Below are 115,343 nucleotides of genomic sequence, written 5' to 3'. Positions count from 1 at the left end.
CGTATAGTGAAGAAGCGATTCAAGCGATTGAACAAGGTAGTCTTGTGATGAAGCAACAATTGCAACTGGTAGCTAACAATCGTTCTGCGATGGCTGAAGTCGAGAAAACCGTCTCTGAACTTGAAAAAAATGCAGAACAAATCACAGATATGACCAAGTTAGTGTCTGAAATTGCTTCACAAACGAATTTACTTTCTCTGAATGCTTCCATCGAAGCGGCTCGCGCGGGCGAAGCAGGTAAAGGATTTGCTGTCGTTGCAGATGAAGTGAAAAAGCTAGCTTCTCAATCTGTGACCGCGGTACAACAAATTTTTGCAGCAGTTGAAGGCATTACTGTAGCGATGAATAAAGTAAAATCTTCTGTTGCTCAAAGTATTGATCTGTTTCAGGAACAAGAGCAAGCGACAAGTTCTACAGATGCTTCCTTTGCGGCAATTAGCAGTAAAGTCGGACAGATTGCTGAACATGTAAGTAAGCTCGCAACAGATATGAAAGTTTCTCAAGATATGAGTAGCCAGGTTCATCAAGCGATCGAAAATATCAGTGCAATCACTGAACAATCAGCGGCTGGTAGCGAAGAAATTACAGCTTCTACAGTAGAACAACAACGTTCATTCTTAGAATCTAGCGAAAAAGTGAAAATGCTTCGTCAGATTCGCGAAGAAATGCAACACGAACTGAACCGCTTCCAGATCGATATGAATGAAGTAGCTGATTCAGCAGACACTAATAATGTTGAACCGATCGTCAGACCATCTACTCCTACTTCAACACCACATGACGAGAAAACTTCGGCTTAATAGCGACATGATGGATTTGTATATTTAGCTTTATTTCTATAAAAAAGAAGCATTGCCGTATCGATTCGGTCATGCTTCTTTTTTTATAGATAGATATGTGTATACGGCTGTTAGTGTTTGACTTTGACCACTGAGCTACTTAATCCTTGCTCATGATAATGGTTAGAATCACTTACTGCTTCTGTCGTCATAGCAAGCTCTGTCGTATAGCGATAAGCTGCAAAATAAGCAAGAGCAACAAAGATAGCCCCTCCAACTAAATTCCCTAACAAGACAGGCACAAAATTCTCTACATATTGCGTCCATGTAATATCAGACCCTGCAAAAATAGCCGCTGGAATCACAAACATATTAGCGATCACGTGCTGAAATCCAATTGCAACAAATGCCATAATCGGGAACCAGATTCCTATAAATTTACCGACTGAATCTTTACTGCCATAAGCTAACCAGACTGCCAGACAGACTAACCAGTTACAACCAATCGCAGATACAAAAGCTTCACCAAAACCTTCGCCCACTTTGGCATGTGCAATTGCGAGTGTTTTAGCTAAAAAATCACCTTCTGTAAGTCCAACCACATGTCCAAAAAAGTAAGCAACTGCAATCGCACCTATAAAATTAGATAGCAATACCAATACCCAATTGCTGATTACTTGAGATAGTGTAATTTTTTTGGCAAACCACGACATAGCCATCACCATCATATTGCCTGTTAATAACTCTGCTCCTGCAAGAATCGTCAACATCAGACCTACTGGAAAAACAGCGGCTCCAAAAAAGCCTGCGATTGAACCTAATTCTTTGGGTGCTGTACCAATCACACGAATATCAGCTAAAAATCCTAATGAGATAAAAGCTCCTCCTAGAAAGCCCAAAATCAATACCGTCCAGAATGGTAATCTTGATTTTTTCAGACCATTTTCAGCGGTGATATTCATAATTTCTTGCGGGGTGTAAAAAGACATTGTAAACCCTCCATGTTCATCATCGTTGTAACAGATCGTCGTTATCATAAACTATAAAAAAACGCCAAAAAACCACCATTAACAATGCTCCAATAGACCTCTTAGATCTAGCTCAAAAAGAGGATAGAGAATAATTAATGCTGGTTAATGCCCTTACAGACGCCTATAAGGATACCAATCAACTTGATCGTTAGATTTAAAGCAAAAACATTCTATGAGTCTGCTTCAAATAATAATCGCTAACTGCTCATTAAGATTAATCTGGTGCTTAAAGTTTGTCAATACTGTGACAAATAAAATTTTGGAATACCCAATTCTGCTACATTTGCAAATAAAAAAATAGAAGGGTTGCCCCTTCTATCCTCCAATATGCGACATTTCTACTTTGTGACCATTGGGATCATTTTTGTCAGAAGCTAATCCTCGCTCTAACGAATACTGGTCTTTACGATTGGTCCATACAGCTTGTATATAATCTGCAATCTGTTCATCGCTACGGTCTGAACGCAACCAATCTCTAAGATCATGACCTTTAGTGGCGAATAAACAAGTATATAATTTCCCTTCGGCAGACAATCTTGCTCGTGTACATGATGAACAAAAAGCTTCGGTTACTGAGGAAATAAACCCAATCTCTCCGATACCATCTGCAAATTGATAACGTGTTGCTACTTCACCATCATAATTCGGTGCAACCGGTTGAAGTGGAAAGTGTTCGCCGATCCGATCTAGTAATTCTTGCTTACTGACCACATGCTCACGATTCCAACCATTGCTATTTCCTACATCCATATATTCAACCATACGTAAAATATGACCTCTTTGGCGGAAATAATCGACCATCGGTACAACTGCATCTTCGTTGAATCCTTTTTGTACGACCATATTTACTTTGACCTGTAATCCTGCTTCAGCTGCCGCATCAATCCCATCAAGTACAGGTTGAACACGACTGCGTCCTCCATTCATCTGCAAAAACATATCGTCTTCCAGACTATCCAGACTCACGGTAACACGATGAAGTCCAGCTTGACGCAAGCTTACAGCCATACGAGATAACAGACTACCATTGGTCGTTAACGATATATCTTCTGCATCCAAAGTGGATAGACGCTCTATAATATTAGGCAAGTCTTTACGCAGTAAAGGTTCTCCGCCGGTAATTCGTAATTTTTTGGCTCCTAGAGATACAAATATTTTGGCAATTCGACCGATCTCTTCCTCTGTCAGTACGCTTTCTTTAGGTAAAAAGGCATAATCCTTACCAAAAATTTCTTCTGGCATACAATATCGACAACGGAAGTTACAGCGATCTGTGACAGAGATGCGCAAGTCTCTTAATATACGATTATGTTGATCTTTTGAAGTCATAGACACCTCTCCATTCCTCGCTAGTACCGTCTTACATCGACTTCGAAACGTGTTCATCTTACCTTGTTGCAAGATAGTTTAGAATCTTATCTTCTTCTGGTATTTATTTTTTGGTTTCATACTAGAGTATCATAGAATCTGGTGATATGTCCTGACATTCCAGAATTCTTTGTGAATGTGTATATACATTGCATGAATCTTCACGAATAAATCCAACAGTTGTAATGCCTAGATGATCGGCTAGCTCAAGAGCTAACCCTGTAGGCGCAGATTTGGATAAGATCACTTCACAGCCAATTTTGGATACTTTCGTCAAAATTTCGGAAGAAATTCTACCGCTAAATACGATAATTTTACCTTCTAAACTAAGATTCTGTTTGAGGCACCAACCGTAAATTTTATCCAATGCATTATGGCGACCAATATCGCTTCGTGCCACAATAATTCCACTCGGATCACATAAAGCGGCTGTATGCACACCACCTGTATGACGAAATAATTCCCCGCTTTGTTGGACTTCTTCCATTAGCCGAAAACAATCTTCAAAAGACAAAGTAACGTTAACTGTATCTATAACTTTAGCTGTACGTGCATCATTAAAAAAAACAAATCCCTGACGGCTGGTACCACAACAAGAAGTAATATAACGTTTGGTAAATAACTGACGATGCTGTGGCTTCCAGCGATCTGTACGCACATGGACAAAACCTTCTTCAGGCTGTACCCACAGTTCTTGAATATCGCTATACTGCTTGATCACGCCTTCTGAAGCCAAAAATCCTACTGTCATATCTTCGATATATTCAGGTGTGCAGACTAATGTTACAAATTCTTCGCCGTTTACTTTTACAGTAATCGGTTGTTCGCTAACGACCTGATCGGTGATCGTGGTGACTTGTCCGCGCCGGTAACGCACAATCGTACGCTCTTGTTGCAATTCTAGATCCATCTGCCTCATCCTTGCTCAATATTTTTTTCGAAAACAAATACAGAAATGGCAAAATCATCTTCCACCTTAATATCGGTAAACAAATGCTGTAATTTAGAACCGCATAATTCTTCCATACCATCAGGTACGTGCTGATCATACAGTCCTTGAACCATCTGTGTTCGCGCACGGTGTACCATTTCTTTGCCTTCAGAAGTTAAAGCAATAAATTTTTCGGTAGGTGTAAAATTGCCCCACATTTTAGTAATCGCCATATTATCTACAAAGGTCGTATGAATCCGTTCCGGTCCTTTGCCAAATGTATCTTTACGCACTTTACGTACGATTTCATTGAAAGTAGTTTCCTTTTTCATTGATAATCCTCCTTGCTGTAATGTTTTGATCATACACCTCATTTTGTAGATTTCAAATACAGATAGCTAGCATGGTGTGTTAAATGTGTCTTGAAATTTCACAAAAGAAGAGTATAATTTAGAGTATTCACATTTTTGTCATAATATAATCGGATTGGTCAGTTAGTATGTCATTGCTAAACGATTACTCCACTTTAAAAGTGCTACCTGCAAAGGGGTAGTGATTTTAAGGTGGAGTTTTTTTATGCTCTTTTTATTTTATCCTTAATCTGCATCTATTAGTTAATAATACATATTAAGGATAATAAAGTATAAATATGATACTACACAAATCCGAAAATCTTTATATTATGCTCTATTTGATGTGCCACATTTTGCAAAACCTGAGAAGGAAGATATTTTGTTTCACAAAAATCATTTTTGATTTCACTAGAAGAAGTCGCATTTATAGTGCCAAATGCGTACATCTAGAAATACAACTGTTAAATAAAGGGGTATCTGCATGAGCGAACAACAACCAATCAAAATTACGATCAATGGCGAAACCTATGAAGCCGGGCAAGGATTAAGCGTACTGAATGTTATTAATCTAGCTCAAATTCAGCATCCACAAATCTGTTATGTTCCTGAAGTCGATCCGATTCAGACTTGTGATACCTGTATTGTTGAAATTGACGGTCAATTAGCACGTGCTTGTTCAACAACGATCACAGAAGGTATGAATGTGCAGACCAATTCTATTTCTGCCAAAGCGGCTCAAACAGAAGGTATGGATCGTTTACTGGAAAATCATATGTTGTATTGTACTGTTTGTGATAACAATAACGGTAATTGCAAACTTCATAATACAGTTGAAGAAATGGGTATCGAACATCAGAAATATCCTTTCCAACCGAAAGTCCCTGCAACCGAAGTCGATATGTCTCATCCGTTCTATCGCTATGATCCCAATCAGTGTATCGCTTGTGGGCAATGTGTAGAGGTATGTCAGAACTTGCAAGTCAATGAGACGTTATCAATCAATTGGGAAGCCGAACGTCCATACGTGATGTGGGATGAAGGCGTTTCTATTAACGAATCTTCCTGTGTCAGTTGCGGACAATGTGTCACCATCTGTCCATGTAATGCTTTGATGGAGAAATCGATGCTAGGCGAAGCGGGATTTATGTCCGGTATTGGCGAAGAAATGCTTAATCCGATGATTGATCTAATCAAAGATGTAGAACCAGGATACAGCGGTATTTTTGCTATTTCAGAAATCGAAGCAGCTATGCGTGATACACGGACTCGCAAAACCAAAACAGTCTGTACATTCTGCGGAGTCGGTTGTTCATTTGAAGTATGGACGAAAGGTCGTGAGATTCTTAAAGTTCAGCCTTCTCACGATGCACCGGTGAATGCTATCTCTACCTGTGTAAAAGGTAAATTTGGTTGGGACTTTGTCAACAGTGACCAACGCTTAACGACTCCACTGATTCGTCGTAATGGTGAATTTGTAGAAGCGAGCTGGGATGAAGCATTAACGCTTGTTGCTGAAAAAATGACAGCGATTCGCAAAGAACATGGCAGTGATAAATTAGGCTTTATCTCCTCTTCCAAAATCACCAATGAAGAAAACTATGTGATCCAAAAATTAGCTCGTCAAGTATTTGAAACCAACAATGTCGATAACTGTTCTCGTTATTGCCAATCCCCTGCTTCAGATGGTCTGATGTCTACAGTAGGGATTGGTGGCGATGCAGGTACGATCAAAGATATCGCCGCTGCTGGTCTTGTGATTCTGATCGGTTGTTCTCCAGCTGAAGGTCATCCTGTTCTAGCGACTCGTATCAAGCGTGCACACAAATTACATGGTCAACAATTAGTTGTGGCTGATCTACGTAAACATGAAATGGCTGAACGGGCAGACTTATTTATTCGTCCGCAACAAGGAACAGACTTTGTCTGGATTACAGCGATTATGAACTATATGGTAGAGCAAGGCTGGCATGCTGCTGACTTTATCCACCAACATGTGAATCAATTTGATGAATACCTCAAAGCTTCTGAGCCTTATACGCTTGCTTATGCAGAAGAAATTACTGGAATCGCACAAGCTGAATTAATTCGAATTGCTGAAATGATTCGGGATGCGGATGGAACTGTAATCTGTTGGGGTATGGGAGTTACACAAAATATCGCTGGATCTCATACGTCTGCGGCTATTTCCAATCTGTTATTAGCAACAGGTAACTATATGCGTCCAGGTGCAGGTGCTTATCCACTTCGTGGTCATAACAATGTACAAGGTGCTTGTGATATGGGTACTTTACCACCTTGGTTACCAGGATATCAGCACGTTTCTAATGATGAAGCACGTGCTAAATTTGAAAAAGCTTATGGGGTCTCGATCTCTCCAGCGCCGGGTAAAGATAATATCGCAATGGTCGATGATATCGCTCGTGGAGAACTTAAAGCGATGTATCTTGTCGGTGAAGATATGGCATGGGTTGATTCCAATGTGAATCATGTTCATGAAATGTTAGCTCAACTTGAATTTTTCGTTGTTCAAGATGTCTTTTTATCCAAAACCGCTCAGTTTGCAGATGTAGTCTTACCTGCGGCTCCATCTCTGGAAAAAGATGGTACTTTCTCCAATACGGAGCGTCGTGTGCAACGTTTGTATCAAGTCCTTGAACCTTTGGGCGATTCTAAGCCTGACTGGTGGATAACAACTCAACTTGCTAAACACTTGGGATTTGATTGGGGGTACACTCATCCTTCTCAAATTTTTGATGAAATGGCAAGCTTAACGCCTTTCTTCTCCGGTTGTAATTATGAGGTGTTAGAAGGTTGGGGAAGCTTCTTATGGGGTTCGAGTACGGGTGAAAGCACACCTTTACTTTATACAGATGGGTTCCATTTTCCGGATAAAAAAGCTCGTTTCTCTCTAGTGCAATATGTACCTGCTGTAGAGTTCCCTGCTGAGTTCGATCTCGTGTTGAACAATGGACGACTACTTGAACATTTCCATGAAGGCAATATGACGAACAAGTCTAAAGGGATCAATCGCAAATTACCTGAAGTGTTTGTCGAAGTGTCTCCTGAACTAGCCACAGAACGTGGTGTTGAAGACGGTACACTGGTTCGTCTTGAATCTCCGTATGGTGCTATTAAATTAAGAGCTGTTGTCACCGACCGTGTACGTGGCAAAGAAATTTATGTACCTATGCACTCTACCAGTCATGAGACAGCCGTTAATCTTTTAACTGGTTCAGCGGTTGATGTACGTACGCATACACCCGCTTACAAACAGACCAAAGTACGGATGATGATTTTGAATGTCAAAGGTGTTAATCCATTACCTTCATTCAATCCTCGTAACAAAAAACGCCATCCGCAAAATGGTGTTGAAGTACAACGTAAATGGAATCGTGATGATTATGTCTCTTTAGTTGATATGTAGAGGGGGAGGAGTTACCTGCGCTTGTGAGTGAGATTGTTCTTGTCGTCGCTGGTGTAACGGAATCCCTTGATTTACCGCTTGGCGGTAGGGATTTCGTTACAAAGGCGAGCGCTTCGCTCTTTCAGAACAATTTCACTCCCTTCGCTGGTGCAACTTAGGGATTGTGGAGCAGTGGTAAAGAATAGAACCTTTTTAAAGAATTTAATTCTTTAGAGAGTTGAATACATTGTTTTATATGGATTTATTTCTTACTTTTATGTGTTTTTCATTTTTACTTGTTAGGTTTTATTTCCTTTTTTATATGATGTTTTTTGAGTATTGATGATGAATTTATATGTTTGTAAGTTGGTATATCTTACTAGATGGATATGGGCGAAAGGAGAATGTATGTATGGCGACTCCGATTACTACGATTCGTAAGCGGGTGCTTACTGATGAAGAGCAACAGCAGCAGACGATTGATGAATTGAAAAAGGAATTAGCAGAATCTAATGCGGCGTTAGCACGATCGATGTCGATATTACGGGAGTTAAATGATAGTGGGATTTTGGAAGCAGCGGAATCGATGCTCAAAGCGAAAGCGCATATTGCAGAGATTGCTTTGGGACAAGTTTCTCGTAAAGAAATCACTAATCTGATCAATAATGGTATGGCGGCAGCGGGTGCCTTAACTGCGGTTGATCCTGCACAAACAACTCAATTAATGAATAGTGTGACCAAAGGATTAGAAGAAGCAGGTAAAGAAGATAACACCAAACTAGGTGTATTCTCATTAATGAAAGCTTTGAAAGATCCTGATATCAATCGAGCGCTTCGATTTGGAATGCGATTTATGAAAGGGCTAGGTCAAGGATTGAAAGAAAAAGATCCTACAGATCATTCTTAATATACAGCATTATATAAACAGACAGTACAGAGGTATTTTACTTTGGACTGTCTTTTTTGATCTTTTATGATCTACATTATACATATTAAAAAAGACATATCAATACATACCAAACACTTGACAATCAGTTGTTAATCGTTTATTTATAATAGTGTTTATTACTTTATTACTCAGGAGGGATATTTAATGAACAAAAAAGTTGGTTTGGGTATTTTGGCGGCTACGTTAACATTTGGAATAGGGACAGGTGCTCTCGCAGCTACAGGATTAGAACCGATTAAAGCTTATTTGAACAGTACAATTTCTCTTAAAATGAATGGAACTACGGTTACGGCTAAAGATGCAAATGGTCAAGCGGTACTCCCTATTACGTACAACGGAACAACCTACTTACCTGTACGTGCAGTTGGAAATCTAATGGGAACTTCAATCACTTACGACAAATCTTCTTCTTCTGTTATCATTGGCGATTCAGGTAACACAGGATCTTCTACAACCCCTATCGAAAATAAATCTCAATCACTCAGCACGCTAGGAACCAAAGTATTAGGTACCTCTGACTGGCACACCAAAGATCCAAGCAATACTGTTTATAAAGACAAAGATTACAAAGATATTTTTCTATACACTGGTGTAAATAATCAAAGTAAAAGCTTTCAGATCATGACTGATAATAAATATTCTACATTGCATCTAGAACTAGCTTCACTTAGTGGTAATCAAAAAATAGTTATTATGAATCAAGACAATACCACACTCAAAACGATATCTGTTAATCCTGATAATGGTATGGTTAGCGCTGATGTAGATGTTTCTAATACCAAAGCTATTTTTGTTGAAATCACTGATGCTGATAATGACTCTAAATTATTCGTACCTTTAACTACTTCTTCATTAACTAAATAAGCAAGAAATGATTTGATTTATAAATAAACGAGATGATTATGTTAACGATTGACATTCTATTCGTTGATGTATCATCTCGTTCTTTTTGTATATGTATTCTTTATTTAAATTAGTTACATGGCTAATTCTAATGTTTACTCTCACTATATCTATTACTACTTCTGCAACTTCAATATCAATTCATTCCCCATCTCTACCACCATTTCGATAAGTTGGTTAATTTCTTCACGATTGATCTGATCAATATGAATTCCTCCACAGATCGCAAAATTCCCACGCCAATGTTTCCGTAAGTTCATAGCGATTTCCTCTGTGATATAAAATTCTTGATGTTGCTGAAATTGAATCGTTTGCAACGGTTGATCTTTGGTGCCTGTCGTTATTGTGCCCAAATGAGGGCGATCTCCTCCACTGATCAGTATAACCACATCGTCTATACCAATCAAATAAGCATCCATCTGAATCTCTATTCTTCCTCTACTTTTATATATATGAATCATAATATTCCCTCCGCTTTCTTTATTATTAAAAGCGAATAGGTCTCGTAGCACAATGAATAATCTAACAGTTAACGATCATCTTACCTTTTTGAAAACAACAAAAAAAGCCAACGCTCGGGGGAACGTCAGCTTTTTATATATAAACTACGCCATAAGCATTTGGCAGATACTTATGGGTAGATAATATTTTGGCCGATCAGATGGCAGTTGATCGATAATGTCTAAATTCTTATTTTTGAGGAATAGTCAATTGGTATCCAGCAGGTAGAAGGTTGTTGGCAGCAACCAATTCGTCTACAGTTACACCATATTGAGCAGCGATTTCAGTAAGGCTAGCACCTTGTGGAAGAATTACAGTGATTTTGTTGTTTGCTACTGGTTCAGTTGTTTTTGTAGGCTCAGTTGTTGTGTTGTCTGTTGGTGTAGTAGGTTCAGTTGTTTCGTTAGCAGTTCCGAACATAGAGTTAATTTGTGCACTTACAGAATCTACATAAGCTTGGTTGTTAGCACGTTGTTCTGCTTTGTCTTTGTTTTTCTCGTGGTTGCTTTGATCGTTAGAAGCTGCAGATACTTGGTTAGCTCCGATTGGTGCTACAACTGCTACTGCTCCAAGACCTAGTGCTAAAGTAGTTGACAATAAAACTTTTTGAAATTTGGTATTCATGGTTAATTTCTCCTTTGTGATGTTAGCTGTTTTTTGGTAACTAATTTTCTCTTAGTAACCTTATGAATTAATAATAACATTAATTAAAGAATATTGCAATACTATTTAAAAATATTTTATTATATTTTGTGCAATTATTCTTTGATGTTATTTATTAACCAACCTATCTAAATTTTAAACAGCTATTTAGCATTATTTTATGTCCATTTTAGGACGATAATTGAACTTTGTAATTTACTGATTCTATATGCCTCAACTAGCCTTATCGTGTACACTTTCGCAAAAAATGCTACAATACGAAAGATGATGTAAAAAGTGAAAGCGAGGAATCCTTCCTATGATTATTAAACCTAGAACACGTGGCTTTATCTGCACGACAGCTCACCCTGTCGGTTGTGCACGTCAAGTTCAAGAACAAATTGAATATGTACAATCTCAACCTAAAATCAGTGGCCCACGCAATGTACTTGTTATCGGTGCTTCTACGGGTTATGGACTAGCTTCTCGTATCGTAGCGGCATTCGGTGCAGGTGCTAATACAATCGGTGTTTATCGCGATGGAGGTTCAGTTAAAGGGCGTACCGCTTCTGCGGGCTGGTATAATTCGGCGGCTTTTGAACAAGAAGCACAAAAAGCAGGATTGAAATCTTGCAGTGTAATTGGTGATGCTTTTACTAATGAGATCAAAGCTCAGACGATTGAAGCGATCCGTAAAGAATTGGGTCAAGTCGATACTGTGATCTATAGCGTAGCAGCTCCACGTCGTACCGATCCAGAAACAGGTGAAACATTCAGCTCTGTGCTCAAACCTATCGGCGCTGAATATACCAACAAAACAGTTAACTTCCACAATGGTGAAGTCACTCCAATTACGATCGAACCGGCTTCTGAACAAGAAGTACAAGATACGGTAAAAGTAATGGGCGGCGAAGATTGGAAATTATGGATGGATCAATTGAATGAAGCAGGTGTCTTGACTGAAGATGTAACAACAGTTGCTTATTCTTATATTGGTTCAGATATTACGCAAGCGATCTATCGTCAAGGTTCGATCGGACAAGCAAAAGATCATTTGGAACGTACAGCACAAGAAATGAACGATCAATTAAGTGCTACAGGCGGACGTGCTTTTGTATCTGTAAGTAAAGGATTAGTAACTCAATCCAGCTCAGCGATCCCTGTTGTTCCTTTATATATCTCAGCATTGTATAAAGTTATGAAAGAAAAAGGGATTCACGAAGGCTGTATCGAGCAAATGTACCGTCTTTTTGCAGACCGTTTGTATACAGATGGTCCTGCTCCTGTGGATGAGAAAAACCGTATTCGTATCGATGACTGGGAGTTGCGCGAAGATGTGCAAGCTGAAGTTGCTGAAATTTGGGACAACTTAACGTCTGAAAATATTTATGAATTGACTGATCTGGAAGGCTATCGTCGTGAATTCTTCCAACTGTTCGGCTTTGAGACAGATCATGTGGATTACGAAGCAGATCTAGAACCTGACGTGAAAGTGCCTAATATCTTCTCAACATAAAATAATTCTCAATATACCTTTACCAACAAAAAAAAAGCACATCCTACATCATGTAGGAATGTGCTTTTTTCTTTAGGCTATAGATCTTTGCGATATAGATTAGATTTTGAAACGAGTGACTAATGCTTGTAAATCTTCTGCAAGTGACGTTAAAGCTACAGCAGAATGTAGAACTTCTTCGCTCGAAGCTAATTGCTCTTCTGTTGCCGCAGCGATTTCCTGCGTGCTGTCTGATATTTCTTGTGTTCCTTTAGTCATCGTCTGCATTGTATCCGCAGAATCTGCAAAAGAATCATTAACTTGTGAAGCATTATTCGCGATATTTTCCGTTTTGGATGAAATTTCTTCCACTGCATTCAAAATATCATGGAATTGCTGTACTGTTTCTCTGGTCATCTGATTACCTGTTGCAACATCTGTTTGAACCGTTTGAATAGCTGACATTGTCGATTGTGTTTCTAACTGAATATGACTAACCAATTCTTTGATCTGTCTACCTGCATTTGCTGATTGTTCAGCCAGCTTTCTAACCTCTTCTGCTACCACTGCGAATCCACGTCCATGTTCTCCCGAACGAGCAGCTTCTATAGAAGCATTTAATGCTAGAAGATTAGTTTGAGACGAAATTTCATTGATTAATGTAGTTACTGTATCAATCTTAGTCGCATGTCCTGCCAGTACACCTACACTTTGATCTGCGCGAGATACTGAACTTTGAATCGATATCATTTGCTCGCCTACACGTTCAATCGAATCTGCTCCTTTTTCAGATTGTTGCTTCATTAATTGAGAGAAATCTGCCATTTGAGCAGTGTTCGAAGAAATCTCAGATAATTTATGGAATGAATCTTGCAAAGAAGCCGATTGATATCTCAATTGTTTGGCTTGTCCACCTGTCTGATCAGCGATCACTTGCATAGATTCAGCGACTTGCTGAGAAGTAGCCTTGGATTGCTCTGCACTTGCTGAAAATTCTTCTGCTGAAGCTGCAACCATATCAGACGATACACCGATCTGACTGACGATAGAATGTAATGTAGATACAAATAAGTTAAAGTTCGATGCTAATGTTCCAAATTCGTCTTTTTGCTTCAATATAATTTTTTGAGTCAAATCAGCTTCGCCTTGAGCAATTTCTAACATTTGGCGATTTAGCAGACGTAAAGGTTTGAGGATAGCACGTAGTAAAAGAATACCTAAAAGAATACCCACTACCGAAGAAATGATTACTGCTGCCAAAATAATCGTTTTGCTGAGATGCGCTTGTTTTTCATTTTGTGCTTGTAATTGAGCTACTTCTTGATTAAGGTTCGTAATCACTTCACTGACTGCTGGTGTTAAAGCTGTTTTGCGTAGTGTTCGTTCTTCCCCAAAATGATATTGACTAGCAGCTGTTGGATTTTCACCTTGCAATTTGACTACATTTCCATTTAACTCGGTAACTTTGGCAAATGTCGTACTAATCTCTTGTAAAGAAGATTGATAAGGTGCACCGGCTGTTGATTGTTGCAACAATTGTAAAATGCTATTAATTTCGGTGATTTTTTTCTGCATTTCGGGTACGTATTCTTGATCACCTGTAAGTAAATAACCACGTTCATCATTAGAAAGCCCTGCTAATCTAAAATCGATCTGTTTCATATTTTTTTGCATTTCCATTTTGGATTGTAATAATGCACTTTGTTCAATCGTATTAGAAATGGTAACAAAAGATAATATTCCGCTTCCTAAAATAGTAAAAATTAATAAACTAATAGTTACAATTAATCTGGTTCTGACTGTCATGATGTGTCTGCCTCCGCTATATTGTTATATAATCCTCTTAGTTACTAAGACCTATTATTATTATCGAATTTTGTCATATTATGTATTAGCTTTTTTTGAAATTTTTACACTGCGTTAACAAATCAAAAAAACTTTATCTCTTTTAGGATAAAGTTTCGTGTTTATTTCTTATTTTCTCCTGTATTTTGGTTAATCTTCATATAAATACAAATAAATCTGACATGCCATGCGGACATTGAACCATTCATCTCCATGATCAAAAGAGTAACCTAACAATTCTTGTATCCGTCCGAGTCGATAATATAAAGTATTGTGATGAATACGTAACGATTGAGTTGTATTTTTGAGATTGCGGTCATATTTAACAAAGGAGACTAAAGTGATCATTAGATTGGCTTTTTTTTGCTGATCATACTGAATAATTGGTTCTAGTACATCATTCAAATATTCTTCTAATTCTTCACGCGATTGTTGCATAAAAAAGCGAATCACTCCTAGATCACCAAAATAGATTAAGCGCTGTTGATTGCCTTCTTTGAGCAATAACTGCATACATTGTTCAGCATCTTTGTAGGATCGACTTACTTTATCTAATCCTTGATACAATCTACCGATACCTAATGATAATTGACGATCTCGGCGCAGCTCACGTAATAACAATTGAAATTGACTTTGACGTTCTTCTTTGTTCAGATTCCCCGCAATATTCACAATAATAATCGTATGATGATGCCGTTCAACCAATAAATAATGGATATGTAGCTGACTCATAATAGATTCAAATGAATGTCGTGCACTCCCTTGTAGCGGTTGCATCAACATCACTGCATAATGATCTTCCTGTTCAAATCCGAGTACACGCGCTTGTTCTTGTAAAGACATATTCATATCACCGGATAAAATACTTTCGAAAAAAGCATCTTTAGCACGCATTTGTGATTGTTGAACAGCTTCTTTTTTCACCCAATCTAAGGCAAGCACCGTGGCACTGTATTCAAAAATCATTTTGTTCGTACTCATAAATTCTTGATTTCCTGTCCATGCACACAAATAACCAAGCAATCGATCGGTACCTACAATCGGAGTTACAATAATAGATTGAGTAGCGTCTTCTTCGAGTACAATTCGTTGCCACTTTTTACTGCGTTGCACCCACTGCATCGCAGGATGTTGTAGAAATTGATCGGGTAAATGAGGTTTGACTTCAGCAGGTAAATAACCTATAGGTGTGAGTAGCAGATCGAATACAGCAATCGGCATTTTGACATTACGATATAGAGCAGACAGAATTTCAGGGGTTCCGTACCCTTTTGCTGCCAAGTTATTAATCTGATTATGGAAGTCCATTGTCACTTGTAATCGCTCATGCTCTTGGCGTAGCGCATCATGAGTCAAAAACAGCTCATGATTCTGCTCTTGAACCTGTCGAAATAAACGATGATGCTCAATCGCCATCGTTGCAAGATCACAATAGATTTGTAGAGATTCCAGATCATGTTCAGTCAATGCTTGTGCATCGGTAAAATTATCAAGCGTCACTACTCCTATACAACGACCATCAGATAATAAAGGCACTGCAATACAGCAACAAGGTATTTCCCCTTGAGTCGATGATTCTACATAGTATTTGTAATTAAAAGCACTCATATTATCCATAGCACTTTGTAGATCCAGAGGATTGTTGATCCGAATAGGCATACGTTCTGCAAAAACCTTGCCTGATATCCCTTCACCTGAAGACAATCGAGTCATCGTCATCACTGCTGGAAGATAGCCTACTGTAGCTTGAATAATCAACTTATTGATTAATGGATCATACAAAAATAAAAACCCTGCTTCTGCGGCTGGGATACTATCCATCGCTGTCTGCAAAATCAGTTGAAGCATTTGTTCTTCATGAACCGGAGACATAATCGTCTTCATGAAGCGCATAAGAGAATGAATCGGGGGATGCTCCATCGGTTACGCCTCCTTTAAGTTCATTTTTTGCTAACATTTTGTACTATAAGTGATGTGTACTTTTTGTCTATTTATAGTTGCGGTTCAGACTGCTCAAATGTTATTTGTCCGCCTGCCATCGTCAGAGCCACTTCACCTGAATCGGTAAGCGGATGCGTATTCCAGATCACGATGTCTGCATCTTTGCCTACTTTTAGTGAGCCTGTAGAATCGGCTAGATGCAAATGACGAGCCGCTTGAATCGTTAACGCTTCCCATGCGGCATCTAGTGGCAATCCTGCTTGAATAGCCATTTTGGCTGATGTTGGCAAATATTGAATAGGTAATACAGGATGATCGGTTGTGATTGATATCGGCACCCCTGCTTGATACAGAGCAGGATACGTTTCCCAAGAAAGGTTACGCAGTTCCACTTTACTACGTGAAGATAAGGTAGGACCTACACTGCAATATCGACCTGATGACGCTAATTCTTTGGCAATCTTAATCCCATCGGTTGTATGCTCAATGGTAATATCCAAGTCAAATTCATGTCCTAATCGTAGTGCTGTCGCGATATCATCTGCACGATGTGCATGAAAACGAACAGGAATTTTCTTTTCTAAAGCTAGACCCAAAGCTTCCATACGCAAGTTGCGTGGAGGTGATGGTCTCGATTGTTCTACCTCTATAGATTGTTGCTGTGCTACATAATGTTGAGCCTGTACTAATTGTTCACGAATGATACCAGCTATCCCCATGCGAGTCAATGGCGCTCTACCACTAGCTACTCCATGATATTTTTTAGGATTTTCGCCCAATGCCATTTTGAGACCTGACGGATGCAGGACAACCATCTGCTCTACGGTTGATCCTGGAAGAACTTTGAGACAACACATTAAGCCTCCAATCACATTAGCACTACCCGGTAAGACTTGAACCGTAGTCACACCTGTTCTAGCAGCATCTACAAAGCCTTCATCATAAGGATTAATTCCATCTAACGCACGCAAATGAGGAGTTACCGCTTCAGATGTCTCATTGTAATCAGCACCTTCCCACCCGATACCTTCTTCATCTATACCGATATGGGTATGAGGATCGATCAAGCCGGGAGAGACTAGGCGATTCTGTGCATCAATAATTCGAGTATTGGATATATTGCTTAGTTGTGACTTATACGTTTCCCATTCGGTAGTATCGCCTAAGCCTACAATTTTACCATCTACGATATGAATCCAGCCTTGCTCTATCGTTACCCCTTCCATCGTTAACAGGTTTGCATTGGTAATCAGGATAGAAGATGTGTTTAACAGAGATGTTGTCGTTAAAGAAGGATCATTTTCCGGAAAATAACTCATCGACTCAACCTTTCTTTTCGAGTGGAATACCTTTCATCACGGTGTCCACCCAGTCGTAGTATTGTTCAATTAATACAGATCGATTACTATAATAAATTCGTTCTAATTCAAGAATAGGTTCGGGATGATCATCGACACGGAAATCGACATAAGGAAAACCGGGTGTAGCGGCGACTTTGAGTACTGATGCTTGTTTGCCACGACGATCTCCACCTGCATCTGAACCTGCTTTGAGCGCAGCAAGTAGACGTTCTGCTAGTTCCAGATCTGCACTTTGTTCAAAAGCTCGCTCCATAGCAGGCAATACGTCTTCATTTGCAAGTAAATTGCCTGATAGGCAAAATTGATCCCCAATCACATGTCCTTTAACATCATCATTTTCACTACCTGTAAAAGCAGCACAATGACCAAAACGATCGATTACAGCCACCTGTCTCAAATCTCGACCGGGATCTTCCATCAGCAGATCATCTAATACTTTATTAGCAGTAAGTCCTTGTCGTAACAATTCTATACCACGAGGTCCGAGTGCTGGATTCATCCATCCTTGGGTAGCTACCACCCCATATTCAGGATCAACACAAGGAGAGAATGCACCAACACCGGGAAATTTAGAAGCCGCAGCTGCACCAAAACGTTTGGTCTGAGGACAACGGGCAATAATAGCAAAGGTATTGCATTTAAAATCAGCTAAAGGTCGATCTGTTGGATAAAAAATAGGCATCAAACAGCACTCCTTTCTTCTAAGATGATTTAATGTTTATTGGATTTGGGATCAAGCGCATCACGTAGACCATCTCCCAAAATATTAAAACTTAATACAGCAATGGTAATCGCTAGACCCGGGAATACAGCGATCCACCATGCCGATTCCATCCAGTCTTTGCCTTCGTTAAGCATTGTTCCCCATGATGGGGTATCCGGCTCTGCACCAAGCCCTAAAAAGCTAAGTGCTGCTTCTGCTAAAATAGCGAAAGCAAAAGATAAAGTAATCTGTACAATAAGTGGAGCCATAATATTAGGCAATACATGTTTGAGCATAATTCGAATATGCCCTACACCGATCGAACGAGCGGCTTCGATATAAAGCGAACTTTTGATCGACAATACAGCGCTTCGAGCAATACGTGCAAATATCGGTGTGTATACAATACCGATTGCGATCATTAAGTTCGTTGTACTTGCACCTAGAATCGCCATAATTGATAAGGCTAACAAAATATCAGGAATCGAAAATAGAACATCGGTGATACGTGAAATGATCGCATCGACCCATTTGCCAAAATAACCTGCAAGGATTCCCATTGTCGCTCCTATAAGTAATGCAACCCCAACAGCAATAACACCTACTCGCAATGATATCCTTGCTCCATAAATAATGCGAGAAAGAATATCCCGTCCTAACTGATCTGTACCTAACCAATGATGAATACTGGGCTTGCCTAACATTTCGGTTCCCAGTGCATAAGGATCAAATGGAGCTATCCAGCCTGCACCTAATGCGATCAGTACAAAACAACTAATAAATAGGAGACCCGTCATGGCGAGTTTGTTTTTGCTAAAACGATACCAAATCTCTTTCATTCAGAGCTCCTCCTAATAACGAATTTTGGGATTTAAGATCGAATACAGAATATCAACGATCAGATTAATGACTACAAAACAAAAACCTACAAACAGTATTGTCCCTTGCATTAAAGCGTAATCTCGATTGGTAATGGCTTGTAATGCTAAGCGTCCAATTCCGGGTAACGAAAAGATTTGCTCAATCACAACAGATCCACCGATCAAATAACCAATCTGGATACCGAGCACTGTAATAATCGGAATCATTGCATTTTTGAGTGCATGTCTTGTTAACAATCGCAATGGCGACATTCCTTTGGCACGAGCCATTTTCATATAATCTTCGCTTAATACTTCAAGCATCGTGGAACGTGTCATCCGCATGACTACCGCAGATACGGCTACACCAAGCGCAATACCCGGCATCCACATATGATGTAAGTTTTGTAGTGGATTTTCCCAGAAAGAGATATATCCGCTGGAAGGAGCCCAGCCTAACTTCAATGCAAATAATAAGATAAAGATCGTTCCTAACCAGAATCCCGGAATCGAAATTCCCAATAGCCCTACAACCGTTGCCATATAATCAGGTAGTCGATTATGGCGATAAGCTGCCCATATACCGAGTGGAATCCCTACGAGACTGGCAATCAATACACTAATCAATGTCAATTCTAGAGTGACGGGCAAGCGTTCGATAATTGATTGCATCACCGAATCTCCGCTAAATGAAGAACGTCCTAGATCGCCCCGCAGTACATTTCCAATCCAAATCAAATATTGGATATATAAAGGCTTATCCAGCCCGTAATAAGCTTTCAATTGTATAGCTTGCTCTTCGCTATAACGTGTTCCCAATAATGCCGTAACGGTATCTCCGGGTACTAAACGAATCATAAAAAAAGTAACAATAGAAATGCCGAACAATACAGGAATAGACACTAGAATCCGCCGGACAATATAGCTCAACATCTTATCCCTCCTTTAACCAAACAGGAACTGATACGAGCAAGCCCGTCAGTTCCTATGTTCATGTCTAGCAGCTATATTCTACAGTTCAATCTACTCTACTTTGGTTTGTTTTAAGAAAATAGAAGTAACTGTCGGTTCCACGATAAAGCCTGTAACATTATTACGATAAGCGGCTGCACGTTCATTCATATACAGGAATACCATCGGAGCTTCATCAGCTACAGTGGTCTCAATTTGTTTGTAAATGTCTTTACGTGTTGCTTCATCCGCAGTCGTGCGACCTTTTTCGAGTAAAGCATCTACTTCTGGATTAGAGTAGCCTTGTTGGTTATAAGCTTCACCTGTATGGAATAAGTTATAGGTATATTCATCTGGATCTACAAATCCTTGCCAACCAACGACCGCCATCTGGAAGTCACCTTTACCTAGTGCATCGAAAAAGACGCTAGATTCTTGAGATTCCACTTTGACGGTAATACCTACTTCAGCTAATTGTTGCTTAATCACTTGAGCAGCTTGCACCTGATAATCATATTCAGAGCCGACTTTGAGTGTAAGCGAAATAGCCGGGCTTCCTGCTGCTTGTAACAATTGCTTAGCTTTTTCTACATTACGCTCAGCATATGGATGAATATCAGGGTATGCCCAGTGATTCGGAGGAATATTTCCGCCGTCCAATACCGTTGCTTTACCTAACTTCACCAATTGATTGATCTGATTGCGATCTACTGCATTGGCAATCGCTTGACGCACACGAACATCACGTAGTGCAGGGTCTTTGACATTCAGCCCGATATATTCCCAAAAGGTACCCGGTTCTGACTTCAATGTAATCCCTTCAACATTTTCTAATACTTTATTTTCTTTTTCTGTCGTTTCTAGAATCAGATCAATCTCATTATTACGAAGAGCTGTTGTACGAGCGGTTGCATCTGCAATCGGCTTGAAATCCACTTCGTCCAGATAAGGTAACCCTTTTTCATAATAATCAGGATTCTTTTTCAACGTTAGCTGTTGATCTTTATCCCATTTGACCAATTCAAAAGGACCTGTGCCTGCATCTACGTTATCTAGGCTGTTGTTATTGGCTTTGACAATATCGCTATCTACAATGCCATTCATCGGGTTCGCTAGATAGGTAAGGAAAGGAGCCATCGGTTGTTTTAAATGAAATACAACTGTAGATGGATCAGGTGTATCTATACTTTTGACTGCGGTAAATTGATTCGCACGTACTCCTTTATCAATAATTCGTTCAATAGAATATTTCACATCGGCTGAAGTCAGTTCTTTACCAGAACCGTGGAACTTCACCCCTTGATGCAGCTTAAAGGTATAGGTGAGTAGATCATCCGAAACAGTATACGATGCAGCAAGTCCTGGTTCAATTTCACCGTATTTACCATTGTATTGCATCAATGTACTGTACATATTTTCGATATAATGCATAGAACCTGCATCTGTAGCGGTATGAGGATCAAGCGTTTTGCCATCCGATTGTACGGCGACTCTTATCACATTGGATGCTGTAGATTGACCTGTACTTGTTGAAGAGGTTGATGTGCTTGCCGTATTTGGAGCTGAACTAGAGCACGCTGTCAACATAATTAACATTCCAACCAAAATTCCACCTGTTATCTTTCTCAATATACTCACCTCATCTATAATTTCTTGTATTTGATGTTTTTCATGTTAACAATGTTTACTTTTTAAACATACGTTAAATCTACTGAAATCCAACAGTACTATTTGGGACAATTACCAAATAAACTATTGACCATTGCCCAAATAAATGGATTATCATGCTAAAATATATGTATTCTTATCCAATAGGATCTACTTATTCATAGTTAAACAGAAAGAAATCGCTATTTTTTAGATTTAATTATTGTTAGCTAAGTTATCATAAATATTTATTATGTATATAATCTCTTATTAAAGTGTACTTTCAATATTTTGTAACTTTTGATTGTGCTTTTAACAGAACATTTACGTTATATTTGAATTATTAAAATTGGAATAAAGGAGAATATACTTTATGATCAAAAATGCTCTAAGTATGTTACGAGTGATTGGTAACGTGGAAGCGGTATCTTATCTTGCTCTCGTACTGATCGCAATGCCTCTTAAGTATTTTGCTAATATGCCTCTTGCGGTGACTTATGTAGGGATGATTCACGGGGTATTGTTTGTAGCTTATGTAGCGGCGATTGGATTGACTTTGATTTTGCGTAAAATATCGTTTAAACAAGCTATTTTAGGATTGGTCGCTTCTATTCTTCCGTTCGGACCTTTTGTATTTGATCGCTACTTGCACCGTCAACATCAACGTGATGCTGTAGAACAGACTCAAATTTCATAATGCATTAGAAGATCATCATCAATGATCATACATACATGAGATCGTTTATATGGTTTTGGATCAGACAATTCTTTTAGAGAATTGTCTTTTTTGTATAGTATTGTATAGAGAAGAACGAATACACTTGAATACAAAGATAATATGAGCTGAAAAGGAGAAATCGAACATGCCCCTTGAGCAAGAACAGCAAGAATCTGTTATACGACGTTTTCTCTCCCCTGTACGTCAGTCCAAAGCATTTACATATCTGTGGTTAGGTCAATTAATAGCGATGCTGGGTAGTTCAGTTACGATGATTATTTTGCCTATTCTTGTCTACACGTTAACCGGTTCTTCAACCATTATGGGGCTAGCGATGACGATCTATATGTTGCCGATTGTGATTATTTTGCCGATTTCCGGCTGGATTGTAGATCATACCGATCGTGTACGCTTGATTCTATTGACCAATAGCATCCGATTTGTGTTAATGCTGAGTGGTGCAATTTTAATTTTTACAGATCAATTGTCTTTAGCTGTCTTATATGTAGGACTTGCTCTATATGGATTAATGGAAGGTATATTCCAACCTGCCTATTCTGCTTTACGTGCTGAAATATTTACACCTGATATTCGAAATGCGGCGAATGCTCTAACCCAAGTTAGTATTCAGTTCGTCCGTCTACTAGGTCCGACATTAGGCGGGATTCTGGTGACTGTCGCTTCTCCTGGAAGTGGATTTGCTCTGGATTCACTTACATATCTGTTTTCACTGCTTTGTTTTACTTTACTTAGCAAGCACTTTATCTCTAAACGTCAGCAAGAACGTCGTAAACAACAGACGATTGATCAAGCCTCTTCTACCGATTCGCTACATTCTCCAGTGAAAACATCGGTGTGGCAAGAGTTCACCGCAGGATTTGTTATTTTGCAAAAACAGCCGTGGTTGTGGATTACAATTGTGATTTTCTCGCTCTTGAATATTTGCTATGTAGGGATTACCAGTGTTCTTATTCCATGGCTTTTCAAAATTCATCATCATTTAGATCCTGTTGTCTATGGACTGGCTATGACATCTGCTGGTGTCGGCGCTATTATTGGAGCAGTCTTATTTGGAAGTCGAAAACAGTGGCGCAAACGCGGTTGGATTGGATATGGCGGAGCATTGTTAAGCGGAATCGCTCTATTCTTATTATCGGTGATTACATGGCCACCCGGTATGGTGATGATTATGGCTTTGGAAGGATTCGGCTTGATGATGTTTGCGCTAGTCTGGGAAACGAGTCTGCAAGAGTTAGTACCTGTGGAAAGTTTTGGACGTGTGGCTAGTCTGGATATGTTCGGTTCATTCGCTTTTCTACCGATTGGATTTCTACTTATCGGTTGGTTAGCCGATCAGATTGGTGGACTGATTACGATTAGTTTGTTTTCGGGGATTGGGATGTTGCTGGTGATTATCGGGTTATGCGTACCTGCGATCAGGCGATTTGACTAAAAGACACAAAAAAGAAGCATCATCGTGTGTGATATGCTTCTTGTGTTTTACTTTTTGTAATCGTTCTTGTTTGGTAGATGTCATACGGGTATGTTGCGAGATGGCTGCATAATCTTCATTGGCTCTGCGACTGTATTCGGGAATCCAACTGCCACTACGCTTTGCTTTACGAATAGCTTTTTGAGTCTGGGTACGTGCCATAATAAGTTCACTCTCCTGAATATTAAAATAGGTTACTGCAATATTATACCATAATGCTCCAAAATAAATAAGCGAATGATATGTTACTTATTTTAACATATCATTCGCTTATTTTTGTATAAAAATCATAATTTGAACGTTTGAATTGTGAAATATACAAAAAAGATCGAAATCTATAGTAACCACTTTGACCAAATGTTATAAAATGCTACATAACTTAAAGATAGAACATATAACCAACATAGACTAAATGATTCTTTTCCAAATCCATGAGGATGTAGTGTCACTAAGTATTTGAATATCAAGGAGGTTTATTATGAATTTTGTTAAATCATTATTTTTTCAAATCATTGTAGCTGTTGTGATCGGTATTGGTGTAGGAATAGCCTTTCCTAACTTTGGAGAGCAGTTACAACCGCTTGGAACCGGATTTATCAAATTAATTAAAATGTTAATTGCACCCTTGATCTTCTTCGTCGTTGTCGCAGGTATTGCCAAAGCAGGCGATCTCAAAGCAGTCGGTCGGATCGGTCTCAAAGCTATCCTGTGGTTCGAGCTTGCTACGACGGTGGCACTCATGTTAGGTCTTGTCGCTGCTCGTGTATTCCGTCCGGGAGAGGGAATGAATATCAATGCCAGTACTCTTGATCCCAATGCTGTAGCCGCCAAAACAGGAGGCGCAGAACTTCCCCATACTGTCGACTTTATCCTCAATATTATTCCAACCAGTGCAGTAGATGCTTTTGCGCAAAATGCGCTGTTACAAGTGTTACTGCTTGCTTGTCTATTCGGTACTGCTCTTGCCGCTAGTGAAAGTCAATTAAAACATAATGTACTGACGCTGGTCGATCAGATCATGGAGCTGATTTTTAAAGTGGTCGGTTATATTATGAAATTAGCACCCATTGGTGCATTCGGTGCGATTGCTTATACGGTCGGTGCCTATGGAGTAGCGACATTGACTTCTTATGGAATGTTGATCCTTGCTTGTTACTTAGCTGCGATCTTATTCTTAATCTGTCTGGGATTAGCAGCATGGTGGATCACAGGCATGAATCTATTGCAATTTATCAAATACACTCGTTCTGAAATTATGCTTGCGATTGGTACAGCTTCGTCTGAAGTCGTTATGCCACGTATGATGGAAAAGCTAAACAAAGCGGGCTGTGATAAAGCAGTGGTCGGATTGGTTGTACCGACAGGATATTCTTTTAATCTAGATGGTGCTTCGATCTATTTATCTCTAGCTACCGTGTTTCTTGCACAGGCAGTAGGCATCGATCTGACCTTAGGACAAGAGATTACTATCTTAGCTGTGTTGATGCTAAGTTCAAAAGGAATGGCTGGTGTACCGGGTTCCGCTTTTCTAGCATTATCGGCTACAGCCGCAGCACTTAATGCGTTTCCTGTAGCTGTTGTAGCACTGTTGCTCGGTGCTGACCGATTTATGGATACCATGCGTGTATTCACCAATCTTATGGGCAATTGTGTAGCTGCTTTTGTCGTAGCCAAATGGGAAGGTATGTTGGACACGAAGAAAATGAAAGCTGTACTTGCAGGAGAATGGACAGAAGAAGAAAACGAGTCGATTGCAACATCCCAACCTGCTAGACCTACAGAAACGATCCACTCTCCACTTGGTCATCCGTTAGCTCAATCTTATACCGTATACGATAAAACATAATCAATAATCCAGTCTCACATCTATACTAAAAAGCTGCTACCCTCGATACGAAGGTAACAGCTTTTTGGTAATACTATTTTGTTGTTTAGCTACTTGTAGCTTATTTTATAAAGAAATAGTTTTGTTATCCGCTTGAGATTGGAACGCAGATAAGATTACAGATAGTGATTTTTTGCCTTCTTCACCTGAAATAGATGGTGGTGTATTGGTAACGATAGATTCGATAAAGGCATCTACTACACCGCTAACTTCTTGCTTGTCATTGGTAGAAATAGCACCTACACGATATTTCTCGACTGTACCGTCACGAAGTTCGACAATCACTTGATCATCAGGATCGGTACCGATTTTCATAATACCGTTCTCACACCACAAGTATGTGCCGTTATCTTCACCACGATAAGCTGTCCAGCTCGCTACTAATGTACCGATTGCACCGCTCTTCATACGAAGCAAACAAATAGCGTTATCGTCAACATCTGTATCTTTTTTATCCAATGTACCGATAAATGCACTCACATCAACCACTTCGTCATCTAGCAACCAGCGAATCATATCAGACTTATGTACGCCTAGATCACCCATCGCACCCATGATCGCTTCGTTTTTACGGAAGAACCAGCTTTCTTTACCATCAATACTCCAGAATTCTGGACCTCCATGGCTAAAAGCCGTACGGAAAGTCAGTATGCGACCTAATTTGCCTGTTTGCAATACTTCTTTGGCTTTGACATGTGGTGGCATCAAACGTTGATTATGACCAACCATCAAATACACATTGTTCTTTTTAGCTGCATCAATCATTGCTTGTGCTTCTTCTTCAGACACAGCCATCGGTTTCTCAACCAGTACATGTGCACCTGCATTGGCAGCAGCAATCGACATTTCAGCATGGAAAATATTCGGGGTGCACACGCTTACAGCATCAAACCCACCAGCTGCTAATAATTCTTTATAATCACTATATGCTTTGGCATCGAAACGTTTCGCATAACCTTCAGCACGTTCTATAATTGGATCAGCAAACGCTACCAATTCTACATTCGGATGTTCTGCATACTCTGGAATATGGCGACGTTCCGCAATACTTCCACAACCTATAACTGCTACTCTGACTTTAGTCATCGTTACATTCCTCCTGAAATATGAAGTTAAGTGTTCCACAGCTATCTTATAGTAATCTGCTCAAATTATCCACCTTTGCGATCTATCATATTACCCTTTTTAGAAGTTTTAGCTCATTATTTATAGAAAAAATATACATTATGAATACAACATGTAGAAATATTTTTATTAATCGTTCTAAATGTAGGTCGAATATTAATAGAATTTCGACAAAAAAATCTCGAAATTTATTTTAAAAGAATATTCTTTTTGAGTCCAAATCACAAAAAAGTAGTTCAACATCATCTCTACCGAGGCTGTGTTGAACTACTTTTTGGATAACGATAAATGGCTCTATTTTAAGATGAAGTAACTGGTACTTTGATAGAAAGGGTCTGGAATGTTTTAAGATACGTAGACACTTGCGGTTGAATCTTTTTGAAATATTTCAAGTTGGCTTGATTGGCTAATTGCTTAGTAGCATCTTCTTCTGGAAAGATAGAGTACTCTTTATCAATCTTTCCTTTCCGGTATTGAATCTGCGTGAATTTACCAGTTGCCCAATATTGTGAGATATTTTGGTTATCTCCATAAATCTGTAACCATAGATCACTATCTTTGTAATTAAAGCTAAAGGCAGGATCTGCTAATGCTTGAGTCACAGTATATCCTTTTTTAAACACATCATTTTCAAACTGACCTTGCTGAATCAAATTCGCTTCTATTTTACCTGCTTTATTTTTGATCGTTTGTCTGACTTCGCCCAGACCATTGCGCTGATCTTTGCTCCATTCGCCTTTGTATGTCACAACAAATGTACGTCCTTTGACCGTATATTGATTTACATATTTCCCTGTACCTTGCCGTATCCCATCGACCCACTGTCCTGCATATGATTTGGAATCTCCCCAGCGAATCGTACCTGTTCCGTTAGGCTTTCCATTTTCCACTTGTCCGTAATACGAAGCACGTGCTGAAAGTTTAAGTGACTCTTTCTCGGTAGCCGCATGAGTCATCGGTGCATATATCCCAATAGACGTAGCGATCAATACTGTACTTAATATGACGGTTTTGCATGTATGTAATATTCTTCTCATTCCTTCATCCCCTTATATGTCTCTAAATATAGAAAAAAAGAAAACCATACATATTCGTCTGTACGATTTTCTTCTTTCTCAAGCTAGTTACCTTTATGCTATTTTATACCCTGAATAGAGCATTTATAATCTAATCTGTTAGATGTCTTCACCTGTTAAGCGATTAAGGAACTGCTTTGCACGATCACTTTGTGGGTTATTGAGTACATCTTTGGGATGTCCTTGTTCTATAATGTATCCACCGTCCATCAGAAGCACATGGTCAGCGACATCAGCTGCAAATTTCATTTCATGCGTTACGATTACCATTGTTCTACCTTCAATCGCTAATTGCTTAATAACTTTAAGCACTTCACTAACCAATTCGGGATCAAGTGCAGAAGTAGGCTCATCAAAAAGGAGTACATCCGGTTCAACTGCCATTGCACGTGCAATACCAACACGTTGTTGCTGTCCACCGGATAATTGGTGTGGATAAGAATTACCACGGTCGCCTAATCCTACTTTGGCAAGTAATTCTTGGCTGGATTTGCGAGCGTCTTCTTTACTTTTTTTCTGTACCGTAATCTGAGCTTCCATAACGTTCTCAATAACGGTTTTATGAGGAAACAAGTTATACGATTGAAAAACCATACCTGTCCGTTTGCGAAGTTCGGTCACTTCTTTGCTAGACACTTTACGACCTTTTTGAAAATCTAACGAACGATCACTTAACTTGATCGTTCCTTGATCAGGAGTCTCCAGTAGATTCATGCAGCGAAGTAGCGTAGTTTTACCTGAACCAGACGGCCCGATAATAACGAGCACTTTTCCTTTGTCTAAGCTTACGTCAATCCCTTTAAGTACTTCCAATGCACCGAATGACTTGTGCAAATTACGAATCTCGATCATCATCGGCTAATCTCTCCTTTACTTCTTCAATAGCGATTCTTATATATGAGTTAGTCCGCTGACGAGCGACCTAGTCGTTTTTCTAATTTGTTTTGGAAAAAGGATAAAATTGAAGTGAATATTAAATAAATGACTGCTGCTTCCGAATACACTAATAAGTATTCATACGTGGTAGCTACAATTTCTTGAGACTTCCGAAATAATTCTACATACGTTACTGTTCCAGCCAAAGAAGTGTCTTTCACTAGACTAATAAATGAATTCGATAATGGTGGTAATGATACACGAGCAGCTTGAGGAAGAATAATTCGGCGTAATGCTTGTCCACGTGTCATTCCAAGTGAATAGGCAGCTTCCCATTGCCCTTTATGAATCGATTGAATCGCTGCACGTACAATTTCAGAACCGTATGCCCCTACGCTCAAAGAGAAACCAATTAATGCCGCTGGAAAAGGATCTAATTCGATTCCAATCGTAGGCAATCCGTAGAAGATAATCGCTAACTGCACAATTAAAGGAGTTCCTCGGATAATCCAAATATAAAATCGTGCAATAAAATCTAAAATTTTCACGCCAGATAATCGGGCTAATGCTGTTAATACAGCCAAAATCAAACCAATAATAAATGAAAAAATAGCTAACGGAATAGTAAAACGTATTCCGGCTTCAAGCATAGGCCAAAAAGAATTAACAAGTATCTCGATTTGACGATCGTCCATATTCTAACATCCTTTATTTCGACAATTTGGGTTCATATCTCTTGTACATGCAATGCTAAGTAAATATCTTAGAAAGGCTTACAACGTACAAATATCTTGACGAGTGTTTATTCGTCAAGATATCGTTATCATCGCATATATACAAAGTGAGACTCAGTGTATTATTTAGATACATCTTCTCCGAAATATTTCTCAGAGATTTTCAAGTATGTTCCATCATCTACCATATCTTTTAACGCTTTATTCACAGCTTGAACCAAATCTTCGCCGCCTTTGTTGAAAATAGCACCACTTTGAGAAGCATTTGCTTCTTCAGCTACAACTTTAATAGGTGCATCTGGTTGTTGCTTTTTCAAATCAAGGTAAGACAAGTTATCATTGATTGTAGCTTGAGCACGATTAGAAGTTAACAATCCTACTGCTTGTGTAAATCCATCAACAGAAACGATTTCTGCACCGTTATCTTTAGCGATTTGAGCTAGATTACTTGTTAAAGATTGAGCAGATTTTTTACCATTTAGATCAGCAAACGATTTAATATCTGTATTGTCATCACGTACGATAAGTACTGCTTTGGAAGCGATGTACGGATCAGAGAATAAGAATGTTTTTTGACGTTCTTCTGTAATACCTACTTCATTAAATACTGTATCAAAACGCTTCGACTCTAATCCACCTAGTAAGCTATCCCAAGCAGCTTCAGTAAATACAGGTTCTACACCCAGACGTTTACTGACTTCTGTTGCAATATCTACGTCAAAACCAGTTAATTTACCACTTTCATCATGAAACGTAAATGGTGCATATGTTCCTTCTGTACCAATACGTAATTTACCACTAGCTTTTACAGATTCCAATGTGGCTACTTTGCTAGAAGAAGCTGTGTCTGTATTCGTTGCTCCAGATGTATCGGTATTGCCTGTCGTTGCTGTATTAGAACTGTTACCACATGCTGCAAGAACAAGCATGGTCAGTATCATAACCAGTGTAAAAGAACCCCATTTTTTCATTTGAAAATACCCCTCTCAGATGTTGGTGATCACACTTATCGTTGGTGATTCACTACTTATTAATAACGTACTGCAAATTGTATAGTACACTGTCTTTCGTCACACGTCAACTCTTTTTCCGATAAAATTACTTGGTTTTATTGTAATAGACATAATTCCATCATTATTCTTACCCTTTATCACTTTATTTGAACATGGTATATACGCTGTGAAGCAACATATTTCTCTGCAATTGGGGTATATACTTTTTAGGACAACGATCTTGCGAAGGAGGAAATTATAGGAATGATATGGATAACAATAGAACATATTTTGCGAGTATTAATTGCAGGATTGGCTGGAGCTATTATCGGATATGAACGGAGTAGTCGCCAAAAAGAAGCCGGGATTCGCACTCATTTTATCGTAGCGGTGGGTTCTTCTCTAATGATGATTATATCCAAATATGGATTTACCGATATGGGAAGTTGGAGCAATGTATCCCTTGATCCTTCGAGGGTAGCTTCGCAGATTGTAAGTGGAGTGGGCTTTCTAGGAGCAGGCACTATTTTTATGAATAAGCAAAAAGTGAAAGGATTAACGACAGCTGCCGGTATATGGGCAACAGCTGGAGTAGGGATGGGCATAGGAGCCGGTATGTACACGCTAGGGATCGGAGTCACCCTGTTGATTGTAGTTGTACAATTTGCAATGCATCGTCATCGTAAGCCGCTTGTAGCGACTCGTGTGCCCCATCGTCTAACTGTCCAGATCGTAAATCATAAGCAAGCTATCCCATCGATCCTGGATGCGTTGGATCAGCACCAAATTCATGTGTTTAGTTTACATTCTGAAATCGAAAAATCGATGCCTGACACTAAGGAGTCTGTTCCTTCCTATTTACTGTTACAAGCTTCCATTCAATTGAATACCACTATCAAACCAAAAGACCTTGTTCCTCTATTACAATCCCTACCAGATGTACAAATGGTCAAAATAGATGAATAAACTAGCTTTTTCTTTTATAAAGAACACATACCAAAAAGCATCTTGCTACAATAAGAGATTGAACCATTGACTCGTTCAGTTCTTCTAGCAAGATGCTTTTGTTGTATTCTGTATTGAAGTCGCCAGCTTATCAAAAGTTCTGCTTTAATTGTTCAAATTGAGAACGAATGCGATCCCGTACATCGTCTGATCCATTTTTGAAATATTCATGACGCTGATTATTCATACGTTGATGAGCTTCACGTTGTAATTCACGCTCTACTTCATAGGCTTGATCTATTTCTGCTTCGACATCGATCACATCGTGCCGACAGACAAATTGAGAACCCAATTGACTCAACACATAATTGAATACGCTTACATTATTTTCTTGCACAATACTGATTAAAGCCATTTGTCCCTCATCTAACGTATACAACGTAGATTGGATCAATCCCATTTCTTGTTCTGCTACTTCATGAGTAAATGGCATACTAATCATCGAATCGATACTGCGTTCTAACAATACACCTAACGGACCTGCAAAAATTCCAATCATTGATCCCAAAAGTCCACCTGTTGTCCATTCACCTGCCAGTGATCCATGTGTACCAAATCCATCCCAAAATACCACTTTGCCTTTTTCTCGTGCTACAATAGCGGCTTCCAAGACAGCATATCCTTCGGTAATACGACTATGTCGAAGAGTAGATAAAGCTCGGTATGCCTTACATTCATCTGTAAAAATAACGGTCACTACATTTTCCATAGGACACCCACTTTCTTTTGTTTAACCAGTTGTAAGCGTTCTCAGATATCGTTTCTTTTATCTTATGCTATTTTCCAATTAAATCAACTTATTTTATCGCAAAATAGTATAAATACTGCGAAATTTAAATATATTTCATTTTTAGTATATTATTTAATATAAAGGAGGGAATGTTATGTTACAAGGTGTAGGTGTATATGGGCTTATTTTATCTGTGATTGTATTGATTGCTTTTGTAATCGCTATACGTTGGTTGGTTGCGAAGTTATTTGCCAAAAGATCTTAATTCCTAAAGTAGAAGTCAGCTAAGATGTTTATTGTACATAAATCTAAATCAATTTGATTAACATGGAGGACAAGGCTATGACACAACCTCATCATTCGTCTACAGAAGAACAGCCTATTATCGAAGTACCTAGAGATGCTTCTTTTAATAGTGTAACCGAGCATAATCATACGATTTTAGGCGTGCCACGTACTGGAAATATCGAAAATATCTCGGATATGCCTGCTCCAATACGTTGGTTTGGCTATATTGCTTTTGGAGCTATTGTTGTAGGTGGTGTAGCTATCTTAGCAATTGGACTATTGATGTAGTGTTATAACATATTCATATGTGTTCGTTTATAGAGGGTAGCATATTGATTATATTCGTTGAGGGTCTCATCCAATTGTTGGGATTTATCCAAAACACGGTTATCTGAGAATCCGTACATTTCAGCCAATTGGTGCATTTCTTGACGTTGTTGCTCGATTTTCTGTAGGCATTGGTGTAAATTCAATGTACCTCTCTACTCCTTTCTTTTTATGTCTAGTAAATGTATTACGATTTATATTTATTGCATACAGAATATTCAATTTGGATAGATAGTCTATACTATATATCGATCCATTTTAGCCATTTTTTGAATAGTTCCCAAGTCTAATTTATTCGACATTATAATCGAATTTTCTATTAACTCTATATCCTTAAAACAGAAAAACCCCCGACCAGAGTGAACGTAATGTTCAATCGTCGAGGGTTTTGTCTATTTTAATCTATTGGAAAAGGATCTCTATTACTCCGTTACTGTTCCGTATACTAATGTTGGAGCGTCAGCATGATCTGCGATACGAATACTCTCGTATAGTTTTTTCAATACATCGTCTACATTTTCACGGTTAGCATGAATTGTTACTAAAGAGTCGCCCACTTTAACAGCGTCGCCTACTTTTTTGTTCAACATCAAGCCTACAGCAAGATCGATTTCGGATTCTTTCGTTGCACGACCAGCACCTAACAACATTGCTGCTGTACCGATTTCATCCGCTACCAATTCAGCTACAAATCCATCTTCTTTCGCAGGAACTTCGATCAAGAATTTCGCTTGTGGCAAACGCTCTGGTTGATCGACAACCGAAGCATCTCCACCTTGGCTTGCAAGGAATAATTTGAATTTCTCCAACGCTTTACCGTTAGCAATAACTTCTTTCAATTTTTCTCTTGCTTCTTCAAGTGAACTTGCTTTACCTGCAAGATATACCATTTGGCTTCCAAGTGCCAAGCACAATTCTTCCAAATCAGCAGGACCTTCACCTTTTAGTGTATCGATTGCTTCTTTTACTTCAAGAGAGTTACCGATTGCTAGACCTAGCGGTTGACTCATATCTGAGATAACAGCCATTGTTTTGCGTCCTACGTTGTTACCGATACTTACCATTGCATGAGCCAATTCTTTAGCATCTTCTGCTGTTTTCATAAATGCGCCAGCACCTGTTTTAACATCCAATACGATAGCGTCTGATCCAGCAGCGATTTTTTTACTCATGATTGAACTTGCGATTAATGGAATCGAGTTTACTGTTGCTGTTACATCACGCAAGCCGTATAACTTTTTGTCAGCAGGTGTTAAGTTACCACTTTGTCCGATAACAGCGATTTTGTTTTCATTCACTAATTTGATAAATTCTTCGTTTGTGATTTCTACGTGGAAACCTTCTACTGCTTCTAATTTATCGACTGTACCGCCTGTGTGACCTAGACCACGACCGGACATTTTAGCCACTGGAATATCCAATGCTGCTACAAGAGGAGCCAATACTAATGTTGTGGTATCACCTACACCGCCTGTGGAGTGCTTGTCGACTTTAACTCCTTCGATAGCGGATAGATCGATTGTATCTCCAGAGTTCACCATAGCCATCGTTAGGTCTGCACGTTCGCGCTCTGTCATGTCTTTGAAGAAGACCGCCATTGCGAATGCGCTCATTTGATAGTCAGGAATTTCGTCGTGTGTGTAACCATTAATAATAAAGTTGATTTCCTCGGTTGTTAGTTCTTTACCATCACGTTTTTTTTCAATAAGGTCTACCATTCTCATAATTATTCTAGCTCCTTGTACGTTTTATTTTTGGAAAGAGATTGCTGCATCTAAAGCAACTTCCATCATTTCGTTAAATGTAGATTGTCTTTCTTCAGATGTTGTTTCTTCACCTGTTAGCAAGTGATCACTTACTGTTAAAATGGTTAATGCGTTTACGCCAAACTTCGCTGCTAATGTGTACAATGCACTTGTTTCCATTTCAACGCCTAGTACGCCGTATTGCATTAATAATCCTGTAACGGTTTTGTCGTCACGGTAGAATGAATCTGAACTGAATACGTTACCGACATGCAAATTCAGACCTTTTTCTACGCCACGATCATAAGCAGCTTTGAGTAAAGGGAAACTTGCTACAGGTGAGAAATCGTATCCGCCGAAAATATGACGGTTCATACTGGAATCTGTACAACATGCTTGTGCCAAAATCACGTCACGAACACGTACATTTTCTTGCATACCACCACATGTACCCACACGGATCAAGTTTTTGACGCCGTATTCGCTGATCAATTCATTCACGTAAATGCTGATCGAAGGCAATCCCATACCTGTACCTTGTACAGAGATACGGTTACCTTTGTATGTTCCTGTAAATCCAAGCATACCGCGTACTTGGTTGTAGCAGACTACATCTTCAAGATACGTATCTGCAATGTATTTAGCACGTAATGGATCGCCTGGTAAAAGAATCGTTTCAGCGATTTCGCCAGCTTTTGCTTCAATATGAACGCTCATTTTATAAAAACCTCCAAAGTATGTGTTTAGGTTTGATTTGCTTGGTTGTACCGCTACGGCTAACAGATTGGGTTCCGCTCTCTGGTAAGGATAGATATCTTGAAAGACTGCTGATGCAGTCGATATCTATCCTTACCAGGAGAGGCTACACTCCAATCCGTTAGCCTTCGCTCTGTGCGGATGCAACAATATCACAAAAACATAAAGATGGGTGGTCGGCGCTGGGGACTCGCTTGACCGGGGAAACAACAAATTAGAATATTTAACATTGAGCTTATTTACAACTCTGATCCGTGTTTTGAATATTACTTAAGATCAGACAGGAAGCTTGTGCCGTATTCTGGGCTTGTTACGCCAAAGTTTTCGGCTACAGTTGCAGCGATGTCTGAGAATGTTGTGCGTAATGGCAATTCTTTACCACCATTTGCAAAACGTTTGGAATAGACAAGTAATGGGACATATTCACGAGTATGATCTGTACCTGTGTAGGTTGGATCGTTACCGTGATCGGCTGTAATGATTAGTAGGTCATCTTCTTCCATACCTGCAAATACTTCTGGTAAGCGAGCATCGTATTCTTCCAGTGCGTCAGCATATCCTTTAGGATCGCGGCGGTGTCCGAATAGAGCATCAAAGTCAACCAGATTCAAGAAGCTTAGACCGTGGAAAGGCTTCGCTAGTACGTTAACCAGTTGATCCATACCGTCCATATTAGACTTGGTACGAATCGATTCTGTTACGCCTTCGCCATCGTAGATATCAGCAATTTTGCCGATAGCAATCACGTCTAGACCTGCATCTTGCAAAGCGTTCATTGTCGTCGGTTTGAACGGTTTGAGTGCATAATCATGACGGTTGGATGTACGTTGGAAATTACCGACTTCCCCGATAAATGGACGAGCGATAATGCGTCCTAACATGTACGGATCTTCCAGTGTAATCTCACGACAGAATTCACAGATTTCATACAATTCTTTCAAAGGAACGACATCCTCATGTGCTGCAATCTGCAATACGGAATCTGCAGAAGTGTAGATGATAAGTGCGCCTGTTTTCACATGCTCTTCGCCTAGCTCATCCATAATTTCTGTTCCACTTGCCGGTTTGTTACCAATGACTTTACGTCCTGTTTTTTCTTCGATCCGCCCAATCAATTCATCAGGGAATCCATCTGGAAATACACGGAACGGTGTATCAATATATAATCCCATGATCTCCCAGTGTCCTGTCATTGTATCTTTACCACGGGATGCTTCTTGCATTTTAGTGTAATAAGCAAGTGGTTGATCTGCTACAGGTACGCCTTGAATCTCACTGATATTCGATAATCCTAGACTTGCCATATGTGGCATGTTAAGTCCACCATTTTCGCGTGCAATATGTCCGAATGTATCTACATCAACATCTCCAAATTCAGCTGCATCTGGTGCTTCACCAATACCTACTGAATCCATAACTACTAGATGAATACGTTTAAATTCGCTCATTTGTATTACCCCTTTCAACTTTTCAAAATGTCTACAGTGCTCATATACCCTACTCTGTCCAAAATGCGCAGTAGAGCATTTGGTTGCTATCATGCTTATGCAACAATAGTGTACCAAATGCTCTATGTTATACCTATATCTGCTTTTTGAAAAGTAGGTAAGGAATTCTGCGGTCATTTATGAATTCTAAATCTGCGATCACGATTCATATTCATAGGTTGTCATATACTGAAGTGATCTTTTATTTTAAGAACAGACCTGTAATTGTAGCAGAAAGCACACTTACTAGTGTAGCACCATATAATAGTTTCAGTCCAAAACGAGCTACAACATTACCTTGTTTCTCGTGTAGACCTTTAACCGCACCAGCAATAATACCGATTGAAGAGAAGTTAGCGAATGATACTAAGAATACAGATACGATACCTAGTGTACGTGAGCTAAGTTCTGTGTGTTTCACTAGATCTAGCATCGCTACAAACTCATTGGATACCAGTTTCGTTGCCATAATACTACCAGCTGTTACAGCTTCACTCCAAGGTACACCCATCATGAATGCAAATGGTGAGAAGATATAACCTAAGATTTGTTGGAACGTAATACCGAAGATTAATCCGAATAGACCGTTGATCATACCGATCAATGCTACGAAACCAATCAACATTGCTGCTACAATAATAGCAACTTTGAATCCGTCTAAAATATATTCGCCCAGCATTTCGAAGAATGACTGTTTCTCTTCTTCTTGTACTTCTAGAATATCTTCTTCTTTTGTAACAACATAAGGATTGATAATGGAAGCGATAATAAAGCCACCGAATAAGTTAAGCACTAATGCAGTCACAACATATTCAGGTTTCAACATCGTCATATATGCACCTACGATAGACATCGATACCGTAGACATGGCTGATGCACAAAGCGTATACAGACGGTGTTTAGGAAGCGCACCGATTTGTTTTTTAACAGAGATAAATACTTCTGATTGACCTAGGATCGCAGATGCTACAGCATTATACGACTCTAGTCTACCCATACCATTTACTTTACTGAGCACAAGACCAATGTACTTAATAATAAACGGTAGAATTTTGAAGTATTGCAGAATACCGATCAATGCTGAAATAAATACGATAGGCATAAGAACACTTAAGAAAAATGGTGTAGAACCTTCTGCAAAGACAAATCCACCAAATACAAAACTAATACCTTCACCAGCATATGCTAATAAATGTGTAAAGACAGTTGCAAATCCTCCGATTACCCATGTACCAACGACTGTATTAAGGAGCACGAATGCTAAAATCGCTTGCAGTACAACCATGACAAATAATGGACGATAACGAATACCTTTTCTATTATTACTTCCCAAATAAGCTAATCCAAACACCAAAAGAATACCCAAAATTGCGATAATATAACTCATAAATAATTAGCTCCCATTCTGCACTCTGCTTCATAATCATAACCACGTATTTAAAATCTTTTGAAACAAATTGAAATAATCAGAAATTATACATTAAGCGCTTACATTATTCGTAAAAAAGAACAAATCCTTGCGGATACATTCTTTTTTTGGATTATTCTGCTGGCTGACTATGATCCATGTCATGCGCTTGGAAAAATCCTGGTAACATTTGAGCTATTGTCCACTCGGTAACATCACCTTTAAGGTTAGTCAGGTATACTTTCGTATTCTCATCACTAAATTCAGCAATGACTTGACGACAAGCACCACAAGGAGAGACCGGACCTTCAGTATCCGCAACGATCGCAATCGCTTCGATCTTGCGTTGACCTTCAGATGCAGCTTTGAAAATAGCTGTACGTTCTGCACAATTGGTAAGACCATAAGAAGCATTTTCCACGTTACATCCCCCGTAGACTTTACCGTCTGCGAGCAGTGCAGCGCCTACTTGAAACTTGGAATAAGGTACATATGCATTTTTACGTGCTTCTATTGCTGCTTGAATCAATTGATCTTTCATGGATAGGTCTCTCCTCTAACGGATAAGATATTTTGCTTTGCAAAAATCATTTTTAATTCTAATAGAAGAAGTCGCATTTATGATGCCAAATGCTTAGGTAAGATATTTTGCTTTGCAAAAATCACTTTTGATCTTACTAAAGAAGTCGCATTTATGATGCCAAATGCTAGTAAGAAGAAGTTCCTTCTTCGCCTTCAACGATTTTGACGCCAGAGCTTGCACCGATGCGTGTTGCACCTGCTTCAACCATGTTGTTTAAATCTTGAAGATTACGTACGCCACCAGATGCTTTAACACCAACATCAGGTCCTACCGTTTTGCGCATCAAAGCTACGTCTGCTGGTGTTGCTCCACCTGTAGAGAAACCAGTTGATGTTTTAACAAAATCTGCTCCAGCTTTGACAGACAATTCAGAAGCACGAACTTTTTCTTCGTCTGTAAGTAGGCAAGTTTCGATAATAACTTTAACTAAAGCTTTACCTTTAGCAGCATCAACTACGGCTTGGATATCACGTTGCACTAGCTCGTTATTACCATCTTTCAAAGCACCGATGTTGATAACCATGTCTACTTCTGTAGCACCGTTTGCAATCGCATTGCTTGCTTCAAAAGCTTTAACTTCTGGAGTTGTTGCTCCTAAAGGGAATCCAATAACCGTACATACTTTGACAGGGCTACCTTTTAATTGTTCTGCACAATAAGCTACCCATGTTGGGTTAACGCATACAGATGCGAACTCATATTTTCTAGCTTCTTCTGTCAATTTAGTCACTTCTGCTTGTGTAGCATCCGCTTTCAATAACGTATGGTCGATCAATTTAGCTAAATTCATATTGTTAATCTCCTTTGAGTGAATGGTTTGTTTGACAAATAACTGTTCAGCTCTTACATCCACATCATAACACCATGTTGAACATATGTAAAACAGTTTTTGAAATTATGTTCACGACAAATCAAAGGCTTACAGCACAGCTTTATTTTTTGCGCAGGCTGTTCCTATTTTAACACTATGTTACTTGAGATGTCATGTACTAAAATAACTTTCATTTTCAAAAGCTATTTATAAGTAACCGATTGCATAGCCGAATAAAAAAAGACTTCAGGTCATTGATCTCCTGAAGTCTCGTTACATTATGCTTTGCGTGGTAGTGAAGAGGATTTGCCTGTCATTTTCGATTGAGCATAATAAAGTACGATAATCACAATCGCTAACAAGGCTTGTACCGAAAAGATATTGCTAAATACATATCCATCTGCATACACTGCTACTGGATTGAAATGAACTGAACCATGATTCGCTTCAATCATTTTACCAATAATACTGGTTGCCATCGCTCCAGCTATAAAGTTAAGCAAAGAGAATAACCCCATGCCTACCCCTACTTGATCTTTGGTCAATGTACGTGAAATCGTGTTAGACATCGCAATCTGCATAAACGTCTGACCCACATTACCAAAAATAAGAATAAACATCACCACATAAGGGGACACCCCAACCAAAGTCGATAACGTAATAAAACAAATAAAGATTAATGTCGTTGCAATATAGACTAATAATGGGTTGCCTTTGCGATCAGCTAACTTACCGCCCTGACGACCTAGAAAAGCAGAACAAATCGCAGCCGGGAACATAATTAGTCCAATCAGTGCTGGAGATAGTCCATTCAATCCACTTAAAAATTGTGGAGTGACATAAGGTAGTCCAAAGCTAAGTCCTGTTGCCAAAAATGCAATCAACAATCCAAAAGAATACTGTTTATTGCTGAATAATTTGGGCTGAATAAAAGGTTCTGCCGCTGTACGTATCCGAACAATAAATAAAATCAATAAGATGGCACCAATTATAGCGTACATCCACTGCCCTTGTGAGATCGCTAATAGTAACATCGCTACAGTTCCACCTAGCAAGATGCCACCGATCCAGTCGATCTTCTGCGCTTCTCCTCGATAATCATCTAGATATTTACGGAAAAATGGTAAAGCGATTAAAGGAAATAACGATAGTAAAAATAAAAATCTCCAGCTTCCAAAGCTCGTAATCAGACCTGCAACGATGGGTGCAATAGCGGTTCCTAATGATAATCCAATCGCTGTTGTACCAAGAGCACGTCCCCTTTTTTCAGGTGAAAAATAACGAACAGGGACAATCATAGCGGTTGCTGGGATAACCGCAGCTCCGGCGGCTTGTAGAACACGCCCTACAACCATCATCCAAAATTCAGTCGCTGCTAAGCCAACGACAGAACCTAAAGCAAAAAAGATCAGACCGAACGTCAATAAATCTTTGAGTCGGTATTTATCGGCAAGCTTGCCGTATACGACAGAACCTACTGCATAAACAATCATATAACCGGTTAATAACCATGTCACATCGGCGGCTCCAATATTGAACTCTTTACTAATCGTAGGCATCACTACATTGAACATCGAAGCATTCATTACCGAGAATACTAATGTAAATGCAAGTACACGCATTAATTTCTCACCATTGGGATAGACTCTTTCTGTTTCTGTTGCCACTTATGCTGTCATCCTCTCTACGTATACCGTTACTATTTTATTGATAAACATGAATTAATTTGTTTAACAGCTGTTTGAGATGCTCTAATTCTTCAGCTGTAAATGTGTGTGTCGAACGGCTTTTGACTTCATTAACGGCTTGCTGAGCTTGAATATACTTTTGCTCGCCTGCTGTAGTTAATGTATTTTGCTTCATACGAGCATCATCAGGATGAGCATTACGTATAATCCAACCTCTTTTTTCTATACCATTCATTAAGCTAGTCACGCTTGATTTCTCAATAAGCAGTTGATGTTCTAACTCATGATTGGTAATCCCGGGTTGAATCGCTATTTCGTGCAATGCCTGACTTTGCTGAGAAGTTATATTTAAAGATCGTAACGACTGCTCGATCTGACGCTTGATCGTTAAATATGTTTTTTTGATTAAAGGAGTCGGACTAGATAAAGCATCTTTTGCCTGTTGCTTGTATCTATCTATATCACTCTGACTCAATACATTCCCCTCTTTCTTTAGTTCGAATTCGAACTAATTTTATTTCAAAACAAAACTATTGTCAATACAAGCTTATGAATTAGATATACAAAAAAACAACCTTCTACTGGATCATGTAGAGGGCTGTTTTATAAGGCAAATCACTTTTTGATATTTATGTTAATAAAGCTTGAGCTGTAAATTGATCGGTCACCAAAATATTAGCGTATTTGCCAACTAGAGCAGCTTCAATCGCTTCGATTTTACGTTGTCCACCAGCGACCAAAATCGATTTTTCTTTTTTCCGTAAATCAACCAGATCGATGCCTACCGTGCGATCATTGATAGCCGGGCTACAAATATTACCCTGTTTATCAAAAAAGCGTGAGCAGATATCGCCAGCTCCTGTTTGCTGTAACAATCGCTGTTCTTCTTCGTTAAAATAACCCAGTCTGAACAAAAGAGCATCTTCTTTTACAGTTCCTACGGTGAAAACAGCAATATTAGCTTGTCTACCCAGTTCAATAATACGCTGAATATGACGATCTTCATCTACCATTTTTTTAAGTTCAATACTGTCGAAAATAACAGGTAACGGCAAATAGCGAGCAATCGTGTGATACGCTTCTGCAAAAAGGTTAACCGTTTCAGCCGCATAGGTGTTCACATGCGAGTGACTTACTCCGCCTTTGAGTTGTACAACTTCAACTCCGCGTACTTGCTTCTGCTCTAAATGTTCTGCAACAGCATACATCGTAGTTCCCCAGGTGACTCCAATAATATCACTATCTTTAACCGTCTCATGCAAATAATCGGCGGCACGCTTGCTGATATGCTTTTGGATTTCTTTATACTCATTGATCGGTGAATAACAAACATGTACCGTATCTAATCCATAACGTTTTTTTAATTGTTCTCCAAGTGCATCCAGATCTTCGAGAGGATCTACAATATCTATCCGCACATACCCTTTTTCTTTGGCATACTGTAGCAAGCGAGATACAGTCGGTCTAGAAACGCCTAGCTTGGTCGCTATTTCTTGTTGGCTATGATCAGAAAGGTAGTACAATCTTGCTGTCTCTATACTCAAACGTTGTTTGTCATTATCCACGGCTTTTATCATCCCACATCTCTATCAGAATCTAGCTGAACAGTTCAAACCATCTCATTTCACATATTATACATTTTTTATACATTTTTTAAAAATATATTTCAAGGATCACTATTCATGTGAAATCATATCGTTTTACAGTTGTTAACAGATTTGTATCTACCTTTTCGAAAAAAGTGACTTTCTAGTAACAGATTATATCTCCTTTTTGCAGATAAAATAGCCGTTTGTTTTCAATAATATAGGGTATGGAATAAGAGAGCCTTTGTTTTGGCAATATGGGTTAAACACCAATATTGACTAGTTTTGATAAGGGCTTCAAGAATACAAAAATACTGGAGGTATGATAATGTTCACACGTCTTGACCAAATCATGATTGAAATTCCGGATGTCAAAAAGCCTGATCCTAATGCAGCAGCAGCTGTGCAAGAATTACTTGGTGGTAAATTCGGAGAAATGTCGACTTTGAACAACTACCTCTATCAATCTTTTAACTTCCGTGGAAAATCTAAATTAAAACCTTTCTACGATCTAGTTACTAGTATTACAGCTGAAGAATTAGGTCACGTGGAATTGGTTGCACACGGTATCAATAAAATTCTTGCAGGTTCTAGCTTGCCAGGTGAACCTGATTCGACTCCACTTGATCCGCTTAAAGATGTTCGCTTGAGTTATCATCATCTAGCAGGTGCACAAGGTGCTATGCCTCGTGACTCTATGGGTCGTCCTTGGACAGGTGATAATGTATTTAATAGCGGTAATCTTGTAGAAGATTTGTTGCATAACTTCTTCTTAGAGTGCGGCGCAAGAACACATAAAATGAAAGTCTATGAAACAACAGATCACCCAGCTGCACGTGAAGTGGTTGGTTTCCTTCTTGTTCGTGGTGGCGTACACGTTGTCGCTTATGCAAAAGCATTAGAAATTGCTACAGGCGTAAATGTAACCAAACTTGTACCGGTTCCTTCACTCAGCAACAAAGCATTTAACGAATCACGCAAATACGAGGAAAAAGGTGTTCATACTCGTCTTTATACTCATAGTACAGATGATTTCAAAGCGATCGACCAAATCTGGAAAGGTACTCATCCAGAGGATGGATTGCCACTTGAAGTGATTCACGGATTCCCTCAAGGTGTCCCTGTTCCTGAGTATCCTGAGTTAGATGAAGAGTTCGCTCCAGGAATTTCACAAGAAGATTTCAAAGAAATTGCTAAGCGTCTCAAAATGGCTGGTAATATTACAGACTAAAGCAAAAAGGCTGGTTTCCAGCCTTTTTTTACATAATTTCAAATCCATATTTACCCTATTTAACTCCTTATTTTTAGTTATTTATTTATTAAATTTTAAACATATGGTTTCGATTGCTAAACAATGGTTAATAAATAGACGAGAAGAGATTGCTGAATAAATCTTCTAAGTGCTTGTTGTAACACAAATGTTATAAATCAAGTGATTTAGTGTAGTTATTCAACTATCTTAAAAAAGACATTTAATTATTAGGAGGCGACAACAATGGGTTGGTTATGGGCATTAATCGTAGGTGGTATTATTGGTTGGATCGCAGGTATGATCGTAGGACGTGACGTTCCAGGTGGTATTATTGGTAACATCATCGCAGGTTTCATCGGTGGTTGGTTAGGTAACATGTTGCTTGGTACTTGGGGTCCAGAAATCGGTGGATTCTTCATTATTCAAGCGATTATCGGTGCTGTGATTGTTATTGCTATCGTGAGTGCTATCATGCGTTCTTCTAGAAGATCACGCGGTTAACACACATCATTATGTATCATAAGATATTCAATATCTTATGATCTCAAAAAGTCTGTTCCTTCGGGAGCAGGCTTTTTTTATGCTTTTATGTCTTAATTCTTTTCTTATAAACCTTATCCTTTTCACGATGTTAGAAGCTGTTTGCTTCGTCATTCTATCGAACAGGTGCAAATCGGTTAATAATAGATAACAACATAGAAGATGAAGCAAAGGATGGTGGATATGTATTTTTATTCGTTGTGGGACAATCTAGTTGCGTGGTATTACAATATCCGCTGGATTGATCTACTTGTATCAATTGCAATACTGATTGTTTTTTTAGCTTTCCGCAAATTATTTACACGCTATTTATTTACTTTTGTTTTACGCCGATTTGATAGTCATCTAGCTGTTCTTCGCTGGTTGCAAGCTTTTGAACGACCACTACAAGCCTTTTTTACTTTAATCGGTACTTACTTGGCTTTGCGATACTTTATGCATGAACAATGGACATTTATTATTGGGATTGACCGTATTTATCGCAGTATTGGCATTATCCTTTTGGGATGGGGAATCTATAATGTGTCTGCTTCCTCTTCGCTTATGTTAGAAAGTATGAGTAAGCGATTTGGATTGGATGCTACAAGCATGATTATTCCTTTTCTATCCAAAGTATTACGCGTGATCGTTGTTGTACTTGTTATAACAATTGTCGGTGGAGAATGGGGATTCAGTATTAACGGTCTAGTCGCAGGTATGGGGCTTGGCAGTCTTGCGGTGGCTCTAGCTGCTCAAGAAACACTAAGTAATGTAATCGCAGGGATTATTATTATTTTGGAAAGACCGTTCTCGAAAGGTGATTGGATCTCTACACCGGATATCGAAGGGATTGTCGAAGATATTACGTTCCGTAGTTCCAAAATCCGTACTTTTACTGATGCACTGGTGATTGTACCCAATTCCAAATTAGCCGCACAACCGATTACTAACGGTAGTCAAATGGGAAAACGCAAAATTTCGTTCCCTCTTCGGGTAGCTTTAGATTCTAATCGAGATGCCTTAGCACGAGTGGTCTCTCGTATTCAATCAGAGTTAGATACAGATGATAATGTCGTAGCAGATTCCGCTATGGTCAAATTCAATGAATTTAACGAAAGTAGTCTGGGTATTCTGGTGCAATGTTTCACTAAAACCGCTGCTTGGGGCGAAAATCTGGAATACCGTCAACATCTTAATCTGATGATTTTAGATATATTAGAAGAAGAAAAAGTGAAATTAGCTTATCCAACACAGCGTATCGTCATGCAAGAAGTGGAAGCTTCTTCTTGATCATCATGTATAACATTCTATAGCCAACAATGACTTATATAAAAATATTAAAAACCACCTATTGGGAGCCTTAAGACCAAACAGGTGGTTTTTGTTATGTGTATAAAATTGATACGATAAGTAAAGTGGTCTATTTACGAAGAGGCAACCATTCCAGTACACGTTGGATTTTGGTATCCCAATATCCCCATTCATGCTCGCCTGGCTCTTCTTCATACGTTAATGCTAATCCCAATTGCTTCACATGATCACGGAACCGAATATTATGCTCATACAAGAAGTCTTCTGTTCCACAGCATTGATATAATTGCGGAACTTCGGTGCTATTAGATTGAGCAAGTTGTTCTGTCAGATAAAATAAATCATTTTCTGAACCACGTAATTCTTCAACTGTTCCGAAAATGCGTTCTAGCTCTTGAGTGTAGGCAACATCGCCACGTTCATACAATGCGCTTGCATCAGTTGCTCCAGATAGGCTGGCTGCGGCTGCATAACGATCAGGTCGACGTAAGCCTAGCTTGAGTGCGCCATAACCGCCCATTGACAAACCAGCTACAAAACGGTCTTCACGACGATTAGACAGCGGGAAAAACGATTCAGCGAGTTGTGGTAATTCTTCACTCACGAACTTGAAGTAATCTCCGCCTTGCTTCATATCTGTATAAAAACTACGATGTGCCGCAGGCATTACAACTGCAATACCATATTCTGCTGCATAGCGTTCTATCGATGTCCGTCTTAACCAGATCGAATGATCATCAGATAGACCATGTAGTAAATACAATGTAGGATGCTTACCTCCGGTTACTTTACCTTCCATTCCGATTTGAGAATGAGTTTCCTGTGGTAAAATCACATTCATTGTAGATGAAAGCCCTAGTACTTCTGAATAGAAATCACATTGAATTAAAGCCATATTATCTCCTCCTCTTTTAATATCATACCCTTTTTCGAAAATGAAAGCGATTTTATAATAACAAATATAGGTAAACAAAATAAAAAAAGCAACCTTCAGCGAATCAATTCACTGGGTTACTTTTGCAGGTATTCTATGATATGCATAACGGTAAGCATGTATTCATAAAGAAACATGCTTAATATGTATTCTATGTTTTTTTATCGTTTTAATTAAGCGCGAGTTTTAACAGGGATTCGTGTAGAACTCAATTGTGCGTTCAAAATATCTTGAAAACTTTTAGGTGTTTCTTTATCCGCTGCTTTTTGAACGGTTGCGTTTGATTGCTGTCTGAAGTGGTTGTAGTTGTATGGTGTCATGTGGTGAATACTCATATTCATTTGCTCCACGCTTCCTTTCGTCCGTCAAATTTGTTTGTTTTTGTTTTGTATCTTGTAATGTGTATATACCCCTGCTTTTTGAGAATGAAAACATAAATTAAACATATTTTGAACTATTTTCGTTAATTGATTCTATAGACCCTGATCCGTCAAAAATCTCATTATGTTAACTAGGACTTCATTTGTCGAATGCTGTATAAAACAAATTCTAAAGTCCTATAATCGACAATATGAATTTAGTTACATATAATTCCAAAAGTAAATATTCCTAAAATCAATTTATAAAAATTTGACTATCCTTTTGCAACTTATTTTAAATCCTTTGCGTCTGTAAGGATAAGCAAGCCAAGTAAGGCTAATAATTAACCGAGGTGATTGGTAATGAGAAACAAACAAAAATGGATGACATTCGTTACGGCTTCAGTATTGACACTATCTTTAAGTGGCCAAGCTTTTGCAGCGAGTGGGGATTTTACAGATATCAGTAAAGTACCAGGTCATGAAAAAATTGAATCTCTAAAAGATCGTGGATTTATTAACGGCGTTACAGCAGATCAATTCAAACCTAATCAAACGATCAATACAGCGCAAGGTGTGCAAATGATCGTCAATAGTTTCCAATTAAGTCTAGCGGCTTTTACTTTTATTAAAGCTCCAGAAGCGAAAGACTTTTATAATAATGTTAAAGATAAAGTATGGTATTCAGACGCATTTATTATCGCTAATCTAAATGGTGTGGATATTCCAAAAGATGTGAAGCCTGCTGCTAAAATGACAAAAGAAGAATTTACAACTTTTGTGATGCAAGCGATGGAAAAAGCCGGTAATATGCCGATGATCAATATTAAACCTGTTGAGATTGCAGATGATAGCAAAATCACTCCTTCTTATCAGGGTGCTATTCAGCGTTCATTAGCACTAGATATCAACAAGTTAGATAGTAAAGGTAACTTTGATCCAAAAGGCGAGGTAACTCGTGCTGAAGCAGCAGTCATGATCTATAATGCTTTAGAGTATATGAGTCATCTCAAAACACCTACTGTTGATCCTATGCCTGAACCTTCTCCATCTCCATCCGACGATAGTTTAGATAAATAAAAATCACTTTTACTTTCACGTTTACCTTGGAGTGAATATTCTATTATTCTAAACAGCGAATACAATAGTTAGTGTTCACTTTATAAGCTGTATAAACAAAAAGAGTCTATCCCTAGGTAATATAGGAATAGACTCTTTTTTTACTGTAATGCATCACCATACATTATCAATCAATATGATTTATACTCTAGACCTCACTTTGCATCTGATGATGATTCCATTCTTCACGCAAAATACCCATACGAATCGAATCGTAATAAACACCGTTATATAATCTACATTTACGTAAACGTGCTTCCATCATCATGCCTAATTTGTAACCGACTGCAATCATCCGTTCATTGCCTGACCATGTGGTGAATCCTACTCGTACCAGTGGCATTGCTGTAAATAGATGATCGATCCATAATATCAGCGCTCTGGTACCGTATCCCCCGCTCCAATAAGCAGGATCATAAATCACAATCCCTACTTCTAACCATAATGAAGGTTCATGCTCCCAGTAATAACTGACAATTCCGATGATATGCTGATTCACTTCAATCACCCAAAAGCTCGGACTTTCTATAATACGCAGTCGATCTTGCCAGTATTGCTCATAAGGAACGTGAACATGATCATAATAAGGAGCATCCCACTTTTTCCATTCTGGAGATTCGTCTTTATATATTAAATCCCATAATATTGGAATATCGGCTTCAGTTATCGGACGAATCTGTAATTCTTGATCGGTATGCACGATACTCCTTCAGCTCCTTTGATCTGACTTTTTGGATCTTACAGTGATATCTATAAATACTGATTAAACCAATCGGCAATATGATTCAGTCGTTGTATTCGTAATTGAGGATGACCGCTACGAGATAACTCATGATTGGCATCCGGGAAACGGACAAACTTGGTCACTGCATTTAACCGTTTTAACGCTATAAACCATTGTTCAGCTTGCTCAATCGGGCAACGCAGATCTTTTTCACCATGCAGTATCAAAATAGGTGTTTTGACATTCTGCACATATGCTAGCGGGGAATGATCCCATAGGGTATTGAAATGTTCCCACGGATTGCCTGCAATCTGATCTTCTACAAAATAAAAACCAATATCGCTTACCCCATACATCGATATCCAGTTGCTGATCGAACGCTGAGTGACTGCTGCTTTGAATCGATCGGTCTGTCCTACAATCCAGTTGGTCATAAACCCACCATAGCTACCGCCCGTTACACCTAATCGCTCTTGATCAATCCAGTCGTAATGCTCGATGGCATAGTCTGTGATTTCCATCAAGTCTCGATAATCACCACCACCATAATCATGACGGCATGCATTTACAAATAATTGACCATAACCATGACTACCACGCGGATTACCATAGATTACAGCATATCCTTGCGAGACTAATAGCTGAAATTCAAGCATAAAAGTATATCCATACATCGCATGAGGACCACCGTGAATTTCTAGAATAGTCGGCACTTTCTGATTATCTGCTTGATCTCCGGCTGGACGCATAATCCACGCTTGAAGACTTTTGCCATCTACAGAAGTGACACTCATTTCTTCAGGCTTGCTTAAGATCAGTTCAGCAAGCAAAGCATCATTATGGTGAGTCAGACGTGTCTCAACTTCAGTCTCTGGATGCCAGTAAAACAATTCACCGGGTTGCAATGGATCAGCCGCAATAAAGACGATATGTTGCTGTGCTGTACGGGCAAAATAGTGAATATTACGCTCTCCACCCAATACCGTCTGATAACCCGAACCATCTGTAGCAATCGATAGTAAATGACAAGCACCAAACGTAGTACATAATACATCAATCGCTTGACCATCCGAATGATAAACAGGCTTATACGTTGAACTGAGTCCCGTATCTCCTACTACAGTATTCAGCAGCATTATATCATCGTGATCACATAACCCTGTAATCGTTCCACTCGCTAAAGACAATTGATACAGTCGATTCAGCGTCGCATTGTAATAAGATTGATCATCTGCCACCATCGCAATAGATTGTCCATCCGGTGACCAAGTCAGACTGGAAATGACATATTGATGATCTGTCCATTTGCGTTGCTCATGACCTTCCGTTTTGATCGTAAATAGATCATTTTTGCGTGAAAAGTCAGGATTTTCTTCACCTTCTGTAGGAATATGAGCGACATATGCAATCTGCTGTCCATTCGGTGACCAGGCAAAATCTTCAACATCATATTCTCCTGCTGTGATCCAAGTTCCCGATGGATCAGCTAGCTTATGTACATATAGATGTGTTCGTCCTCCATCCCATAATCCACCACTATCCGATTTGTAAATGATTCGATCGATTTCCAAAGCCTTTTTGGATAAAGGAACCGACGAATCTTCTTTAGAATCTGATGATTCGTTAGACGTTTGCTGGGATGATACATTATTTGTCGCTGCAATTAATAAGGACTGACTATCCGGTGACCAGACAAAAGAACCTACTCCTTCAGCCAAATGAGTCACTTGATGTGCTTCTCCACCATAAGCAGACATGATCCAGATCTGGAAATGGGAATCAGACTCCTGTTTACGTAAAAAAGCCAGTTGCTTCCCGTCTGGTGACCAAGCAGGAGCACGATCATGAGTGCCTGCTGTCCATTGAATATCTTCACTACCATCTGCCTGCATCCGTCGCAAATGGGAATCATATCCATCTTGCTTCTTATTTACCTTCTGCATTTCATATACAATTGTACCGTCTAACGGTGAGATCACCGGATTTTTGACCCAATGAAACCGATATAAATCTTCTGTAACAACGCCTCGTCGACTTCCCATATTTCATATCCCCTATCCTCATTAGAGTCACAAAATGTATACGCATTCTTGCTTAAATACTATCTGATTACATTTTCAATCGCAAGAACATACCCCATAACCCACACAAATCAATCCCCCCTAAACATATTAATTTTCAACTCCCTAAAATCTCTAAAGCCCTTAAATTCTTAAATCTTTAAGTTCTTTAAAATCTTTAAATTCTTTAACTCTTTAAATTTTCTAAATCCATAACCCTTCCAAATCTGTAAATCTTCAAAATCCTTAAATCTTCAAAATCCTTAAATCTTTAAAATCTCTCCAACTCCCCCTACCCCTCCCCTTATACTTCAATTTATAACTTGTGTTACCCCCAAATGGCGCTAGCGAAGGGCGGAGGATTGTTCCGTAAGTCGCCTTTAAGACTCGGATATCGACCGCTTAGCGGTTATTCAAGATATCCGATCTTACCAGCGACGGTAGGAACCATCCACCGCCCGTAGCGTCCTCCCATTGAACACCCTACAAATTTCAGTACAAAAACCGCCATAAGTAAAACGTCCCATACGACTCCCACAACGACCAACCTGCGGATAATTCAAGAATATGAGCTTTGGTCGGCTTAGCATCCATTTTCAGCACATGCTTGATCGAATTGTGCAGACCGACATCATCAATAGGAAAAGCAGATGGCATGCGTAGACAACGCATCAATACATAATGAGCCGTCCACGGGCCAATCCCCCGGATTTTCACCAGTAATTTTTCAGCTTGTTTGACATCAGTTGCTTGTAAAAGCTCTTCTTTGGATAATGTACCGTTAACGATTAATTGAGCGGTATCAATCAAATATTCACACTTTTTCACAGTTGTCATGCCTGCCGCAGCTAATGCGTCCACAGTAAGAGTAGCAATCGTCTCAGCGGTAGGAAATAGCCAGTAAGACTCACCATTGTAAGTGAGTGCTTGTCCAAAATGCTCTACAAATCTTCGTTTTAATGTGTAGGCAAATCCTAAATTAATCTGTTGACCAAGAATACCCCAGCAGATTGCTTCATATAGATCAGGAATTCCCATATTACGCAATCCATAAAAGGAAACCACGGCTTGCTGGAGTAGCGGATCTTGCGCAGCCATTTTATAAAAAGGGGCAAGGTCTGTCCCTAAATCAAACCAATCGTATACATACTGAGCAACTCCTGTACGTAACGCAGGTGAAATGGATTGATCTTCTTCGACAAAACGGATCAACATATAATGCTCATCATAATCACTAATCTCAACAATCGTAGCTTCTTGACCGACAGCAATTGCTTTGTAGATCATTCCGTTGCGTAATGTATATAAACTCTCATTGGTAGCTGTTGATAAATGGCTATAATTTTCTGTAAAGCTAAATTCTTCGGGTACACGGATCAATAGATCTTGTCCATGATCTTTGGTAAAATCAGAAATCGACAGATTCGAGTCGGTATGAAGTTCATGTTGCATACGTGTAGTGTGCCTCCATTCGTATCCTTAATGAGTCAGATCACGATTTATCCTCATCAGGATGTATCAACCTATTAACCATCTATTCCTATTCATTAACGGTACTGTTGATAGCAGGAGTAACTTGCTGTAGACATAGCAAAAAGGAACTTGCGCTAACAAGTTCCTTTTCTTCTTATTTGAATGATGTATATATCGTATAGGGAGTACTTAGACAAAGATTTCTTCGATATGCAGTTCTCTGACTTTGGTTAAATCGACAAATTGATCATTTATCTGTATCAAAGGTCTAAAAATATCCAGTGGATTATTTAAAATAATCGTCCCTTGTTCTCCATTGGTCAATTGTACTTTTTTGCCGATCAGATTAGGAGCAAGATGATGAATTAACGCTTGAACCGGCTTTTCATTTAATTTGGAAAATCCTAATTCATAAATGCTTTGCAATACAGCAACAAATCCTTGTTTGTTTTGTTGATTTTTGCTAGCAGTCATATTCACAAATACATCTGCTACTGATACGATCTGCGTAAATGGATGAATTCCCCGTTTGTATAAGCGATTCGGATACCCTGAACCATCCCCACGTTCATGATGCTGTAAAGCAACAGATGCAGTCACTTTATCATTCATCGATTCCATAATAATATCGTATCCATAGGTGGTATGATTTTTGTATTCTTTGAACTCGGAGTCGTTTAATTGCTCAGGCTTGCTACGCAAAATAGAAGGCAGACGGCTTTTACCAATATCATGTAGATAGCCTGCTTTGCTAATGCGATAACAATCATGTTTGGAATAATCCAGCCATTCTGCAATATAGTAACTCAGCAAACCGACTTTGAGTGAGTGACTATAGAGATGATCGTCTTCTTTTTCTAAATTTAACAATAATGCTACTACATCTTTTTGCGCATCTAGATCCAACAATAAGGGTTGCAACAATTCATCGACAATAGCTGGATTGAATTTGCCTTTGGTCAGTGCTTCCAAAAAGATGGACTGATATGCATCTATTGAACGATTGATTTTTTCTTTCAACGCAGGAGATAATCCTGTAATCGCTATCATATCAGCGACTGGTTTGATATCTTCTCTGGCATCAATATCAATGTATTCTACTTTATGGCGCAGTAATAAGGTGATATCTTCTTCTTTGATATCTACTCCTTTTTTTAATAACGGAACACCTGAACTATTAAATGTATCACTGCTTAATCGTTGGCCTTGCTTAAGTTCAGTAATATGTATAATCAATCACGATTCCCCATTTCATTATGTTCTATATTTATATATCAAAAATCAAAATAGCGTATATACGAGTAAATAGAAGCTAAATCAGTAACTATAGTTATAAAGTAATGATCATCTAGAAGTGTGCCAAAATGATGTATACCTTTTTCGATATTTACTCTATTATATCGACAAATTATAGAAATAATGTATAGCTCTTAATCCTCAATTATAGGTAAAATGTACTTCGCTTTTATGCAAAAATAGATTTATAGCTATAATCCGTTCTTTTTACTGAATATCTCTTATTTGCGAATACGAAAGTGAAATGCCAAATAAAAAAGATGAACCGGATAAAGATCGGTTCATCTCATGCTATTTACAACTGCTTAAGAATAAGAAATCAATTGTTGACGTTTTTCACTTTCTGGATCGTGTACCACATTTAACTGGCGATTAAAGACCATGGTAGAACGTTCTTTAAGATCATAATCAGACCACGGCAAATTGCTGGTCACCGGCATACTGTTATGCGCAAAATTAATCCAAGCCGCCTGCATTTGCTCTGCTAGATTATACGTATCTTCATCAATTTCTAATCCAAGATGAGCAAATAAAGGTAGATTGTTAAAAGCAAAAGCAATCTCAGCACCATGTGTAGCTGTTCCTAACAACGGATGCCCTGGTTGACACCAATCAAATCGATACATCCATACTGGAGCATGTCCAATCTGTGCTTCAGCACATTGTAAAGCCGAACGCCAGAAGAACAAGTCAGTCATCAGATCAGCATGACCTCTCACTGTTAGTGGATATTGTTTAGATAATCCATGAGGATCTTCTCCCAACAAAGCTTGGACAATATTTACAATTTGAGTCTCGCTCATCAATTGAGTCGGTTGATTGAAAAATAGCGTACCCTCTTCCAAATTCGTACCGATAATTAATGGAATATGTTTGGCTGAGCCATCTTTGATCGCTTGTATAGGTTCAACAGGTAAAGTATGTGGATGAATCGTTGGTTGGAACAACAATGCCCATGTACCATTATCAAGCATTTGACTCACACGATTACCTGCTTGCAATATTTCTTCCGTTGAAGCAGTATACAGCTTGGACAAGTCTTGTTCACCTACACCCAATGCTTGTACAAATCCGTCTGCAATTTGTCTGCTGACTTCTGTTGGCATTACTTGAGCGGCACCACTTTGCATAATAGCGCTTTGGAACAACCCTTTAGCGGCTGGCATTGCCAAAAGAGATGCAATACTCATCGCGCCTGCGGACTCACCGAATACGGTTACACGTTCAGGATCGCCACCAAATGCTTCGATATTGTTTTTGATCCATTCTAACGCCGCAATCTGATCCAACAAGCCAACATTGGAATGATAATCATCACCATAAGATGATAAATTCAAAAATCCAAATGGCCCTAATCTATAGTTAATCGTTATTACAATCATATCTCCGTTAACTGCAAGCGATGTTCCGTCATATAAAGGAATACTACCTGCACCTGTTACAAAAGAACCTCCGTGAATCCAGACCATAACAGGTCTCTTTTGAGTCGATTTATCCGAAGCCCATATATTCAAATATAAACAATCTTCCGATTGCACAGGAGGTTCGCTTCCAGAACCGAACATACTCGCTCCTTCGTATACCGGTTGAGGAGCAATCGGACCAAAATGCAATGCTTCTTTCACACCTTGCCATGGTTGCGGCGGTCTTGGAGCTTGAAAACGCAGTTCTCCAACAGGTGGTTCTGCAAAAGGAACCCCTTTCCAGATCACTGCTCCATGTTCACGTATACCTTGTAATTCTCCGTATTGTGTATGAATTTGTGTCGTTTCCATCTTTTTCTCATCCTCTCTAATACGCTGCAACAAGATCAATCCAAATGGTCATTTATACATAATGACTATATTTATTATAGTACACTTCTTCTATGTATATAAACATGCGCTCTTCTTTTGAAGATAAGAGCACATGTTTATGCATGTATTTTGCGTATAGCTTAGATTACGTTAGCGGTTACCTTGCTCTTGCTTTGCCAAAATGACTGCATTATCGAGCCGACTGGAAGATAAGGCTTCTGCACGAGCTTCTGGAAAAGCAGCAGAAGCCAGACCACTTAATACTTGTCCGGGAGGCATTTCTAGAAATAACCGAGCACCTAATTCATAAAATAAAGTAGTCACTTCATGCCAGCGTACAGGATGAGCAATATTTAAAGATAAATCTTCTACAATTCCTTCTGCTGTACGAATAGCACGCCCTTTATAATTGCCTGCATACGAGATAAGTGGACGAGACACTTCCATACCATGCAGTGCTGTAGCTAACTGATCGGATACAGAAGATAATAATGGACAATGGGAGGGTACACTGACATTCAATCGTTTGGCAGTATGTGCTCCTTTGCTTTTGCATGTGGTCAACAGTTGGTCGATCGCTTGCCACTGCCCTGCGACAGTAATCTGTGTTGGGGCATTTAGATTAGCGATATATACTGGATGCTCTTCAGAATGAATACTCAGACGAATCTGTTCCACCTGACGCTGAGTCATCCCCGTAATTACACCCATTCCATACCCTTGTGGATAAGCTTCCATCATCAATTGACCACGTAAGCGAGTTAGATGTAGAGCATCTTTGAACGAAAGTGAACCTGAAGCCACTGCCGCGGCAAAAGCACCTGCACTATGACCCGCTACAAGATCAGGAAGAACGCCTTCTGCCGCCAATGCTCTAGACACAGCTACTCCAGCAATACAAAGAGACATCTGCACATGATCGGTTGTCTGTAATGCTTCTTCACTATCCAGTTGATCGATCTTTAATTGTAAAAGGTCTTCTGCTTCTGTCAGTGTCTGCTTAATCACAGAATGATCCGGCAATTCATGCAACATCCCTGCACGCTGTGAACCTTGACCGGGAAAAAGCATGACTACACTCATCTGGCATCTCTCCTTCATCTGATCGTGTTTGTCAGTTATTTTATAACTTTGGATCAATCATAATTATACGAGGCGTGGATTCCACGGATCAGTCACCAGCAAAGGCCCTTGCAAAGTACGCATTAACACCCGATCAGTAGCTGGTCTTGCCCATTCACTTAGAGCTACTGCTCCATAAGGCGTCTCTATTTGTACATCGACACGTACCGGAAGATCCAATGTTTGTTCTAATAATTGCTCTGCTAACACAGGAGCAAGAAATGAAGTACAACGCAGTACAATATCCAGATCGCTAGTCATCGTCAATGTTGGCATACCGGTAGCTAATTCAAATCCAGTGCTTCCTGCTGGCCCCCAATGGAGATCATATGGTTTCCACGATACAGCAAGTTGCTCTAAAGCTTGTAGGGCTGGCATGGTGTGCCAACGTTCTTTCGCTATCGAACGATGATCAGGAGATAGAGAGGACTGTAGTAATTGCTCTGGTGTCACTTGTTGAACAACTAGATGATCTGGAATCGTTAATGCTTGCCTTAGATGACGTTCTTTGCCACGAACACCTACAGCAATCTGACCTTCTAGCGCAGAAGCACGTCTGACGACGACCCATGGTGTCTGTTCTAGTGATCTAAACACCCATTCAGGCAGATCATGATCTGCTTCTACTTCTCTCCAGCGTGAATTGAGTTGAAGTAGATCATGAGGAGCTATACTTAATCCCATTGCTCTGCTAATAACTGTCTTACTTTGATAGAAGAAGCTCTACCTGTCGCCGCAGTTGCACTGGTTAGACGTACACTTAGATCACGAGGTCCTTGACGAGTCTCTGCAATAGCTGTAATCAGATACTGCTGAATGCGCTCGATATCTTTGTCTTGTGGTTGATCTGCTTCGATTCCTTCGATCAATTGATCCAAAGCTCCTAATTTGGCAAAAGAACGAATATCGTAAGCCGCACCTGGCACTTTAGTCGCCGCTTCATTTAACTGTTCGATGGAACGACGGGTGATACGAGCCGCAGACTGCTTGGACATGACTTGTACGGTTACTTTTTCATCATCTAAAGAAAGTAATCGATTCGCTTGCATACCATGGGCTAGAAATGCACCAGAGATAGCATTACCTACAATCAAAGCAATCACAGGATGACCGGCAAGACGGGCACTAGCATAAGCATCCACAGCTGATCCGCATGATAAATGAATACCTAATACTTCTTCACGATAACCATAAGCTTGACTAGGAACATCTACGATGGCTACAATTGCGCGCTTTTCTCCGTCTTTGTCTGCTTCAATCGCTTCACGAATAGAACGAGCGATATTCCATCCTTCTTCAAGTCCAATCTCACCTTGGCGAGCTCTCACAAATCGTGCATTTGGATTCGGAACAACCGAGATATAACGTACACGTTGATTCTCTAATTCAGTATCTGCACAAAGTACCGAAGCAATCCCTTGCTGAGCCGAAGCAGATTGACCGGATAATGCTTCAAACCATGTCCGTCCTCTGGTGATAGGTGCTTCAACAACTGAATCATTGGCTTGAGCTTGCTGTGCTCCCAATTGTGACTGTAAATTCTCTTGGTCTACGATACCGGATTTCCAAGATTCACGAATCGAAGAGGGAACAATCAATGTATTCGCATCAACAGCAGCCAACAAAGCAAGGTAACGATCGACTTGCGCTGTACGTGTCACTTCTCGAATCCCTTGGCGGAAAACGTCATGAATCGCTTCGTTAATTTCGTGGATATCATCATTCACCAGTGTATCTGCAAAACCAGCGGCGACCCGTTGCTCTCCGCCTACCATCGACCAGATACGAGAACGATCCGATGCATCCATTTCTTGAATCCCTGCTTCTTGCTCAATCACTTCTGAACCATTCAACTGTAAGCGACCTTGACGGGTCATGATTAAATGACTGGATAATCCTGCCGCACAGATCGACATTCCGCCATAACAGCCAATCATACCCGAGATCACACTTACTACAGGTGTATACGGACGAAGCGCCATAATAGCTGCTCCAATCTCAGCAATCGCCAGTAGACCGTAATTTCCTTCTTGTAGTCGTACTCCACCTGTTTCGAGTAACAAGACAGGACGTGTTTTGATTCCTTTTTCATGATCACGAAGTACTTGTTCGAGCGCACCTGAGATTTTGGCTCCACAGACTTCACCGATCCCGCCACCTTGAAAAGCACCTTCAAGTGCAATCGCTACAGCAGGTTCTCCATCAATCGTTCCTCTGCCTACGATCACTCCATCATCACTTTGTGCCACAATGCCCTGCAATGGTAAATGAGGCGAAGTCATTCGATCAAAAGGTCCGATCAATTCGCGAAAGCTACCAGCATCAAGTACAGCTTGTGCACGTTCCCGTCCTGATAATTCGATAAAACTTTCTGTCGCTATATTTAAAGGTTGAGTATTATTGTCCATCACGAAGCACCTCCATGGCTTGAGTTAATCGCAAGTTGACGACACCCGGTGTAGCGCCAAAATCGTTAATTTCAATCTTTACCGCATACGAATAGATTTTGAAAAAGCGATCAAATACTGCACGCCAAATATCTTCAAATCCATTTGCACTTGTACTGATCTGAATATATGCTTGATTGTCTGTAGAAGGTTCAATTAATAGTTCCAAGTCGCCTGACCCGGCTACACCGATATGTGCACGCTGAGTTAATGTTTGCTTCGCTGGATATTGCAGATGAATAATTTCCATTACATACGACCTCCTGTCGTTTTTGAAAGAGATTCCATGTCAGTCCTATCTGTGATGCCTTTAAGAATCGAATCGATATATAAAGTAGCTGCAAGTAGATCAGCACTACCTCCCGGGGAGAAATGATGCTTCACCATCCACTGATCGAATGCTAATAGAGCTTGCCAGCCTTTAGTTGTAGATGTTCCACCTTGTGACAAAATCACTGTTGCACGTTTCTGTGTCTGCTCAAGCGCCTGCTGACCTCCTCGATATAATAAACAGGTATCCGGTAGAACCGAAATAATAGTCAGCAGACTATCGAGGCGAGCATACAATTCATCAATTCCTTGTGCACGAGCTTGTTGTAGAGCAGGTAGCCCGACATTGATCACATGAGGGAATCCATGTTGTGCTTCGTCTTTGGCTCCACCTGTTCCATACTGATGCTTCACCTGTGTACCATGCGAAGCTGTAACAGGTGCATAACGATCGGGATACTGAGCAATTTCAGATGCGGTACGTGCGATATGTTCAGCAGAGATAGCCTTTAATCTATAGGGTACTTCTGTATTCCTATAAGCTTCTCTAATAAGCATAGAAGCTGAGCCTGTTAACAATCCAAGTGCCCAGATCGCTCCTCGGTGGGTATTGACTCCCTTCGTTACAGTAAGCATCTGCTGTTCACCTGTGCGTCCGATCCATGCCAGTTGTTCACGTAGCGATTGATCGGCACATTTGTCATAAGATACTTGAGCCATTTGTGTAAATGTAGATTGTAAAGAGGCTGCCGATTGGTACATCAACTCAATATTCATATCTTCATGAGAACCGTTATGATGAAGATCAACCAATCCGGGCTTCGGGGTTAAAGAAGCTTCATCTCGAAGTGCAGATACTGCTAACTCCCCTAACCAAGAAGCATAACGATTGACTATAAGGTTCTTGTCTGATTGGATTGCGGATATACTTGATATGCTCATGATTACCAGCTCCGGAATTTGGATGGTGGTTCGTATAATCCATCTGACCATTCTACAAGTTCTTCTATACTTTTCGCAGCTAACAAAGAACGCTTCGCATCTGTCCGTCGAATCTCCAAATCTTCTGGAAAAGCAATCAGTCCATCTTGACGTAATTTCTCATTCAGATCGGTATCATGACGTTGACCTAAAGGGGTCACTCCAGCAATCGCCGCTAATGCAGTACGACGTTCTTCGATATTTTGCGCTTTGTAGAGGTAGGCGATTCCTTCTTCAGTAACGACATGGGTTACATCATCTCCGTAGATCATAACAGGAGCAAGCGGTAGACCTGCATCATGCCCTACTTGAATCGCATCCAGTTGATCGACAAATGTAGGTTGATCCCCTGATTGGAAAGTTTCTACCATTTGGACTACTAATTTGCGTCCACGTACGATAGGATCTTGATCTTTTATCATATTCAGCCATGCTTCTGTATCATGACGACGTCCACGAGCATCACTACCCATATTTGGTGCACCGCCAAAACCACTTAACCGACCCGAGGTCACTGTTGAGGAGTTGCCATCTGGATCAATCTGTAGACTCGCTCCGATAAACATATCTGCCGCATACTGTCCAGCAACTTGCCCCATTGCCCGATTCGATCGAATTGTACCGTCATGTCCGGTGAAAAAGACGTCCGGGCGAGCAGCTGTATATTTTTCCATACCGACTTCACCGCCGAAGCAATGTACACTTTCGACCCATCCACTTTCAATAGCAGGAATTAACGTAGGATGAGGATTGAGCACCCAATTTTTGCAAATCTTACCTCGTAGTCCAAGCGATTCTCCGTAGGTGGGTAATAACAATTCAATCGCAGCTGTATTGAATCCAATCCCATGATTCAGCGATTGAACTTGATGCCGTTCATAGATGCCTCGAATTGCCATCATGCCCATTAAGATATGAGTTTCTTTGATATGACGTGGATCACGGGTAAATAACGCTTCTAATTGATACGGTTGATCGGCTTCAACAATGACATCGATCCAAGAAGCAGGTACGTCTACACGTGGTAATTCATCTACAATTTCATTCACCTGTACAATAACAATTCCATCGCGGAAAGCAGTGGCTTCAATAATGGTTGGTGTTTCTTCTGTGTTTGCACCTGTGTATAGATTACCTTGACGATCTGCTTTGTCAGCGGCAACCAATGCGATATTTGGAGTCAGATCGACAAACATCCGACCATACAGTTCAAGATACGTATGAATCGAGCCGATACTCAGCGTCTGATCTTCCACCATTTGAGCGATACGTAGACTTTGAGGGCCTGCATACGAGAAATCAAGTTTGCTAGCAATATTTTTTTCGAAAATGTCTAAATGTTCTGGGCGAGATACACTGGACATAATCATATGCAGATTGTTAACCACTTGCGGATTCACATTGGATAATGCTTGGGATAAGAAGCTAGCTTGTTTCTGATTATTACCTTCTAGTGCTACTCGATCACCGCTAACTAACAAGACTTCCATTGCATCTACAATATGATCCGTAGGCAAAATCACACCGTTTAACATCGAGCGAACCTTTTCCATACGACGTTTTTTTTCATCACGACGGGTCGTCCAAATACGCGGAGTTCCGGCTTTCAACTTGCTGATGTGGGTTGACATGATACTCCTCCTTGATGTTTGATTAATTGAGATTGGATGGTGTTCTGAATGGAATTACTTCACTTAAAATACTTTTGTAAAGTAGCACGGCTTCAACATATGACTCATGCTGCTGAAGAACTTCATATCGCTCAACCTGCACTGAGTAAATCAATCAAAATGCTCGAAACCGAACTTGGTGTTTCTTTATTTGACCGTACCGGGCGTTATATTACACTCAACGAATACGGAAGAACTTTTCTCAAACATGTTGAAAAGGCGCTTCAATCGCTTGAAGATGCTACCCGTGAAGTTCATGATCTTGCCACCGGGACAGTGGGCTATATCAAGCTTGCTTTTCCTGTTGGTTCTCATATCGTACCGAATTTGATTACTGCTTTTCGTGAACAATATCCTGATATTCATTTTCAATTGCTTCAGCATTACGAAGAAAATGTCAAACCTGAATTCGATCTGTGCATCTCTTCCTTACCGCTCAATTATGAACATATACAAAGCACTCCGCTTGTGACGGAACAGATCTTTCTAGCAGTGCCCAAAGGTCATGCTCTAGCTCATCGAAACAGTATTGCCCTATCTGAAGCGGCACATGAACATTTTATCGGTCTTCGTCATGGACATAGCTTGCGTGAAATGACGGATGATTATTGTCATATGGCTGGCTTTAAGCCTCAGCATATTTTTGAAAGTGATGATCCAGCTACCGTACGCGGATTGATTCGGGCGGGACAAGGTGTTGCTTTTATTCCAGCTGTATCCTGGGAAGGATCAACAGGGCCGGATATTTCGCTTTTACCTATCCATTCACCGATTTGCCAGCGTACGATCGGTATTTCTTGGCGTGGAGATCATTATTTATCACGAGCTGCACTGGTATTCCGTGAATTTACGATTGAATTTTTTGCTAATGCTTCGGATGAAGCACCCTCTCCTTGAGTAGTCGTCTGATGAGATGATGTGCTTGCGGATCGGCGAAATAAAGCCATTATCTTTTTGCAGATCCACTCTACGATATACACAATGGCAAACGAGAGGAAAGCTGTTATTCCAAAAGTCATGATCAAATTCAACCCTAACGGAATATCGCTAAAATAATCACCGATTAATGCCACGGTTAATCGAAGTGCAAAATAACTGGCTAGATACGCACGAAAAGCATATTTAGCGATAAACTTAAAGTACGGTAATGTTTTGGAATCACTTTTGATCAGCGATACGGTACATCCATAAACGATAATGATCAATGCGATATTGAACAGTACCATCGACCATTTCAAATAACTGGCATCGGCTAGATTCAGTGTATCCAATCCAAAAGAGAACAATTCATGGTTTACCAGTATGAATAATAGTCCAGCTACAGGTAACACCCACCAGCGAATACGTTCTACCAGTGCACGCCATTGCTGATTATAGGTCGAGGCAATCACACCAAGCACAGCATAGATACCAAACATAAACAATAAACGATCCCATTGAATAAGTCCGGGATGCTGGATATTGTGAAAAGCATAGATTGAATACCATGCAATTAATGCAGCATAGACGACCACCGTAATAATCATTACTGGTATGATATTCTTTTTATTTTTTAATAAGAATAGAACCAAGCCTGTGAGTAGTGGCAACAATAAGTGAATCTGAAACATCATAATCGTGTACCAGAGTTGCGGTGCAGCACCGCCCAGTACAACACCTTTGAATATATTCCAGATCGTCGAGTAGTTGCCTATATTGAACACAATCATATATACCACTGTCCAGGCAAGATAAGGGCCTATAATCTCTTTTGTCTTGTGCCATACATAATGAGAATAGTGAGTATCTCTTAACTTCGCCAAATCAAACGCTATTGCAAAAATAAACATAGGTGCTGAAAATTTAACCAGATCGTATAATATGCCAATTTCTATCTTTTGTGCTGTCGTCTGATAATGAAGTAACATTACATTCAACATCAATTGCCAGATTACAGCACTTACAGCTAACGTCTTCATGATCTCCGGCTCAGTCGTTTCACTTACACGCATAGCAGGAGATGTGGATGACATACTCAAAATGACACCTCCAGTTACCTAACCATGCACAGTGTGTACACACGGCATAATCGTTCTTATGGAACAGATTCTTTAACCATGAATATGTAACATCAAGCGCTTGAAATCTCATATTCAATCCTGCAATGCCTTACATCTATAATAGTAAAACAGATACAGGAGTATGTATAATACAGAACGAGTTATCAGCTTATAACAGATTTGGTATAGAACGATATTCACAAATAATGATTCAAATGGAGGACTTATGATGAGACCCGCTCAACCTACAGATGCACCTGTTGTCTTAGAACTGATGTATACCGCAATTGGAGATATCGCCCATACCTTAACAGGAACAACTAACAAAGAACAATCGTTACTTGCGCTACGTTCTTTTTTTGAACAAACAGGTAATCGGATCAGTTATGAAAATGTATTTGTCGAAGAACGTGATCACCAAGTGATTGGCTTTGTACTGTCTTATCATGGAAGTCAGATTGCTTCGCTAGATGCTCCTCTCATACAACGTGTGCAAGAACTGGGACAAGATCCAACAGCTATTGTGCCTGAAGCACGGGATGATGAATACTATCTGGATTCACTAGCTGTAGATGCTCGTTATCAAGGACAAGGGATTGGAACTATTTTAATTAAAGCCTTTGAAAAGCGTGCTCAACAATTAGGACATTCTAAAGTGATGTTGATTGTCGATACCGCTAATCCTAAAGCTAAACAGTTATATGAACGATTAGGCTACACAGAAGATGGAAATATTAAGGTCAGTGGACATGATTTTTATCGAATGATAAAGACGGTGTAGTGATTGTTTGAACATGTACTCCGAGGTTTAACCATGTATTAAAGGCTAATTATGTTAAATAATTGAAATTTATATGGGGTTAAACATCTAATAGGAGGATCATCATGGAAAATAAAACAGCTAGAGAATCTGTGATTTATCAGATTTATCCGCCTAGTTTTATGGATAGCAATAACGATGGCTGGGGCGATCTGAATGGGATTGCTACACGAATTCCTTATCTTCACCAACTGGGAATTGATACGATCTGGCTTGGCCCTGTCTACGATTCACCGATGATTGATAATGGCTATGATATCAGAGATTATTACAAAATCGATCCCAAGTATGGAACTATGGAACAATTTGAATCGCTACTTGAACAGTTACACCATATAGATATGAAGCTTATTATGGATCTAGTGATCAACCATACTTCAGATGAGCATCCTTGGTTCGAACAATCGAGAAGTTCGAAAGACAATCCATATCGGGATTATTATATATGGAGACCAGCTAAAAGCGATGGTACAGAACCGAATAACTGGCGTTCGTTCCAAAATGAATCCGCTTGGACATACGATGAGCAGACCGATGAGTATTATCTTCATTTATTTGATCGCAAGCAACCTGATCTGAACTGGGAGCATCCCCCTTTACGTCAAGAAATCTATAAAATGATTCGCTGGTGGTTAGACAAAGGAATTGACGGCTTTCGCTTAGATGCAATTAATATGATCTCTAAGCACCCTGATCTACCTGATGCATCAGAAGATGATCCTCATCCGATCGGGCAAAAATATTATAAAAATGGGCCACGAATTCATGAATTTTTACAAGAGTTGAATCGAGAAACATTTGCTCATTATCCGCATATTTTGACAATTGGTGAAGCTCCTTCTTTAACGATGGAACAGGTATTGGAATATACACTACCTGATCGCAAAGAATTAAATATGGTACTGGCTATGGATATGATGCGTCTGGGCAAAGATCCTCATGATCCGTGGCGCTCTGCTGATTGGTCGGTGTCTCAGTTAAAAGAATCGGTAGCGAAGTGGTATGAACATGTTTTTGCGCGCGGAGAATATGGAGTCTACTTGAGTACGCATGATCATCCACGTATGATTCCAGACGTTGTCGGTCATCATGAACACAATATGACTGCTGCTAAATTAATAGCTACGTTTCTTCATCTGATTCCTGGTGTTCCACTGGTATACCAAGGAGAAGAATTAGGATTACCGAATACCACGTATGATCGAATCGAAGATTATCGAGATCAAGGCACAGTTCATTATTATGAAGAAGCGGTAGCCAATGGGCAATCTGCTGAAGAAGTGTTATCCGGTATTCATAAGCGAAGTCGGGATGGTTCACGTTCGCCGATGCTATGGGATCACCAGCATCACAATTTTGGCTTTAGTCCCGATGAACATGTGGAACCATGGATTCCATTTCCAGAGAAACGTGGATTGAAAGGTTATAGTGTTAGCGAACAAGAAGAACAACGAGGTTCTGTTCTATCGTATTACCGACATCTTATTGCCATGCGCAAGCAGTTCCCGATCATGTCTCATGGTTCATTTACGATGCTACTGAAAGATCATTCTGAAGTGTTTGCTTTTATCCGAGAATGGCAAAGCCAACGCTGGTTAATTCTACTCAATTTTGCTGATATCGAAGCAGAGATTGATTGGACTCAAGAATATCGAGTCTTTCCAACTTCGATGGTCAAAATTCTAGGGAACTATCCTCATACTGCACATCCTCCTCATCTTGAGGAAGAACAATATATCGAAGATTTACAATATTTGCGTCCTTACGAAGTATTGATCTATCGGATGTAATCTTTTTATCGAATCAACATCTCTAATGTAATGGGCATATATCATTATAGAAAAACCTCTTTCTTCTGCGCAGTAAGGCAGATGAGAAAGAGGTTTTTTTGATGAAGATCATATTGTTTATAGCCTTTTTTTAGATTTACTAACTATGTTCTATTTCCTTATGGAGTTAATGTTTTGGACATTTGATAGTCGGTAATCTGATAGCCTGCTTTTTCATAGACATGTAGCGCCTTGAGATTATGACCGAATACATGCAGTCCAATCTTAACGGCACCTTCTTCTATCGCAACTTGATCCAGTGCTTTCATGGTCGCTTGACCATATCCTTTACCCTGATACGGTTCATAGATCAAAATATCATACAGAAAAGCTTGCTTACCTGCTGGCGCATCACTGATCTGAAGCCAGATATAACCGATAATCTGTTGCTTAGCTGTATCTACAATATTATAAATATAAGCGCCCGGTGTGTCTTTGCCCTGTGGTAAATATTTAGCAAAACTTTCGGTTGCTAATCGCTCTGCATCTACAGCATCCCATGTGCCTGCTGCTACTTTTTCAGCGGCATAATCGGCTGCCGATTGATCACGGAAAGCTTCATATTGTTCATGATTCATCAGTACTAATTCGATCATAGAATAGCCTCTTTCTTTTTACGGTTTTTGAACATGAGATTAATAATCAATGTAATTACAAATGAACAAGTCAGACTGCCTAACATAGCGATCGCAAAGCCAGCAATATGATTAGAAGAAAAAGGAGCTGCAAAAGCAGGAACATAAGCGATCCCACGCACATCCAATACACCTACCAATAATCCACCTAACCCGGCTGAGAAAATGGCTCCACCAAACACCCATTTGCTTGCAAACATAAATGGATATGCCGCTTCTACAAATGTACCAAATCCGATATTAATAAGAAACCCTGGCGCGGCTACTGCGGCAGCACCTTTATCTTGTGGAGCAATAATATTAGCTAGAGTAATGCCTGCTGATACCATAACCAGCCCTGTCATATCCACTGCACCGAGGAAACTGTTACCACTTCGTTCCATTTCCAATAATACAATCGGTAAAATAGCCGCATGATATACACCACCAAGAATAGCCGGCCAGATCAACAACCCTGCTATTAAGCCAGCAAGGGCGCTATTGGCTTGTACCAGATTTTCTAAAAGAGTACGTATCCCTTCGCCAGCTTGAGCGGCAATCGGTGCGATAAAGAAATAGACTACTAATCCTGCTACCAGACCTGCGACTCCGCCTGCTACAATATTAACGGTTGTTGCAGGAAATCGCCATTCTACACATTTACGGAATAGATAATTGGCTAACAATCCTGCACCGATACCACCAATCAATCCACCAATAATTCCTCCATTGACAGACAATACACCGGCTACAATCCCTGCTACAATGGATACTTCATCTAATTCAGCCACTTGCTTCGCTGCAACAACTGCAATAATCACAGGTAATGCCGCAATCATAATATCAAATACTTGACTTAAAGCCGTTAATCCGGGAATCTGACTGGCTGCCAGAATCAAAGCCATCGCAATAAACCCGGGTAACGATGCCAGCATAATCCCACGAATATTGATGCGTGAAAAGCCTGTTCCCTGTGGCATTCCTTGTCCACTGGAGACTTTACCAATCACCGGACGATACGATTTGCCCCAATGCTTACTCAGTGAAGTGATAAATGAAACGGCGCGGGTACGATTGGTTGTGCCTGTTGTACCGGAAGTGGAGATCACTTTCAATCCTTTGGTAGCTGCTGCTGCCATCGACGTTCCACCTGTACCCGTCACTGGTAATTGAGCAGTTGCTGCGGCTTCAATCGCTAAGCGATTCGCTCCTCCAGGACTAGCGCTCATCAGAATAACACCATCTACTTCACCATTGGCTATCATAGCTGCTAATCGTTCATCTTGAGCGATAGCTGCTTGGTTTATTTCTTCTAACGTTCCTTTACTCGCAATCAGCGGACGTTGTTCTTCTTCACTCCATATGTATAAAGAAGCAGGGGTAGATTCTTTGATATGATCCATAGATGTTTGAGCAGCAATAAATTGAATACCTGCACAATGAAATTCAGCCGCCTCCATTTGTACCAGTAATTCTTTTAGTAGTCCATCTGGATTTTTCCCACCAAGACTATAGAGATTGCCTCCACTACTGCCTAAGATAATAATATTTTTCATACAATCCTCCCTCAGCCTTTATGAATTCTATTTACTATACCTTTTTAACTCTATCACGGTAAAGCAATAACTAAGTAACTCGATATATTTAACCTGAAATAATACGTTATAAACTAAAAAAAGATTACTGCGAATAGTAGCAGTAATCTTTTTTTAAATCAACCTTATATGATCTTCTAGATTAGTTATTTATTGTATGAAATTTCATTCAACATATTGATTAAAGATCATCACTATCTTTTTTATCAATAGGTGTATACTTATCTAGCATTTTCTGTTGGAAGTCTGCGATATCTTCATAATCTTCTTCAAATTTACGTGAAATTCGAATATAGATTGGCAATAGTTCACGATAGATCGCCACATGTTCTTTGTAAGGCTTATGTTCATACGTGGTACCGATCATTTTGGATACTTCATCCAATGAATCGATCCGTTTGAGAGCATACAATCCGAGCACAGCTGCACCTAGACAAGAACTTTCGATACTTTCAGGAACCACAACCGTCTGGTCAAAAATATCAGCCATCATCTGACGCCATAGCTCCGAACGAGCAAACCCGCCTGTTGCATGGATTTTCTTAGGTACACCAATTTGCTCTTCTACTGCTAACATCACGGTATACAGATTGAACAGTACGCCTTCTAAGGCTGCACGAATCATATGTTCTTTTTTGTGATGCAAAGCCAGTCCGAAGAATGAACCTCTTGCATCTGGGTTCCATAACGGTGCACGCTCACCCGATAAGTAAGGATGGAACAATAATCCATCTGCGCCTGGATGTACTTTTTCAGCAATACGAGTCAGTACATCATACGCACTCAGTCCAAGACGCTTCGCTGTTTCTACTTCTGAAGCAGCGAATTCATCACGAATCCAGCGGAAAATAATACCACCGTTATTCACTGGTCCGCCTACTACCCACTTATCTTCAGTCAACGCGTAACAGAAAAAGCGACCTTTTGGATCGGTGACTGGCTTATCGGTGACTGTACGAATCGCTCCACTGGTTCCGATAGTTACAGCGACTACGCCTGGTTCAATAGCATTCACACCTAGATTCGATAGCACTCCATCACTGGCTCCAAGTACAAATGGCGTACTTTCAATCAGACCCATTTCTGTCGCATATGTCGCATGTAGACCGTGCATAATATGTGTAGTCGGTACTAACTTGGATAGATGATCACGTGTAATGCCTGCTGTTTCTAGAGCTTCTTGATCCCAATCTAATTCTTTCAAGTTCATCAGTCCAGTAGCAGAAGCCATCGAATGATCGGCAACATACTCACCGAATAATTTCAGGAAAATATATTCTTTGATCGAAATGTATTTGTGCGCTGCATTCGCAATCTCTTTCTGATCATGGGTAATCCACATTATTTTGGTTAATGGAGACATTGGATGAATCGGTGTTCCTGTACGCATATAAATCTCATGCCCTTTTTTCTCTTTTTGCAATTGACGAGAATAGGCTGCACTACGATTGTCTGCCCAAGTCATACACTGCGTAAGCGGCTTGCCTTCTTTATCCACAACCAACATACTATGCATCGCTGAACTGAAAGACACAAATAAAACATCCTCCGGTGCAACACTGCTCTTGTCCATCGTTTGTCTTACGGAATCAACCACTGCACGGAACAATTGATCTGGATCTTGTTCAGCAATCGAAGGTACAGGCGTATGCAAAGGATATTCTGCTCCACCTTGTGCTACAATTTTGCCGTTTTCTTCGAACAATACAGCTTTGGTACTTGTTGTTCCAATATCTACACCGATCATATATTTCGCCGTGCTCATGATTTAACCTACTTTCGCTCTAATTTCCTGCACTTCTTTTCTTATTTAGACTACTACATTCAGTAGCAAAATTAAACCAAACGCAACAAGAGACAATAAAGTCTCCATAACTGTCCAAGACTTCAACGTCTGTGGAACGGTCATATTAAAGAATTCTTTGACCATCCAGAATCCTGCATCATTCACATGAGAAAGAATCAATGAACCTGCACCTGTCGCCAGTACGACCAATTCAATATTGGCTCCCGGCGTTAATGCTAGTACCGGTGCAACAATCCCTGCGGCAGTAGTCATTGCAACGGTAGCCGATCCTGTAGACACACGAATCAGAGCAGCCACTAGATAAGCAAATACAATCACATTAACATGAGCAGAAGTAGCTACTGCGGCGATTGCATCACCTACACCACTGTCGATCAATACTTGTTTGAATGCTCCACCACCACCGATAATCAAAATAATCGAAGCGGTTGGCGCAAGACAATCCCCTGCAAATTTGGATACTTGTTCTTTGGTAAATCCTTGTCCGAATCCCAATGTGAAAAAGGCAAACACAGTTGCAATAAACATCGCTACGATTTCATTACCAACAAAGCGTAAAAATACACTAATTCCGTGCGTACTTTGCGGATCTGCAATCTCAGCAATAGAACCTGCTAGCATCAGAATTACAGGCATAAGAATCGTCAACATTGTAATCCCAAAACCTGGCAACGGCTTGTCTGGACGATCCAATTTGTTATTGGTTGTAAATTGTTCAGATAACCCTTCAGGCGGATGCACAATAATGCGTTTGCCAATATAAGCTCCGAATAAAGGCCCTGCTACTATCGCTGTCGGTATACCTACAATCAGCGCATAGATGATCGTTTTACCAATACTTGCACCAAAAGCATCAATCGCTATCATAGGTGCAGGATGCGGTGGCAACAGTCCGTGAACGGTGGATAAACCTGCCAGCATCGGAATCCCTACACGTAATAATGAAATATTCGTTTTGCGAATAACGGTAAATAAAATAGGAATCAACAAAATAATGCCGACTTCAAAAAATACCGGCATCCCTACAATAATCCCTACGATTAGCATCGCCCAGGGAATATTCTTCTCCCCGAATCGATTAACCATCGTGGTGGCAATCTGCTCTGCACCGCCCGATTCAGCCATCATCTTCCCGAGCATTGTACCCAGACCGATAACAATAGCGATCGAACCCAGTGTACCACCTAGACCACTTTGTACGGATTTGACCACATCGAGTGGTGCCATACCGATAACTAATCCCAAAAACAATGATGCCATGAGCAGAACGACAAATGGATTCCATTTGTACTTCGCAATCATGACAATCAAAATAACAATAGCAACAAGAGCCCATACCAATAGTGTGGTTTCATGGCTCAAACCAAAAATGGAATACATTCATTTTCCTCCTTTTTCTGCTTATGTACATCTTTTCCCAAATAAACCCCTTCTATTATTACCCCAAATTAAAGATTTTTCAAACGATAATGTCATTTTAATTATTTCATGCTCATTTGTGACCGTTTACATTTTTTGAGAATTTTCCGGATTTTTATATGCGCAACCATTTGCTTGTAACAACAACTACATAACAAAAAAGCTGTTAACGTCACATCCTAAGATGCGCATTAACAGCTTTTTGATATTTATGAAGTGGGACGTGAAGAAGCTGACTCTGCGGTGAAAAAGTGGTGTGAAAAACCATCACTCAGACCACGCCAACTGGCTAACAATGCTGAACATTTCATATGTTTTAACAATGTGCGTAAGATAAGCGTACCTGCAACAATAATATCGGCACGATCTTTCCCTAGATCAAATCGATTCACCCGTTCTTCTAGACTTAGCGTTGCTAACGCTTCAGCATAAAAGAAAATGGTATCTGGATCGATACGGTAAGGATCACTAGCGGGCTTCGATTGACGCTTACGTTCTCGCTCCATTCTTGCTAGAGCACGAATACCCCCACCTAGACCAATCAAAGGCAAATCAGGATGCATCGCTGTCCACGGATATTCTGCTAATTGTTGCTGAATATTCTGTTCCAACTGTGCTGTCGATTGCTCGCTCCAATGATCGGTACCACCATTTTGCATCGTCATATTGACTGCCCCGCAAGGCAATGATGTACTTTGAATTAATTGGTTATTTTTAAAATAAGATATTTCGGTACTGCCACCACCAATATCAACAATAAAGCCTTCTGTGACATGAGCTGGCATAGAGCGCATTACCCCTAGAAATCCAAAATACGCTTCTTCTTCACCGGATAAGATCTGCACTTTGATATCGGTATTGCTTTCCCAACACTTCATAATCTCTTCCGTATTGGCTGATTGTCTAACTGCTGCTGTAGCTACAGCACGAATCTGATGGGTATGATTCGTTGCGCAAATATGCTTAAACTTCTGGAGGATAGGAATAACCGTTCGGATATCTTCCTCAATCATGTTGCCATTCTCATCCCTGCGCACACCTAGCCGAACAGTTTCTTTCGCTTTGTGTATCATACGACAGGTTCCATCTGCACCTGCTTCATAAATAATCAGACGGATTGAGTTTGAACCAATATCAATGACTCCGAGTCGGTTCCGGTTTTCGCTCATCGTATACTTGCTGTGAACGCGTCCGCTATTCCATAAATCGCCATCAACGAGTTCCTCCTTCTATCTATTTTAGGTGTTCGTTATTCCTTATCCTTTACTTCCATCGCCATATTTTTCGCTATGCCAAACGTTTGTTGGTTATGATTTTATCAGGAACGGTCTCTCATTTCCATAATTACTCGTTATAAACCTAATTTATTATCAAAAATAGCAAAAATAGCTACTCTTTATTTCTAAAGAAGTAGCTATTTTGAATGATTACATCACAGGTTCTACTTCAAATTGTGGATCGCCACTTTTGATTAATACTTTAATCGCATCTTGATGAGTATTAACGAAAATATAGCGATCTGTATCTACATCTTTGGCTTGCCAGTCTTTGAGACGGATAATAAATCCAACACTGGTTTCTTCAGGAGCAACCACAATTTTTGCAACGGCTCTACCGTCTTCAATCCGTTCAAAATCGACTTGTCTGTGACCTAAGATTGGTCCCCATACCCATAGATTCCAACCTTTATAATCTTGATTAGGACGCTCATATTCCACTTCAATACTACGAGGAACATAAGGCAGTACTTCTACTAACCATTGGGCTGTTGCTTTACCACAAGAAGCGGTAATTTTGGCTGTACCCGGGCGAATCCCACGTACCAATCCATCTTTATTCACACGGATAATCCGTTTGTCGCTTGAATCCCATTGCACTTTTGGACGAGCAATGGGGCGACTGTATTGATCCAGAACTTCAGCCTTCAACGGAATACGTTTTCCGCCATAGACTTGATGTTCCCCTTGCAAATGAATCATATGCGGTACTAGCGTTTCTACATGTAATAACAGTGTACTTTTCACGCTACCACAAGAAGCACAGATTGTACTATCTCCTTCGTTTAAAGCAATTATTTGTCCATTTTCACGCACAATAACGTTTTGCTCATTCGAAGAGTGGAACTGTACAGATTCTGCTTCAAAAATACGACCTCGTTGATCGCGTGGAGTAACTTTGATCTGTAACTTTTCGCCGGGTTCCATAATGCTTGGAGTATAATCCCATTCTAGACTAGCTGCTACAGGGATATATTGATCTTCTTCATCGTACAGCACCATCATTGATAATGGTGGAACGATCACTTCTTGACCGACCACACTAGCTAATGGATGTATACCTGCTTGATTCTCGTTAACAACCACTTGCCATGGGCTTGCTGATAATGGCAAAGCCACATTCTGATCATGAGTGCTCGCATTATAGATTACAACGATTCGATTCCATTTATCACCATGAGCATATTCACCAAGTTGGAAAGCAACAATCTGCTTGTCACTACGCAATACTTTTAGATGTTTTTCAACATCTTCTCGTTGATCCATACGGAATGCGGGATGAGAACGTCTTAATTGAATCAGACCTTGATAATAATCAAATACAGGACGGAAATGATGTTTATTTTCCCAGCGTAATCCATTGATCACATCCGGGCTACGATAACTGTTATGATCGCCAAATTTGGTACGTAACATTTCATCGCCAGCATGGATAAATGGAATGCCTTGGCTGGTTAACACAATCCCGTTTGCCAAGATTGAACGACGAACCCATTCATTAGACAACACATATTCAGGATCAATGTATTTATAAGGTTCTGCGGCTTCTACCGCTTGTTCTACGCTACGTCCATCTGCTAACTGTCCATTATCCATGTGTAAGAAAGAAAGAGCATCATCTTGTCCGTAGGTACGTACAAGCTTATCCCACAGATTTAAGTTATCATGAGCAGTTACATAATTGACCGTTTCACTAGGATGATCTGTAAAATCACCAATTGCGCCATAGATTCCTTTGACAACATCGCCTTCAACATCAAATGCTCCTGTTGCAAAACCCTGTGTATCCCCATCGCTATCGCCTTTAATCGCTTCACGGAAATTATCGTTAAATACAGCAAATCCTTTACCACGTTGTGCGCCTTTCAGCGTCTGTTGTGGAAGAAGAGACCATCCACCTGTCCATGGCTCACCATAGATCAATATACAAGGATCGACATCACGACGTAATTCTTGAGTCAATTGAGTCACGGTATCGGTATCAATTAAGCCCATCAAGTCAAATCGGAATCCATCCAAATGATATTCATTAGCCCAGTAGCGCAAAGAATCTTTGATATATTTGCGTACCATTGGACGTTCTGTTGCAATCTCGTTACCTACACCAGAACCGTTAGTCAATTGACCTTTTTCATCTGTACGGTAAAAGTAGCCCGGAACCAAACGATCAAAAGGTCCATCATCTACAGAATACGTATGGTTATACACGACATCCATGACTACACGTAGACCTTCTGCATGTAAAGCTTGTACCAAACGTTTAAATTCACGAATACGTGAAGTCGGATCCGCAGGATCAGTCGCATATGCGCCTTCAGGTACATTATAATGCTGAGGATCGTATCCCCAATTGTATTTCATCTGAGTAGAATCAGGATCATTTACTTTTAATTCATTGACGGTATGGAAATCAGCAATCGGTAATAAATGAACATGGGTTATACCTAGTTCTTTAAGATGATCGATACCGATCTGATTGCCATGCTCGTCTTGTAGACCTTTTTCAGTAAAAGCTAGATATTGACCTTTATGTTTCATTTGCGAAGATTCATCAATGGAGAAGTCACGCACATGCAGTTCGTAGATCACGGCATCAGTCACACTGGACATACGTGGCTTTACATCATTTTCCCAACCTTCTGGATTGGTCGTCTGAAGATCAATAATAGCTGTCCGTTGTCCATTCGGAGAAACAGCCCGAGCATAAGGATCTACTGCATATTGGACAGAACCGTCAGCAAATGTAGCACGGTACATATAATACTGACCTGCAAGATCACCGTGTTGCTCACATTGCCATACGCCGCCTTCTTCGGATTTCATTGGATACGCTTTACCATACGTATGATCATGCACTAGACCTTCGTCATCGTACACACCCATATCTTGATATAACATAAGATCCATCTGGACAGCATCTGGTGCCCAAAGTTTGAATATACTGTACTGAGGCGTATATTGTAGTCCAAGATCATCTATATCGTAAAAGTAGTCAGCAGCTACATCTAAATTTCGTATTAAGGAATGATTCATTTTATCTAACATTATATTCACCACCATATTTTAGGTTAACTATGAGCACGAATGTTCATATTCATTTCCATACCGTCAAGGGTTACTAACAAGTCTAGTATTTATTTACAATTGCTTATAATAATAGTATCGGATATTTTGTCGAATTCTTGAAGGTTTAATGGAACTTTAGTCCTATTTGATGGGGGTTTTTGTAATATTCAAGAGTGCAATCGTTAGCACAAATAGTTAATGAATATCATACCGACTATTATTATTTATCCGATAGCGATTGTATCTTTGGGAAAGCGAAGGTTAATTTGGATATAATATTGCCTATTATTTACCTCAAATGCTTGCTTTTGAATAAAAATCATAACCATATATCAAAATTAAATTATTAATTAGGATTAATGATCAGGTAACAGCTGTTGATGATTCACTTGCTAAGCACTGCTACCTGATCCTTATTCAAAAGAAACTCAGACGAATCTAAAACGATTACTGAGCAGTCAAAATAATCGGTCCATCCGCTGTGATCGCTATTGTATGTTCATACTGAGCAGACCATCCACCATCTGCGGTACGTGCTGTCCAACCATCTGCATCAATCGTCATCCGGTACGTACTTTCATTAATCATCGGTTCGATCGTAAAGACCATACCTTCTTTAAGACGTGTGCCTTTGCCGGGCTTACCTGTATGTGTAAAGTTCGGTTCCTCGTGAAGTTCACGCCCTATTCCGTGCCCTAACAGATCACGTACCACATGGAAGCCATTGCTCTCTGCATGATGTTGAAGAGGTGCCATTGCATCTCCTAGACGATTGCCTACGATAGCATGTTCTATCCCGATATACAGACATTCTTTAGTGACTCGCATTAATTTTTCAGCTTCTGGTGAGATGTTACCTACGGCATAACACCATGCGGAATCACCAAGCCAACCATCATATTCAGCAACGATATCGATTTTGGCAATATCGCCTTCTTTTAAAGGAATACGACTCGGAAATCCATGAGCAATAACGTCATTCACAGATGCACAGGTCTCATATTCAAAACCATTATATCCATTGGTAAACTGCTTACCACCTAGTTTGGTGATATGTTTTTTGACAAATTCATTAATTTCCATCGTGGTAATGCCGGGTTGAATAAGCTTGGCAAGCTCACGATGACAATCAGCTACGATTTGACTAGCTGTTCTCATTGCTTCTATTTCTTGAGGCGATTTTAATATAATCATTGATTGGCTTCCTTTCACAAGCTATTTCCTGTTGGCATATGCTGGAATAGCCATTTCTCTATAGTTATGGTTCCTCATACATATTAACGTCAACTTTATCTTTGAGCAACCTACCGATCTTATCAGATGCATACTCTATCCCAGTGTAATCGACACCATAATGAAAAAACACCTGATAATCTTTAGACGGATTATCAGGTGTGAGGTTGCAAGTATGAAGTTAAATATGTAGCTTATTTTACTTGGATTCTATGCGTTTGCCCACAATCGCTAAATGACGTTCTACATCATCCAAAATAGCTACACGTGGCAAATGTCCCCAATCTTCAAATCCAAACTTACGCAATAATTTTAGACTTGGATCATTATGAGCAAAAACAAATCCAAGCAATGTATGGATATGCAATGATGGGGCTTGCTCAATCGCATAAGATACTAATTTGCTCCCTATCCCTTTGCCTTGATAATCATTATGCACATATACACTTAGCTCCACTGTTCCATTATAAGCAGGTCGTCCATAAAAGGTCTGTAAACTTGCCCAGCCTGCAATCTGACCTTCTTGCCACAAGACCCACAGGGGACGACGATCTGGAACATGCTCATCGAACCACGCTTGACGGCTTTCTACAGTCACAGGTTCTGTGTCTGCGGTAGCTAGCCTTGCAGGGATTGAAGAATTATAGATATCGACAATAGCAGGTAAATCTTCTTGTCTGGCTATTTCTATAGTGTACGGTAAATGCGGATCACTCATAAAGTCTGCCTCCTTGTAAAAACGCAAAAATTAAGATTAGATGTATTAATTAAAGAAGATTAACGCACAAATGTGTTTTTAACACGTACAGAACGCATAAAGTAGAAAATCCAAGCTACAGCAAGAGCGACTCCCAAAATCGTACTAAATGTAGTAAATACACCTACATCAGGTATGATAAGCATAGTAACGACTGTACCTGCTAACTCAAAAATGAAATAAGCAATCATCAAACGTGGCAAGAATTTTTTACGTTGGTAAAAGAAAATTAAATTAACAAGCATCCAGACCAAAGAGATCGAAGCAAGTATAATTCCTATGATCATCACCAATGTAAAACGTTCACCATAAATCGCAAACAACTGATTAGTCATTCCGGGCATTGCTGATTCAAACTCTTCTGGATTATTGTGCATCCACATTAAAAATATGTAACTAGGAATCGTGAAAAAGAAAGCAATAAGTACATAATACATATACACCTGAAAACAAGCTAACCAGCCACCTAACCCTTGTAAAGGCGGTTGCATATAAGGTGGATAGGGTGGCATTCCTCCCTGTTGCTCTTGAGGCGGAGCTTGATACGGATTCTGCTGAACTCCATTCGGATTTGGCGGATATTCATTACTCATTCTATATCATCATCCTTTCTATGTTTATTCTGATCCTACTGGATACCAGATGCTTCTATTGTAACAGTAGATCCATCATGATGTAAGATAGATTGCACAACAAATGACATCATTTTAAAATGATCATTCTTATTAATCTTGCCAGCCTATCTGCTCTTTACTCCATTCCCAAAAACGAAGCGCTTCTGCTTCATCAAGGGCTTTGGACTTCAGCTTATGATTCTGTTTACGATAATAATAAGCACCCGAATGTTGAGCGACAGTCTCATCATCCACTAGAAAAATAGCAGTCTCGGCACCTTGCTCTGGCGTCTGGAAAAAAGGAAGATGCGCTACTCCTGCCAAAATACGCTTGCCGAATCCAGTATCTCGATCGACTCCAATATTCGTAGCCACTGCACCAGGATGCAGGCAATTGATCGTTACATTTGTGCCTTTTAACTTTTCAGCCATAACACGTGTAAAAAAGATATTCGCAAGCTTGGATTGAGCATACGATTTGATAACAGTATATCCATGATGTAAATGTGGATCATCCCAATGAATTTTACCGATTTTGTAAGCGCCTGAACTAACCACAACAATTCGTCCTTGCGGAGAAGCTTGAAGTGCATCCAACAGTAAATGAGTCAGCAAAAAATGCCCTAGATGATTCACACCAATACTCATTTCAAATCCATCTTCAGTCTCCTGACGCTTTAAATTCACCACCCCTGCATTGTTAAGCAGTACATCCAAACGATCATATTTTTGGTTGAATTCTTCGGCAAACTCTCGAATATGTTTAAGAGAACCTAGATCACATTTCATGAGACTAATTCGATCAGAACCACTCTGTTCACGTGCTTCTTGTAGCGCTTGTTGTCCGCGTTCTTCGTTACGACAGCCCATAATCACTTCATAACCACGCTTCGCTAATTCGATAGTAGAAGCAAGTCCCATACCGGAATTGGCGCCTGTAATCAATACACGTTTTGTACTCATGATGTTCCTCCTGTAAGTCATTCTTTTCTTGTTAATAAACCAGTCCATCTATTTCTACGCATGTATTGATCGGTAAAAGCGTCGAAACATGGAGATGACATATCAAAAAAACTGTAATCACACCTCATTGCCTACTCTGTAGTATCAGAATAGAACAAGAAGTAATTACAGTTTTTTGGTATCTATCCTATTGCATAGTTTCGATAAATATTTCGTTATCGCTAACTATTCATTGATTTAATCATTTACTTGTTCAACTTGGCATATGCTTCTTCATACTCTTTGATCAGTTGATCTCCTCCTGCTGTACGCCAACTTGTAATCGCTTGTTGCCAGCCAGCATCATCTAATTCACCCATAATGTACTTGGTCTGTGCATCACTGATCATCTGATCTAATTCTTGCCCACGTTCGGTATAGATATCAGATACCAGATTATACGCCGGGTTGGAGACTGCATATTTGCGATCATCTTTCGATAATTTCACACCTTTAGTTCCCAGTTCAGTGTCGATTAATTCAGGCACATTATACCCTTCGATATTCAGTAAATTATCACGGTATGGCTTCACATCCCGTTGGTATCCGTCAAAATCGATAAATTCGGTTTTACCATCTGCTGTTTTTTTATAATGTTTATTTTCGATTCCACGTAATTGTAATGTACTTGTCGGTTCGTCCATTAATTTATTGAGTGTACTTAACAGATCTTTCAATTGAGCTTCATCTTGTACAGTCGCTTTGGGAAAAGCCAGAAATCCAAAGTTACCGGGTTCACCGGCTATCCGAATACCTTCGGGTCCTATAAATGGAGAAATATCCACTACGCCATCCGGTACAGCAGCTGTCAGCAACTGTTGTGTACTTTTGCCGTTAGTAGCTACGCCGTTCAATTTCATCCCTATTCTACCGGATGCCATCATTTTATCAGCTTCTGTTGAATCCAGTGATGGGAAATCGGCATTGATTAATTTTTCTGCATATAGACGATGCATCATTTGTAATACCTCGGTATATTGCGGTGTGATAAATTCAGGCGTAAATTTACCACTTTTATCTACTCCCCAGCGATTGACTCCGCCTAGACTGACTGCAATACGGGTCAATGGAGCTTGAGAACCTTCGGTATACGTTTTGAATAATGGAAAAGCATAGGTATCGTTTTTACCGTTGCCATCAGGATCTTGAGTCGCTATCGCTTTGGCGGCATTGTACCAATCGTCTACACTTTTTGGGACACCTAATTTCAATGTATCAAACCAGTCTTTTCGATACACGATTGCAGCCCGTCCAATATCGCGGAAATTAGGGATTCCATACAATTTGCCATCTACTGTGATGTTGCTATAATACTCAGGATCTTGAGCGCTTAGATTCGGATAGTCTTTAAGATACGGTCCTATCTCCCAAAATTGATCTGAACGAATCGCACCCACTGTTGTCGGAATATAATTCAATCTCATAATATGAGGTAAATTGCCTGAAGCGATCATCACGTTGACTTTATCGTTAAAAGCAGAGCTTGGAATCCATTGAATATCCAAATCTTTGCCGATATGTTTTTCCAATCCTGTCTCGATATCATTTCCAGTTTTGGGAATATCACCGACTTGCATAAGCGAAATACGTACTGTTGAAGAGTCTGCTGTGGCAGCGCCTTGATCGCTATTGCCACAACCTGTTAATCCGAAAGCCAATATTGCTGTCAGTGTCCAGCATGCACTTTGTTTGACCACAAATTTCATTTTGGTATCCTCCTGAATATAGTGGGATAAAAATCATGATTGGCTTTACTTTTGTTGTTGCTGTTCTTTGTAAGAGCTTGCGTATTCTTGCATCACTTTAGCGCCACCTGATGTTTTCCATAGTTCCACTTGTTGTTGCCAACCGTTCTCATCGATTTTGCCCATAATATATTTGGTCTGTGCATCATTAATCAATTGATCTAGATCACCACCACGTTCTTCATATGTCGGTGAATACAATGTCAATGCTGGATTAGGAACAGCATACTGCGTGATTTCTTTCGCCATCGCTACTCCTTTTTCACCAATCTTGGTATCTTTTTGCGCGGGTACGTTATAGCCTTCTACCAATGGCAGATTATCACGATAAGGCTTCACTTCACGCTGAAAAGCAGCAAAGTCTGTCATCTCTACACGTCCATCGTCCAACTTTTTATAATGCTTGCCATCGACTCCACGTAATAACAATGTAGACATTTCAGGGTCCATTAATTTATCCAAAAAAGAAAGAAGTGCTTTGAGGTCTTCTTCTGTAGGTACAGACACTTTGGGGAATACAAGAATGCCTGCATTACCCGACTGTGCAGGTACACGATAACCGTCTGGCCCTTCTAACTTGGCAAGATCAATCTCTGCATCAGGTACATTTTCTTGTAATCGTTCAAGCTGACTTTTAGCCGTTTGTGCTACAGCGATCTTCATACCGGTTAGACCGGAATCGAATTTCTTGTCTGCTTCAGTCGAATCAAATACAGCAAAATCTTGATTGATCAATTGCTCATCATACAGACGCTTCAGTAGATCCATTACACCTTTATATTCTGTTGTCATAAATTCTGGCGTAAATGAACCATCTTCTTCGACTTTCCACTTATTCGGTGCACCCAGACTAACAGCAAGACGCGTGGTAAATGAATATTCGCCTTCATTATATTTTTTGAACAACATCATGCCATACGTATCTTTTTTGCCATTATCATCTGGATCATCTAATGTTAACGCTTTCACATTGTTGTACCAGTCTTCTGTGCTTTTCGGTACATCTAGCTTCAGCTTTTTGAACCAATCCGAGCGATAGATCAATGTCGCACGGGCAATATCGGAAAAGCGAGGTACCCCGTAAATTTTGCCATCTACTTTGACGTTATCGTAAAACACATCGGCTTGTGCAGCCAAGTTAGGATAATCTTTGAGATAAGGGCCAACTTCCCAGAACACATCATTACGCATCGCATTGGTGACCGCAGGTGTGTAGTTTACTTTCAAAATATCAGGCATATCTCCTGAAGCGATCATGACATTGATTTTGTCATCATAAGCGGAGTTCGGTATCCACTGTACATCTATTTTTTTGCCGGTGTACTTTTCGATTTCTTGTTGCACTTGATTGCCTGCGGAAGGAATATCCCCGATTTGTGAAATTGCCATAGTGATTGTATCATCGACAGAAGCTCCTTGAGAGCCTTTGCTTCCACATGCACTGAGTACGGTTGATGTGGCTAGTATGAGGCACATTAATGTTGCTGTTTGTTTTTTCATGTGTTGATAACTCCTTTCATTGATGGGGTGGGGTGAAGGGCTTCGGGGGAGATGGTTCTTGCCGTCGCTGGTAAGATCGGATATCTTGATTGACCGCTAAACGGTCGATATCCGAGTCTTAAATGCGACTTTCAGAATCCATCTCCCCCTTCGCCCAGCACCATTGGGTGGGGGTAGCAGGAAAGATTTAGAGATTTAGACATTTAGACATTTAGAGATTTAAGGATTTGGATATTGGTTTTGGATATGAGTGAGATTGTTTGTTTTGAGCATTTGGAGTTCAGATATTATTGGAGTTAATCATTTTCTAGATAAAGTATTGATTGTAATGGTTTATACAAATAATAGTGGATCGAAATGCATTGAATGTGGTTTTTGATTATGGATGTGTTGGGATAGTTGTAACTTGGGATTTCTATTCACAAACTTATTTAAGTTATTTTTAAATACGCAATTAAGATGTATTGGATCATTAATATATTAGCCTTTGACTGAGCCTAGGAGTGCGCCTTTGGCAAAGTGTTTTTGTAGGAATGGGTAGACCATTAAGATCGGTAGTGTGGAGAAGACGATTACTGCCATTCGGATCGTGAGTGGTTGGATATCGGCTTCTTCGATACTGGTGTCTCCGATTCGACTTTGGGCGAGAATAACGATTTCGCGTAGCCACACTTGGACAGGCCATTTGTCGCTGTCGTTGATATATAGAATAGCGCTGAAGAAGCTATTCCAGTGAGCTACAGAGTAGAACAGTGCAAAGGTTGCCATTGCTGGTAAAGATAGTGGTAAGACGATACGGAAAAGGATCGATACGTCGTTACATCCATCAATCTTGGCGGCATCTTCCAGTCCGTCCGGAATCTGTTGGAAAAAGTTTTTGAGTACAATTAAGTTGAAAGCGCTAATCGCTCCGGGAATCATCAGCGACCATAATGTATCTGTTAAATGTAGTGAATTGACTACAAAGTACGTAGGAATCATTCCGCCACTGAATAACATGGTGAACAGTACACCGAGCATGATGTATTTTCTGCCTCGCAAATAAGGACGAGATAACGGGTATGCCATCAATGTCGTCAGTAGCAAGTTAATCAGTGTACCGAGTACCGTAATATAGATTGATACCCATAGACTGTTCAGCAGTGTAGACGTTGAGAAGATATAGCGATAAGCGGCAAGAGAGAATTCTTTGGGAAAAAGAATAAATCCTCCTTTAGCAACTTCGGCTGGGCTGGTAAACGATACAGCAGTGATATAGATAAAAGGTAATACCGTTACAATACCTAACAATAACAACAAGGTATGATTGGTATAATCAAATAACCGATTTCCTAATGTACGATCTTGTTTCATCATGTGGTCTCCTTTCGGACGATAGATACATTAATAAATGCCTTCTTCTCCGCATTTTTTGGCTAATTGATTAGCACCGACAACCAGTAGCAAACCGATCACAGATTTGAATAGTCCCACAGCGGCACTGTAACTGTATTGGGCTTGAGTCATCCCTTTGACGTACACATAAGTATCGAACACTTCCCCTACATCACGGTTTGTAGAAGTCAGCATTAAGAAAATCTGTTCGAATCCGGTATCCAAAAACGTTCCCAGACGCAAAATAAGTAAAATAATAATCGTACTGCGAATCGCCGGTAATGTGATATGCCATAACTGTCTCCAACGACTTGCTCCATCCATCCGGGCAGCTTCATATAACTGAGTATCTACACCTGACAAAGCCGCTAGAAAAATAATCGTTCCCCAACCGACTTCTTTCCATATTGATTGTGAAATAATCATCGTGCGGAACCAACCGGGTTCTAATAAAAATGCTATTTTTTGTCCGGTAATCGCAAAGATCAATTCGTTTAAAATACCGCCTTCTGTGGTAAAGATCATATAAAATACACCAACAACGACAACCCATGAGACAAAATGCGGTACATAGATTAACGTTTGGACGAACCGTTTAAATCGTTCCGTCACCACTTCATTAAGCATCAACGATACAATAATGGGTAAAGGAAAAAAGAAGATAATATTGTACAGTGCCAAGATCAGCGTATTGCGAAATAACATCCAAAATTGCGGTTCACTAAAAAAGCGTTCAAAATGCTTGAATCCTACCCAATTGCTTTCCCAGATTCCTCGGTAAGGAACATAATCTTGAAACGCCATCACAATTCCGTACATTGGTACATATTTAAAGACGACAAAATAAATAATTCCCGGCAACAACATAATGTACAACCAACGATTTTTGTAAAATTCTTTCCATGACATGTTCGCCTGACGTTCCTTTGTACGTATCCGTGTAGATGATTTGACCGATTTGGCTTCCATCCTTCACCCTCCTTGAAAGCGTTAACATTTGTATAGACTTATTGTCGCTTCCAGAAGAATAACAGGCTATCATCCAATTTTAGCTTTATATGTAAAAAAAGAAGCTAATCCTTACTGTATCAGGGTTTTAGCTTCTTTTTTGGGGAACACAGTAACCTTTTTTCAACCTCTATATATGCTGAATTCAACTCGTATTTACTCAAATCAACTTCCGACTGCGATGTTCTTCACGATATTTACCAGGAGTCGTTCCCACTATTTTACGAAAAATACGGATAAAGGCTGTCGTGTTACTGTAGCTTAATTTTTCTGCGATATCTGCAATTCGCCAATCGGTTGTTTCTAACCATTTTTTCGCTTGATTCATTCGATATTCAGCTACATAATCACTAAACTTAATACCTGTTTCTTTTTTAAAAACACGACTTAAATACACCGGATGAAAGTTAAGTTGTTCTGCACACATTTCCAATGACAAATCTTGTTCATATCGCTGTTGGATAATCTGAATCATCTGATCGGCAATATTGATATACTGTGACTCCGATTGGCTTTGTAAAAATTGCTGTAACGGCTCAAATAGTGCATGAGTGAACCAGTACCTGATTTCTTCTACCGTCTGTAGTTCAAGCAAGCGATGCAGCGATGCTTTTTTACCTAAGACTCCATTAACAGTTCCACCTTTTTGCTGTACCATCTCATATACACGAGCAGCCAATTGGGTTAGCAATACTGGATAATCGCGGAAATGTATTTCTTTGTCCATCACATGACGAATATATTCATCGAAATACAGTGGAGTCTGCTCATAATCTCCATTTTGCAGCGATTGGATAATACGATCTTCTAACTGTTTGAGCTGAGTATAGACTGCTACTTCCATAGGCGTACTATGATCAATATCTTCAAAATGAATAATCAATTTGTTGCCCAGACTCATTCGTTGCTTGAGTGCTTCTAGTCCTTCTCCATAGGCATCAGGTGCTCCTTGATAATGTTCGAATGGACGGCTGATCCCGATACTGACTGACAACGATAAATAGTCTTGAATTTGAGTACGTACACGCTCTGCTTGACTGTGATACCACGAAGTAGCATCTTCATTATCTGCGGGTTCGACCAGAATACTAACTTGAGATTGTTCGATCAATACCGGACTAAAGCGATGTTCTACCGAAATCAATTCAGACACCATATTATTAATAGCAAACAGTAACAGTTCTCGATCGGTTTCTTCATACCGTGTTCCTTGTACCGTATCGATCTGTAATACCAATACCGCCATAGAACGAACCGATTCAGGAAATCCATAGATCAGACGGCGACGTTCAAATTCATTAGCAGGAATCTGCCCGCTGATCAACTTAATCACTGATAATTCTCGCAATTGCGGAACCTGTTCCCGAATCTGCTCTTCCAACTCACGCCCTGTTAAGCGCATCCGCTCCACTTGTTCTCCAATATAAGCAAATTCATCTCGTCTTTTCACTGGCTTATGTTGATCTCCGGCTAATCCTTTTCGGTGACCTAACCATAATCGTCTATACCCTGTATCTGTGGATGGCTCTTCTGCCTTGAGCCGTCCAGTATAATCTACAGAGTCACTGGCACCTAATAACTGCATTAATTTAGACACAGGAGAATACATACGACGACTGCTGAGAAAAGCCAATAGTGCAGTTAACAATAACATCGCTACACAGACACTAATCGTTAATACTGCTATTTTTCTTGTCTGGGACGTAATCTGTCCTATAGATACGACAGACACATATACCCATCCGTTCAGTGTCGATGAAGAATAAGTCACTCCCACTTCTTCACCTTCACTTTTCCAATTAAAAAATCCTTGACGTTCCCCTTGATGAACATGAGCAAACACTTCATTTTGTAATCCAGGATATTGTGTACTCTGACCGTTATCTAGAAATTCTTGTTGGTATTGATCAAACACATATATTTGTCCCAAACGTGTACTGCTGGTGACCCAATTATCAATTTCATCATTGGCAATATCCAAGACTAACAATCCGCGTGGTTCACCGGTCGAAGGTAATAGTGGAATTTTGAACACCATACTGGTTACTTTTGTTTCCTTTTCAGGCGATCCTGAGTCCAATTCGTCTTCTGAGATCATATCTATATTTGACGTATATCCGTTATTCGCTATTGAAGTATCGGTTACCCAGAACATGCTATTTCGATTGTGTCGGTATGATCGAAGCACACTTTGATCTTCTGCATCAGATACTTGACTGAATGATGTTCCTGAGACTACCCAGTTATGCTCAAAGTTAATTAAACGTATTTGATCTAGCGATGTAATCGTTTGCAAATTATTAAATCCGGTCGTCAAATTACGTATTTTTTCAAAGTCTCCCGATTGCAAAGGTTGCTTCATCGTTTCCGTAACAAACGGCGAATTGACATATTGTACAGCAGACAACTGCAATGTTTTGAGTACTTGATCTACACGTAATTGAGTTTCATTTAATAATTGTGCATTACCGTCTTGCACTTTCTGCTCGACATCACCTGCCGCCAACGTATAAGAAAATATCCCGATTACCAGTACAGGTAACGATCCCAATATCACCATAATCAGAAATAAACGATATAGATATTTAGACAACAATCTCCCCTCCAGAGGTAATCATCAATAAAATAGGTATGTTGTACATGTCGCAGTGTACATTCATTATTAGATCTATGTAAAAAAATTCTATTTTTGCTTTATTTAATCATTCTATCGTATTATGCAGATTCCTCCAACCTAAAATAAAAAAGAATGTCGTTATTGTGCACTTTAATTACCTGTATCAAAAATATACATAACAAAAAAAGACTGATCCCCATCTAGGTTTTCAGTCTTGTTCTTGTTACAATACATATAAATAGATTTTATATCCTTCTTTTGTATAGATTTACAGTGTATGAGTTAGTCTTGGGCGTGTTCAGCATAAGCTTCTGCACTCAAAAGGCTTGATAATGCACTATCTAGGTCACCACTGACTTTAACTTCAACCATCCAGCCACGTCCGTAAGGATCAGAGTTCACCAGTTCAGGTTCTGTTTCCAATTCAGGATTAAAATTAGTGATCGTACCTGTCACCGGGCTAAAAAGATCAGATACTGTTTTGACCGATTCAATCGTGCCGATCACAGCTTCAGAAGCAACTTCTGCACCTGCTTGTGGCAATTCAACAAATACGATATCTCCTAGCTGATGTTGAGCAAAATCAGTAATACCGATACGAACCGTATCATCACTAATACGCTCTACCCATTCATGTTCTGCACTATACAGCAATTGATCTTTAATCTCACTCATTTTTCATTCCTCCGGTTCATGGTTGTAATGTCTTCATGCACACAAGCGTATAGCAAGGCAGATTATACTGTCAATACTCTTGACATTGCTTTTTGAATCAAGTATTAATATAATATACATACATTCATCACTGTTTCAATACTTAATGTTCGGAAATACATAACATCATATGTAGCGAATGAAAGTACAGGGAGAGACTGTTCAGAACCATGACAGCGCCGAAGGAGTAAGCCAGTAATGGTGAATCTCTCAGGTAAAAGGGACCTGTACCGGACGCAGCTCTGGAGAGAATTGGCATCATTCGGTCACCGACGAATATCCGAATGATAACAACCAATCACCCAAGGGGAAACTTGTTGCTTATAAGCTATTGAGCACAAGGTAACTCTCAGGTATCAAGGACAGGGAGAAAAAGAAATATTTCAGGTATAGTACCTGCTTATTTCCTTTTCTCTCTGTCTTTTTTGTTGAGCTTTTTCGGATGATTTTATTCTTTTTTCACAAAAAATGATATATGCGATTTTTCGCTACAAACTAATTCGATGAGGTGACGATCATGACAACAGAACTGAAGCGTACGCCGATTTTTCCTCTTTATGCTCAATCCGGTTCCCCACGCTGTATCGATTTTGGCGGTTGGGAATTGCCTGTTCAATTTACAGGAATTCAAAAAGAACATGAAGCGGTTCGTGAACAAGCTGGATTATTTGATGTTTCTCATATGGGTGAAGTGATCATTTCAGGTGAAGGTTCCCTTGCCTATTTGCAACAATTATTAACTAACGATGCTTCTCGCTTGCAAGATGGACAAGCCCAATATACATTAATGTGCTATCCAACAGGTGGTGTAGTCGATGATCTACTGGTATATCGTCTGGGCGAAGAACATTATATGCTCGTGATCAATGCCTCGAATATTGATAAAGATATCGATTGGATGAAGCAGTCTTTGCCTGCCAATGTCACTCTTGAGAACATTTCAGAACAAACCGCTTTAATTGCTTTACAAGGTCCTCAAGCGGTTGCTATTTTACAAGCGGCTACACAAAGCGATCGTTATGCTGAACTGGCAGGATTTTCTTTTATCGAAAAAGCTGAGATTTTTGGTGTTCATGCGCTCATCTCTCGTACAGGTTACACCGGTGAAGATGGTTATGAACTATATGTATCTGCAACAGATGCTCCTCTCATCTGGGAAAAGCTATTGCAAGCAGGTGAACCGCTTGGCTTGATTCCTTGTGGACTGGGTGCACGGGATACGCTTCGCTTTGAAGCTCGTCTTCCTCTGTATGGTCAAGAGCTGTCAGCAGATATTTCTCCACTCGAAGCGGGACTTGGCTATTTTGTAAAGTTAGACAAAGAACATTTCACAGGCAAAGAGGCTCTAGTCGCGCAAAAAGAAAAAGGATTGTCTCGTAAATTAGTGGGTGTAGAAATGATCGACCGTGGTATTCCTCGCCCACACTATCCTGTCTACCAGAACGGTCGACAAATCGGCGAAGTGACGACAGGAACTCAATCTCCTACACTTAAGCGTAATCTTGGACTTGCTTTAATTGAAGCTGACAGTGCTGCTCTAGGAACACCGATAGAACTTGAGATTCGCGGTAAAATGCTCAAAGCTGAAGTGGTGAAGGCACCTTTCTACAAACGAGCATCTTCTGTCACTAAATAAAATTACAAGGCGACTGATATGTTGCCCCAAAGGAGTCTACCTTTATGAAATCGCATCGTTATATTCCAATGACCCCACAGAATGAAGCAGAGATGTTAGAGGTTGTTGGTGCTTCTTCGATAGAGGATTTATTTACAGATATTCCGGCATCCCTTCGTTATCAAGGCACTATGCCTATGTCTGAAATGCTGGATGAATATACACTGACTCGTCATATGTCTAGTCTTGCAGGGCAAAATGCAGATACAGATCGGTACACTAGCTTTCTGGGTGCAGGATTGTATGATCACCATTTGCCATCTGTGATTAATCATGTAATTTCTCGTTCTGAATTTTATACAGCGTATACTCCATATCAACCAGAGATCAGTCAAGGTGAATTACAAGCGATCTTTGAATTTCAGTCCTATATCTGTGAACTGACAGGAATGGCTGTAGCCAATGCAAGTATGTATGATGGCGCAACAGCACTTGCCGAAGCAGCTTCCCTTGCAGCATCAGCTACAGGACGCAAAAAGATTATTGCTCTTTCTACGATCCATCCTGAATCACGCGGAGTCGTTCGTAGTTATGCTCGTGGTCTTAATCTGGATGTAGTTGAAGTGCCTTATGGCGATGGAGTCACAGATATTGGGGTGCTCACTGAAGCGATTGATGAGCAGACCGCTGTTGTACTTGTCCAATCCCCTAACTTTTTCGGTGGTATTGAAGCGATTCAAGCAGTTGCCGATCTTGCTCATGCCAAAGGTGCTTTATTGGTAGTGAGTACGAATCCTATTTCACTGGGACTACTCGAATCTCCTGGTAAACTTGGAGCTGATATCGTTGTTGGTGATGCACAGCCGCTTGGCATTTCGATGTCGCTTGGTGGGCCAACTTGTGGATTCTTCGCTGTGGCTCAACCGCTTATGCGTCGTATGCCCGGACGAATCGTAGGTCAGACCAAAGATATTGATGGTAAACGTGGTTTTGTATTGACGTTGCAGACTCGTGAGCAACATATCCGTCGTGACAAAGCGACATCAAATATTTGTTCCAATCAGGCATTGCTTGCGCTGTGTGCATCGGTATATCTATCTGTCATGGGTAGACAAGGTATGGTGGATGTAGCTGATCTGAATGTGCAAAAAGCTCATTATGCTGCTCAAACTTTATCTTCTATCCCTAATGTCAAATTAGCATTCCAATCTCCTTTTTTCAATGAATTTGTACTGGCTTTACCAGAAGGCACTTCAGTCGCTGATGTTAATACTCAACTGTTAGCTAAAGGCATGATTGGTGGTTATGATCTAAGCCTATCTTATCCTGAATTGTCCGGTCATATCTTGTTCGCAGTCACAGAGAAACGTACCAAAGCAGAGATAGATCTATTGGCAACTGAACTGGAGGCAATCCTATGACAAACGAAACTGTAGTCCATGAGACCGTTACTTCTGTACAAGGCGCTGTTGTTACTGAAAAAGCTTTGATTTTTGAATTGAGTCAACCGGGTCGAATCGGTTATTCTTTACCGGATTGCGATGTTCCTCGTGTCGAAGTCTCTCAATTGATTCCACAAGAAATGCTTCGTAAAGAAGAACCTGCTTTACCTGAAGTGTACGAAGTCGATGTAATTCGTCATTATACAGAATTGTCCCGTCGTAACTTTGGCGTAGATAATGGCTTCTATCCGCTGGGTTCTTGTACGATGAAATACAATCCTAAAGTCAATGAAGATGTAGCTCGTTATGCAGGGTTTGCGAAGATTCATCCTTATCAACCACAACAAAGTATTCAAGGGGCACTGGAACTGATGCATACTTTGCAAAATGACCTTGCTGCTCTAACAGGCATGGATGCCGTCACTCTTCAACCTGCTGCCGGTGCTCATGGAGAATGGACAGGTCTAATGATGATTCGTGCGTATCATGAAAAACGTGGTGAACACCGTACCAAAGTTATCGTACCCGATTCTTCTCACGGTACGAATCCTGCAAGTGCAACAGTAGCTGGTTTCCAAACGATCACGATTCCTTCAACTCCAGAAGGTCTAGTCGATCTGGATGCCCTTCGTGCGGCAGTTGGATCAGATACGGCTGCTCTCATGTTAACGAACCCGAATACACTGGGTCTTTTTGAAAAGCAAATCAGTGAAGTGGCTCAGATTGTTCATGAAGCTGGTGGATTATTGTACTATGATGGTGCTAACTCCAATGCGATTATGGGGATTACACGTCCGGGTGATATGGGCTTTGATGTGGTTCATTTGAACTTACACAAAACAATGAGTACACCGCATGGTGGCGGTGGCCCGGGTGCAGGTCCTGTCGGTGTGAAAAGCAGATTGCTTCCTTTCTTACCTGAACCGGTTGTTGAAAAATTAGAAGACGGTACCTTTACTTTACGTAGTGGTTCTCCTGACTCGATCGGTCGTGTCAAAGCATACTATGGTAACTTTGGTATTCTTGTACGTGCGTATACGTATATTCGTAGCTATGGACCTGAAGGTCTGCGCCGAGTGTCTGAATGTGCTGTTCTGAATGCGAACTATATGATGCACCGTCTTAAAGATCATTATGAAATGCCATATACAAGCGTATGTAAGCATGAATTCGTGATGTCTGGTAAAGGGCTCAAGCAGTATGGTATTCGTACACTGGATGTTGCCAAACGATTGCTTGATTTCGGGTACCATCCGCCTACAGTTTACTTCCCGCTAAATGTAGAAGAATGTATTATGATCGAACCTACAGAAACAGAAAGCAAAGAAACACTGGATGCTTTTATTGATACCATGATTCAGATCGCTGGTGAAGCGAAAGACAATCCAGAATTGTTACTAAATGCTCCTTATGGAACAGCAGTAAGACGCTTGGACGAAACAACAGCTGCTCGTAAGCCAGTATTAAACTGTGCTTGTAATTAAATAGCAACATACCAATCATCCCACCGACTTTTCTATTCTGATCAAGTCGATGGGATGATTTTTTTATAAGATGAATAATCATTGATATACTCATTTTTCTAACTTAATTATCCATATAAGTCTCTATCCATCTACTATTTTGAGTCCATTAACTAATTATTTATACTTTAAAGCGATCAACCATAACGTTTAACTCTTTAATATTTTCAGTTAGTAATCCTATATTGTCTGTTACTTGTTGTGACATTTTGATTTGATTTTCTACACTGGCAAGTACTTCCTGTGAGCCAGCAGCTGTTTCTTCTGTAGTCGTTGAAGCAGATTGAATAAAGTCGATAATATGTTCTTTGCTAATATTCAATTGAGTCGTCATATCCTTCATGCTTACAATAAGACTGTTCATTTCTTGAATGGATTGACCAATTTCTATAAAAGCACCGCTTGTATTATCAACACTTTGTGATTGATCATTTAAAGCAATCTGCGAAGCATTCATCACTTCTTTGGTTAGCGTAGTAGAAGAAATAATACGATTCAAAATATCTTGTATTTGAGTAGTTGCTTCTTTGGACTGATCTGACAATTTGCCAATTTCAGAAGCTACTACAGCAAATCCTTTACCATGTTCTCCTGCGCGAGCAGCCTCTATAGAAGCATTAAGTGCTAATAATCCTGTCTGTTTAGAAATCTCTTGAATAAGAACAGACATGTTAACAATACCATTCACTTCTGTAATCAAATGATTTAAATTGACAGAGACTTGATCAGACAAGCTTGCAAATGATTGCATATGATTTTGCAAATAAATAACTGCTTGTTCACCAGATTGTTGACGTTGACCAATCAATGTACTTAGTTTTTCCAGATGCTGTGCATGTTGATCTGTATTCTCAATTACAGTAGCTATCTTACGAATAGAAATAGTTCCCTGTTCGATTTCATCGTACTGACTTGCTGTAGCTTTGGTAATCGCTTGTATAGCATAATCAATTTCTTTAGAAACTGTCATATTATGAATAGACGTATCATACACATTTTTGGTATGGACAGAAGTTGCTGTTGCTGTCTGTTGAACTTGCGCTATAATAGACTGTATTTTTTCGATAAATTGGTTAAATGAATTCGCTACTCGTCCAATCTCATCTTCACTTTTAACGACTAAACGTTGAGTAAGATCGCCCTGTCCTTCGCTAATAGTAGACATCATTTTTTCTAATGTACGTAATGTCTCAAATTGTCTATATACAATCCAGTAAATACATACTAAAAGCAATACCATACTTATGGTTACTACAACAAGTGTAACATTACGGATGGTATGCAATACATTTTCGGAAGTAATTAAAACTAGAATTTGCCCATTAGATAATGTAGTTGCCAAAAGATTGGCGGCTTCGCTCTTATAGGTTGTATCTTGGAGTACCCATTCTTTACTATCTTGATTTGCTTTTACAAATGTTTGCAATGTCGTTGTGCCCATATAATCATTATCAGTCGTATATACAGGTGATGTGTCTTTATTTAAAATTGCTGAAAACAGAAGTTCATTGCCTAATTGTTGATGAAGTTCTTTTAGATACGCTTCTATTCCCGAATTAGGATTGTTACTTGCTAATTCTGCTCCAATTCGGATAATCTTTGCCATAGCAATACCTTGGGCATCTGTTTCATCGTGAACTTGTAGAAAAATATAATAGACCATAGAACAAATAATAGTACCTACAACTAACATGATAGGTAAAATAATTTTAAATTGAACAGAGAGCGTTTTAAATTTCTTTTTCCGGTTCATTGTCATTTTCTTTTTCCCCTATCGTAATCAGTTATAAATATAGATATAACAGTTACTTCGGAAGTTAGAGGAAATCCAATTAACTTTTTTTACTTTATTTATAAGTATTCTACAATATTAGAAATAATAACAACAAAAAAAGCTGATTTCTCTGTAAAGAGAAACCAGCTAAAAGTAAATGTTGGGAAAACTTATTAACGCTCATCATATCAAGCGTGTAACGGAAGAAAAATTAAGCGTGGATCGCTTGTACCAGTTCAACCACTTGCTCAGCTGTTTGCATATCCAAAGCTTTAGCAGCTAATTCTTGCATGTCTGCTTTAGACAATTTAGCTAGTTGGCTACGTGCTGGAAGAATAGAGCTTGCACTCATACTGAACTCATCCAGACCTAGACCGAGTAGCAATGGAATTGCTGTAGCATCGCCAGCCATCTCACCACACATGCCTGTCCATTTACCTTCTTTATGAGCTGCATCGATAACCATTTTAACCAAACGCAAGATAGATGGGTTGTATGGTTGATACAGGTAAGATACCCGTTCATTCATACGATCCGCTGCCATTGTGTATTGGATCAAATCGTTAGTACCGATACTGAAGAAGTCCACTTCTTTAGCAAATTGGTCAGCCAGTACTGCTGTAGAAGGAATTTCCACCATGATGCCAAGTTGAATGTTGTCAGAAACAGCAACACCTTCAGCAACCAGTTTTTCTTTTTCCTCTACTAATACTGCTTTTGCTTCGCGGAATTCCATCAATGTAGCGATCATCGGGAACATAATACGTAGGTCGCCATATACACTTGCTCTAAGCAATGCACGTAGTTGTGTACGGAAAATGTCTTGACGATCTAGACAAAGACGAATTGCACGGAATCCAAGGAATGGATTCATTTCTTTTGGAAGAACAAGGTAAGGTAGTTCTTTGTCGCCACCAATATCTAGTGTACGAACAACAACCGGTTTACCTGCCATTTTTTCCAAAACCGTTTTGTACGCGTTAAATTGCACATCTTCAGAAGGCAATTCATCGCGACCCATGTATAAGAATTCTGTACGGTATAGACCTACGCCTTCGCCGCCATTATCCAATACACCAGCCACATCGTTTGGCGTACCGATATTAGCAGCCAATTCAACATGTACTCCGTCTTTAGATACCGTTACTTCATCACGCAATTTGCGCCATTCAGTAACTTGAGCTTCATAAGCTGCGCCTTTAGCACGGTACTCAGCAAGAGTTGCTTCATCAGGGTTAACAATAACATTACCTTCAAGACCATCAACGATAACGATATCCCCATTTTGAATAACTTCCATGACTTCTTTTGTACCGACTACTGCTGGAATTTCCAACGAGCGAGCCATAATTGCGGAGTGAGAAGTACGTCCGCCAATATTTGTAGTGAAGCCTTTAACAAAATTACGATCCAATTGAGCGGTATCCGAAGGCGTCAAATCTTCTGCAATAATAACGACTTCTTCACGGATCTCAGCTGGACTTTGGAAGTTAACACCCATCAAGTGATTCAAGACACGCTTGCTAACATCTCTCATATCAGCAGCACGTTCTTGAAGATAAGTGCTCTTCATATTTTCAAACATGGTTACAAATTGAGCTGCAACTTCATTCAATGCAAACTCAGCATTCACCATTTCTGTAGCGATTTTATCTTTTACAGGGCTAATCAATTCAGGATCATTTAGAATCAACAAATGTGATTCGAAAATCTCTGCTTTTTTAGCGCCCATTTCTTGTAACGTACGTTCTTTGATCGCCTCGAGTTCAGTTTTGGAAATTTCCAAAGCTGCATCAAGTTTAGCCAATTCCGCATCTGTATCACTAATCGAGCGTTTGGTAATCTCGTATTCAGGATGTTCTAGACGGAATGCTTTGGCAATGGCGATGCCCGAAGACGCCGCGATTCCCAAAATATTAGCCATTGATTTCGCCTAGCCCTTCGTTCACCATAACGTCAGTCAAAGCTTTCAATGCTGCATCTTCTTCTGCACCTTGTGTAGAAAGAACGATAACGTCACCTTGCTCAAGACCTAGAGACAATACTCCAAGGATTGATTTCAAAGTTACTTTTTTACCTTTAGCTTCTGCAAAAGATTCTGTAGAAGCAAATTTGTTAGCAGCTGTTACCAATGCTGTTGCTGGGCGTGCGTGGATACCATCTTCGTCAACGATTTTGAATGTTTTTTCCATTATAAAATTCACTCGCTTTCTCATCATAATAGGATAGTAAAGATCAATCATAACTAACTAATAACTAGATCATCCCTTATATTGTACAGCATTATAAGGCGTGATGCACGTTTCAAAACAATTATTTTCGACTTTTTTCAGCAATCGCTAACATTATTCAGCAATATCCTGCAAATTCATGATGTTTTTAGAAAAAATAAAGTATTTTCTAAGTATTGCTTACAATGCAGCTTAATAACAAAACTATAAGCAATTTGTAAATTCAATGCGATAAGGACAGATCATGACTGTAACAACGATCCATTATTGACTCCTTATCGCACTGTTTATTTACAAGTACGTATAGTCTGTTATTTTATATTTTTTTGAGATTCATTGCAAAAGTCGAAATGAACGCTATTACTTGATGGTAACGATATTGCCTTCTCCTGTTTTTACATTACCTGTTTTGTGCAATGTTACGGTAGCACCTTCTGGTAAGTTTGAGAAAATGATCGGAGTAATGATCGATGGTGCATTTGCTTTTACATACTCCAGATCCACTTCAAGGATCGGTTGTCCAGCCATAACATCATCGCCTTCTGCAACCAATACAGTGAAGCCTTGACCTTTCAATTTAACCGTATTTACGCCTACATGCACAAGAATTTCTTTACCGGCTTCAGACATAATACCGATCGCATGTTTACTAGGGAATACGTTAAATACTTTACCATTCACCGGTGAACAAATGGTGCCATTGGTTGGTAATACTGCGAATCCATCACCTGTCATTTTTTGTGAAAATACAGGATCTGGTACTTCACTAATATTCATCAACTCACCATCAGCAGGAGCAACGATTACTTCTTCTGCCAAAATGTTCACTTGATTCTCTGCTGTTCCTTCTGCTGGAACCGAATCTACAGTGACTGGTGTAGGTCTTGGTGTACGTCCTGCAATAATATCTTGCATTTGCGATTTGATCGTATCGGAACGTGTTCCGAAAATCGCTTGGACATTATTACCCACTTCTAGGACACCGGAAGCGCCTAAAGATTTCAAACGATCTTTATTTACGTTTTTAGGTTCTTTAACTTGAATACGTAGACGAGTAATACAAGCATCTAGACTTGAAATATTCTCTTGTCCACCAAATGCTTCAAGAATGTTATGTGGCAATTCATCTTTGCTATTACCACCACTGCTTACTGCACTATCATCACCTGCTGGCGTATCTTCACGACCTGGTGTTTTCAAGTTAAATTTGCGAATCGCAAAACGGAATCCGAAGTAGTAGATGACTGCTAAGACTAGACCGACGATGATAACATCCCACCATGCAGTACGGTTAGGAATAACGCCGAACAATACAAAGTCAATCAGACCACCTGAGAAAGTCATACCAATTTTAACGCCTAGAATCTGCATCGTCATGAAAGAAAGACCAGCGAAGATTGCATGAATACCGAACAATACTGGTGCTACGAACAAGAATGAGAATTCAAGCGGTTCAGTAATACCTGTTAAGAAAGAAGTCAATGCGGCAGAACCCATGATACCTGCAACATATTTTTTATGTTGTGGTTTGGATTCATGGTAGATCGCAAGTGCAGCAGCTGGAAGACCAAACATCATGAACGGGAATTTACCAGTCATAAATGTACCTGCTGTAAATGGAACACCATCACGAAGTTGCGCCATAAAGATTTTTTGGTCACCACGTACATATTGTCCTGCTTTGTTTACATATTCACCGAATTCATACCAGAATGGTGAGTAGAAGATATGATGTAGACCGAAAGGAATCAATGAACGTTCAATTACACCGAAAATAAATGCTGTTAATGTAGGGTTCGATTCAACCATACTGTGAGAAACAGTGTTTAAAAATGTTTGAATTGGAGGCCAGATCAGAACCATCACTAGACCCAAAAGCAAAGAAGTAATAGCTGTCATAATCGGTACAAAACGTTTACCCGCAAAGAAACCAAGATAAGAAGGTAATTCAATACGGAAGAAACGTTTATACATCGATGCGGCTAGAATACCGACAATAATACCGCCGAATACGCCTGTTTGTAATGTAGGAATACCAAGTACAGAAGCTACTGAATAGTCGCCTTTACCAACCATAGCAGATGTAACACCCATAACTGTACCCATCGTTACGTTCATGATTAGATAACCGATAATGGCTGCGAGCCCGGCTACCCCTTCTCCTCCAGCAAGACCGACGGCTACCCCGACGGCAAAGAGCAAGGATAAGTTATCAAAAACAATTTGTCCGGAGTTCATCATTACAGTCGCTGTAATTTGAACCCAGTGTGCATTTAATGCAGGAATATACTGCAAAAAGTCAGGGTTAACGAGCATGTTACCAAAACCAAGCAATAAACCTGCTGCTGGCAAGATTGCCACTGGAAGCATCAATGCTCTACCTACTTTTTGCAAAACGCCAAACAGACGTCTAAACAATACCGCCACTTCCCCTCGAATAGTATAAATAATATATTGTTGCTTCAACAAATTAAGGCGGAAAGCCACAAAAAAAGGCACGAGTGAACAACGTATCTGATAGGATAAGGATCTCGGTACATAAGGATAGACTACCCCTGTGTGCTTACAGCCTTACATCAAATACTTTGTTAACTCATGCCTGATCGAATCAGTAACACGTTAAAAAATCCGCTATTCATTTGTTGATTACGTTCTGAATTATAGCACCCACTTTTTAAATCTGCAAGCCTTTTCAATAAAAAAGATTTAATCGATTTTGAATCTATTGTTGCGTACTTTCTTCTTCTTCTTCACGCTTCTCGACAAACCGTTGTAAATGCATGGTTAGGTAGCTTACTTCGGCTTTGTAGACGGGTCGGCGTAATCGTTTCTCCATCATCTTTGTTAATTTCCAAGATAGCGAATACACTTCAGGATATTCCATTTTAAGCATTTCTTCTAAGCGATGAGTAGCCGCTACTTTTTCACCTCTACGTATACGTTCAATCGCAAATCGCAAATGAGTAAGCAAACGAGAATAATCTAAAGTATCACCAGTAATTGATATTTTGAGGCTATCTTCGATAACTTTGACCATATCGGCAATTAGACGAGAATCCGCCTTGATCGCTGTGATATGCTGATCAGTCAATGCACTATATATATGGAGCGCCACAAAACCAATCTCATCTTCTTCCAAAGCTACACCTAGCTTGTCATGAATGATTTCTAATGCATGAGCAGCTAATTTATATTCTAATGGATACATTTCTCGTGTCTCATACAAAAAAGGATTCTGAATCGTCATCCCTTGCTCGGCACGCTTAATCGCAAATGCAATATGATCGGTTAAGGCAATATGAATATGTTCATTCAGTGGAGTCTTACTTTCCGAATTAATATAATAAATGATTTCGTTAATGACTTCGATAATCCGCTCGTCAATCTGAACAGCGAGCTGCTTATATTGTTCCTGTTCTTGCTGATTGGTTAAAATAAACATCTTCTCGACAACATCTAAAGGAATCACGTCACGCGCTTTACGATTAAAGCCGATTCCTTTGCCAATCACCACAACTTCTTCATACTGAGGATGATCAGCGATAATAACGTTATTATTCAGCACTTTAGCCACAAGTAGGCTGCTCACATTTGCACCCCTTTTACGATCACCTTCATCCCGTAAAGTTACCAAAAATTCACCTTCTAGTCAATACAATTGAACTGCTAGCTAACTAGATAAAGAAGACGACAAATCCTTATTGAGCAAGGACTTGTCGTCTTGATGTCATTGTAAACAGATTTGCTTTATAGCATGATTGTTACATATAAATTTTCCATTATCGTTCTTGTTCGCTGGAAATTCCTATTCCTGTAGATGTTGTTGTATGATCTTGATCATTTGCATCTTGAGTTGGAAGAGATAATACCGATTCAGAAGAGTCTGCTGTCTGTGAATATTTATTTGTAGCTATATCAGATCTAGTCTCAGAAACGCTATTACCAACTTGCTGTGATCTGCCACCTGCAAACCCTTTGATTAATTCTTCAATGTCCAGTCCCGAGACACTTTTCAGCATTTCTGGAGCTGTAGCCATCAGTTCAGTTACATAGTTACTCACTCGTGTTGCTCCGCCACCTTCGCCTTTACCTGTGTCTACGACGGTCAATTTATCAATCGCACTTATTGGTTCTGCAATTTTACCTGCTAATTCAGGTAGCATTTTGGCAACTAGATCAAGGATTGCGGCTTGTCCATAATTTTGGAATGCTTCTGCTAATTTCTGCTTCGCTTCGGCTTCAGCAAGACCACGTAAACGAATCACTTCAGCTTCCGCTGTACCTTTAGCACGTTCAGCATCGGCTTCCGCTTGTCCGGCTAGACGTTGTTGCTCCGCAGACGCTTTGGCTTCGGTCTCGATTGAATATTGATGCGCCTCGGCTTGACGCATTTTACGAGCTTTTTCAGCTTCGGCTGCTTGTTCTACAGAGAAACGATCGGCTTCGGCTTTCTTTTTTACTTCTGCATCATAGTATTTCTCACGTACTGTAATTTCTCGTTCTTGTAAATCAATCTCTCGTTCTTTACGAACCAGTTCAATCTTCATCTGTTCTTCCATCATAATCTGCTTAGCTTTGGCTTCTTGAATATGATACGCCTGATCGGCTTCGGCTCTTGCTGTATCTTGATCTTTTTTAAACGAAGCTACTTTTAATTCTTTTTCTTTGGAAGCTTCAGCGATATTGGTATCGCGAAGTAATTCTGCTTTTTGTCCGGCTTCTTCTGCCAATGCTTTCTGCACCCGAGAATCTCTAACCGCTTCAGCTTCAGCAATTTCTGCATCTCTTTTGACAGCGGCGATTCGAGGTTTACCCAGTGATTCAAGGTATCCATGCTTATCGCGTATATCTTTGATTGTAAAAGAAACAATTTGTAGACCCATCTTTTTCAGATCACGCGCAGCTACACTTTGTACTTCTTGCGCAAATCGGTCGCGATTACGATAGACTTCTTCTACAGTCATCGAACCCATAATCGAACGTAGATGACCTTCTAACACTTCTTGAGCTTCTGCTTGTAATGCTTGAATAGGCTTGCCCATAAATTGTTCAGCCGCTGTCGCTACATCTTCAACCGAACTACCAATTTTAATAATAGCTACACCATCTGCAAGTACCGGTACGCCTTGCTCTGTATACACTTCGGGCGTTGTTACATCCAGTTTGTGCGATAATAACGACAGAAATTCTGATTTCTGAAAAATAGGTAAAATAAATGCGCCGCCACCACGTACAATCTTAATCTTGCGCCCTGCTCCATCATCTGAAATATTACGACTGCCCAGAAAAGAACCTGTGACAACCATTGCTTCGTCTGTACTCACTGTTTTGTACCTTGCCCAGAATGTGATTCCGAGTACGATCAAGACTACAATCACAATCGCAGGTACAATAATCATCTCATTCAAAAATGCCATACGTCTCGCCCCTTTTGGTCTGATTTAGGCTACCTTTTCAAAAAGCTGTTATACTGCTTCTGTTCTAACGCCAATCATATGGAATCTTCTAATAAAGACACACCTAATGTTCCTTCTTGTTCTTCTACGATCACTACCCGCATACCGGCGGCGAGTGCACAACGATCAAAACTGTATGCAATATGTAACGTGTTGCCACCTGTAAGCTTAATCATCACTTCACCGTATCCTACTTGTGGAACAGGTATTGTGACTTCTCCAATACGACCAATCATTTCTTGAATGGAGTAACTGTTTGAAACCTCACTATTTTCCATCGGTTTGACATATACAAAAAATACAAGCATTCCTCCGACAACAGCAATCAATAATGCAAGCAGTACAACAGCTACAGGAGCGAACGAACTGTAACGCACTAACATGATCCCTGCTCCACCGAACAATGTAACGGTTGCTGCCAAAATAACAGGCTTAAACAGATCAAACCCTGGAAAGTCTATCCCACCTAGTGCATCACCAAGCAAGTCACCAAATAACAGACTGAACAATGCATAAAGTGCACCAGTGATTAAGCAAATCCAAAATAGCGTTTCCATTTCTGTTCGCTCCTTTCTTCTATTTAGCGAAAAAAAGCGATATTCTGCTTTAATCCACCATTTTTTTGGCGTTATACCTATATTTACGTATTGATGGTAAGTAAAGTTTCAATTTTTTACGATATAGACAAAAAAAGCTGCCTATTCCTTATCATTACTGACAGGAATAAGCAGCTTATATATTTATTGATTGTATTCAAAAATAGATAAATTATAGAGACATGCTGTAAATTTTACGCACATCTTCTGCTTCTAATTTGTTAAAGTTACCGAATGCGCCGAATTTCATCGCTTTGTCTACCATAACATCGATTTGACTATCGTCAATTTCGTAGTCTGCTAGGCGGCTAGGTGCATCAATTGATGTCCAGAAGTCACGTAATGCTTGAATACCTTCATTAGCCACTTCTTCATCGCTCTTACCTGTTGGATCTACATTGAATACATTAACGGCTAATTTAGCAAAACGAGCAGGATTCACATGTAAATTATGTTGCATCCAGTTCGGGAATAAGATCGCAAGTCCACCACCGTGAGGAATATCGTATACAGCAGATACCGCATGCTCAATATTATGAGTTGCCCAGTCTCCGTTGTAACCCATATTAACAACACCGTTTAATGCCATTGTACCTGCATACATCACTGTTGAACGTAATTCAAAGTTTTGCAAATCATTGATTAATTTAGGTCCTGCATCAATAACACCACGTAGAATAGATTCACAGAATCCGTCTTGAATATCTGTATTTTCTTCAGCATGGAAATAATGTTCCAATACGTGAGACATCATATCTACAACACCATATACCGTTTGATCTTTAGGCAATGAATAGGTGTTCTCAGGATCAAGAATAGAGAATGCCGGGAATGAATATGCACTACCCCAACCTAATTTTTCTTGTGTTTCGGTATTAGTGATCACAGAACCACTGTTCATTTCTGAACCTGTTGCTGCCATTGTTAATACTGTACCTAATGGCAATGCATCGGTAGGAGCTGCTTTGCGTTGTGCAAAGTCCCACATGTCGCCATCATATTTTGCACCAACAGCAATCGCTTTGGCGCAGTCAAGTACACTACCGCCACCAACTGCAAGAATCAAGTCGATGTTATTCGTTTTACACAAATCTACACCTTTGTGTACAGTAGACAAACGCGGATTCGGTTCTACACCAGCAAGTTCTGTAACGTTAGCTCCTGCTTCATTCAAATAACCGATCACTTTGTCGTATAGACCTGCACGTTTGATACTACCTCCACCATAGACAAGCAATACATTTTTACCGTAGTTACCTACTTCTCTTTTCAACTTTTCAAGTTGACCTTTACCGAAAATAAGACGGGTTGGATTATAAAATTCAAATGATTTCATTGGAAAATTCCTCCTTGGAATAAAACGATTCATAGATGAAGTGATACTTCTCTATTCGATATAAGTGTATATCCAAAATATAAACTGTAGGATATCTGCTGTAATAAGTTATAAGTAAGTTACTGTTCCTCAGCCCTTTACAATTATATACCTTATACAGCTAAAAACAAAGTTTCCCGATCAAACTGCTTTTAACATTGGTTTCGCACAATTATATTTACCCAAATTTTTATAAAAAAATCCACTATCTCTTATCATTACCCAGAGATAGTAGATTGACTAGCATCCTATTTAGCTTTTCAGATGATAATTCATTCGTGTAACAAAGCGGCGGAATGCTTTACGACCTTGATCATTGCGTTTATATACGCCTGCATGTTCAAGAATTTCAGCAAATTTGGTACCGACTTCATTTTGAATCGTTAACGTGGCTTGATCATGATCTAGATCATTACCGTATGCTTCAACCAGATGCTCAATCCAAAGCAAGTGAATCGCTAATGGATGATTCGGTTGTTGTCTAATCATATCCAGCAAAGCGATATCTCCTGTTAGAATCGAAGCAATCTGATCCAATTCTTCTTTGAGACGACCTGGTAAAATAGCTAATCCCATGACTTCGATCAGACCGATATTTTCGCGCTTCAAATGGTGCATCTCCGGATGAGGATGGAAAATCCCATCTGGATACTGTTCATTCGTACGATTGTTACGCAATACAAGATCGATTTCATATTGACCATCACGACGACGAACAATCGGTGTCACTGTATTGTGACGAACAGGTTCTCCATTTTGAATCGTTGACGCTAAAATATCAACTTCGGCATCGCTATAGGATTTCCATGCTTCATAGATCTCGTTCGCGGAGTTCAACAATAAAGATGAATTATTCGCACGCAAACGCACGACAGACATCGGCCAATTTACCAGTTCTAATGTAATATCATCATGAACATTATGACCATATACTTCTTCCACAGTAGCTCGTTCAATCGGGAACGTATGTCGTCCACCCTGGAAATGATCATGTGTCAGAATCGAGCCGCCTACGATAGGCAAATCTGCATTCGATCCCAAGAAATAATGCGGGAATTCATCGACAAAATCAAGCAAACGACGGAATGTATCTTTTGTTAATTTCATCGGTACATGATCATGATGGAATACGATACAGTGCTCATTGTAATACACATAAGGTGAATACTGGAACAACCACGATTCTCCGTTCAGTTGAAGCGGAATAACACGTAGATTTTGGCGGGCTGGATGATTAATACGTCCTGCATAACCTACATTTTCACGACACAACTGACATTTAGGATACGATGGTGGTGGCATTAATTTAGCCAAAGCAATTTCAGCTGACGACTTCTCAGGTTTGGACAGATTAATCGTTATTTCCATTTCTCCGTATGCACTTGGTTGCTTCCAGTATACATTTTTGGAGACACGATCCATCCGAATATAATTGGAATTGATCGATAACTGATAAAATTCACTTGTTGCAGATTCAATACCTTCCCGATCTAACGTATCAAAGAAATCTCCAGTGACTTCTGATGGACGTGCCATCAATAATCCCATAATCTCTGCATCCATTAAGTCCCGGTACGTATCTGTATTTTCAACCAATAATCCGATGCTATGTGCATAATCAATCAATGTATCCAACATCACTTGTGGTTCAGCCGCTGCTTGTCCCTGAGCGACCATATGAATTGCCGGTACATCTGGATTATAAGGTTCATCGAAATGGAATTGTTTTAACAATAGATTTCGTCCGTAATCGATATCGGCTCCTTTAATTAATCCTTTATCAAAAGCAAACTTAATCAGTTCATCGATTGCAAGTAATGCGCTATTTTGTTCAGCTGTACGTTCTACTGGATTACTCATGGTTACCATATCCTTGTGGATGAGATTCGTGCCATTGCCATGCACCACTAATAATATCTTCTAATTGATTGTAAGAAGGCTTCCATCCAAGTACAAAGCGTGCTTTATCCGAAGAAGCCACCAAGACTGCTGGATCACCACTACGACGTGCTTCGAATTTGACCGGAATATCGCGTCCTGTGACTTTGACTGCGGTCTCAATCACTTGTTTTACAGAGAATCCTTGACCGTTACCTAGATTGAATACATTACTTGCACCTTCATTGTTCAGATACTCTACAGATTTGATATGCGCATCTGCTAGATCGCTGACATGAATATAATCACGTACACATGTACCATCTTCTGTCGGATAATCTTCACCAAAGACCGAGATAAATTCACGTTGACCTAATGCTGTCTGTAATACCAACGGGATCAAATGTGATTCTGGACGGTGATCTTCTCCAATTTTGCCACTTGTATGTGCACCTGCTGCATTAAAGTAACGTAAAGCTACATAACGAATACCATGTACTTTATCGAACCAGTTCATCATGCGTTCCATCATTAACTTTGTCTCGCCATATACGTTAGCAGGTTCTGTACGATCACTTTCTTCAATCGGTACTTTTTCCGGTTCACCATAAGTTGCTGCTGTTGAAGAAAATACGATTTTTTTCACGCCTGCTTGTTGCATCGCATCCAGTAGACACATTGCACCATAGACATTGTTATCATAATATTTGAAAGGATTCTGCATACTTTCACCAACCAGTGAACTTGCTGCGAAATGAATTACTGCTGTAATATCATTTTCAGCAAAAATGCGAGTTAACAATTCTTTATCTCGTAGATCACCTTCATAGAATTTGCCACCTAGAAGTGCTTCTTGATGACCTGTTAATAAGTTATCAATCACCACTACTTCTTCTCCACGTTCTAATAAATCAGCTACTGTATGTGATCCGATATAACCTGCTCCACCTGTGACTAATATTGCCATTTTATTCGCCTCCTAATAGTAGTATATATGATGTTATCTAGTGTAACTCTCTTTTGTGAAGAGTATATAAACAGAACATGTGCCAAATCAATCCATGTCTAAAAAAGTCGCTACTTCAACATAAAACCATAATCTTAAGCAGTATCGATGTGACCTGATGTTAAACATTGTTAGTTATTTATATACTAGATCAGTACTATTTACATGCTAGTATATGTGAAAACACATATGATTTTCGCCTTTATTTACTATCATATTTAGATATGATGTAATGTTTGGCTTGAACTAAGTATACTATATGAATATCATAAGATGTAATGAATAGATGTGTGATCTATATGGACAAATGTGACTTCGGCAATAAACTTCACAATAAGGAGTGCATAGTGATGACAAATGCCAAAACGTATCAAGTTTCACCTAATCCTATTTTTCATGACCAAGGAGCTTTGTATGTATTGTTTGCTGGTGAAAGTCAGACATCACCTGATCACCGTATTGGTCCCAAAATATATGATTATTATCTGCTCCATTATATTGAGAGCGGACACGGTCAATTTATCACCGAGGAGCGAGCCTACCGTTTATCTCAAGGTGATTTATTTCTGATTCATCCTGGGCAATTGGTTAGCTATATTTCCGATCAACAGCAACCCTGGCATTATCGCTGGATTGCTTTTGCTGGACAGGAAGCAGCGACAATGATTGAAAAGGTTGGTTTTACACTTCATTCTCCTATTGCTCGGACAGGTGAGCAAGAACGTATCGGTACGTATTTAGAACAATTACTTGTGTCATTTGCCAGTCAAAAAGAAAGTTCTGATCTAGCTGCACTCGGGTATCTGCATCTGATTCTATCGGAGATCAGTGACTTGATGATACAACAATCTGTATTGCCTGGAACTCAATCAATGACCCGCCGTATCGTTAAACAAATGATTCATTATATGTCCAGTCAGTATGCGCATCCTGTATCGATCGAAGATATGTGTAACAGTCTCGGGTATAATCGAGCATATATGTCCCGCATTTTCAAAAAAGAAACAGGTATGACACCCATCACGTATCTGCTCAAATTACGTATAGATAAAGCACGTCAATTGTTGAGAGAACGTCCCGAGTTGTCTACCCAGCAGATTGCAGCTTCTGTTGGCTTAACTGATGCTCTTTATTTTTCTAAACAGTTCAAACGGTTTTATCAAGTATCGCCTACCGGATATCGTGCTTCTGTTCATCAATACAAACATCACTAATATTGAAATGTAGTCTGGATCACTATCATAATCGGAGGAGGAACTAAAAGATGAATAAAAAAGAACAGGTACTTACCCATTTCCGAGATTTATTTAGTAAACTAGTCTGGTTGAATAAGCTCAAAATGGAAAGTAGCCTTACTGATTATAAACCTTCTGAAGTACACTGTATCGAATATATTGGGCACCATACCGATGCAAATGTAACCAAGATGTCAGAATCACTGTATATGACCAGAGGTGCGATAAGCAAAATCACTAAAAAACTGATCGACAAACAACTGATCGAAAGCTATCAGAAACCTGATAATAAAAAAGAAATTTATTTCAAACTTACAGAACAAGGAATCCAAATCCAACATATGCATGAGCAATTGCACCAAGAATTTGAAAAACGAGATCAAGTTGTATTTGAACAAGTAACTGATGAACAATTTGAAAATATGCTTCGTTTTATAGAAAAATACAGTAATCATTTGGATGATGAAATTAAAAAGTTAGATCATGATCCAAAGTCTGAATAAACCGATCGATGATCAAACAATAAGATAGAGCTCAGACAACTACTCTTGATCATAAGTGAGTTGTCTTTTTTGTATTTTTATTTTTGTTGACAAGGAAACAAAATGATAATATGATAAATTTGTTTCCTAGGAATCAATATGAAAATAAGGAGAGATGACTTTTGTCTACATTAACACCCCATGATTCACAACATCCCGAACCACAGGTAAATAAACACGCTTTACGCTTTGGATTAATCTCTGTCTTTCTTTGCGGCATTGGGTTCAGTATTATAGCGCCTGTTGTTCCTTTTTTAGTTCAACCTTATGTTCATTCTTCAGCAGATCAGGCGATTATGGTTACGCTATTAATGTCTGTATATGCTCTTTGTGTATTTCTAGCCGCCCCTGTACTTGGAGCATTAAGTGATAAATATGGTCGTCGTCCTATACTATTATTATGTCTATTCGGTTCAGCTGTCGGGTATTTGATTTTCGGCATTGGAGGAGCATTATGGGTATTGTTCGTTGGGCGTATCATTGAAGGGATAACAGGTGGAAGTATCAGTACGATCTTTGCTTACTTTGCAGATATTATTCCGCCTCAACAACGCACCAAATATTTTGGCTGGTTAGGCGCTATTGTAGGTGTAGCTACAGTAATTGGTCCCACATTAGGCGGAATACTTGCCAAATTTGATTACACATTTCCTTTATATTTTGGAGCTGTTATCACATTATTGAATATGTTGTATGGATACTTTTTTATGCCAGAAAGTCTTGCAGAGCAACATAGACAATCACAGATGACCTTTCAAAAGTTAAATCCTTTTGCTCAACTGGCTAGTCTCTTGTCTACGAAATACTTGAGTCGATTATTAATAGCTGCTTTTTTACTCTGGATTCCGAATGGATCTTTACAAGCCATTTTTTCTCAATTGACGATAGATACATTTCAGTGGAAACCGGTATTGATTGGGCTAATGTTTTCGATTCTGGGTGTTCAAGATATTATTGCTCAGGGTCTAATCATGCCTCAACTTCTGAAAAAATACAGTGATCAACAAATCGCTACACTGGGAATGATGGCTGAAATTATCGGTTATGGACTTATTGCTGTGTCGATTGGATTCACTTATTATCCTCTTTTTATCGCAGGAATGTTTGTATTTGGTTGTGGTGATTCGCTCTTCGGACCTGCATTTAACGGTATGCTTTCCAAATCTGTAGATGCAAGCGAACAAGGCAGAGTTCAAGGAGGAAGCCAATCGATCCAAGCTTTGGCTAGAATGATCGGGCCACTTATTGGAGGGCAAATTTATATTTTACTAGGTCATACAGCCCCTGCTTGGATGGGAATGATACTGATTGTATTGGCTATCTTTGTTTTGCACAGAGGGGTTAAGAATATAAAGCAAAAAGGTTTTAGAACGTAACCACGCTCTAAAACCTTTCGACTTAAAAATGAAGAATACTGATTGTATTCTGCTATTATTACAGCTTACTTAGATTCGTCTGTTTGCAAATCGACTCAATACGATCCAATTCAGCTTGCGTAAAATCAAGATTGTTCAGCGCAGCTACATTCTCTTCAATCTGAGAAACACGACTAGCACCGATAAGCGCAGACGTTAATTTACCACCACGTAATACCCATGCTAATGCTAATTGAGCTAGACTTTGTCCGCGCTCTGAAGCGACTTCATTCAGAGCTTGTACTTTACGAATACTTTCCGGTGTAATCGAATCTTCACTTAAAAAGACAGAAGAACCAGCTGCACGTGAATCTTCTGGTACACCGTTCAAATATTTGCTAGTCAGTAGTCCTTGTGCAAGTGGACAGAACGCAATACTACCTGTTCCTGTTTCTTCAAGCACATCTTGCAATCCATCTTCAATCCAGCGATTGACCATAGAATAATTAGGCTGGTGAATCGTAAGTGGTGTGCCCAATTGTTTCAAAATGGATGCCGCTTCCCGTGTCTGTTCTGCGGAATAACTAGATATTCCTGCATATAAAGCTTTACCTGAACGTACAGCATAATCTAATGCCATCATCGTTTCTTCAAGCGGAGTCTCTGGATCAAAGCGGTGAGAGTAGAAAATATCAACATAATCGACATTCATCCGTTTCAGACTCTGATCAAGACTGGATAACAAGTTTTTGCGAGAACCCCATTCGCCATACGGACCTGGCCACATATAATAACCTGCTTTGGTCGAGATAATCATCTCATCCCGATAAGCAGCAAGATCTTGCTTCAACACTTGTCCGAATGTTTCTTCTGCTGAACCTGCGGGTGGGCCATAATTGTTAGCTAAGTCAAAATGCGTAATACCTATATCAAAAGAACGTGTGATCATCTCACGACTGTTCTCATACACATTAATTCCACCAAAATTATGCCATAATCCTAGTGAAATCGCTGGCAGTTTCAAACCTGAACGACCACTACGATTATACTTCATCTCTTCATAACGCTTTTCTGAAGCTACATAGACCACAATAAATCCCTACCCTTCTTCAAGCAAAATAGATATATTTACATCTCACAAATCATAGCGTAAGCGTTACCATTATGCAAATAAATTCATGTTACTTTTATTTGATTAAAGACGTTGTTGTACTTGCTCCATCACACTACCCATCGGATCTGTAATCAGTAAATCAGCATGACGATCATGACCTGTCGGTGAAGCATTGAGCAGTACCGTATGTTGACCACGGAAATAAGAAACCAATCCGGCTGCTGGATAGACTGTAAGCGATGTACCTCCAATTAATAATAGGTCTGCTTGTGATAATACTTCTACCGTTTGCTCAAGTACATCTTGATCTAAGGATTCTCCATACAACACCACATCCGGTCGGATGACACCTTGATCAATCGGACAACGCGGGACTCCTGATTGAGCCAGTACATCGTCTAATGTATAAGAATGTCTGCATGTCGTACAGTAATTCCGATGAATCGAACCATGCAATTCTAACACTTTCTGATTACCTGCCATCTGATGCAGACCATCTATATTTTGCGTAATGATAGACAATAATTTACCTTGCTTTTCCAAAAGGGCTAATACATTGTGCACTGGATTAGGCTTAGCTTGTGGATGGATCAACTTACTGCGATAAAATTCAAAAAACAATTCCGTTTCTTTTTCAAAAAAAGAACGACTTAACATTTCTTCAGGCGAATATCCTCTTTTACCATTTTCACTATACAATCCTTGTGCCGAGCGAAAATCAGGAATACCACTTTCGGTTGATGTGCCTGCTCCACCGAAAAACACAATACGTTGCGATTGTTGTAACCATGTAGTTAACTGTTCGATTTTATCCATAATGATGCTCCTCTCTATTGAGTCTTTATCTATAAAGTAAAAGCGTAAGTTTACAATCTATCATTTGATAATACGAAGCTGATCGTAATGAGTAATCACTAGATCTGCATCCGGTAATTCGGTCTTTGCAGATGTTACAGAAGAACTGATACCGACACAACAGGCGACATTGGCATGTTTGCCCATTTGCATATCTGCATTGCTGTCTCCGATTAACACAATATGAGCAGGCGATATGCCTAGTTGTTCACAGGCTAAGTACACTAGATCCGGTGCTGGCTTACTCTGCTGGGCTTGATCACTACCGATCACATAATCAAAGTAAGAATCCAATTCACTCCAACGTAGATGCTTTAACGCTTCAGATGTCCAATCGGCTGTTACGACTGCCAGTGGAAGCTGTGCAGATACACATTGTTCTAGAAATGGAAGCAGTCCGGGCAATGGTTGCACCGGACGTTCCTTTTCGATAGATTGCATAGCAAGCTCACTGAACTGACGAATACGAGCAATAGCTTGATCCCACGGTGTTCCCGCAGCATACAATTGCCATGCCAGTATCGCTGTCGATTCTTCTACAGAAGCCATTGCCAATGGACCTAGACGATCATAGTCATTCAATAGACCTTGAGCATCGTAACGAGTTCCAAATACATGTTCACGATCTCCGGTAAAGGTATGACCAATTGATTGCAAATACTGTTCGATCTGTTGAAGCATATGCTCCGCCCATGATCCCCATAACTGCATAAAATCAAACAATGTCCCATCTTTATCAAATAAAACAGCATCACAGCGTATTTGCTGTGTACCTATTTGTAAAAGCACCATTGACATGTACTCCTTTAGCGACTGTGATCTAACCTATATTTATAATGTATACATACGATATACGTAGCTAGCAAATCATTTATTTTTTAGTAGAAGCCTTTGTAGCCGGAATTTCTTTCATCCACCCTAGAATCGTATTCACCGTCTGTTTACGTTGTTCATCGGCGTCGATTTGAGCAGGAAGATCATTCTTTTGTTCACCATAGCTACCAAATTGACCATGATTACCGCCTTCGATACTATAATAAACCGTTTGTTTTGGTAAAAAAGCTCGTGCTGCTTCATACGTATCTTTTTTGAGCAAACCATCATTAGAAGCGGTGATCGATAATACAGGAATATCGGTTTGCTGTAGACTTCCTTTTTGCTCTGGATAAGAAGCTAAGAAGAATACACCTGCAATATGATCTAAATGACTAGCTGCATAACGAGCAGCAAAGACTCCACCTAATGAATGACCTCCAATAACAAATTTCTCATCTGGATGACGATCAATCACTGCTTGCGCTGCATCCGTTTTGAAAAATGCAAAATTGAACGGTAATTTCATAATATATACGGTGTGTCCATTTTTCGCTAGATCATGAGCAAGTAAGCTATATGCTTCTGGCTTTACCCGTGCCCCTGGATAAAAAATAACGCTATTTCCTTTAGGTTTGGTATTGCTAAAAGCAATCCAGTCTTCTGTGTCTTGAACGGATATCTTATCTGTTCCTGAGACCAGAGCTTGTTGAGCCTGACTGCTAGGTGTATAAGGTGTAAATACATACCATGCTGCTGCACCTGCCGCAATCACAAGTACAATCAGAATCACGAGTAATACTTTACCGATCGTCCCTGCACGACTTCTCTTCCGTGTACGACCATAACTTGCAAATTGATTACGATTCTTTCTAAACATAAATCTATGAGTCCCCTTCCACCTGCATCCTAGCACTGTATAAGTATAAAGCAACAGCCCGTTTCCTTCGCAGGACAACAGGCTGCTTCTTATGTGATTATATCATTTTTTGGAGCACAGTATAAACACTGGCTTTTCTACATATACTTAGAATAAGGATTCATTGTTACTTTTTGATTTAGACTTATTTATTTTTAAAGTACTTTTATTTTATGCACACGTCTGCATTTTCCGTGAAGACTAAAGCCTTATTGCTGCTTAGCCTGATAGAAAGCTTCCATGTATTGTTCTGCTTTTTGACGTACCAGACCATAA

The 115,343-nt window shown here is 39.7% G+C and carries 98 protein-coding genes and 1 riboswitch (2 of these 99 cut by a window edge); of the genes, 23 read left to right on the top strand and 75 right to left on the bottom strand.

The window, feature by feature from the left end:
* Positions 1–800, top strand: partial view of a methyl-accepting chemotaxis protein gene (locus PaeCFBP13512_RS12470; RefSeq protein WP_137223419.1) — the 3' portion only. The gene continues 955 nt to the left of window position 1, outside the view; the window shows 800 of its 1,755 coding nt (coding positions 956–1,755); its start codon lies beyond the left edge, outside the window; it ends in the stop codon at positions 798–800.
* Positions 801–910: 110 nt separating this feature from the next.
* Here the strand turns inward: PaeCFBP13512_RS12470 and PaeCFBP13512_RS12465 are convergent, their stop codons facing one another.
* From PaeCFBP13512_RS12465 to PaeCFBP13512_RS12450, 4 genes are all read right to left on the bottom strand, one after another.
* Entirely contained in the window at positions 911–1,768 is an 858-nt protein-coding gene (locus PaeCFBP13512_RS12465; protein ID WP_137223417.1) for a formate/nitrite transporter family protein, read from the bottom strand.
* Between the two features lie 357 nt (positions 1,769–2,125).
* Complete coding sequence (moaA, locus tag PaeCFBP13512_RS12460; RefSeq protein ID WP_137223415.1) at positions 2,126–3,145, bottom strand: GTP 3',8-cyclase MoaA; 1,020 nt, start codon at positions 3,143–3,145, stop codon at positions 2,126–2,128.
* A gap of 115 nt (positions 3,146–3,260) precedes the next feature.
* On the bottom strand, positions 3,261–4,088 hold the full coding sequence (fdhD, locus tag PaeCFBP13512_RS12455; protein WP_137223413.1) for a formate dehydrogenase accessory sulfurtransferase FdhD: 828 nt from the start codon (positions 4,086–4,088) through the stop codon (positions 3,261–3,263).
* Positions 4,089–4,093: 5 nt separating this feature from the next.
* On the bottom strand, positions 4,094–4,441 hold the full coding sequence (locus PaeCFBP13512_RS12450) for a DUF2294 domain-containing protein (protein WP_069330010.1): 348 nt from the start codon (positions 4,439–4,441) through the stop codon (positions 4,094–4,096).
* Positions 4,442–4,943: 502 nt separating this feature from the next.
* On the opposite strand from PaeCFBP13512_RS12450, the gene fdhF reads away from it, so the two are divergent.
* The 3 genes from fdhF (at position 4,944) to PaeCFBP13512_RS12435 (ending at position 9,678) form a co-directional block, all read left to right on the top strand.
* Positions 4,944–7,886, top strand: coding sequence for a formate dehydrogenase subunit alpha (gene fdhF / locus PaeCFBP13512_RS12445; RefSeq protein ID WP_137223411.1), 2,943 nt, complete (start codon positions 4,944–4,946; stop codon positions 7,884–7,886).
* A gap of 391 nt (positions 7,887–8,277) precedes the next feature.
* Entirely contained in the window at positions 8,278–8,772 is a 495-nt protein-coding gene (locus PaeCFBP13512_RS12440) for a DUF1641 domain-containing protein (RefSeq protein WP_137223409.1), read from the top strand.
* Between the two features lie 186 nt (positions 8,773–8,958).
* The gene (locus PaeCFBP13512_RS12435) at positions 8,959–9,678 is read left to right on the top strand and encodes a stalk domain-containing protein (protein WP_069330013.1); all 720 of its coding nucleotides are present in this window, start codon (positions 8,959–8,961) and stop codon (positions 9,676–9,678) included.
* A gap of 155 nt (positions 9,679–9,833) precedes the next feature.
* On the opposite strand, the gene PaeCFBP13512_RS12430 is transcribed toward PaeCFBP13512_RS12435, so the two are convergent.
* Positions 9,834–10,178 (bottom strand): hypothetical protein, encoded by a 345-nt coding sequence (locus tag PaeCFBP13512_RS12430; RefSeq protein ID WP_137223407.1) that lies wholly within the window; start codon positions 10,176–10,178, stop codon positions 9,834–9,836.
* A gap of 229 nt (positions 10,179–10,407) precedes the next feature.
* Positions 10,408–10,842 (bottom strand): LysM peptidoglycan-binding domain-containing protein, encoded by a 435-nt coding sequence (locus PaeCFBP13512_RS12425; RefSeq protein WP_137223405.1) that lies wholly within the window; start codon positions 10,840–10,842, stop codon positions 10,408–10,410.
* Positions 10,843–11,179: 337 nt separating this feature from the next.
* On the opposite strand from PaeCFBP13512_RS12425, the gene fabV reads away from it, so the two are divergent.
* Positions 11,180–12,376, top strand: coding sequence for an enoyl-ACP reductase FabV (gene fabV, locus PaeCFBP13512_RS12420; protein ID WP_137223403.1), 1,197 nt, complete (start codon positions 11,180–11,182; stop codon positions 12,374–12,376).
* A gap of 99 nt (positions 12,377–12,475) precedes the next feature.
* Here the strand turns inward: fabV and PaeCFBP13512_RS12415 are convergent, their stop codons facing one another.
* The 7 genes from PaeCFBP13512_RS12415 to PaeCFBP13512_RS12385 all read right to left on the bottom strand — a co-directional run bounded on the left by PaeCFBP13512_RS12415 (position 12,476) and on the right by PaeCFBP13512_RS12385 (position 21,645).
* Entirely contained in the window at positions 12,476–14,161 is a 1,686-nt protein-coding gene (locus PaeCFBP13512_RS12415) for a methyl-accepting chemotaxis protein (RefSeq protein ID WP_069330017.1), read from the bottom strand.
* A gap of 189 nt (positions 14,162–14,350) precedes the next feature.
* On the bottom strand, positions 14,351–16,120 hold the full coding sequence (locus tag PaeCFBP13512_RS12410; RefSeq protein WP_137223401.1) for a helix-turn-helix domain-containing protein: 1,770 nt from the start codon (positions 16,118–16,120) through the stop codon (positions 14,351–14,353).
* A gap of 71 nt (positions 16,121–16,191) precedes the next feature.
* The gene (locus PaeCFBP13512_RS12405; protein ID WP_137223399.1) at positions 16,192–17,460 is read right to left on the bottom strand and encodes an amidohydrolase; all 1,269 of its coding nucleotides are present in this window, start codon (positions 17,458–17,460) and stop codon (positions 16,192–16,194) included.
* 4 nt (positions 17,461–17,464) lie between these two features.
* Complete coding sequence (locus PaeCFBP13512_RS12400; protein ID WP_137223397.1) at positions 17,465–18,184, bottom strand: DUF1028 domain-containing protein; 720 nt, start codon at positions 18,182–18,184, stop codon at positions 17,465–17,467.
* Positions 18,185–18,213: 29 nt separating this feature from the next.
* Positions 18,214–19,044 (bottom strand): ABC transporter permease, encoded by an 831-nt coding sequence (locus PaeCFBP13512_RS12395; RefSeq protein WP_069330021.1) that lies wholly within the window; start codon positions 19,042–19,044, stop codon positions 18,214–18,216.
* Between the two features lie 12 nt (positions 19,045–19,056).
* The gene (locus PaeCFBP13512_RS12390; protein WP_137223395.1) at positions 19,057–19,998 is read right to left on the bottom strand and encodes an ABC transporter permease; all 942 of its coding nucleotides are present in this window, start codon (positions 19,996–19,998) and stop codon (positions 19,057–19,059) included.
* Positions 19,999–20,088: 90 nt separating this feature from the next.
* On the bottom strand, positions 20,089–21,645 hold the full coding sequence (locus PaeCFBP13512_RS12385; RefSeq protein WP_137223393.1) for an ABC transporter substrate-binding protein: 1,557 nt from the start codon (positions 21,643–21,645) through the stop codon (positions 20,089–20,091).
* A gap of 391 nt (positions 21,646–22,036) precedes the next feature.
* On the opposite strand from PaeCFBP13512_RS12385, the gene PaeCFBP13512_RS12380 reads away from it, so the two are divergent.
* Together PaeCFBP13512_RS12380 and PaeCFBP13512_RS12375 are read left to right on the top strand one after the other, a co-directional pair.
* Positions 22,037–22,360: a DUF3817 domain-containing protein gene (locus PaeCFBP13512_RS12380; protein WP_069329273.1), complete on the top strand. Its 324-nt coding sequence runs from the start codon at positions 22,037–22,039 to the stop codon at positions 22,358–22,360.
* 166 nt (positions 22,361–22,526) lie between these two features.
* Positions 22,527–23,834, top strand: coding sequence for an MFS transporter (locus PaeCFBP13512_RS12375; RefSeq protein ID WP_137223391.1), 1,308 nt, complete (start codon positions 22,527–22,529; stop codon positions 23,832–23,834).
* Here PaeCFBP13512_RS12375 and PaeCFBP13512_RS12370 read toward each other — a convergent pair.
* The gene (locus PaeCFBP13512_RS12370) at positions 23,802–24,035 is read right to left on the bottom strand and encodes a hypothetical protein (RefSeq protein ID WP_069329270.1); all 234 of its coding nucleotides are present in this window, start codon (positions 24,033–24,035) and stop codon (positions 23,802–23,804) included. The genes PaeCFBP13512_RS12375 and PaeCFBP13512_RS12370 overlap by 33 nt on opposite strands.
* A gap of 316 nt (positions 24,036–24,351) precedes the next feature.
* Here PaeCFBP13512_RS12370 and dctA point away from each other — a divergent pair, with 316 nt between their 5' ends.
* On the top strand, positions 24,352–25,719 hold the full coding sequence (gene dctA, locus PaeCFBP13512_RS12365; protein ID WP_137223390.1) for a C4-dicarboxylate transporter DctA: 1,368 nt from the start codon (positions 24,352–24,354) through the stop codon (positions 25,717–25,719).
* 105 nt (positions 25,720–25,824) lie between these two features.
* Here dctA and PaeCFBP13512_RS12360 read toward each other — a convergent pair whose 3' ends face one another.
* The 5 genes from PaeCFBP13512_RS12360 to PaeCFBP13512_RS12340 form a co-directional block, all read right to left on the bottom strand.
* Positions 25,825–26,844: a Gfo/Idh/MocA family protein gene (locus tag PaeCFBP13512_RS12360; protein ID WP_137223388.1), complete on the bottom strand. Its 1,020-nt coding sequence runs from the start codon at positions 26,842–26,844 to the stop codon at positions 25,825–25,827.
* 338 nt (positions 26,845–27,182) lie between these two features.
* Positions 27,183–27,920 carry a hypothetical protein gene (locus tag PaeCFBP13512_RS12355; protein WP_137223386.1) on the bottom strand — a complete coding sequence of 246 codons (738 nt, stop codon included), beginning with the start codon at positions 27,918–27,920 and terminating at the stop codon, positions 27,183–27,185.
* 138 nt (positions 27,921–28,058) lie between these two features.
* Complete coding sequence (locus PaeCFBP13512_RS12350; RefSeq protein ID WP_069329280.1) at positions 28,059–28,811, bottom strand: amino acid ABC transporter ATP-binding protein; 753 nt, start codon at positions 28,809–28,811, stop codon at positions 28,059–28,061.
* 50 nt (positions 28,812–28,861) lie between these two features.
* Positions 28,862–29,530: an amino acid ABC transporter permease gene (locus tag PaeCFBP13512_RS12345; RefSeq protein ID WP_137223384.1), complete on the bottom strand. Its 669-nt coding sequence runs from the start codon at positions 29,528–29,530 to the stop codon at positions 28,862–28,864.
* A gap of 161 nt (positions 29,531–29,691) precedes the next feature.
* A complete protein-coding gene (locus PaeCFBP13512_RS12340) occupies positions 29,692–30,540 on the bottom strand; it encodes an amino acid ABC transporter substrate-binding protein (protein WP_137223382.1) in 849 nt (282 codons plus the stop codon).
* 285 nt (positions 30,541–30,825) lie between these two features.
* On the opposite strand from PaeCFBP13512_RS12340, the gene PaeCFBP13512_RS12335 reads away from it, so the two are divergent.
* Positions 30,826–31,527: an MgtC/SapB family protein gene (locus PaeCFBP13512_RS12335; protein ID WP_137223380.1), complete on the top strand. Its 702-nt coding sequence runs from the start codon at positions 30,826–30,828 to the stop codon at positions 31,525–31,527.
* A 130-nt stretch (positions 31,528–31,657) separates the two neighbouring features.
* On the opposite strand, the gene PaeCFBP13512_RS12330 is transcribed toward PaeCFBP13512_RS12335, so the two are convergent.
* Positions 31,658–32,275 (bottom strand): hypothetical protein, encoded by a 618-nt coding sequence (locus tag PaeCFBP13512_RS12330; protein WP_069329264.1) that lies wholly within the window; start codon positions 32,273–32,275, stop codon positions 31,658–31,660.
* 363 nt (positions 32,276–32,638) lie between these two features.
* Between PaeCFBP13512_RS12330 and PaeCFBP13512_RS12325 the strand changes: the two genes are divergently transcribed.
* Positions 32,639–32,872, top strand: coding sequence for a hypothetical protein (locus PaeCFBP13512_RS12325; protein ID WP_137223378.1), 234 nt, complete (start codon positions 32,639–32,641; stop codon positions 32,870–32,872).
* 2 nt (positions 32,873–32,874) lie between these two features.
* On the opposite strand, the gene PaeCFBP13512_RS12320 is transcribed toward PaeCFBP13512_RS12325, so the two are convergent.
* The 10 genes from PaeCFBP13512_RS12320 to PaeCFBP13512_RS12275 form a co-directional block, all read right to left on the bottom strand.
* A complete protein-coding gene (locus PaeCFBP13512_RS12320; protein ID WP_069329262.1) occupies positions 32,875–33,057 on the bottom strand; it encodes an aspartyl-phosphate phosphatase Spo0E family protein in 183 nt (60 codons plus the stop codon).
* Positions 33,058–33,333: 276 nt separating this feature from the next.
* Complete coding sequence (locus tag PaeCFBP13512_RS12315) at positions 33,334–34,635, bottom strand: pyrimidine-nucleoside phosphorylase (protein WP_069329261.1); 1,302 nt, start codon at positions 34,633–34,635, stop codon at positions 33,334–33,336.
* A gap of 24 nt (positions 34,636–34,659) precedes the next feature.
* Positions 34,660–35,373, bottom strand: a complete 714-nt coding sequence (gene deoD / locus PaeCFBP13512_RS12310) for a purine-nucleoside phosphorylase (RefSeq protein ID WP_069329260.1) — start codon at positions 35,371–35,373, stop codon at positions 34,660–34,662.
* Positions 35,374–35,678: 305 nt separating this feature from the next.
* On the bottom strand, positions 35,679–36,860 hold the full coding sequence (deoB, locus tag PaeCFBP13512_RS12305) for a phosphopentomutase (protein ID WP_137223376.1): 1,182 nt from the start codon (positions 36,858–36,860) through the stop codon (positions 35,679–35,681).
* Between the two features lie 241 nt (positions 36,861–37,101).
* Positions 37,102–38,286 carry a NupC/NupG family nucleoside CNT transporter gene (locus tag PaeCFBP13512_RS12300; RefSeq protein ID WP_069329258.1) on the bottom strand — a complete coding sequence of 395 codons (1,185 nt, stop codon included), beginning with the start codon at positions 38,284–38,286 and terminating at the stop codon, positions 37,102–37,104.
* Between the two features lie 154 nt (positions 38,287–38,440).
* Positions 38,441–38,848, bottom strand: a complete 408-nt coding sequence (locus PaeCFBP13512_RS12295) for a cytidine deaminase (protein WP_069329257.1) — start codon at positions 38,846–38,848, stop codon at positions 38,441–38,443.
* Positions 38,849–39,014: 166 nt separating this feature from the next.
* On the bottom strand, positions 39,015–39,680 hold the full coding sequence (deoC, locus tag PaeCFBP13512_RS12290) for a deoxyribose-phosphate aldolase (RefSeq protein WP_069329256.1): 666 nt from the start codon (positions 39,678–39,680) through the stop codon (positions 39,015–39,017).
* A 299-nt stretch (positions 39,681–39,979) separates the two neighbouring features.
* Positions 39,980–41,323, bottom strand: a complete 1,344-nt coding sequence (locus PaeCFBP13512_RS12285) for an MFS transporter (protein WP_069329279.1) — start codon at positions 41,321–41,323, stop codon at positions 39,980–39,982.
* A gap of 82 nt (positions 41,324–41,405) precedes the next feature.
* Positions 41,406–41,864: a MarR family winged helix-turn-helix transcriptional regulator gene (locus PaeCFBP13512_RS12280; protein ID WP_083243624.1), complete on the bottom strand. Its 459-nt coding sequence runs from the start codon at positions 41,862–41,864 to the stop codon at positions 41,406–41,408.
* A gap of 154 nt (positions 41,865–42,018) precedes the next feature.
* Positions 42,019–42,954, bottom strand: coding sequence for a sugar-binding transcriptional regulator (locus tag PaeCFBP13512_RS12275; protein ID WP_069329277.1), 936 nt, complete (start codon positions 42,952–42,954; stop codon positions 42,019–42,021).
* A 349-nt stretch (positions 42,955–43,303) separates the two neighbouring features.
* Here PaeCFBP13512_RS12275 and PaeCFBP13512_RS12270 point away from each other — a divergent pair, with 349 nt between their 5' ends.
* From PaeCFBP13512_RS12270 to PaeCFBP13512_RS12260, 3 genes are all read left to right on the top strand, one after another.
* Positions 43,304–44,206 carry a manganese catalase family protein gene (locus tag PaeCFBP13512_RS12270; RefSeq protein WP_069329255.1) on the top strand — a complete coding sequence of 301 codons (903 nt, stop codon included), beginning with the start codon at positions 43,304–43,306 and terminating at the stop codon, positions 44,204–44,206.
* A 264-nt stretch (positions 44,207–44,470) separates the two neighbouring features.
* On the top strand, positions 44,471–44,728 hold the full coding sequence (locus PaeCFBP13512_RS12265) for a GlsB/YeaQ/YmgE family stress response membrane protein (RefSeq protein WP_069329254.1): 258 nt from the start codon (positions 44,471–44,473) through the stop codon (positions 44,726–44,728).
* 201 nt (positions 44,729–44,929) lie between these two features.
* Positions 44,930–46,036 carry a mechanosensitive ion channel family protein gene (locus PaeCFBP13512_RS12260; protein ID WP_241669363.1) on the top strand — a complete coding sequence of 369 codons (1,107 nt, stop codon included), beginning with the start codon at positions 44,930–44,932 and terminating at the stop codon, positions 46,034–46,036.
* Positions 46,037–46,166: 130 nt separating this feature from the next.
* Here PaeCFBP13512_RS12260 and PaeCFBP13512_RS12255 read toward each other — a convergent pair whose 3' ends face one another.
* Both PaeCFBP13512_RS12255 and PaeCFBP13512_RS23220 read right to left on the bottom strand, forming a co-directional pair.
* Positions 46,167–46,952: an alpha/beta hydrolase gene (locus PaeCFBP13512_RS12255; RefSeq protein ID WP_137223374.1), complete on the bottom strand. Its 786-nt coding sequence runs from the start codon at positions 46,950–46,952 to the stop codon at positions 46,167–46,169.
* 212 nt (positions 46,953–47,164) lie between these two features.
* Entirely contained in the window at positions 47,165–47,326 is a 162-nt protein-coding gene (locus PaeCFBP13512_RS23220) for a hypothetical protein (RefSeq protein ID WP_161594261.1), read from the bottom strand.
* 387 nt (positions 47,327–47,713) lie between these two features.
* On the opposite strand from PaeCFBP13512_RS23220, the gene PaeCFBP13512_RS12250 reads away from it, so the two are divergent.
* Positions 47,714–48,430 (top strand): S-layer homology domain-containing protein, encoded by a 717-nt coding sequence (locus PaeCFBP13512_RS12250; protein ID WP_069329251.1) that lies wholly within the window; start codon positions 47,714–47,716, stop codon positions 48,428–48,430.
* A gap of 187 nt (positions 48,431–48,617) precedes the next feature.
* On the opposite strand, the gene PaeCFBP13512_RS12245 is transcribed toward PaeCFBP13512_RS12250, so the two are convergent.
* The 11 genes from PaeCFBP13512_RS12245 to mdcA form a co-directional block, all read right to left on the bottom strand.
* Positions 48,618–49,169, bottom strand: coding sequence for a GNAT family N-acetyltransferase (locus tag PaeCFBP13512_RS12245; protein WP_137223372.1), 552 nt, complete (start codon positions 49,167–49,169; stop codon positions 48,618–48,620).
* 50 nt (positions 49,170–49,219) lie between these two features.
* Positions 49,220–51,235 (bottom strand): S9 family peptidase, encoded by a 2,016-nt coding sequence (locus tag PaeCFBP13512_RS12240; RefSeq protein WP_137223370.1) that lies wholly within the window; start codon positions 51,233–51,235, stop codon positions 49,220–49,222.
* 510 nt (positions 51,236–51,745) lie between these two features.
* Complete coding sequence (locus tag PaeCFBP13512_RS12235) at positions 51,746–52,705, bottom strand: DNA-3-methyladenine glycosylase family protein (protein ID WP_137223368.1); 960 nt, start codon at positions 52,703–52,705, stop codon at positions 51,746–51,748.
* Between the two features lie 210 nt (positions 52,706–52,915).
* Positions 52,916–53,962 (bottom strand): HD-GYP domain-containing protein, encoded by a 1,047-nt coding sequence (locus tag PaeCFBP13512_RS12230; protein WP_069329247.1) that lies wholly within the window; start codon positions 53,960–53,962, stop codon positions 52,916–52,918.
* A 365-nt stretch (positions 53,963–54,327) separates the two neighbouring features.
* Positions 54,328–55,797, bottom strand: a complete 1,470-nt coding sequence (locus tag PaeCFBP13512_RS12225) for a carboxylesterase/lipase family protein (RefSeq protein WP_137223366.1) — start codon at positions 55,795–55,797, stop codon at positions 54,328–54,330.
* A 171-nt stretch (positions 55,798–55,968) separates the two neighbouring features.
* Complete coding sequence (mdcH, locus tag PaeCFBP13512_RS12220; protein ID WP_137223364.1) at positions 55,969–56,901, bottom strand: malonate decarboxylase subunit epsilon; 933 nt, start codon at positions 56,899–56,901, stop codon at positions 55,969–55,971.
* A 63-nt stretch (positions 56,902–56,964) separates the two neighbouring features.
* Positions 56,965–57,624 (bottom strand): malonate decarboxylase holo-ACP synthase, encoded by a 660-nt coding sequence (locus PaeCFBP13512_RS12215; protein ID WP_137223362.1) that lies wholly within the window; start codon positions 57,622–57,624, stop codon positions 56,965–56,967.
* Positions 57,615–59,348: a biotin-independent malonate decarboxylase subunit beta gene (locus PaeCFBP13512_RS12210; protein ID WP_137223360.1), complete on the bottom strand. Its 1,734-nt coding sequence runs from the start codon at positions 59,346–59,348 to the stop codon at positions 57,615–57,617. Before PaeCFBP13512_RS12210 ends, PaeCFBP13512_RS12215 begins: the two co-directional genes overlap by 10 nt.
* Positions 59,338–59,637, bottom strand: coding sequence for a malonate decarboxylase subunit delta (locus PaeCFBP13512_RS12205; protein ID WP_069329242.1), 300 nt, complete (start codon positions 59,635–59,637; stop codon positions 59,338–59,340). Before PaeCFBP13512_RS12205 ends, PaeCFBP13512_RS12210 begins: the two co-directional genes overlap by 11 nt.
* A complete protein-coding gene (locus tag PaeCFBP13512_RS12200; protein ID WP_137223358.1) occupies positions 59,637–60,599 on the bottom strand; it encodes a triphosphoribosyl-dephospho-CoA synthase in 963 nt (320 codons plus the stop codon). The genes PaeCFBP13512_RS12205 and PaeCFBP13512_RS12200 overlap by 1 nt, the downstream gene beginning before the upstream one ends.
* A gap of 2 nt (positions 60,600–60,601) precedes the next feature.
* Positions 60,602–62,269, bottom strand: coding sequence for a malonate decarboxylase subunit alpha (gene mdcA / locus PaeCFBP13512_RS12195; protein ID WP_069329240.1), 1,668 nt, complete (start codon positions 62,267–62,269; stop codon positions 60,602–60,604).
* A gap of 48 nt (positions 62,270–62,317) precedes the next feature.
* Between mdcA and PaeCFBP13512_RS12190 the strand changes: the two genes are divergently transcribed.
* Positions 62,318–63,205, top strand: coding sequence for a LysR family transcriptional regulator (locus tag PaeCFBP13512_RS12190; protein ID WP_137223356.1), 888 nt, complete (start codon positions 62,318–62,320; stop codon positions 63,203–63,205).
* Here the strand turns inward: PaeCFBP13512_RS12190 and PaeCFBP13512_RS12185 are convergent.
* Positions 63,121–64,320: an acyltransferase family protein gene (locus PaeCFBP13512_RS12185; protein ID WP_241669369.1), complete on the bottom strand. Its 1,200-nt coding sequence runs from the start codon at positions 64,318–64,320 to the stop codon at positions 63,121–63,123. The two genes, PaeCFBP13512_RS12190 and PaeCFBP13512_RS12185, sit on opposite strands and share 85 nt — an antisense overlap.
* Before the next feature lie 256 nt (positions 64,321–64,576).
* On the opposite strand from PaeCFBP13512_RS12185, the gene PaeCFBP13512_RS12180 reads away from it, so the two are divergent.
* The gene (locus PaeCFBP13512_RS12180; RefSeq protein WP_241669362.1) at positions 64,577–65,128 is read left to right on the top strand and encodes a GNAT family N-acetyltransferase; all 552 of its coding nucleotides are present in this window, start codon (positions 64,577–64,579) and stop codon (positions 65,126–65,128) included.
* Positions 65,129–65,232: 104 nt separating this feature from the next.
* Entirely contained in the window at positions 65,233–66,957 is a 1,725-nt protein-coding gene (locus PaeCFBP13512_RS12175; protein WP_137223350.1) for a glycoside hydrolase family 13 protein, read from the top strand.
* Positions 66,958–67,115: 158 nt separating this feature from the next.
* Here the strand turns inward: PaeCFBP13512_RS12175 and PaeCFBP13512_RS12170 are convergent, their stop codons facing one another.
* The 16 genes from PaeCFBP13512_RS12170 to gcvH all read right to left on the bottom strand — a co-directional run bounded on the left by PaeCFBP13512_RS12170 (position 67,116) and on the right by gcvH (position 89,299).
* Entirely contained in the window at positions 67,116–67,592 is a 477-nt protein-coding gene (locus PaeCFBP13512_RS12170; protein ID WP_137223348.1) for a GNAT family N-acetyltransferase, read from the bottom strand.
* The gene (locus PaeCFBP13512_RS12165; RefSeq protein ID WP_137223346.1) at positions 67,589–69,166 is read right to left on the bottom strand and encodes a PTS sugar transporter; all 1,578 of its coding nucleotides are present in this window, start codon (positions 69,164–69,166) and stop codon (positions 67,589–67,591) included. The genes PaeCFBP13512_RS12170 and PaeCFBP13512_RS12165 overlap by 4 nt, the downstream gene beginning before the upstream one ends.
* 220 nt (positions 69,167–69,386) lie before the next feature.
* Positions 69,387–70,970 (bottom strand): gluconokinase, encoded by a 1,584-nt coding sequence (gene gntK / locus PaeCFBP13512_RS12160; RefSeq protein WP_069329233.1) that lies wholly within the window; start codon positions 70,968–70,970, stop codon positions 69,387–69,389.
* Between the two features lie 45 nt (positions 70,971–71,015).
* Entirely contained in the window at positions 71,016–72,392 is a 1,377-nt protein-coding gene (locus PaeCFBP13512_RS12155) for a GntP family permease (RefSeq protein ID WP_069329232.1), read from the bottom strand.
* A gap of 248 nt (positions 72,393–72,640) precedes the next feature.
* Positions 72,641–73,600, bottom strand: coding sequence for a Ppx/GppA phosphatase family protein (locus tag PaeCFBP13512_RS12150; RefSeq protein WP_137223344.1), 960 nt, complete (start codon positions 73,598–73,600; stop codon positions 72,641–72,643).
* A 258-nt stretch (positions 73,601–73,858) separates the two neighbouring features.
* A complete protein-coding gene (gene pulA / locus PaeCFBP13512_RS12145; protein WP_241669361.1) occupies positions 73,859–76,741 on the bottom strand; it encodes a type I pullulanase in 2,883 nt (960 codons plus the stop codon).
* A 480-nt stretch (positions 76,742–77,221) separates the two neighbouring features.
* Positions 77,222–77,968, bottom strand: a complete 747-nt coding sequence (gene map / locus PaeCFBP13512_RS12140; RefSeq protein WP_137223340.1) for a type I methionyl aminopeptidase — start codon at positions 77,966–77,968, stop codon at positions 77,222–77,224.
* A 238-nt stretch (positions 77,969–78,206) separates the two neighbouring features.
* Positions 78,207–78,725: a GNAT family N-acetyltransferase gene (locus PaeCFBP13512_RS12135; RefSeq protein WP_137223338.1), complete on the bottom strand. Its 519-nt coding sequence runs from the start codon at positions 78,723–78,725 to the stop codon at positions 78,207–78,209.
* Positions 78,726–78,784: 59 nt separating this feature from the next.
* On the bottom strand, positions 78,785–79,357 hold the full coding sequence (locus tag PaeCFBP13512_RS12130) for a DUF2569 family protein (RefSeq protein WP_069329227.1): 573 nt from the start codon (positions 79,355–79,357) through the stop codon (positions 78,785–78,787).
* Positions 79,358–79,489: 132 nt separating this feature from the next.
* Positions 79,490–80,341 carry an SDR family oxidoreductase gene (locus PaeCFBP13512_RS12125; RefSeq protein ID WP_137223336.1) on the bottom strand — a complete coding sequence of 284 codons (852 nt, stop codon included), beginning with the start codon at positions 80,339–80,341 and terminating at the stop codon, positions 79,490–79,492.
* 245 nt (positions 80,342–80,586) lie between these two features.
* A complete protein-coding gene (locus PaeCFBP13512_RS12120) occupies positions 80,587–82,086 on the bottom strand; it encodes an extracellular solute-binding protein (protein WP_137223334.1) in 1,500 nt (499 codons plus the stop codon).
* Positions 82,087–82,131: 45 nt separating this feature from the next.
* Positions 82,132–83,625 carry an extracellular solute-binding protein gene (locus PaeCFBP13512_RS12115; RefSeq protein WP_137223332.1) on the bottom strand — a complete coding sequence of 498 codons (1,494 nt, stop codon included), beginning with the start codon at positions 83,623–83,625 and terminating at the stop codon, positions 82,132–82,134.
* 480 nt (positions 83,626–84,105) lie between these two features.
* The gene (locus PaeCFBP13512_RS12110) at positions 84,106–84,978 is read right to left on the bottom strand and encodes a carbohydrate ABC transporter permease (protein ID WP_069329223.1); all 873 of its coding nucleotides are present in this window, start codon (positions 84,976–84,978) and stop codon (positions 84,106–84,108) included.
* A 30-nt stretch (positions 84,979–85,008) separates the two neighbouring features.
* Positions 85,009–85,908 (bottom strand): ABC transporter permease, encoded by a 900-nt coding sequence (locus tag PaeCFBP13512_RS12105; RefSeq protein WP_241669368.1) that lies wholly within the window; start codon positions 85,906–85,908, stop codon positions 85,009–85,011.
* Positions 85,909–86,167: 259 nt separating this feature from the next.
* The gene (locus tag PaeCFBP13512_RS12100) at positions 86,168–88,600 is read right to left on the bottom strand and encodes a helix-turn-helix domain-containing protein (protein WP_137223330.1); all 2,433 of its coding nucleotides are present in this window, start codon (positions 88,598–88,600) and stop codon (positions 86,168–86,170) included.
* 306 nt (positions 88,601–88,906) lie between these two features.
* Positions 88,907–89,299 carry a glycine cleavage system protein GcvH gene (gene gcvH, locus PaeCFBP13512_RS12095; RefSeq protein WP_069329220.1) on the bottom strand — a complete coding sequence of 131 codons (393 nt, stop codon included), beginning with the start codon at positions 89,297–89,299 and terminating at the stop codon, positions 88,907–88,909.
* A 178-nt stretch (positions 89,300–89,477) separates the two neighbouring features.
* Positions 89,478–89,575: riboswitch (glycine riboswitch) on the top strand.
* Between the two features lie 280 nt (positions 89,576–89,855).
* On the opposite strand from gcvH, the gene gcvT reads away from it, so the two are divergent.
* The 3 genes from gcvT to gcvPB are packed head-to-tail and all read left to right on the top strand — an operon-like array spanning position 89,856 to position 93,879.
* The gene (gcvT, locus tag PaeCFBP13512_RS12090; RefSeq protein ID WP_069329219.1) at positions 89,856–90,974 is read left to right on the top strand and encodes a glycine cleavage system aminomethyltransferase GcvT; all 1,119 of its coding nucleotides are present in this window, start codon (positions 89,856–89,858) and stop codon (positions 90,972–90,974) included.
* 44 nt (positions 90,975–91,018) lie between these two features.
* Positions 91,019–92,374, top strand: coding sequence for an aminomethyl-transferring glycine dehydrogenase subunit GcvPA (gcvPA, locus tag PaeCFBP13512_RS12085; RefSeq protein ID WP_069329218.1), 1,356 nt, complete (start codon positions 91,019–91,021; stop codon positions 92,372–92,374).
* Positions 92,371–93,879: an aminomethyl-transferring glycine dehydrogenase subunit GcvPB gene (gcvPB, locus tag PaeCFBP13512_RS12080; protein ID WP_069329217.1), complete on the top strand. Its 1,509-nt coding sequence runs from the start codon at positions 92,371–92,373 to the stop codon at positions 93,877–93,879. Before gcvPA ends, gcvPB begins: the two co-directional genes overlap by 4 nt.
* Before the next feature lie 160 nt (positions 93,880–94,039).
* Here the strand turns inward: gcvPB and PaeCFBP13512_RS12075 are convergent, their stop codons facing one another.
* From PaeCFBP13512_RS12075 to galE, 10 genes are all read right to left on the bottom strand, one after another.
* The gene (locus tag PaeCFBP13512_RS12075) at positions 94,040–95,677 is read right to left on the bottom strand and encodes a methyl-accepting chemotaxis protein (protein WP_137223328.1); all 1,638 of its coding nucleotides are present in this window, start codon (positions 95,675–95,677) and stop codon (positions 94,040–94,042) included.
* A 226-nt stretch (positions 95,678–95,903) separates the two neighbouring features.
* The gene (ptsP, locus tag PaeCFBP13512_RS12070; protein WP_069329215.1) at positions 95,904–97,616 is read right to left on the bottom strand and encodes a phosphoenolpyruvate--protein phosphotransferase; all 1,713 of its coding nucleotides are present in this window, start codon (positions 97,614–97,616) and stop codon (positions 95,904–95,906) included.
* Positions 97,609–97,884 (bottom strand): HPr family phosphocarrier protein, encoded by a 276-nt coding sequence (locus PaeCFBP13512_RS12065; RefSeq protein WP_069329214.1) that lies wholly within the window; start codon positions 97,882–97,884, stop codon positions 97,609–97,611. Before PaeCFBP13512_RS12065 ends, ptsP begins: the two co-directional genes overlap by 8 nt.
* Positions 97,885–98,283: 399 nt before the next feature.
* On the bottom strand, positions 98,284–100,341 hold the full coding sequence (gene ptsG / locus PaeCFBP13512_RS12060) for a glucose-specific PTS transporter subunit IIBC (protein ID WP_137223526.1): 2,058 nt from the start codon (positions 100,339–100,341) through the stop codon (positions 98,284–98,286).
* A 304-nt stretch (positions 100,342–100,645) separates the two neighbouring features.
* Complete coding sequence (gene glcT, locus PaeCFBP13512_RS12055; RefSeq protein ID WP_069329276.1) at positions 100,646–101,512, bottom strand: glucose PTS transporter transcription antiterminator GlcT; 867 nt, start codon at positions 101,510–101,512, stop codon at positions 100,646–100,648.
* A gap of 190 nt (positions 101,513–101,702) precedes the next feature.
* Positions 101,703–103,340 (bottom strand): flotillin family protein, encoded by a 1,638-nt coding sequence (locus tag PaeCFBP13512_RS12050; protein ID WP_137223326.1) that lies wholly within the window; start codon positions 103,338–103,340, stop codon positions 101,703–101,705.
* A 74-nt stretch (positions 103,341–103,414) separates the two neighbouring features.
* Entirely contained in the window at positions 103,415–103,936 is a 522-nt protein-coding gene (locus PaeCFBP13512_RS12045) for a protease (RefSeq protein WP_137223324.1), read from the bottom strand.
* A gap of 211 nt (positions 103,937–104,147) precedes the next feature.
* Positions 104,148–105,311, bottom strand: a complete 1,164-nt coding sequence (locus tag PaeCFBP13512_RS12040) for an iron-containing alcohol dehydrogenase (protein WP_069329210.1) — start codon at positions 105,309–105,311, stop codon at positions 104,148–104,150.
* Between the two features lie 291 nt (positions 105,312–105,602).
* Positions 105,603–107,210, bottom strand: a complete 1,608-nt coding sequence (locus tag PaeCFBP13512_RS12035) for a UDP-glucose--hexose-1-phosphate uridylyltransferase (RefSeq protein WP_137223322.1) — start codon at positions 107,208–107,210, stop codon at positions 105,603–105,605.
* Positions 107,203–108,195: a UDP-glucose 4-epimerase GalE gene (gene galE, locus PaeCFBP13512_RS12030; RefSeq protein WP_137223320.1), complete on the bottom strand. Its 993-nt coding sequence runs from the start codon at positions 108,193–108,195 to the stop codon at positions 107,203–107,205. The genes PaeCFBP13512_RS12035 and galE overlap by 8 nt, the downstream gene beginning before the upstream one ends.
* A gap of 386 nt (positions 108,196–108,581) precedes the next feature.
* On the opposite strand from galE, the gene PaeCFBP13512_RS12025 reads away from it, so the two are divergent.
* From PaeCFBP13512_RS12025 to PaeCFBP13512_RS12015, 3 genes are all read left to right on the top strand, one after another.
* On the top strand, positions 108,582–109,448 hold the full coding sequence (locus tag PaeCFBP13512_RS12025) for an AraC family transcriptional regulator (protein ID WP_137223318.1): 867 nt from the start codon (positions 108,582–108,584) through the stop codon (positions 109,446–109,448).
* A 50-nt stretch (positions 109,449–109,498) separates the two neighbouring features.
* Positions 109,499–109,972, top strand: coding sequence for a MarR family transcriptional regulator (locus PaeCFBP13512_RS12020; protein WP_137223316.1), 474 nt, complete (start codon positions 109,499–109,501; stop codon positions 109,970–109,972).
* Between the two features lie 161 nt (positions 109,973–110,133).
* The gene (locus PaeCFBP13512_RS12015; protein WP_137223314.1) at positions 110,134–111,387 is read left to right on the top strand and encodes an MFS transporter; all 1,254 of its coding nucleotides are present in this window, start codon (positions 110,134–110,136) and stop codon (positions 111,385–111,387) included.
* 58 nt (positions 111,388–111,445) lie between these two features.
* Here PaeCFBP13512_RS12015 and mgrA read toward each other — a convergent pair whose 3' ends face one another.
* The 5 genes from mgrA to PaeCFBP13512_RS11990 all read right to left on the bottom strand — a co-directional run.
* Positions 111,446–112,456: an L-glyceraldehyde 3-phosphate reductase gene (gene mgrA, locus PaeCFBP13512_RS12010; protein ID WP_137223312.1), complete on the bottom strand. Its 1,011-nt coding sequence runs from the start codon at positions 112,454–112,456 to the stop codon at positions 111,446–111,448.
* Positions 112,457–112,561: 105 nt separating this feature from the next.
* Positions 112,562–113,296: an NAD-dependent protein deacylase gene (locus PaeCFBP13512_RS12005; protein WP_137223310.1), complete on the bottom strand. Its 735-nt coding sequence runs from the start codon at positions 113,294–113,296 to the stop codon at positions 112,562–112,564.
* Between the two features lie 60 nt (positions 113,297–113,356).
* Positions 113,357–114,127 carry an HAD family hydrolase gene (locus tag PaeCFBP13512_RS12000; protein WP_161594260.1) on the bottom strand — a complete coding sequence of 257 codons (771 nt, stop codon included), beginning with the start codon at positions 114,125–114,127 and terminating at the stop codon, positions 113,357–113,359.
* A gap of 79 nt (positions 114,128–114,206) precedes the next feature.
* Positions 114,207–115,028 carry an alpha/beta fold hydrolase gene (locus tag PaeCFBP13512_RS11995; protein WP_137223306.1) on the bottom strand — a complete coding sequence of 274 codons (822 nt, stop codon included), beginning with the start codon at positions 115,026–115,028 and terminating at the stop codon, positions 114,207–114,209.
* 248 nt (positions 115,029–115,276) lie between these two features.
* On the bottom strand, positions 115,277–115,343 hold the final stretch of the coding sequence (locus PaeCFBP13512_RS11990; protein ID WP_137223304.1) for a bifunctional 2-keto-4-hydroxyglutarate aldolase/2-keto-3-deoxy-6-phosphogluconate aldolase. 599 nt of this gene lie beyond the right edge of the window; 67 of the gene's 666 nt are visible here — the last part of the coding sequence; its start codon lies off the right edge, out of view — the gene reads right to left on this strand; the stop codon is at positions 115,277–115,279.

Source organism: Paenibacillus sp. CFBP13512 (assembly GCF_005233705.1).
In the GTDB taxonomy this organism is placed as follows: Bacteria; Bacillota; Bacilli; order Paenibacillales; family Paenibacillaceae; genus Saccharibacillus; species Saccharibacillus nuruki.
Note: the sequence above shows the minus strand (reverse complement) of the source record. Positions and strands in the feature narration are given on the sequence as shown.

Bases quoted from the DNA above. Each gene is read 5' to 3' on its own strand.
- PaeCFBP13512_RS12040 (WP_069329210.1), bottom strand. From the start codon at position 105,311: ATGAAATCATTTGAATTTTATAATCCAACCCGTCTTATTTTCGGTAAA.
- PaeCFBP13512_RS12380 (WP_069329273.1), top strand. From the start codon at position 22,037: ATGATCAAAAATGCTCTAAGTATGTTACGAGTGATTGGTAACGTGGAA.
- PaeCFBP13512_RS12450 (WP_069330010.1), bottom strand. From the start codon at position 4,441: ATGAAAAAGGAAACTACTTTCAATGAAATCGTACGTAAAGTGCGTAAA.
- PaeCFBP13512_RS12130 (WP_069329227.1), bottom strand. From the start codon at position 79,357: ATGAGTAATGAATATCCGCCAAATCCGAATGGAGTTCAGCAGAATCCG.
- PaeCFBP13512_RS12295 (WP_069329257.1), bottom strand. From the start codon at position 38,848: ATGAAAGATCAATTGATTCAAGCAGCAATAGAAGCACGTAAAAATGCA.
- PaeCFBP13512_RS12405 (WP_137223399.1), bottom strand. From the start codon at position 17,460: ATGAGTTATTTTCCGGAAAATGATCCTTCTTTAACGACAACATCTCTG.
- PaeCFBP13512_RS12035 (WP_137223322.1), bottom strand. From the start codon at position 107,210: ATGAGTAATCCAGTAGAACGTACAGCTGAACAAAATAGCGCATTACTT.
- PaeCFBP13512_RS12185 (WP_241669369.1), bottom strand. From the start codon at position 64,320: ATGTCATCCACATCTCCTGCTATGCGTGTAAGTGAAACGACTGAGCCG.
- PaeCFBP13512_RS12265 (WP_069329254.1), top strand. From the start codon at position 44,471: ATGGGTTGGTTATGGGCATTAATCGTAGGTGGTATTATTGGTTGGATC.
- PaeCFBP13512_RS12205 (WP_069329242.1), bottom strand. From the start codon at position 59,637: ATGGAAATTATTCATCTGCAATATCCAGCGAAGCAAACATTAACTCAG.
- PaeCFBP13512_RS23220 (WP_161594261.1), bottom strand. From the start codon at position 47,326: ATGAGTATTCACCACATGACACCATACAACTACAACCACTTCAGACAG.
- PaeCFBP13512_RS12115 (WP_137223332.1), bottom strand. From the start codon at position 83,625: ATGAAAAAACAAACAGCAACATTAATGTGCCTCATACTAGCCACATCA.
- gntK (WP_069329233.1), bottom strand. From the start codon at position 70,970: ATGAGCACGGCGAAATATATGATCGGTGTAGATATTGGAACAACAAGT.
- deoC (WP_069329256.1), bottom strand. From the start codon at position 39,680: ATGAATTTAGCTAAATTGATCGACCATACGTTATTGAAAGCGGATGCT.
- PaeCFBP13512_RS12065 (WP_069329214.1), bottom strand. From the start codon at position 97,884: ATGGAAAAAACATTCAAAATCGTTGACGAAGATGGTATCCACGCACGC.
- PaeCFBP13512_RS12350 (WP_069329280.1), bottom strand. From the start codon at position 28,811: ATGATCGAGATTCGTAATTTGCACAAGTCATTCGGTGCATTGGAAGTA.
- galE (WP_137223320.1), bottom strand. From the start codon at position 108,195: ATGGCAATATTAGTCACAGGTGGAGCAGGTTATATCGGATCACATACA.
- gcvT (WP_069329219.1), top strand. From the start codon at position 89,856: ATGACAACAGAACTGAAGCGTACGCCGATTTTTCCTCTTTATGCTCAA.
- PaeCFBP13512_RS12270 (WP_069329255.1), top strand. From the start codon at position 43,304: ATGTTCACACGTCTTGACCAAATCATGATTGAAATTCCGGATGTCAAA.
- PaeCFBP13512_RS12165 (WP_137223346.1), bottom strand. From the start codon at position 69,166: ATGAAAAATATTATTATCTTAGGCAGTAGTGGAGGCAATCTCTATAGT.
- PaeCFBP13512_RS12315 (WP_069329261.1), bottom strand. From the start codon at position 34,635: ATGAGAATGGTAGACCTTATTGAAAAAAAACGTGATGGTAAAGAACTA.
- PaeCFBP13512_RS12050 (WP_137223326.1), bottom strand. From the start codon at position 103,340: ATGGCATTTTTGAATGAGATGATTATTGTACCTGCGATTGTGATTGTA.
- PaeCFBP13512_RS12200 (WP_137223358.1), bottom strand. From the start codon at position 60,599: ATGAGCATATCAAGTATATCCGCAATCCAATCAGACAAGAACCTTATA.
- PaeCFBP13512_RS12360 (WP_137223388.1), bottom strand. From the start codon at position 26,844: ATGACTAAAGTCAGAGTAGCAGTTATAGGTTGTGGAAGTATTGCGGAA.
- PaeCFBP13512_RS12410 (WP_137223401.1), bottom strand. From the start codon at position 16,120: ATGGAGCATCCCCCGATTCATTCTCTTATGCGCTTCATGAAGACGATT.
- PaeCFBP13512_RS12330 (WP_069329264.1), bottom strand. From the start codon at position 32,275: ATGGAAAATGTAGTGACCGTTATTTTTACAGATGAATGTAAGGCATAC.
- PaeCFBP13512_RS12425 (WP_137223405.1), bottom strand. From the start codon at position 10,842: ATGAATACCAAATTTCAAAAAGTTTTATTGTCAACTACTTTAGCACTA.
- gcvPA (WP_069329218.1), top strand. From the start codon at position 91,019: ATGAAATCGCATCGTTATATTCCAATGACCCCACAGAATGAAGCAGAG.
- PaeCFBP13512_RS12225 (WP_137223366.1), bottom strand. From the start codon at position 55,797: ATGGAAACGACACAAATTCATACACAATACGGAGAATTACAAGGTATA.
- PaeCFBP13512_RS12190 (WP_137223356.1), top strand. From the start codon at position 62,318: ATGGAATTACTTCACTTAAAATACTTTTGTAAAGTAGCACGGCTTCAA.
- PaeCFBP13512_RS12390 (WP_137223395.1), bottom strand. From the start codon at position 19,998: ATGTTGAGCTATATTGTCCGGCGGATTCTAGTGTCTATTCCTGTATTG.
- deoB (WP_137223376.1), bottom strand. From the start codon at position 36,860: ATGAGCGAATTTAAACGTATTCATCTAGTAGTTATGGATTCAGTAGGT.
- PaeCFBP13512_RS12335 (WP_137223380.1), top strand. From the start codon at position 30,826: ATGATATGGATAACAATAGAACATATTTTGCGAGTATTAATTGCAGGA.
- PaeCFBP13512_RS12045 (WP_137223324.1), bottom strand. From the start codon at position 103,936: ATGGAAACGCTATTTTGGATTTGCTTAATCACTGGTGCACTTTATGCA.
- dctA (WP_137223390.1), top strand. From the start codon at position 24,352: ATGAATTTTGTTAAATCATTATTTTTTCAAATCATTGTAGCTGTTGTG.
- PaeCFBP13512_RS12465 (WP_137223417.1), bottom strand. From the start codon at position 1,768: ATGTCTTTTTACACCCCGCAAGAAATTATGAATATCACCGCTGAAAAT.
- fdhF (WP_137223411.1), top strand. From the start codon at position 4,944: ATGAGCGAACAACAACCAATCAAAATTACGATCAATGGCGAAACCTAT.
- PaeCFBP13512_RS12180 (WP_241669362.1), top strand. From the start codon at position 64,577: ATGAGACCCGCTCAACCTACAGATGCACCTGTTGTCTTAGAACTGATG.
- PaeCFBP13512_RS12105 (WP_241669368.1), bottom strand. From the start codon at position 85,908: ATGTCATGGAAAGAATTTTACAAAAATCGTTGGTTGTACATTATGTTG.
- PaeCFBP13512_RS12440 (WP_137223409.1), top strand. From the start codon at position 8,278: ATGGCGACTCCGATTACTACGATTCGTAAGCGGGTGCTTACTGATGAA.
- pulA (WP_241669361.1), bottom strand. From the start codon at position 76,741: ATGAATCATTCCTTAATACGAAATTTAGATGTAGCTGCTGACTACTTT.
- PaeCFBP13512_RS12210 (WP_137223360.1), bottom strand. From the start codon at position 59,348: ATGGACAATAATACTCAACCTTTAAATATAGCGACAGAAAGTTTTATC.
- PaeCFBP13512_RS12175 (WP_137223350.1), top strand. From the start codon at position 65,233: ATGGAAAATAAAACAGCTAGAGAATCTGTGATTTATCAGATTTATCCG.
- gcvPB (WP_069329217.1), top strand. From the start codon at position 92,371: ATGACAAACGAAACTGTAGTCCATGAGACCGTTACTTCTGTACAAGGC.
- PaeCFBP13512_RS12125 (WP_137223336.1), bottom strand. From the start codon at position 80,341: ATGAGTACAAAACGTGTATTGATTACAGGCGCCAATTCCGGTATGGGA.
- mdcH (WP_137223364.1), bottom strand. From the start codon at position 56,901: ATGAGTGTAGTCATGCTTTTTCCCGGTCAAGGTTCACAGCGTGCAGGG.
- PaeCFBP13512_RS12005 (WP_137223310.1), bottom strand. From the start codon at position 113,296: ATGGATAAAATCGAACAGTTAACTACATGGTTACAACAATCGCAACGT.
- ptsP (WP_069329215.1), bottom strand. From the start codon at position 97,616: ATGGCTAATATTTTGGGAATCGCGGCGTCTTCGGGCATCGCCATTGCC.
- map (WP_137223340.1), bottom strand. From the start codon at position 77,968: ATGATTATATTAAAATCGCCTCAAGAAATAGAAGCAATGAGAACAGCT.
- PaeCFBP13512_RS12250 (WP_069329251.1), top strand. From the start codon at position 47,714: ATGAGAAACAAACAAAAATGGATGACATTCGTTACGGCTTCAGTATTG.
- PaeCFBP13512_RS12415 (WP_069330017.1), bottom strand. From the start codon at position 14,161: ATGACAGTCAGAACCAGATTAATTGTAACTATTAGTTTATTAATTTTT.
- PaeCFBP13512_RS12235 (WP_137223368.1), bottom strand. From the start codon at position 52,705: ATGCAACATGAACTTCATACCGACTCGAATCTGTCGATTTCTGATTTT.
- PaeCFBP13512_RS12435 (WP_069330013.1), top strand. From the start codon at position 8,959: ATGAACAAAAAAGTTGGTTTGGGTATTTTGGCGGCTACGTTAACATTT.
- PaeCFBP13512_RS12355 (WP_137223386.1), bottom strand. From the start codon at position 27,920: ATGAGAAGAATATTACATACATGCAAAACCGTCATATTAAGTACAGTA.
- PaeCFBP13512_RS12170 (WP_137223348.1), bottom strand. From the start codon at position 67,592: ATGATCGAATTAGTACTGATGAATCATGAACAATATGAAGCTTTCCGT.
- PaeCFBP13512_RS12120 (WP_137223334.1), bottom strand. From the start codon at position 82,086: ATGAAATTTGTGGTCAAACAAAGTGCATGCTGGACACTGACAGCAATA.
- PaeCFBP13512_RS12325 (WP_137223378.1), top strand. From the start codon at position 32,639: ATGACACAACCTCATCATTCGTCTACAGAAGAACAGCCTATTATCGAA.
- gcvH (WP_069329220.1), bottom strand. From the start codon at position 89,299: ATGAGTGAGATTAAAGATCAATTGCTGTATAGTGCAGAACATGAATGG.
- PaeCFBP13512_RS12300 (WP_069329258.1), bottom strand. From the start codon at position 38,286: ATGAGTTATATTATCGCAATTTTGGGTATTCTTTTGGTGTTTGGATTA.
- PaeCFBP13512_RS12345 (WP_137223384.1), bottom strand. From the start codon at position 29,530: ATGGACGATCGTCAAATCGAGATACTTGTTAATTCTTTTTGGCCTATG.
- PaeCFBP13512_RS12150 (WP_137223344.1), bottom strand. From the start codon at position 73,600: ATGAGCGAAAACCGGAACCGACTCGGAGTCATTGATATTGGTTCAAAC.
- PaeCFBP13512_RS11995 (WP_137223306.1), bottom strand. From the start codon at position 115,028: ATGTTTAGAAAGAATCGTAATCAATTTGCAAGTTATGGTCGTACACGG.
- mdcA (WP_069329240.1), bottom strand. From the start codon at position 62,269: ATGTCAACCCACATCAGCAAGTTGAAAGCCGGAACTCCGCGTATTTGG.
- PaeCFBP13512_RS12110 (WP_069329223.1), bottom strand. From the start codon at position 84,978: ATGAAACAAGATCGTACATTAGGAAATCGGTTATTTGATTATACCAAT.
- PaeCFBP13512_RS12240 (WP_137223370.1), bottom strand. From the start codon at position 51,235: ATGGGAAGTCGACGAGGCGTTGTTACAGAAGATTTATATCGGTTTCAT.
- PaeCFBP13512_RS12000 (WP_161594260.1), bottom strand. From the start codon at position 114,127: ATGGTGCTTTTACAAATAGGTACACAGCAAATACGCTGTGATGCTGTT.
- PaeCFBP13512_RS12340 (WP_137223382.1), bottom strand. From the start codon at position 30,540: ATGAAAAAATGGGGTTCTTTTACACTGGTTATGATACTGACCATGCTT.
- fdhD (WP_137223413.1), bottom strand. From the start codon at position 4,088: ATGGATCTAGAATTGCAACAAGAGCGTACGATTGTGCGTTACCGGCGC.
- PaeCFBP13512_RS12375 (WP_137223391.1), top strand. From the start codon at position 22,527: ATGCCCCTTGAGCAAGAACAGCAAGAATCTGTTATACGACGTTTTCTC.
- PaeCFBP13512_RS12155 (WP_069329232.1), bottom strand. From the start codon at position 72,392: ATGTATTCCATTTTTGGTTTGAGCCATGAAACCACACTATTGGTATGG.
- PaeCFBP13512_RS12430 (WP_137223407.1), bottom strand. From the start codon at position 10,178: ATGATTCATATATATAAAAGTAGAGGAAGAATAGAGATTCAGATGGAT.
- PaeCFBP13512_RS12285 (WP_069329279.1), bottom strand. From the start codon at position 41,323: ATGCGTGTACTTGCATTTACATTAGTATTCTCGGTAATGAATGCTTCG.
- PaeCFBP13512_RS12255 (WP_137223374.1), bottom strand. From the start codon at position 46,952: ATGGCTTTAATTCAATGTGATTTCTATTCAGAAGTACTAGGGCTTTCA.
- PaeCFBP13512_RS12400 (WP_137223397.1), bottom strand. From the start codon at position 18,184: ATGCCTATTTTTTATCCAACAGATCGACCTTTAGCTGATTTTAAATGC.
- PaeCFBP13512_RS12075 (WP_137223328.1), bottom strand. From the start codon at position 95,677: ATGACAATGAACCGGAAAAAGAAATTTAAAACGCTCTCTGTTCAATTT.
- PaeCFBP13512_RS12260 (WP_241669363.1), top strand. From the start codon at position 44,930: ATGAAGCAAAGGATGGTGGATATGTATTTTTATTCGTTGTGGGACAAT.
- PaeCFBP13512_RS12135 (WP_137223338.1), bottom strand. From the start codon at position 78,725: ATGAGTGATCCGCATTTACCGTACACTATAGAAATAGCCAGACAAGAA.
- PaeCFBP13512_RS12020 (WP_137223316.1), top strand. From the start codon at position 109,499: ATGAATAAAAAAGAACAGGTACTTACCCATTTCCGAGATTTATTTAGT.
- PaeCFBP13512_RS12215 (WP_137223362.1), bottom strand. From the start codon at position 57,624: ATGGGATTAAGTATAGCTCCTCATGATCTACTTCAACTCAATTCACGC.
- fabV (WP_137223403.1), top strand. From the start codon at position 11,180: ATGATTATTAAACCTAGAACACGTGGCTTTATCTGCACGACAGCTCAC.
- PaeCFBP13512_RS12395 (WP_069330021.1), bottom strand. From the start codon at position 19,044: ATGAAAGAGATTTGGTATCGTTTTAGCAAAAACAAACTCGCCATGACG.
- PaeCFBP13512_RS12370 (WP_069329270.1), bottom strand. From the start codon at position 24,035: ATGGCACGTACCCAGACTCAAAAAGCTATTCGTAAAGCAAAGCGTAGT.
- deoD (WP_069329260.1), bottom strand. From the start codon at position 35,373: ATGAGCGTTCATATTGAAGCAAAAGCTGGCGAAATCGCTGAAACGATT.